At 67.9% G+C, this 115,343-nt stretch carries 99 protein-coding genes and 1 pseudogene (2 of these 100 cut by a window edge); 49 read left to right on the top strand and 51 right to left on the bottom strand.

Annotated features, from left to right (window positions below; genetic code table 11):
* Window positions 1-384, top strand: the 3' portion of a protein-coding gene (locus OSC27_RS10225; protein ID WP_267181358.1) for a pyrimidine dimer DNA glycosylase/endonuclease V. Its footprint begins 93 nt before the window's first position; 384 of the gene's 477 nt are visible here — the last part of the coding sequence; the start codon falls outside the window, past its left edge; the stop codon is at window positions 382-384.
* Here the strand turns inward: OSC27_RS10225 and OSC27_RS10220 are convergent.
* The gene (locus tag OSC27_RS10220) at window positions 335-910 is read right to left on the bottom strand and encodes a MarR family winged helix-turn-helix transcriptional regulator (protein ID WP_267181357.1); all 576 of its coding nucleotides are present in this window, start codon (window positions 908-910) and stop codon (window positions 335-337) included. The genes OSC27_RS10225 and OSC27_RS10220 overlap by 50 nt on opposite strands.
* A gap of 153 nt (window positions 911-1,063) precedes the next feature.
* Between OSC27_RS10220 and OSC27_RS10215 the strand changes: the two genes are divergently transcribed.
* The 8 genes from OSC27_RS10215 to OSC27_RS10180 all read left to right on the top strand — a co-directional run bounded on the left by OSC27_RS10215 (window position 1,064) and on the right by OSC27_RS10180 (window position 10,827).
* A complete protein-coding gene (locus OSC27_RS10215; RefSeq protein ID WP_267181356.1) occupies window positions 1,064-2,143 on the top strand; it encodes a polyprenyl synthetase family protein in 1,080 nt (359 codons plus the stop codon).
* Window positions 2,140-3,033, top strand: a complete 894-nt coding sequence (locus OSC27_RS10210; protein ID WP_267181355.1) for a phytoene/squalene synthase family protein — start codon at window positions 2,140-2,142, stop codon at window positions 3,031-3,033. The genes OSC27_RS10215 and OSC27_RS10210 overlap by 4 nt, the downstream gene beginning before the upstream one ends.
* Window positions 3,030-4,604, top strand: a complete 1,575-nt coding sequence (crtI, locus tag OSC27_RS10205) for a phytoene desaturase family protein (RefSeq protein WP_267181354.1) — start codon at window positions 3,030-3,032, stop codon at window positions 4,602-4,604. Before OSC27_RS10210 ends, crtI begins: the two co-directional genes overlap by 4 nt.
* Window positions 4,601-4,927 (top strand): lycopene cyclase domain-containing protein, encoded by a 327-nt coding sequence (locus OSC27_RS10200; RefSeq protein WP_267181353.1) that lies wholly within the window; start codon window positions 4,601-4,603, stop codon window positions 4,925-4,927. The genes crtI and OSC27_RS10200 overlap by 4 nt, the downstream gene beginning before the upstream one ends.
* Window positions 4,924-6,132, top strand: coding sequence for a prenyltransferase (locus tag OSC27_RS10195; protein WP_267181352.1), 1,209 nt, complete (start codon window positions 4,924-4,926; stop codon window positions 6,130-6,132). The genes OSC27_RS10200 and OSC27_RS10195 overlap by 4 nt, the downstream gene beginning before the upstream one ends.
* Window positions 6,129-8,318 carry an MMPL family transporter gene (locus OSC27_RS10190; protein ID WP_267181351.1) on the top strand — a complete coding sequence of 730 codons (2,190 nt, stop codon included), beginning with the start codon at window positions 6,129-6,131 and terminating at the stop codon, window positions 8,316-8,318. Before OSC27_RS10195 ends, OSC27_RS10190 begins: the two co-directional genes overlap by 4 nt.
* Window positions 8,319-8,400: 82 nt before the next feature.
* Window positions 8,401-9,384: a porphobilinogen synthase gene (gene hemB / locus OSC27_RS10185; protein WP_267181350.1), complete on the top strand. Its 984-nt coding sequence runs from the start codon at window positions 8,401-8,403 to the stop codon at window positions 9,382-9,384.
* Window positions 9,385-9,432: 48 nt separating this feature from the next.
* Window positions 9,433-10,827: a glutamate-1-semialdehyde 2,1-aminomutase gene (locus OSC27_RS10180; protein WP_267181349.1), complete on the top strand. Its 1,395-nt coding sequence runs from the start codon at window positions 9,433-9,435 to the stop codon at window positions 10,825-10,827.
* Window positions 10,828-10,953: 126 nt separating this feature from the next.
* Here the strand turns inward: OSC27_RS10180 and OSC27_RS10175 are convergent, their stop codons facing one another.
* Both OSC27_RS10175 and OSC27_RS10170 read right to left on the bottom strand, forming a co-directional pair.
* Window positions 10,954-12,705 carry a glycoside hydrolase family 53 protein gene (locus OSC27_RS10175; RefSeq protein ID WP_267181348.1) on the bottom strand — a complete coding sequence of 584 codons (1,752 nt, stop codon included), beginning with the start codon at window positions 12,703-12,705 and terminating at the stop codon, window positions 10,954-10,956.
* Between the two features lie 104 nt (window positions 12,706-12,809).
* The gene (locus tag OSC27_RS10170) at window positions 12,810-14,846 is read right to left on the bottom strand and encodes a beta-galactosidase (RefSeq protein ID WP_267181347.1); all 2,037 of its coding nucleotides are present in this window, start codon (window positions 14,844-14,846) and stop codon (window positions 12,810-12,812) included.
* A 281-nt stretch (window positions 14,847-15,127) separates the two neighbouring features.
* Here OSC27_RS10170 and OSC27_RS10165 point away from each other — a divergent pair, with 281 nt between their 5' ends.
* The 4 genes from OSC27_RS10165 to OSC27_RS10150 all read left to right on the top strand — a co-directional run bounded on the left by OSC27_RS10165 (window position 15,128) and on the right by OSC27_RS10150 (window position 19,338).
* Complete coding sequence (locus tag OSC27_RS10165) at window positions 15,128-16,438, top strand: ABC transporter substrate-binding protein (RefSeq protein ID WP_267181346.1); 1,311 nt, start codon at window positions 15,128-15,130, stop codon at window positions 16,436-16,438.
* A 20-nt stretch (window positions 16,439-16,458) separates the two neighbouring features.
* On the top strand, window positions 16,459-17,376 hold the full coding sequence (locus OSC27_RS10160; protein ID WP_267181345.1) for a carbohydrate ABC transporter permease: 918 nt from the start codon (window positions 16,459-16,461) through the stop codon (window positions 17,374-17,376).
* A 96-nt stretch (window positions 17,377-17,472) separates the two neighbouring features.
* Window positions 17,473-18,306, top strand: coding sequence for a carbohydrate ABC transporter permease (locus tag OSC27_RS10155; RefSeq protein ID WP_267181726.1), 834 nt, complete (start codon window positions 17,473-17,475; stop codon window positions 18,304-18,306).
* Window positions 18,307-18,321: 15 nt separating this feature from the next.
* Entirely contained in the window at window positions 18,322-19,338 is a 1,017-nt protein-coding gene (locus OSC27_RS10150) for a LacI family DNA-binding transcriptional regulator (protein WP_267181344.1), read from the top strand.
* A gap of 180 nt (window positions 19,339-19,518) precedes the next feature.
* Here the strand turns inward: OSC27_RS10150 and OSC27_RS10145 are convergent, their stop codons facing one another.
* From OSC27_RS10145 to OSC27_RS10130, 4 genes are all read right to left on the bottom strand, one after another.
* Window positions 19,519-20,775, bottom strand: a complete 1,257-nt coding sequence (locus OSC27_RS10145; RefSeq protein ID WP_267181343.1) for a sugar ABC transporter permease — start codon at window positions 20,773-20,775, stop codon at window positions 19,519-19,521.
* On the bottom strand, window positions 20,772-21,593 hold the full coding sequence (locus OSC27_RS10140) for an ATP-binding cassette domain-containing protein (RefSeq protein ID WP_267181342.1): 822 nt from the start codon (window positions 21,591-21,593) through the stop codon (window positions 20,772-20,774). The genes OSC27_RS10145 and OSC27_RS10140 overlap by 4 nt, the downstream gene beginning before the upstream one ends.
* Before the next feature lie 91 nt (window positions 21,594-21,684).
* Window positions 21,685-22,791, bottom strand: coding sequence for a sugar ABC transporter substrate-binding protein (locus OSC27_RS10135; protein ID WP_267181341.1), 1,107 nt, complete (start codon window positions 22,789-22,791; stop codon window positions 21,685-21,687).
* Window positions 22,792-22,889: 98 nt separating this feature from the next.
* Window positions 22,890-24,074 carry an ROK family transcriptional regulator gene (locus OSC27_RS10130; RefSeq protein ID WP_267181340.1) on the bottom strand — a complete coding sequence of 395 codons (1,185 nt, stop codon included), beginning with the start codon at window positions 24,072-24,074 and terminating at the stop codon, window positions 22,890-22,892.
* A 93-nt stretch (window positions 24,075-24,167) separates the two neighbouring features.
* On the opposite strand from OSC27_RS10130, the gene OSC27_RS10125 reads away from it, so the two are divergent.
* Together OSC27_RS10125 and OSC27_RS10120 are read left to right on the top strand one after the other, a co-directional pair.
* Window positions 24,168-24,578, top strand: a complete 411-nt coding sequence (locus OSC27_RS10125; RefSeq protein WP_267181339.1) for a hypothetical protein — start codon at window positions 24,168-24,170, stop codon at window positions 24,576-24,578.
* An 83-nt stretch (window positions 24,579-24,661) separates the two neighbouring features.
* Window positions 24,662-25,915 carry an FAD-dependent oxidoreductase gene (locus OSC27_RS10120; RefSeq protein WP_267181338.1) on the top strand — a complete coding sequence of 418 codons (1,254 nt, stop codon included), beginning with the start codon at window positions 24,662-24,664 and terminating at the stop codon, window positions 25,913-25,915.
* Between the two features lie 114 nt (window positions 25,916-26,029).
* Here OSC27_RS10120 and OSC27_RS10115 read toward each other — a convergent pair whose 3' ends face one another.
* The 4 genes from OSC27_RS10115 to panD form a co-directional block, all read right to left on the bottom strand.
* Entirely contained in the window at window positions 26,030-27,037 is a 1,008-nt protein-coding gene (locus OSC27_RS10115) for an MDR family oxidoreductase (protein ID WP_267181337.1), read from the bottom strand.
* Window positions 27,038-27,134: 97 nt separating this feature from the next.
* Window positions 27,135-27,950: an ABC transporter permease gene (locus OSC27_RS10110; RefSeq protein ID WP_267181336.1), complete on the bottom strand. Its 816-nt coding sequence runs from the start codon at window positions 27,948-27,950 to the stop codon at window positions 27,135-27,137.
* Window positions 27,947-28,849, bottom strand: coding sequence for an ATP-binding cassette domain-containing protein (locus OSC27_RS10105; RefSeq protein WP_267181335.1), 903 nt, complete (start codon window positions 28,847-28,849; stop codon window positions 27,947-27,949). The genes OSC27_RS10110 and OSC27_RS10105 overlap by 4 nt, the downstream gene beginning before the upstream one ends.
* A gap of 169 nt (window positions 28,850-29,018) precedes the next feature.
* A complete protein-coding gene (gene panD, locus OSC27_RS10100; RefSeq protein WP_267181334.1) occupies window positions 29,019-29,429 on the bottom strand; it encodes an aspartate 1-decarboxylase in 411 nt (136 codons plus the stop codon).
* A gap of 237 nt (window positions 29,430-29,666) precedes the next feature.
* Here panD and OSC27_RS10095 point away from each other — a divergent pair, with 237 nt between their 5' ends.
* Both OSC27_RS10095 and OSC27_RS10090 read left to right on the top strand, forming a co-directional pair.
* Entirely contained in the window at window positions 29,667-31,172 is a 1,506-nt protein-coding gene (locus OSC27_RS10095) for an FAD-dependent oxidoreductase (RefSeq protein ID WP_267181333.1), read from the top strand.
* A gap of 102 nt (window positions 31,173-31,274) precedes the next feature.
* A complete protein-coding gene (locus OSC27_RS10090; RefSeq protein ID WP_267181332.1) occupies window positions 31,275-31,805 on the top strand; it encodes a YbhB/YbcL family Raf kinase inhibitor-like protein in 531 nt (176 codons plus the stop codon).
* A 42-nt stretch (window positions 31,806-31,847) separates the two neighbouring features.
* Here the strand turns inward: OSC27_RS10090 and OSC27_RS10085 are convergent, their stop codons facing one another.
* Together OSC27_RS10085 and OSC27_RS10080 are read right to left on the bottom strand one after the other, a co-directional pair.
* A complete protein-coding gene (locus tag OSC27_RS10085) occupies window positions 31,848-32,666 on the bottom strand; it encodes a CPBP family intramembrane glutamic endopeptidase (protein WP_267181331.1) in 819 nt (272 codons plus the stop codon).
* The gene (locus tag OSC27_RS10080; RefSeq protein ID WP_267181330.1) at window positions 32,663-33,319 is read right to left on the bottom strand and encodes a TMEM175 family protein; all 657 of its coding nucleotides are present in this window, start codon (window positions 33,317-33,319) and stop codon (window positions 32,663-32,665) included. The genes OSC27_RS10085 and OSC27_RS10080 overlap by 4 nt, the downstream gene beginning before the upstream one ends.
* Before the next feature lie 74 nt (window positions 33,320-33,393).
* Here OSC27_RS10080 and OSC27_RS10075 point away from each other — a divergent pair, with 74 nt between their 5' ends.
* The 3 genes from OSC27_RS10075 (at window position 33,394) to OSC27_RS10065 (ending at window position 37,251) form a co-directional block, all read left to right on the top strand.
* Entirely contained in the window at window positions 33,394-34,932 is a 1,539-nt protein-coding gene (locus OSC27_RS10075; RefSeq protein WP_267181329.1) for an MmgE/PrpD family protein, read from the top strand.
* Window positions 34,933-35,067: 135 nt separating this feature from the next.
* Entirely contained in the window at window positions 35,068-35,967 is a 900-nt protein-coding gene (gene prpB, locus OSC27_RS10070; RefSeq protein WP_267181328.1) for a methylisocitrate lyase, read from the top strand.
* Between the two features lie 153 nt (window positions 35,968-36,120).
* Window positions 36,121-37,251, top strand: coding sequence for a bifunctional 2-methylcitrate synthase/citrate synthase (locus tag OSC27_RS10065; RefSeq protein WP_267181327.1), 1,131 nt, complete (start codon window positions 36,121-36,123; stop codon window positions 37,249-37,251).
* Between the two features lie 236 nt (window positions 37,252-37,487).
* On the opposite strand, the gene OSC27_RS14510 is transcribed toward OSC27_RS10065, so the two are convergent.
* Both OSC27_RS14510 and OSC27_RS14505 read right to left on the bottom strand, forming a co-directional pair.
* Complete coding sequence (locus OSC27_RS14510; RefSeq protein ID WP_416348854.1) at window positions 37,488-37,877, bottom strand: siderophore-interacting protein; 390 nt, start codon at window positions 37,875-37,877, stop codon at window positions 37,488-37,490.
* Between the two features lie 42 nt (window positions 37,878-37,919).
* Window positions 37,920-38,303: pseudogene (locus OSC27_RS14505) on the bottom strand (siderophore-interacting protein); the annotation flags it as partial.
* Between the two features lie 268 nt (window positions 38,304-38,571).
* On the opposite strand from OSC27_RS14505, the gene OSC27_RS10055 reads away from it, so the two are divergent.
* The gene (locus OSC27_RS10055) at window positions 38,572-39,129 is read left to right on the top strand and encodes a thioesterase family protein (protein ID WP_267181325.1); all 558 of its coding nucleotides are present in this window, start codon (window positions 38,572-38,574) and stop codon (window positions 39,127-39,129) included.
* A gap of 60 nt (window positions 39,130-39,189) precedes the next feature.
* Here the strand turns inward: OSC27_RS10055 and OSC27_RS10050 are convergent, their stop codons facing one another.
* A complete protein-coding gene (locus OSC27_RS10050) occupies window positions 39,190-40,596 on the bottom strand; it encodes an FAD-binding oxidoreductase (RefSeq protein WP_267181324.1) in 1,407 nt (468 codons plus the stop codon).
* 90 nt (window positions 40,597-40,686) lie between these two features.
* Between OSC27_RS10050 and OSC27_RS10045 the strand changes: the two genes are divergently transcribed.
* Window positions 40,687-41,655 (top strand): DNA-3-methyladenine glycosylase family protein, encoded by a 969-nt coding sequence (locus tag OSC27_RS10045; RefSeq protein WP_267181725.1) that lies wholly within the window; start codon window positions 40,687-40,689, stop codon window positions 41,653-41,655.
* A 19-nt stretch (window positions 41,656-41,674) separates the two neighbouring features.
* On the opposite strand, the gene OSC27_RS10040 is transcribed toward OSC27_RS10045, so the two are convergent.
* On the bottom strand, window positions 41,675-42,193 hold the full coding sequence (locus OSC27_RS10040; RefSeq protein ID WP_267181323.1) for an SRPBCC domain-containing protein: 519 nt from the start codon (window positions 42,191-42,193) through the stop codon (window positions 41,675-41,677).
* A 116-nt stretch (window positions 42,194-42,309) separates the two neighbouring features.
* Here OSC27_RS10040 and OSC27_RS10035 point away from each other — a divergent pair, with 116 nt between their 5' ends.
* The 3 genes from OSC27_RS10035 (at window position 42,310) to OSC27_RS10025 (ending at window position 48,211) form a co-directional block, all read left to right on the top strand.
* Window positions 42,310-46,257: a proline dehydrogenase family protein gene (locus tag OSC27_RS10035; protein WP_267181322.1), complete on the top strand. Its 3,948-nt coding sequence runs from the start codon at window positions 42,310-42,312 to the stop codon at window positions 46,255-46,257.
* Between the two features lie 196 nt (window positions 46,258-46,453).
* Window positions 46,454-47,335, top strand: a complete 882-nt coding sequence (locus OSC27_RS10030; protein WP_267181321.1) for an endo alpha-1,4 polygalactosaminidase — start codon at window positions 46,454-46,456, stop codon at window positions 47,333-47,335.
* Window positions 47,336-47,383: 48 nt separating this feature from the next.
* Window positions 47,384-48,211, top strand: a complete 828-nt coding sequence (locus OSC27_RS10025) for an aldo/keto reductase (protein WP_267181320.1) — start codon at window positions 47,384-47,386, stop codon at window positions 48,209-48,211.
* Between the two features lie 26 nt (window positions 48,212-48,237).
* Here the strand turns inward: OSC27_RS10025 and OSC27_RS10020 are convergent, their stop codons facing one another.
* The 4 genes from OSC27_RS10020 to OSC27_RS10005 all read right to left on the bottom strand — a co-directional run bounded on the left by OSC27_RS10020 (window position 48,238) and on the right by OSC27_RS10005 (window position 51,622).
* Window positions 48,238-48,609 carry a GntR family transcriptional regulator gene (locus tag OSC27_RS10020; RefSeq protein ID WP_267181319.1) on the bottom strand — a complete coding sequence of 124 codons (372 nt, stop codon included), beginning with the start codon at window positions 48,607-48,609 and terminating at the stop codon, window positions 48,238-48,240.
* A 67-nt stretch (window positions 48,610-48,676) separates the two neighbouring features.
* Complete coding sequence (locus OSC27_RS10015) at window positions 48,677-49,612, bottom strand: hypothetical protein (protein WP_267181318.1); 936 nt, start codon at window positions 49,610-49,612, stop codon at window positions 48,677-48,679.
* Between the two features lie 270 nt (window positions 49,613-49,882).
* A complete protein-coding gene (locus OSC27_RS10010) occupies window positions 49,883-51,139 on the bottom strand; it encodes an amidohydrolase (RefSeq protein ID WP_416348842.1) in 1,257 nt (418 codons plus the stop codon).
* A gap of 45 nt (window positions 51,140-51,184) precedes the next feature.
* A complete protein-coding gene (locus OSC27_RS10005; protein WP_267181317.1) occupies window positions 51,185-51,622 on the bottom strand; it encodes an Lrp/AsnC family transcriptional regulator in 438 nt (145 codons plus the stop codon).
* A gap of 211 nt (window positions 51,623-51,833) precedes the next feature.
* On the opposite strand from OSC27_RS10005, the gene ddaH reads away from it, so the two are divergent.
* The 5 genes from ddaH to OSC27_RS09980 all read left to right on the top strand — a co-directional run bounded on the left by ddaH (window position 51,834) and on the right by OSC27_RS09980 (window position 57,767).
* Complete coding sequence (gene ddaH, locus OSC27_RS10000; RefSeq protein ID WP_267181723.1) at window positions 51,834-52,625, top strand: dimethylargininase; 792 nt, start codon at window positions 51,834-51,836, stop codon at window positions 52,623-52,625.
* On the top strand, window positions 52,622-53,857 hold the full coding sequence (rocD, locus tag OSC27_RS09995) for an ornithine--oxo-acid transaminase (RefSeq protein WP_267181722.1): 1,236 nt from the start codon (window positions 52,622-52,624) through the stop codon (window positions 53,855-53,857). Before ddaH ends, rocD begins: the two co-directional genes overlap by 4 nt.
* A 157-nt stretch (window positions 53,858-54,014) precedes the next feature.
* Entirely contained in the window at window positions 54,015-55,463 is a 1,449-nt protein-coding gene (locus OSC27_RS09990; RefSeq protein ID WP_267181316.1) for a peptide MFS transporter, read from the top strand.
* A gap of 166 nt (window positions 55,464-55,629) precedes the next feature.
* On the top strand, window positions 55,630-56,604 hold the full coding sequence (locus OSC27_RS09985; protein WP_267181315.1) for an acetylxylan esterase: 975 nt from the start codon (window positions 55,630-55,632) through the stop codon (window positions 56,602-56,604).
* A 215-nt stretch (window positions 56,605-56,819) separates the two neighbouring features.
* Window positions 56,820-57,767: a C40 family peptidase gene (locus tag OSC27_RS09980; RefSeq protein ID WP_267181314.1), complete on the top strand. Its 948-nt coding sequence runs from the start codon at window positions 56,820-56,822 to the stop codon at window positions 57,765-57,767.
* Between the two features lie 82 nt (window positions 57,768-57,849).
* Here the strand turns inward: OSC27_RS09980 and OSC27_RS09975 are convergent, their stop codons facing one another.
* Both OSC27_RS09975 and OSC27_RS09970 read right to left on the bottom strand, forming a co-directional pair.
* Window positions 57,850-59,637: a sensor histidine kinase gene (locus tag OSC27_RS09975; RefSeq protein WP_267181313.1), complete on the bottom strand. Its 1,788-nt coding sequence runs from the start codon at window positions 59,635-59,637 to the stop codon at window positions 57,850-57,852.
* Entirely contained in the window at window positions 59,634-59,816 is a 183-nt protein-coding gene (locus OSC27_RS09970; RefSeq protein ID WP_267181312.1) for a hypothetical protein, read from the bottom strand. Before OSC27_RS09970 ends, OSC27_RS09975 begins: the two co-directional genes overlap by 4 nt.
* A gap of 451 nt (window positions 59,817-60,267) precedes the next feature.
* On the opposite strand from OSC27_RS09970, the gene OSC27_RS09965 reads away from it, so the two are divergent.
* Together OSC27_RS09965 and OSC27_RS09960 are read left to right on the top strand one after the other, a co-directional pair.
* Window positions 60,268-60,819, top strand: coding sequence for a DUF488 family protein (locus tag OSC27_RS09965; protein ID WP_267181311.1), 552 nt, complete (start codon window positions 60,268-60,270; stop codon window positions 60,817-60,819).
* Between the two features lie 12 nt (window positions 60,820-60,831).
* On the top strand, window positions 60,832-61,038 hold the full coding sequence (locus OSC27_RS09960; protein WP_267181310.1) for a ribbon-helix-helix protein, CopG family: 207 nt from the start codon (window positions 60,832-60,834) through the stop codon (window positions 61,036-61,038).
* A gap of 162 nt (window positions 61,039-61,200) precedes the next feature.
* Here OSC27_RS09960 and OSC27_RS09955 read toward each other — a convergent pair whose 3' ends face one another.
* The 3 genes from OSC27_RS09955 to OSC27_RS09945 all read right to left on the bottom strand — a co-directional run bounded on the left by OSC27_RS09955 (window position 61,201) and on the right by OSC27_RS09945 (window position 62,702).
* Window positions 61,201-61,914, bottom strand: coding sequence for a dihydrofolate reductase family protein (locus tag OSC27_RS09955; protein ID WP_267181309.1), 714 nt, complete (start codon window positions 61,912-61,914; stop codon window positions 61,201-61,203).
* A gap of 162 nt (window positions 61,915-62,076) precedes the next feature.
* A complete protein-coding gene (locus OSC27_RS09950) occupies window positions 62,077-62,442 on the bottom strand; it encodes a type II toxin-antitoxin system VapC family toxin (protein ID WP_267181308.1) in 366 nt (121 codons plus the stop codon).
* A gap of 29 nt (window positions 62,443-62,471) precedes the next feature.
* A complete protein-coding gene (locus tag OSC27_RS09945; RefSeq protein ID WP_267181307.1) occupies window positions 62,472-62,702 on the bottom strand; it encodes a FitA-like ribbon-helix-helix domain-containing protein in 231 nt (76 codons plus the stop codon).
* A 317-nt stretch (window positions 62,703-63,019) separates the two neighbouring features.
* Between OSC27_RS09945 and OSC27_RS09940 the strand changes: the two genes are divergently transcribed.
* From OSC27_RS09940 to OSC27_RS09915, 6 genes are all read left to right on the top strand, one after another.
* A complete protein-coding gene (locus OSC27_RS09940; protein WP_267181306.1) occupies window positions 63,020-63,412 on the top strand; it encodes a VOC family protein in 393 nt (130 codons plus the stop codon).
* 70 nt (window positions 63,413-63,482) lie between these two features.
* The gene (locus OSC27_RS09935; RefSeq protein WP_267181305.1) at window positions 63,483-64,496 is read left to right on the top strand and encodes an HNH endonuclease; all 1,014 of its coding nucleotides are present in this window, start codon (window positions 63,483-63,485) and stop codon (window positions 64,494-64,496) included.
* A 511-nt stretch (window positions 64,497-65,007) separates the two neighbouring features.
* On the top strand, window positions 65,008-66,378 hold the full coding sequence (locus OSC27_RS09930; RefSeq protein WP_267181304.1) for a DNA cytosine methyltransferase: 1,371 nt from the start codon (window positions 65,008-65,010) through the stop codon (window positions 66,376-66,378).
* Between the two features lie 32 nt (window positions 66,379-66,410).
* Window positions 66,411-68,330 (top strand): DUF262 domain-containing protein, encoded by a 1,920-nt coding sequence (locus OSC27_RS09925; RefSeq protein ID WP_267181303.1) that lies wholly within the window; start codon window positions 66,411-66,413, stop codon window positions 68,328-68,330.
* A 529-nt stretch (window positions 68,331-68,859) separates the two neighbouring features.
* The gene (locus OSC27_RS09920) at window positions 68,860-71,136 is read left to right on the top strand and encodes a Z1 domain-containing protein (protein ID WP_267181302.1); all 2,277 of its coding nucleotides are present in this window, start codon (window positions 68,860-68,862) and stop codon (window positions 71,134-71,136) included.
* A 15-nt stretch (window positions 71,137-71,151) separates the two neighbouring features.
* A complete protein-coding gene (locus OSC27_RS09915) occupies window positions 71,152-72,222 on the top strand; it encodes a PD-(D/E)XK motif protein (protein ID WP_267181301.1) in 1,071 nt (356 codons plus the stop codon).
* A 159-nt stretch (window positions 72,223-72,381) separates the two neighbouring features.
* Here OSC27_RS09915 and OSC27_RS09910 read toward each other — a convergent pair whose 3' ends face one another.
* Window positions 72,382-72,951, bottom strand: coding sequence for a helix-turn-helix domain-containing protein (locus tag OSC27_RS09910; RefSeq protein WP_267181300.1), 570 nt, complete (start codon window positions 72,949-72,951; stop codon window positions 72,382-72,384).
* A 71-nt stretch (window positions 72,952-73,022) separates the two neighbouring features.
* Here OSC27_RS09910 and OSC27_RS09905 point away from each other — a divergent pair, with 71 nt between their 5' ends.
* Window positions 73,023-73,970 (top strand): NAD(P)/FAD-dependent oxidoreductase, encoded by a 948-nt coding sequence (locus OSC27_RS09905; protein ID WP_267181299.1) that lies wholly within the window; start codon window positions 73,023-73,025, stop codon window positions 73,968-73,970.
* A 31-nt stretch (window positions 73,971-74,001) separates the two neighbouring features.
* On the opposite strand, the gene OSC27_RS09900 is transcribed toward OSC27_RS09905, so the two are convergent.
* On the bottom strand, window positions 74,002-75,564 hold the full coding sequence (locus tag OSC27_RS09900; RefSeq protein WP_267181721.1) for an arylsulfatase: 1,563 nt from the start codon (window positions 75,562-75,564) through the stop codon (window positions 74,002-74,004).
* A gap of 118 nt (window positions 75,565-75,682) precedes the next feature.
* On the opposite strand from OSC27_RS09900, the gene OSC27_RS09895 reads away from it, so the two are divergent.
* The 5 genes from OSC27_RS09895 to OSC27_RS09875 all read left to right on the top strand — a co-directional run bounded on the left by OSC27_RS09895 (window position 75,683) and on the right by OSC27_RS09875 (window position 82,609).
* Window positions 75,683-76,900: an ROK family transcriptional regulator gene (locus OSC27_RS09895; protein ID WP_267181298.1), complete on the top strand. Its 1,218-nt coding sequence runs from the start codon at window positions 75,683-75,685 to the stop codon at window positions 76,898-76,900.
* A 113-nt stretch (window positions 76,901-77,013) separates the two neighbouring features.
* Entirely contained in the window at window positions 77,014-78,564 is a 1,551-nt protein-coding gene (locus tag OSC27_RS09890; protein ID WP_267181297.1) for an ABC transporter substrate-binding protein, read from the top strand.
* A 57-nt stretch (window positions 78,565-78,621) separates the two neighbouring features.
* Window positions 78,622-79,572, top strand: a complete 951-nt coding sequence (locus tag OSC27_RS09885) for an ABC transporter permease (RefSeq protein WP_267181296.1) — start codon at window positions 78,622-78,624, stop codon at window positions 79,570-79,572.
* On the top strand, window positions 79,569-80,444 hold the full coding sequence (locus OSC27_RS09880) for an ABC transporter permease (RefSeq protein WP_267181295.1): 876 nt from the start codon (window positions 79,569-79,571) through the stop codon (window positions 80,442-80,444). Before OSC27_RS09885 ends, OSC27_RS09880 begins: the two co-directional genes overlap by 4 nt.
* A 32-nt stretch (window positions 80,445-80,476) precedes the next feature.
* Entirely contained in the window at window positions 80,477-82,609 is a 2,133-nt protein-coding gene (locus tag OSC27_RS09875) for an ABC transporter ATP-binding protein (protein ID WP_267181294.1), read from the top strand.
* A 69-nt stretch (window positions 82,610-82,678) separates the two neighbouring features.
* On the opposite strand, the gene OSC27_RS09870 is transcribed toward OSC27_RS09875, so the two are convergent.
* The 6 genes from OSC27_RS09870 to OSC27_RS09845 form a co-directional block, all read right to left on the bottom strand.
* On the bottom strand, window positions 82,679-83,752 hold the full coding sequence (locus OSC27_RS09870; protein WP_267181293.1) for a glycosidase: 1,074 nt from the start codon (window positions 83,750-83,752) through the stop codon (window positions 82,679-82,681).
* Window positions 83,753-83,809: 57 nt separating this feature from the next.
* On the bottom strand, window positions 83,810-84,856 hold the full coding sequence (locus OSC27_RS09865) for a hypothetical protein (RefSeq protein WP_267181292.1): 1,047 nt from the start codon (window positions 84,854-84,856) through the stop codon (window positions 83,810-83,812).
* Window positions 84,857-84,899: 43 nt separating this feature from the next.
* Window positions 84,900-85,766: a carbohydrate ABC transporter permease gene (locus tag OSC27_RS09860; RefSeq protein ID WP_267181290.1), complete on the bottom strand. Its 867-nt coding sequence runs from the start codon at window positions 85,764-85,766 to the stop codon at window positions 84,900-84,902.
* Window positions 85,763-86,647 carry a carbohydrate ABC transporter permease gene (locus OSC27_RS09855; protein ID WP_267181720.1) on the bottom strand — a complete coding sequence of 295 codons (885 nt, stop codon included), beginning with the start codon at window positions 86,645-86,647 and terminating at the stop codon, window positions 85,763-85,765. The genes OSC27_RS09860 and OSC27_RS09855 overlap by 4 nt, the downstream gene beginning before the upstream one ends.
* Window positions 86,648-86,762: 115 nt before the next feature.
* On the bottom strand, window positions 86,763-88,061 hold the full coding sequence (locus OSC27_RS09850) for an ABC transporter substrate-binding protein (protein WP_267181289.1): 1,299 nt from the start codon (window positions 88,059-88,061) through the stop codon (window positions 86,763-86,765).
* Window positions 88,061-89,236: a LacI family DNA-binding transcriptional regulator gene (locus OSC27_RS09845; RefSeq protein ID WP_267181288.1), complete on the bottom strand. Its 1,176-nt coding sequence runs from the start codon at window positions 89,234-89,236 to the stop codon at window positions 88,061-88,063. Before OSC27_RS09845 ends, OSC27_RS09850 begins: the two co-directional genes overlap by 1 nt.
* 366 nt (window positions 89,237-89,602) lie before the next feature.
* Here OSC27_RS09845 and OSC27_RS09840 point away from each other — a divergent pair, with 366 nt between their 5' ends.
* On the top strand, window positions 89,603-89,995 hold the full coding sequence (locus OSC27_RS09840; protein WP_267181719.1) for a YchJ family protein: 393 nt from the start codon (window positions 89,603-89,605) through the stop codon (window positions 89,993-89,995).
* Window positions 89,996-90,008: 13 nt separating this feature from the next.
* Complete coding sequence (locus OSC27_RS09835) at window positions 90,009-90,734, top strand: class I SAM-dependent methyltransferase (RefSeq protein WP_267181287.1); 726 nt, start codon at window positions 90,009-90,011, stop codon at window positions 90,732-90,734.
* Between the two features lie 240 nt (window positions 90,735-90,974).
* On the opposite strand, the gene OSC27_RS09830 is transcribed toward OSC27_RS09835, so the two are convergent.
* The 8 genes from OSC27_RS09830 to OSC27_RS09795 all read right to left on the bottom strand — a co-directional run bounded on the left by OSC27_RS09830 (window position 90,975) and on the right by OSC27_RS09795 (window position 97,951).
* A complete protein-coding gene (locus OSC27_RS09830) occupies window positions 90,975-91,448 on the bottom strand; it encodes a hypothetical protein (RefSeq protein WP_267181286.1) in 474 nt (157 codons plus the stop codon).
* Window positions 91,449-91,500: 52 nt separating this feature from the next.
* Complete coding sequence (locus OSC27_RS09825) at window positions 91,501-91,953, bottom strand: type II toxin-antitoxin system VapC family toxin (protein WP_267181285.1); 453 nt, start codon at window positions 91,951-91,953, stop codon at window positions 91,501-91,503.
* Window positions 91,910-92,143 carry a FitA-like ribbon-helix-helix domain-containing protein gene (locus OSC27_RS09820; protein WP_267181284.1) on the bottom strand — a complete coding sequence of 78 codons (234 nt, stop codon included), beginning with the start codon at window positions 92,141-92,143 and terminating at the stop codon, window positions 91,910-91,912. The genes OSC27_RS09825 and OSC27_RS09820 overlap by 44 nt, the downstream gene beginning before the upstream one ends.
* 61 nt (window positions 92,144-92,204) lie before the next feature.
* The gene (locus tag OSC27_RS09815; RefSeq protein ID WP_267181718.1) at window positions 92,205-93,209 is read right to left on the bottom strand and encodes a LacI family DNA-binding transcriptional regulator; all 1,005 of its coding nucleotides are present in this window, start codon (window positions 93,207-93,209) and stop codon (window positions 92,205-92,207) included.
* A gap of 72 nt (window positions 93,210-93,281) precedes the next feature.
* Entirely contained in the window at window positions 93,282-94,787 is a 1,506-nt protein-coding gene (locus OSC27_RS09810; RefSeq protein ID WP_267181283.1) for a sulfatase, read from the bottom strand.
* Window positions 94,788-94,866: 79 nt separating this feature from the next.
* Window positions 94,867-95,694 carry a carbohydrate ABC transporter permease gene (locus OSC27_RS09805; RefSeq protein ID WP_267181282.1) on the bottom strand — a complete coding sequence of 276 codons (828 nt, stop codon included), beginning with the start codon at window positions 95,692-95,694 and terminating at the stop codon, window positions 94,867-94,869.
* Window positions 95,694-96,566 carry a carbohydrate ABC transporter permease gene (locus OSC27_RS09800; protein WP_267181281.1) on the bottom strand — a complete coding sequence of 291 codons (873 nt, stop codon included), beginning with the start codon at window positions 96,564-96,566 and terminating at the stop codon, window positions 95,694-95,696. Before OSC27_RS09800 ends, OSC27_RS09805 begins: the two co-directional genes overlap by 1 nt.
* Before the next feature lie 101 nt (window positions 96,567-96,667).
* Window positions 96,668-97,951, bottom strand: a complete 1,284-nt coding sequence (locus OSC27_RS09795; protein ID WP_267181280.1) for an ABC transporter substrate-binding protein — start codon at window positions 97,949-97,951, stop codon at window positions 96,668-96,670.
* 261 nt (window positions 97,952-98,212) lie between these two features.
* Between OSC27_RS09795 and OSC27_RS09790 the strand changes: the two genes are divergently transcribed.
* The gene (locus OSC27_RS09790) at window positions 98,213-99,652 is read left to right on the top strand and encodes an HNH endonuclease signature motif containing protein (RefSeq protein ID WP_267181279.1); all 1,440 of its coding nucleotides are present in this window, start codon (window positions 98,213-98,215) and stop codon (window positions 99,650-99,652) included.
* A gap of 231 nt (window positions 99,653-99,883) precedes the next feature.
* Here the strand turns inward: OSC27_RS09790 and OSC27_RS09785 are convergent, their stop codons facing one another.
* On the bottom strand, window positions 99,884-100,798 hold the full coding sequence (locus tag OSC27_RS09785) for an aldo/keto reductase (RefSeq protein ID WP_267181278.1): 915 nt from the start codon (window positions 100,796-100,798) through the stop codon (window positions 99,884-99,886).
* 77 nt (window positions 100,799-100,875) lie between these two features.
* Here OSC27_RS09785 and OSC27_RS09780 point away from each other — a divergent pair, with 77 nt between their 5' ends.
* Complete coding sequence (locus OSC27_RS09780; protein WP_267181277.1) at window positions 100,876-101,463, top strand: TetR/AcrR family transcriptional regulator; 588 nt, start codon at window positions 100,876-100,878, stop codon at window positions 101,461-101,463.
* A gap of 99 nt (window positions 101,464-101,562) precedes the next feature.
* Window positions 101,563-102,879, top strand: a complete 1,317-nt coding sequence (locus tag OSC27_RS09775) for a GNAT family N-acetyltransferase (protein WP_267181276.1) — start codon at window positions 101,563-101,565, stop codon at window positions 102,877-102,879.
* Between the two features lie 7 nt (window positions 102,880-102,886).
* Here the strand turns inward: OSC27_RS09775 and OSC27_RS09770 are convergent, their stop codons facing one another.
* The 8 genes from OSC27_RS09770 to OSC27_RS09735 form a co-directional block, all read right to left on the bottom strand.
* Window positions 102,887-106,675 carry a DEAD/DEAH box helicase gene (locus OSC27_RS09770; protein WP_267181275.1) on the bottom strand — a complete coding sequence of 1,263 codons (3,789 nt, stop codon included), beginning with the start codon at window positions 106,673-106,675 and terminating at the stop codon, window positions 102,887-102,889.
* A gap of 100 nt (window positions 106,676-106,775) precedes the next feature.
* Window positions 106,776-107,648: a nuclease-related domain-containing protein gene (locus OSC27_RS09765; RefSeq protein ID WP_267181274.1), complete on the bottom strand. Its 873-nt coding sequence runs from the start codon at window positions 107,646-107,648 to the stop codon at window positions 106,776-106,778.
* Window positions 107,649-108,120: 472 nt separating this feature from the next.
* The gene (locus OSC27_RS09760; RefSeq protein WP_267181273.1) at window positions 108,121-109,056 is read right to left on the bottom strand and encodes an SGNH/GDSL hydrolase family protein; all 936 of its coding nucleotides are present in this window, start codon (window positions 109,054-109,056) and stop codon (window positions 108,121-108,123) included.
* Between the two features lie 63 nt (window positions 109,057-109,119).
* Entirely contained in the window at window positions 109,120-109,401 is a 282-nt protein-coding gene (locus OSC27_RS09755; protein WP_267181272.1) for a hypothetical protein, read from the bottom strand.
* A gap of 29 nt (window positions 109,402-109,430) precedes the next feature.
* Window positions 109,431-110,699 carry an alpha-hydroxy acid oxidase gene (locus OSC27_RS09750; RefSeq protein WP_267181271.1) on the bottom strand — a complete coding sequence of 423 codons (1,269 nt, stop codon included), beginning with the start codon at window positions 110,697-110,699 and terminating at the stop codon, window positions 109,431-109,433.
* A 115-nt stretch (window positions 110,700-110,814) separates the two neighbouring features.
* Window positions 110,815-111,939, bottom strand: a complete 1,125-nt coding sequence (locus tag OSC27_RS09745; RefSeq protein WP_323374033.1) for a FadR/GntR family transcriptional regulator — start codon at window positions 111,937-111,939, stop codon at window positions 110,815-110,817.
* A 282-nt stretch (window positions 111,940-112,221) separates the two neighbouring features.
* Complete coding sequence (locus tag OSC27_RS09740; RefSeq protein ID WP_267181270.1) at window positions 112,222-115,116, bottom strand: alpha-L-rhamnosidase; 2,895 nt, start codon at window positions 115,114-115,116, stop codon at window positions 112,222-112,224.
* A gap of 64 nt (window positions 115,117-115,180) precedes the next feature.
* Window positions 115,181-115,343 carry the 3' end of a rhamnulokinase gene (locus tag OSC27_RS09735; protein ID WP_267181269.1) on the bottom strand. It continues 1,520 nt past the right edge of the window, so 163 of the gene's 1,683 nt are visible here — the last part of the coding sequence; its start codon lies beyond the right edge, outside the window; its stop codon occupies window positions 115,181-115,183.

The following is a 115,343-nucleotide window of genomic DNA, read 5'->3' as shown; positions in this document are numbered from 1 at the left end:
GGTCGAACGCGCGGGTATCGCGCGCATCCTCAGCTATTGCGATTCCGGGAGCAGGCGGACCCCATGGCAGCGATGGCGGCCTTCCTGCATGGCGTCGCCGACGAAGCGGATTCACGTGGCTACTCGTTCGATCGCTCGCGGATCGACGGCTCGCGGATCGACGGCGAGACCGCGCAGCCAAGCTCACCCGAAGCGGGCGTCGTGCCGCTCATCGACGTGAGCGACGGACAACTCGACTACGAGTGGGCGAGGCTGCAGCAGAAGTTGGATGAGCGGAGCCCGGAGGTCGCCGCCCGCTGGGGGGCTGTCTCACGGCCCGAGGCGCATCCGCTTTTCAGGCTGACGCCGGGCCCGGTGGCTCAGTGGGAGCGGGTTCACCGCTGACGTCTTGGAGGAAGCGGATGACCACCTCACGCTCCTCGGCCGTGAGCCGCACCGCCGCCTCATAGCGCCTGGCATGCTGCCGACCGACAGAGTCTCGCACCTCTTCGTGGGTGCGATCGGTGATCGAGATGGTGAGCGCACGGCGATCGCGCGGATGCGGCGACCGCTCGATATGTCCGGCGGCGGCCAGGCGGTCGAGCAGCTTCGTGGTCGCGGCGGTGGAGATGCCGAGGTGGTCGGAGAGGGCGCCTGCCGTGACCTGGAGGTGCTGCGCCTTCGCCCCGATGAGAAAGCGCAGCGCCTTCATATCGGTCTCGTTCAGATGCATCCGTGAGCGTGAATCCAGGCTGATCCGCTGTTCGGCCTCGCGCCAGGCGCGCAACGCGACCATCAGGCGAACCACTTGCGCCAGTTCGTCGTCGCTCAGATCGCCGTGATTGACGAGCTCCTGGCCGGGATCGAGAACACGGGGGTCGAGCATCGCGTCATGGCTGAGGGTACGACTGGAGTACGTCCGCTCTGCCATAAGCCCATCCTAGATGGTACGGTGTACATCACACTTGGCTATTTGCTATCTAGGCTAGTGAAGTGGACCTCTGCTTCCGATGAAGGCGGGCCAGAGGGGGAGGGGCGCAGTCGCGTGCCCGAGGCGCAATCGAGACGGAATCGAGGAACCCCGATGACACTGATCGCGGCAGCGAGGGCTTTCGCCGGTTCGGCCGCCGGTGAGGTGGAGCAGCGCATCGAGGCCTACCTCGCGACGCAACAACGCGCCGCCGTCGCGCATGGCCCGCATTATCTCGCGCTGTGGCGAGCCATCGGCGAGGATCTGAGCGGTGGAAAGCGGCTGCGGCCCGCACTCGTGCTCGGCACATTCCGAGCGCTCGGAGGTGAGGCGGAGCATGAAGGCGACGCGGTCTCCGCTGCCTGCGCCTTCGAGCTCCTGCATGCGGCCTTCCTGCTGCACGACGATGTGATCGACGGGGACAGCGTCAGACGGGGCCGGCCCAATGTCGCGGGAGCACTTGCCAGAGACGCGGCTGAGCGTGGGCTCGCACCGAGCGCGGCGACGGCGTGGGGTGCGGCATCCGCTCTGCTGGCTGGAGACCTCATGCTGCACGCGGCTCAATCATTCATTGCGCGCATCGATCAGGGGCTCGAGACGCGGCGCGCACTACTCGATCTGCTCGACACGAGCGTGTTCGTCACGGCGGCGGGTGAGCTGCACGACGTGGCGTTCGCCTCCGCGGCCGACGTACCGGAACTCACCGACGTTCTCGAGATGACGCAGAACAAGACGGCCGAGTACTCCTTCGCCTCTCCGCTTCGTGCCGGAGCGATGCTGGCAGGAGCCAAGCCCTTCGTGCTCACCGCCCTGGCCGAGTACGGCAGGCTGGCAGGCATCGCTTTCCAACTGCGCGACGATGTACTCGGCGTCTACGGAGACGAGGCCCTCACGGGCAAGAGCGTGAGAAGCGACCTTCGCAACGGCAAGGCGACGGCGCTTGTCTCGTACGCTCGGGGCACTGCCGCCTGGCCCGAGCTCAGGACACTGCTCGATCGGCCCGACGCGGCGGAGTCGGAGTTGGACCGCGCCCGGGCGCTGCTCGAGGAATGCGGGGCGCGTTCGTTCGTCGAGTCGATGATGCGCGACTACGCGTCGCGCGCCGCCGAGTCGCTCGCGAGCGACGACGTTCCCGAGGCGTTGCGAAGCGGCCTCAGGCGGCTCGTGAATGGCGCGGTTGCGAGGGCGTCGTGAGGGTGCTGCAGCGGCAGCGAGCGGACGGCATCCGCCTGTACACCGCCGTCGCCCAGCGCAGTTCGGTGCAGGTGATCCGGCGATACTCCACCTCGTTCGGTCTGGCGAGCCGCCTGCTCGACGGCGCCGTCAGGCGGCATATAGAGAGCGTGTACGCGCTCGTTCGGGTCGCGGACGAGGTGGTGGACGGCGCCGCTCGTGGCGCGGGGGTGCCGCCGGATCGGCAGCGCGAGCTGCTCGACGCGCTCGAGGCGGAGACCGAGCAGGCAATGGGGGACGGATTCAGCACCAATCTCGTCGTACATGCCTTTGCGTGCACGGCGCGCGAGACAGGCATCGATACCGCGTTGACCGCGCCCTTCTTCCGGTCGATGCGGGCCGATCTCGATGCAATCTCCTTCACAGAAACCGAACTCGCCGATTATATCTACGGCTCGGCCGAGGTGATCGGGCTGATGTGTCTGCGCATCTTCCTGCACGGCCACACTGTCGACCCCGTTCGCCTGCAAAACTTGGAACGCGGTGCGCGCAGTCTGGGCGCCGCGTTTCAGAAGATCAACTTTCTGCGCGACCTGAGCGCCGATATCAACCAGCTCGGCCGGCACTATTTCTCGAACGTCGACGATTTCGGAATCACGCGAGCGCGGAAGAGGGAGCTTGTCGCGGAGATCCGCTCAGATCTCCAGGCGGCGGCGGTCTCGATCCCGCTGCTGCCTCGCTCGTGCCGTCGCGCCGTCGGCGCAGCGCACGCACTCTTCACCGAAGTGCTCGAGCGCATCGAGAGGATGCCGGCGGAGGAACTCATGATCACGCGCGTGAGCGTGCCGGCTCCCGTGAAGCTGCGGCTGCTCGCCGCTGCACTCGTCGCGCGAGCGAGGGGTGGACGATGAGGGGCAGCGACGCGCGCCGCGTCGTCGTCGTGGGAGCCGGTATCGCAGGTCTCGCCACGGCCGCTCTGCTGGCGCGCGACGGCTACCTCGTCACGGTTCTCGAGGGCCGGCACGAGGTCGGTGGACGGGCCGGCACCTGGGCCAAGGACGGTTTCGTCTTCGACACGGGGCCGTCGTGGTATCTGATGCCCGAGGTCTTCGACCACTTCTATCGACTGCTCGGCACCTCGGCCGCGCAGCAACTGGATCTACGACGCCTCGACCCGGCGTACCGGGTGTTCTTCGAGCACGAGAGCCGGGCGCTCGAGGTCAGCGCCGATGTTGAAGAGACTCTTGACACCTTCGAGGCCATGCAACCCGGGGCTCGTCACGCCGTTCGGCGATACCTCGACTCGGCCCGTGAGGCGTACGACATGGCCGTGCGGCGCTTCCTCTACAGCACTTTCGAGTCGTACCGCCCGCTCATCAGCCGCGACGTGCTGCTGCGGTTGCCGCGCCTGGCTCGCCTTCTGCTGCAGAGCCTCGATCGCTTCGTCGCGGCACACGTGCGCGACCCGCGCCTGCGTCAGGTTCTCGGCTATCCTGCCGTGTTCCTCGGCTCCGAACCGTCGATGACGCCCAGCATGTACCACCTGATGAGCCACCTCGACCTCGATGTCGGCGTGCTCTACCCCATGGGCGGATTCGCAGCGGTCATTCGCAGCATCGCCGAGCTGGCGCGGCGTGAGGGCGTGAGAATCCAGACCGGTGCCCGCGTCACGGCGATCACCGTGTCACACGGCGCCGGCCGCCCGCGTGCTTCGGGGGTGACGGTCACCGCAGCAGACGGGCGGAAGCGGCAGGTCGAAGCCGACCTCGTCGTTTCCACTGCCGACTTGCACCACACCGAGACCGAGCTTCTGCCGCCCGAGCTGCGCAGCTACCCGGAACGCTGGTGGTCCCACCGGGTGGCCGGCCCCGGAGCGATCCTTCTCTACCTCGGCGTGCGAGGCGAGCTACCCCAGCTCACCCACCACAACCTGTTCTTCACCGAGGACTGGCGGGGCGACTTCGCCAAGATCTTCGGCAACACGCCCTCCATTCCGCGCCCCGCATCCCTCTACGTCAGCAAGACGAGCCAGACAGATGCCGCTGCCGCGCCCCGCGGCCACGAGAACCTGTTCGTGCTCGTTCCTGTTCCGGCAGACCCCGGCATCGGAGCGGGAGGACTGGATGGAGGCGGCGACGAGCGCCTCGAGCAGACGGCGGATGCCGTCATCCGTCAGATCGCCGAGTGGGCGCGGATCGACGATCTCGCCGAACGAATCGTGGTGCGCCGAAGCGTCGGGCCCGCCGATTTCGCCCGCGACCTGAATGCCTGGAAGGGAACAGCCCTCGGCCCCGCGCACACCCTGCGGCAGAGCGCGTTCCTGCGCGGCTCGAATGCGTCGTCACGCGTCGAGGGGCTCTACTATGCCGGCGCATCCACCGTGCCAGGCATCGGATTGCCCATGTGCCTGATCAGCGCCGAACTGGTCGTCAAGCGGCTGCGCGGCGACATCTCGACCCAGCCCCTGGCGGAGCCGCTGTGAGCGCCATCTATCTGATCGTGCTTCTGGCTGCTCTCGGCTGCATGGTGCTGCTCGACCACCGGTTCGCGCTTGTCTTCTGGCGGCGCGCGGGCGTCGCCACGGCCGTCGTCGTGGCCGGAGTGGTGTTCCTGCTGGCGTGGGATGTGTTCGGCATCGGGCTCGGCATCTTCGCGCGAGGCGAGAACCCGTACATGACCGGAATTCTTCTGGCGCCGCAGCTGCCGCTCGAGGAACTCTTCTTCCTGGCCTTCCTCTGCTACCTCGTGATGGTTCTGGTGACCGGCGCCGACCGGGTGCTGGAGTGGTTGCGGGGGCGGTCATGACCTACGTCGCTCTCAGCGCAGCGTTCCTCGGCGGCGCTCTGCTTGTCGCCGCGATCGCCGTCGTGCGCGTCGCCGTCGTCGCTGGCGCCGGCGCGTTGGCCGCCGTCGCCCGCCGCTGGTGGTTGCCGGCGCTCGTCGCCGCCGCGGTCGTGCTGCTTCTGACGGCACTGTTCGACAACCTCATGATCGCGGCCGGGCTCATGGCGTACGCCTCGAAGCACCTCTCGGGGCTGCACATCGCTCGCGCGCCGCTGGAGGACTTCGCCTACCCCGTCGCCGCCCTGGTGCTGCTGCCGTCGCTGTGGAGCCTCTTCGGCGCGCTTCGCCTGCCCGCGCACACGGTGTCGCGCCTGGCCGCCGTCTCACGGCCGGTCAGCTGGATCAACACGGCCTTCCCCTTCGCTGCCGCCTACTACCTGAGCATCCGCGAGGTGGACGCCGTGCTGGTCGTGGGCACGGTCTTCTTCCTCGTGCCGTACAACCTTGCGATGTATGGCGTCAACGACGTGTTCGACTATGAGTCCGATCTCGCCAACCCTCGAAAGGGCGGCATCGAGGGTGCCATGCTCGACCGCCGACTGCACCGCGTCACGCTCGTCGCTGCCATCGCCGTATGCGTACCCTTCGTCATCGCCCTCGTGCTCATGGGCACCCCGGCCGCATGGGCCGCGCTCGCCGTGAGCCTCTTCGCGGTCGCCGCCTACTCTGTGCCGGGGCTGCGCTTCAAGGAGAGGCCGTTCCTCGACTCGGCCACCTCGAGCACGCACTTCGTCAGCCCCGCCGTGGTCGGCCTGGCGTTGGCGGATGCTGCGTGGACGCCCGCGCTCGTCGCGTTGCTCGCGGCCTTCTTCCTGTGGGGAGTCGGCAGTCACGCGTTCGGCGCGGTGCAGGACATCGTCCCCGATCGGGAGGGCGGAATCGGCTCTGTCGCCACCGTGATGGGTGCCCGCTGGACCGTGCGCTTCGCGATCGCCGCCTGGCTCGCCGCAGGGCTGCTCATGCTGACAACACCGTGGCCAGGGCCTCTCGCCGGTCTCCTTGCCCTGCCGTATATCGCCATCGCCATGCCATACCGGTCGGTGGGCGATGAGCGTTCCGCCTCAGCCAATCGTGCCTGGCGGCGCTTCATCTGGCTCAACTACGCCAGCGGCTTCCTCGTCACGCTCATCCTCATCAGCTACGTCATCGAAAGGCCACTTTCATGAACACTCGCCCGGGCACCGAGCCCTCACACGGCTCCGACTGGCATCCGGCTCGCTGGGTAAGAATCACGCTGCCCGCCGTTCTTCTCATCGTGTGGCTGGTCGCCGCGAGCATCGGCGGCCCGACGTTCGGCAAGCTGTCGTCGGTGTCGCAGAACGACCAGGCGGCCTTCCTTCCCGCCAGCGCGGAGTCGACCAGGGTGAACGACCTGCAGAAGCAGTTCACCGGGTCGAAAGCGCTGCCGGCGATCGTGGTGCTCGTCTCCGACTCGACGATTACGAAGAGCGAGCTGGCCGGCTTCGCGAAGCTCGGCGTGACGCTTGGTGCCGTGCACGGGGTTCAGCAGCCCGACGGCGCGGCGAAGACGGCGGTGGCCGGGCCGATACCGTCGAGCGATGGCAAGGCCGTCGAGTTCATCGTGCCCGTCGTCGACACCGACAACGTCAAGACCGTCGTCGCAGATCTCCGCGATGCCGTTCAGGCACAGACGGGCAATGGCCTGCGCGGGTACGTGACCGGGCCGGCCGGCCTCACGGCCGACCTCGTCAACGCATTCGGCGGTATCGACGGCATCCTGCTCATCGTCGCCGTGGCGGCGGTCTTCGTCATCCTTCTGCTGGTCTATCGCGCACTGGTTCTGCCGTTCGTCGTGCTGCTCACCTCGATGTTCGCGCTCTGCGCCGCCATCCTTGTCGTCTATCTCTTCGCACTCTGGGGCTGGATCAGTCTCAGCGGGCAGAGCCAGGGCATCCTGTCGATCCTCGTGATCGGCGCGGCCACGGACTACTCGCTGCTTCTCGTCGCACGCTATCGCGAGGCGCTCGAACACGTGGAGTCGAAGTGGGCGGCGGTGGCGCGCGCGTGGAAGGCGGCCCTCGAGCCGATCGTCGCATCCGGCCTCACGGTGATCATCGCGCTGTTGTGTCTGCTGTTCTCCGACCTCAACTCGAACAAGAGCCTCGGGCCGATCGCGGCTCTCGGCATCGTCTTCTCCCTGCTGTCTGCGCTCACGCTGCTGCCGGTGCTGCTCGTGCTCTTCGGTCGCATCGCGTTCTGGCCGTTCCGCCCGAAGTACGCGCCGCAGCACGACGAGTCGGATGGCGTCACCGGCCTCTGGCGCCGGGTCGGCTCGCTCGTCGCCCGTCACTCGCGCGTGGTCTGGGTGTGCGCACTCGTCGTCCTCGTTGCCTGCGGCGCCGGAGTGCTGCAGCTGAAGGCCAATGGCGTTGCCCAGAGCGAGCTGGTGCTCAGCCAGTCCGACGCGGCCGACGGCCAGAAGGTGCTCGCGCACCACTTCGACGCGGGCTCCGGCACACCTGTCGTCATCGTCGCGAATGAAGACAAGGCGGATGCCGTGGTCGCCGCCGCGAAGAAGGCGCACGGCATCAGCGAGGCCAGGCTCTACACGGGTGAGGGCAGGCCGAGCGACGACGCGAAGCCCGTCGTCAGGCACGGCAGGGTTCTGGTCGATGCCACGCTCACCGCGGAGCCCGATTCGCACGAGGCGGAGGACACCGTACGCGAGCTTCGCCGCACTCTGCCCGACGTCGATTCCGGGGTGCTCGTGGGTGGGGTGACCGCCACCGCGCTCGACACGACTCTCACCGCCCAGGCCGACCTGGTGCGCATCATTCCCATTGTCCTGCTTGTGATCCTGGTGATCCTGATGCTGCTGTTGCGCTCCATTCTGGCGCCGCTGCTGCTGATCGGAAGTGTCGTCGTCTCCTACGCCGCCGCGCTCGGCGTCTCGGCCCTCGTGTTCAACCACGTCTTCGGCTTCCCGGGCGCCGACGCCTCCGTGCCGCTCTTCGGCTTCGTGTTCCTCGTTGCGCTCGGCGTGGATTACAACATCTTCCTCATGACGCGGGTGCGCGAGGAGTCCCTGAATCTCGGCACGCGCCCCGGCATCCTGCGTGGTCTCGGGGTGACGGGCAGCGTCATCACCTCGGCGGGCGTCGTGCTGGCGGCGACGTTTGCGGCGCTGTCGGTGATCCCCATTCTGTTCCTGGTGCAGATCGCGTTCATCGTGGCGTTCGGGGTGCTGCTCGACACCGTGGTCGTGCGCTCCCTGCTCGTGCCCGCTGTGTCGTATGACATCGGCCGCGCCATCTGGTGGCCGTCGACTCTGGCGCGGGAGGCGCCCCACGACCAGCTCACCAGCATCCGCGCAGCGCCCCACGCGGGTTGAGGAAGCCGCGCAGCGGCTGTCTCGAAACCCCCAGACCCGCTCACCAGCATCCGCTCAGCATCGGCGGTCGTAGGCTTGGTTGGTGAGTGACTTTCCGCGCCCGGTGATCCGCCCCCGTCGACTCCGCAGCACACCGGCCATGCGCCGGCTCACCGCCGAGACGCGCATTCACTCGGCGCAGCTCATCCTGCCCCTCTTCGTGCGCGAGGACACGAGTGAGCCGCTGCCCATCCAGTCGATGCCGGGCGTCGTGCAGCACAGCATCGACTCGCTCAAGCAGGCGGTGACGGATGCCGCATCCGCGGGCCTCGGCGGCGTGATGCTGTTCGGGGTGCCTGCCGCGCGCGACGCGATCGGCAGTGGTGCGACGGACCGCGAGGGCATCCTCAATCGTGCGACCCGCGTGGCCGCCGCGGAGGCGGGCGACGCCCTCGTCGTGCAGAGCGACCTGTGCCTCGACGAGTTCACCGACCACGGCCATTGCGGCGTGCTCGACGCCGCGGGCCGGGTCGACAACGACGCCACCCTGGAGCGCTACCGCGACATGGCGCTCGCGCAGGCGGAGGCGGGGTCGGCGCTGCTCGGGCTCTCGGGCATGATGGACGGCCAGGTCGCCGCGGTGCGCGACGCCCTCGACGGCGCGGGCTATCACGGCACAGCGATTCTCGCGTACGCAGCGAAGTACGCGTCGGCGTTCTACGGTCCGTTCCGGGAGGCCGTGGATTCGCAGCTCACCGGCGACCGGCGCACGTATCAGCAGGATCCCGCGAACCGTCGCGAGGGCCTGCGCGAGGCGACGCTCGACCTCGCCGAGGGGGCGGACATTCTCATGGTCAAGCCGGCCATGAGCTTCCTCGACGTGCTCTCGGATGTCGCCGAGCTGAGCGACGTGCCCGTCTGGGCGTACCAGGTGTCGGGGGAGTACGCCATGATCGAGGCCGCCGCCGCACATGGCTGGATCGATCGCAGCCGAGCCGTGCACGAGTCGGTCACCGGCATTCTGCGCGCGGGCGCCGACGCCGTGCTCACCTACTGGGCCATGGAGCTCGCACGAAATGTGGGTTGAGGAGCGCGAAGCGCGTCTCGAAACCCACTGAACCGACGGGAAAACCCCATGACAACCAACGACGAGCTCTTCGCCCGCGCCCAGCAGGTCATCCCAGGCGGCGTCAACTCACCCGTGCGGGCGTTCCGCTCGGTGGGCGGCTCGCCCCGCTTCATGGTGTCGGCGCGCGGCCCGTACATCACCGACGCGGAGGGCCGCGAATACGTCGACCTCGTCGCGTCGTGGGGGCCGGCGATCCTCGGCCACGCGCATCCGCAGGTTGTCAAAGCTGTGACGGATGCCGCAGCCCGCGGCCTCTCGTTCGGAGCCTCCACGCCCGCCGAAACCGAGCTGGCCGAACTCGTCGTCGACCGCGTCGCGCGCATCGACGAGCTGCGCCTCGTCTCCACCGGCACCGAGGCGACCATGACGGCGATCCGTCTCGCGCGCGGTTTCACGGGCCGCCCGTTGCTCGTCAAGTTCGCAGGGCACTACCACGGCCACTCCGACGGCCTGCTGGCGGAAGCCGGCAGCGGGCTCGCCACGCTGGCACTGCCCGCATCCGCTGGGGTGCCCGCCGAGATCGCGGCGCAGACCCTCGTCATCCCCTATAACAATCGCGAGGCCGTGACGCGGGTGTTCGCCGAGCACGGCGAGCGCATCGCGGCGATCATCGCCGAGGCGGGGGCCGCGAACATGGGCGTCGTGCACCCGGGCCCCGGCTTCAACGAGTTTCTCGCGCAGACCGCGCACGAGCATGGCGCGCTGTTCATTCTTGACGAGGTGCTCACGGGGTTCCGGGTCGGGCCGGCGGGCTGGCTCGGACTGGCCGATCCCTCCTCGCTCACAGGGTCGCTCGGAGCCGGCGTCGGCGTCGGCGTCGCGGCAGCGCTGCCGCGATCATCCCCGCTCCAGCGCGCCGACCTCGTCACCTACGGCAAGGTGATCGGCGGCGGCATGCCCCTGGCCGCGGTCGGCGGCCGCCGCGACATCATGGAGTTCCTCGCACCCGTCGGCCCCGTCTACCAGGCGGGAACGCTCTCGGGTAATCCGGTCGCCGTCGCGGCGGGTCTCGCAACCCTCGCAGCAGCGGATGCGGCGGTCTACGCCCGCCTGAACGAGGTTGCCGCCGTCGTCTCGCAGGCCACGTCCGAGGCGCTCTCGGCCGCCGGAGTGCCGCACGTCATGTCGCACTTCGGCAACCTGTTCAGCGTGCAGTTCCGCGAGACGCCCGCGATCGACTACGCCGGAGTGCAGGCGCAGGAGGCATTCCGCTACGGACCGTTCTTCCACGCGATGCTCGACGCGGGCGTCTCGCTGCCGCCGAGTGTCTACGAGGCGTGGTTCGTGACGGCGGCCCACGACGACGACGCCGTGAACCGCATCGTCGAGGCGCTGCCGGCCGCCGCTCGCGCGGCCGCATCCGCTCGCCCGCCCGCGTCCGCTCGCCCGCCTGCTGCCTGAGGCGACCCGGCGTTCGAGCATCCCACGCTCCCGCTCGCCCGCAGTCCCTCGACGAGTGGCCAAAAAGTGCCCTCAAAATCGAAAATGAGGGCACTTTTTGGCCGCTCACGTAAGGTCGGCGAGGGGTCAGACGGCGACCCTGCAGGGCCCGTGGTGGGCGTTCCCGTTGCCGTGACCGTTCCCGGTGCCGTTGCCGTGACCATTCCCGGTGCCGTGACCGTTCCCGGCACCGTTCCCAGCTCCGATGCCCCAGCCGGGCGGCGGGGTCGCGGGGTCGGCGGTGAAGTCGGCCATCGCCGGCAGCTCGCGGTTCGTGTAGTCGAACATGGCCTGGTTCTCCCACGCGTTGCCGGAGGCCGGGTCGGCCGGATCCCAGCCGTTGCCCGCGACATCCGTCCATGCGGGCTCCCAGTACACGGCGCCGAGGCCGCGACCGCCGGGTGCCGCCGCAACCACGTCCTGCACGGCGCGGAAGTTCGCGGCTTGACCCTCGGGCGTGGCCGGGTAGCCCGGCGTGAGCTCAGAGGCATGGTCGATCGAGTTCTCCCAGGCGGGGTTGGTGTTGTCCTCGAGCGTGAAGGGGTACGCCGTCTCGACGACGAGCACGTCCTTGTCGTACCGGGCCGAGAGCGTGCTCACCGCATTCTGCAGGTCGGCGAGCGAACCGTGCCAGTAGCTGTAGTAGCTGAGGCCGATCAGGTCGTACGGCACGTGGTGCGCCGTGATCTCGTCGAACCACCACGTGAGGCTGTCGATGCCGTTGTTGATGTTGGTCAGGTGCAGGATGGTCTTCGTCGTCGGGCTCACGGCCTTCACCGCGTCGTGACCCGCCGTCAGGAACGCCGCCAGGTTGTCCCACTGCGCATCCGCAACGCCGTCACTCGGGTCGACATCCCAGGTCTGGCCAAGTGGCCACAGGATGCCCGGGTTGATCTCGTTGCCGATCTGCGCCGCGTACGGAGTGATCCCCGCCACGCGCAGCGCGCGCATGACGCCCGTCGTGTAGTCGGAGAGCGCGGTCGTCATCTGCGCCGCCGTCATCCCCTGCCAGGCTGATGGCACCGTCTGCTTGCCCGGGTCGGCCCACGTGTCCGAGTAGTGGAAGTCGATGAGCACCTTCATGCCGGCGGCCTTGGCACGCTTCGCCATCGCGACCACGTGCGCGGTGTCGTTGTAACCGTCGGGCGGCGTGACCCAGGCCTTGAGCCGAACCAGATTCGCGCCGGCGGCCGCGAACGCCTTCACCGGGTCGACGCGGTGACCCGCGGCATCTCGGTAGATGGCGCCGTGGTCCTCATTCTTCGGAACGCTCGACAGGTCGGCGCCCCGGATCTGCCGCGTCACCTGACCGGGCACGAGACTCACGTCGTCCATGCTCGCCCACGCGCCCGCCGTGCCGGCCGTGTGCAGCTGGAGCGTGCACGAGCCCTTGGTCACGTACGCGCTCACGGTGAGCTGGAGCCACACGTCGTCGGCCTCGGTCGACGGCACGGTTGTCGCGCCGTCCAGGCCGCAGCCCGTCAGCCGCAGCTGCGAGGTGTCGACCCCGCCGCCCGACTTCACCGAGGCCCGCAGGGTCCACCACCCGCGCGCGAGGCCGGTCACCGTCTGCGCGGTGGTGACCGTGCCGTCAGCGGCAAGCCAGTGCGTGAGCCGGTGTGCTGAGTCGTGGCCATCCGCCTCGATCTTCGCGGATCCTGCCGGCCCGTCGACCCGCCAGCCGTCGAGACCGGACTCGAACCCGGCATTGACCACGGCGACGGATGCCGGCGCAGCGCCCCCGTGCCCCGGTGTCGCCGCGGCCGGGCTGAACCCCGCGAGCGCGAGCGTCGGCGCGGCGAGCACTGCCGCCGCCCCCAGCACCCATGAGCGACGCACGCGGCCGGGCCCCTGGGGTGGCCACAATCGCTTCCCGCCATGTGGCGGCCGTGTGCTGCGGGCGCTGCGTGCGCCATGTGTATGTGATCGATCCGTATTGTGCATCAGACGTCCTCCTTGACGTGCGGCGCGGAATCAGGAGCGTGCCGCGTACTCCATTCGTGCTGAGTGCCCTCGGGGTGCACGGGGTCGCGCACCACTCGCACCTGGCCGGCGGGCACGGTCACGGGTGACTCACCGGCCGACACCTCGATGTCGGCATTGGTGTGGTTGATCAGGAACCGGTAGACGGTGTCGGCCGAGCGGCGCTCAACGATCTCGAGGCCGGGGTGCGCGGCATCCGCGTCAATGCCGCTGCGCGACAGCACCGCGGCGACGAGCTGGGCGAGATCCTCGCCGTCGAGCCGGGTCGACACGTACCAGGCGGTGCCGCTGCCGTGCGCGTTCTCGGTAATGGCGGGCGCGCCGGCCGCCGGCCCCGACGTGTACGACGCAAGTACGCGCGCAGTCGTCGGGTGCAGGTCGTCGGCCCAGACGGCGCCGGTGCTGCCGTCGTCGAGCGTCACCAGCTCGCCCTCGTGCAGCGGCAGGAACTCGTGGATCTCCACCCCGAGCACCTCCCGCAGGGCACCCGGCGCCGCGCCGGGATACACCGCATCCGTGCCGTCGACGATGCCCGAGAAGTACGAGACGAGCAGCCGGCCACCACCCGCCACATACCCCTCGAGGTTCGCGGCCGACTCCGGCGTCACCAGGTACAGGCTTGGCGCGATCACCAGGTCGTAGCCGCTGAGATCAGCGGACGGATGCGCGAAGTCCACCGTCACGCCCAGCTCCCACAGGGCGCGGTAGTACGCCTCGATCCGCTCCCGGTGGTCGAGCTCGATGCTCGGGTGCCAGTCGAGATCCTGTGCCCAGAACGACTCGGTGTCCCACAGCATGCCGACGCGGGCGTGCACGCGTGAGCCAGCGACATCCGCGAGCGTCTCGAGCGTCGAACCCAGCTCGCACACCTCGCGCCAGATGCGCGTGCCGGTGCCCGCGTGCGGCAGCATCGCCGAGTGGAACTTCTCCGCCCCGAACCGCGACGCCCTGAACTGGAAGAACATGATCGCGTCTGCCCCGCGCGCCAGGTGCGACATGCTGTTGCGCGCCAGCTCGCCCGCCCGCTTCGCGATGTTGCGCGGCTGCCAGTTCACGGCCCCGGTGGAGTGCTCCATGAGCACCCAGGGCGCGCCGCCCGCGAGCGAACGCGTGAGGTCAGCATCCATGGCCAGAAGTATGTGGTTGTCGGCCCGCTCCGCCACCAGGTAGTGGTCGTTCGAGACCACGTCGACCTCCCGCGCCCAGCGCCAGTAGTCGGCGGCCAGACAGTTGGTCGCCATGAAGTTCGTGGTCACGGGCACGTCGGGCGTATAGCGGCGGATGACATCGCGTTCCGCGATGTAGCACGCCAGCAACGCGTCCGAGGTGAAGCGCCGGAAGTCGAGGCGCTGCGCCTGGTTCGACACCGTCGCCGCGAGCCTCGGCGCGTCGATCTGTGACCACTCGCCGTAGCACTGACCCCAGAAGAGCGTGCCCCACGCCGCGTTGAGCTCGTCGAGCGTGCCGTACCGCTGCCGCAGCCACTGCTGGAACGCCGCGACCGAGTGGCCGTCGTACGACTCGCTCACGGGAGCCCCGTACTCGTTGTGCACGTGCCACATTGCCAGGGCCGGATGCTGCGCATACCGCCGTGCAAGCTGCTCGGTGATCGCGGTCGCTGCCCGCCGGTACTCGGGCGAGCTCGGGCTCACCATGCCGCGCGAGCCGCCGCCGAGCCGCACGCCCTCCCGCGTGACCGGGTGCGAGTCCGGGTACTTCTTCCAGAACCACGCAGGGGGGGCGGCGGTGGGGGTGCCGAGGTCCACGTCGATGCCGGCGTCGGCCAGCAGGCCCATGATCTCGTCGAGCCAGCCGAACTCGTACTCGCCCTCGCGCGGCTCGAGCAGCACCCACGAGAAGATGCCGACGCTCACCAGATTGATGCGTGCCTGCTTCATGAGCTCGATGTCTTCGCGCCACGTCTCGCGCGGCCACTGCTCGGGGTTGTAGTCGCCGCCGTACCGAATGGCGGGGCGCGTGGGGCGGGAGGATGACATGCCGGGCGATCTCCTTTGACTGTGTGCGCTCCCAGTTCTAGCACAGCACACGGGTCAGGCGCATCCGTCAAAATGAAGTGTTGACAACAAATCGATAGTGTGGATTACTAGAACCGCTCACAGGCACACCGCCGTTCTTGTCGGAACGCTTGGCAGAACTCATGCTTGACTTCCTGCCGGAACGCGCGGTGCACCGAACCCATCGCACCAGCGCGGGGGCGAGCCGCAGCATCCGCTCGGCTTCTCTCTTCGCGTCACACAGCTTTCGACAAGGAGGACGAATGCGCAGATCGCTCCGCACGGCCGCCGTGGCCACCGCCGCAGCCGCCGCATTGCTCATGACCGGCTGCTCGGCCGGCACATCACACGACTCGGGCGACACGAACCAGAAGGTCAATCTCACGTATTGGGCGTGGGCACCGAACCTCGACAAGGTCGTGGACATCTGGAATAAGTCGCACCCGAACATCCACGTGACGGTCAACAAGCAGGATGGCGGCGACCCCGCCGTCACCAAGCTGCTAACCGCGATCAAAGCAGGCAGCGGGGCACCCGACCTCATGCAGGTCGAGTACCAGAAGCTGCCGACCCTCGTCGCCGCCGACGCGCTCGCCGACCTGTCGAAGACCGACGCCGTCAAGACGAAGAGCCACTTCTCCGACGGCGTGTGGAGCTCGGTCACCCTCGGCGGCGACGCGCTCTACGCCATTCCGCAGGACACCGGCCCCATGATGTTCTTCTACCGGGCCGACGTCTTCGACAAGCTCGGCCTGAGCGTTCCCTCCACGTGGGACGAATACGCGGCCGACGCGAGGGCGATCCACGAAGCCGACCCGTCGGTGTACCTCGGCACGTTCTCGTCGAACGATGCGGGCTGGTTCACGGGCCTCTCGCAGCAGGCCGGCGCCTCGTGGTGGGGCATCGACGGCGACGCCTGGAGCGTCGACATCGACAAGGCTCCTACTCAGAAGGTCGCCAAGTACTGGGGCGGTCTCGTGCAGGAGGGCGTGATCAACAACAAGCCCATGTACACGCCAGAGTGGAACACCGCGCTGAACACCGGCAAGGAGGTCGGATGGCTGAGCGCCGTGTGGGCCCCCGGAGTGCTGAGCGGTAACGCCGGCGACACGGCAGGCAAGTGGAAAGTCGCCCCCATGCCGCAGTGGGATGCATCGAACCCGGCCACGGGCAACTGGGGCGGGTCGTCCACGGGCGTCACGAGCCAGTCGAAGCACGTGGATGCCGCGGTGAAGTTCGCCACGTGGCTCAACACCGACCCGGAGGCCGTGAAGGCGCTCGTCACCACGGCGGGAATCTACCCGGCCGACAACGCGGCGGCGAAGCAGGCGCTCAGCAAGGCGCCCGACTTCTTCAGCAACCAGCCCGACTTCTATGACGTCGCGGCGAAGGTGGCGAAGACCGTCAACCCGTTCACCTACGGGCCGAACGTCAATGTCGCATACAGTGCGTACAACGACGACTTCGCCAAGGCCGCCCAGTCGAAGCAGCAGAGCGCGTTCCTCGACGCGGTCACGCAGATGCAGAAGACGACCACGGCCGACCTGAAGAAGAGCGGCTTCACCGTCAAATGATCGAGACGCAAGGGGCGGGCATGCGCCGAAGGGTCAGCTTTCGCACGCGAGTGCTGACGCCATACGCCATGCTCGCCCCGGGCATCGTGCTATTCGTGGCGTTCATGGCGGCGCCCATCGTCTACACGGTGATCCTCAGCCTGCAGAAGCGCACCGTGACCGGGCTCGGCCTTGGCGCGAACTCGCACAAGACGGTGTTCGCCGGCTTCTCGAACTACGTGGCGTCGTTCACCGACCCCGAGCTGCTCGGCAGCGTGCTGCGGGTGCTGCTGTACGGGGTCATCCTGATTCCCACCATGCTGGGCCTGGCGCTGCTGTTCGCGCTGCTGCTCGATTCCCGGCGCACCAGGGCGGGCGGCTTCTCGCGCACGGCGATCTTCCTGCCGTACGCGGTGCCGGCCGTCATCAGCTCGCTGCTGTGGGGCTTCCTGTACCTGCCGGATGTGAGCCCGTTCTACGACCTCGCCGACGCACTCGGCATCAATGCTCCCGAGCTGCTCTCGCCGTCGCTCGTCACGTTCGCCATCGCGAACATCGCGCTGTGGGGCGGTGTCGGCTTCAACATGATCGTCATGTACACCTCGCTGAAGGCGGTGCCGAGCGAGATCTACGAGGCGGCGAAGCTCGACGGCTGCAGCGAGGTGCAGATCGCGTGGCGCATCAAGATCCCCATCATCGCGCCCGCGCTCGTCATGACGGCGCTGTTCTCCATGATCGCGACGCTGCAGGTCTTCGCCGAGCCGACCACGCTGCGGCCGCTGTCGAACAGCCTCTCTACCAGCTGGTCGCCGCTCATGCTCGTCTACCGCGACGCGTTCACCCGCAATGACATCTACTCGGCGGCGGCGACAAGCGTGGTCATCGCGCTCGGCACCTTCATCATCTCGTTCCTGTTCCTGCGCGTCGTGCAGAAGCGGGCCTTCGGCCAGGAGGACTGACACGTGAGTGCGACCACTACCGAGGTCACGCCCGGCACGGGGCGAGGCGCAGCATCCGCTCAGAAAATGAAGCGTGAGCGTCCCAAGGACAGTGCGATGCATGAGAAGCCGAGCATCGTCTCGAGCGGCATTCTCATTCTGGGCGCGATCTACTGCCTGTTCCCGGTGCTGTGGGTGATCATGGCGTCGACGAAGGACGGCTCCGAGCTGTTCTCAACGCTCACGCTCGCCCCGAGCACCCACCTGTGGAGCAACATCGTCGAGCTCACGCAGTACCGCGACGGGCTCTTCTGGCGATGGATGCTCAACACCGCCCTCTACGCGGGTGTCGGCGCGATCGTCTCCACCTGGGTCTCCGCGCTGTCGGGCTACGTGCTCGCCAAGTTCGACTTTCCCGGCAAAGGCACGGTGTTCAAGATCCTGCTCATGGGCGTGCTCGTGCCCGGAGTGATTCTGGCGATCCCGCAGTACTTCCTGTTCGCGCAGGTGGGCCTGACGAACACGTATTGGTCGGTGCTGCTGCCGCAGATCATCAGCCCGTACGGCATCTACCTCGCGCGCATCTATGCCGCGGCGGCCGTGCCGAACGATGTGATCGAGGCCGCCCGCACCGAGGGTGCGCGGGAGATGTACATCTTCAACCGCATCGCGATGCCCATGATGGCGCCCGGGTTGGTGACGATCTTCCTGTTCCAGTTCGTCGCCGTGTGGAACAACTTCATGCTGCCCTACATCATGCTGGGCAACGACCATCTGTTCCCCATCACGGTCGGCCTGAACGGGCTGCTGAACCAGGGCGCGAGCGCGCCGGCCATGTACACGCTCGTCATCACGGGGGCGCTGCTGTCGATCATCCCGCTCGTCATCCTGTTCCTCGTGCTGCAGCGGTACTGGCGGGTCGACCTGGCCGCCGGCGCCGTCAAGGCGTGAAGATATGCTCATGTCGTGACCCCACCACCCGCCCGACGTCGCCCGACGATCGACGATGTCGCCGCCGAGGCGGGCGTCTCGCGCGGCACCGTTTCGCGCGTGCTGAACGGCGGGCACTGGGTCAGCCCTGACGCGCTCAGCGCGGTCAATGCGGCCATCAAGAAGACCGGATATCGGGTCAACCCGCACGCCCGCAGCCTCGCAACCCGGCGCGCCAATTCGGTGGCGTTCCTGTTGAGCGAGCCGCACGAGCGCCTCTTCGAGGACCCGAACTTCTCCGTGCTCATGCGGGGGGCCGCCCGGGCGCTTGCCGAGCAGGACATCTCCCTCGTGCTCATCATGGCCGGCACGGATGACGAGCAGCGCCGCGCCCAGGATTTCATCACGGCCGGCCACGTCGACGGGGTGCTGCTCGTGTCGTCGCACAGCACCAGGAGCGGCGCGATCTCAGAGCTGGTGGCGGCCGGGGTGCCGGCGATCGCGTGTGGGGTGCCGCTCGGCTTCGAGAAGAAGATGGGATACGTGGCCGCCGACGACTTCGACGGTGCGACCGAGCTGCTCGGGTACCTGCGGCGCAGCGGGCGAACCCGCATCGCCACGATCACCGGGCCGCAGGACACGTCGGGCGGCATCCGTCGCTTTGACGCGTATCGCGCCGAGGCGGGCGACGCGTTCGACGAGCGCTTCGTCGCATACGGCGACTACGGCAGGCAGAGCGGCCTCGCCGGGATGCGGCGGCTGCTCGAGACGGCGCCGGAACTCGACGCGGTGTTCGCCGCGAACGACGTGATGGCGGCTGCAGCCATCGAGGTACTGCAGGCCGCGGGGCGCCGGGTGCCGGCGGATGTCGCGGTGGTCGGTTTCGACGACGCCCCGATCGCGACGACGACGACTCCTGCGCTCACCACCATGCGCCAGCCGTTCGAGCGGATCAGCGAGGAGATGGTGCGCCTTCTGCTGCGCGTGATCGAGGGGGAGCGCCCCGCCGCCATCACGCTGCCGGCCGACCTGATCGTGCGCGAGTCCGCCTGACTCCTCGCGCATCGCGCATCGCGCATCGCGCGGGCAGTGTGCGGAGGCAGCACAACGGGTCGGGCCGAATGTGGGGTGTTCGCGAGGTGCACTCCACATTCGGCCCGTGCTGGGTAAGCGGGTACGCGGGTAAGCGGGTAAGCGGGTAAGCAGGTACGCGGGTTGGCCGGACGGCCGCGATCAGGCCTGGCCGTGGCTGGCGCGCGAGCGGCGGGAAAGCGAGTCGATGATGACCGCGAGCAGCAGCACGGCACCGGTGACCATGTAACGCACCGACGAGTCGAGACTGAGAAGCGTGAGGCCGCTCGAGATCGACTGGATCACGAAGATGCCGAGCAGCGCCGACCACGCGCTGCCGCGGCCACCGAAGAGGCTGGTGCCGCCGATGACCGCCGCCGCGATGGCGTTCAGGTTGACGTCGCCAGTGCCGCTCGAGTTGCTCGCCGCCGTCAGGCGCGCGGCGGAGAGCAGGCCGCCGAGCGCGGCGAAAGCGGAGCAGAGAATGAACACCGAGATGAAGATGCGGTTGACCTTGATGCCAGCGCGTCGCGCCGCCTCGACGCTGCCGCCGACTGCGAACACCGCACGTCCCCAGCGGGTGCGCGTCAGGAAGAAGTTCGTGATGACGACCAGCATGACGAAGAGCAGGAAGGTCACCCCGACCCCACGGTCCTGGGCGAGGTACGCGACGATCGCGACGAGCACGACCAGCAGCAGTGCAGCCTTGGCGAGCATGAGTCCTCTGGAGCCTGTCGACAGCCCGGCGCGGGCGCGGCGGCGCGCGCGAAGCCAGTCGGATCCGAGGAAGACGAGAACGGCGATCCCCGAGAAGGTGTACGCGAGCCACGGCGGCAGGAACATCGACGTCGCCACCTGAACGACCCATGAGCTGAAGGGCAGGTTGATCGTGCCGTTCGGCCCGAGAATCCACAGCTGCAGACCCAGGAAGGCGAGAAGACCGGCCAGCGTGATCACGAAGCTCGGAACCCCGAACCGAGCGAAAAGCAGGCCGTAGAGCAGACCGATCGCGGCACCGAGCGCGAGCGCCGCGATGATCGTCAGCCAGATGGGCCAGTGCCATTGGGCGAACGTGACGCCGAGCACGGCCGACGCCACGCCGCTCACCGAGCCGATCGAGAGGTCGATCTGGCCGAGCAGCAACACGAGCACGACGCCGATCGCAATGGTTCCGACGGCGGCGCACTGCAGGCTCAGGTTCACCAGGTTGTCTGGCGAAAGGAAGCTGGGGTTGAGAATCTGGAAGACGGCCCAGATCACGATGAGACCGATGACGACGGGGAGGGAGCCGAGGTTGCCAACCCGAACGCGACGGCCGAACGAGCGGATGGCGCCGCCGAGACCTTCATCGAGAATCAGGCGCTCGTCCTGCTGGTCGGCGGCGCGCTCGGCCGGGGTTTCGGTGTTCGTGGCGGTCATGCTTCCGGGACCTCCTGGGTGGGGCGGGCCGTGGCCCTGCGGGTGACGGCGTTGTCTGTGGCGCCGGTGATGGCGGCGATGATCTCTTCGTAGCTGACGTCGGGAACGCGGAAGTTTCCGTTGTTGCGACCGAGGCGCAGCACGACGACGCGATCCGCCACGGCCTGCACGTCTGCCATGTTGTGGCTGATGAGGACGACGCCGAGGCCGCGCTCGCGCAGGCGCTCGACGAGGTTGAGCACCTCAGCGGTCTGGGCGACACCCAGAGCCGCGGTCGGCTCGTCGAGGATCACGATCTTCGGATCGCCGATGAGAGAGCGTGCGATGGCCACGGTCTGCCGCTGGCCGCCGGAGAGGGAGGCGACGGCGATGCGAACGGAGGGGATCTTGGCAGAGAGCTGGCGCAGAAGCGTCCAGGACTGCTGTTCCATCTGCTCCTCGTCGAGCGTGCCCGATCCGAGCTCGCGGCCAAGGAAGAGGTTGGAGACGACGTCGAGGTTGTCGCAGAGAGCGAGGTCCTGGAAGACCGTGGCGATGCCGAGTTCGCGAGAGGCCGCAGGGGTGGGAATCGTGACGCGCCGGCCATCGAAGAAGATCTGGCCGGAGTCGGCCGTATGCACACCGGCGAGGATCTTGACCAGCGTGGACTTGCCCGCGCCGTTGTCACCGACAATGGCGACGACCTCACCCGGGTACACATCCATCTCGATGTCGGTCAGCGCCTGCACGGCACCGAACCCCTTCGAGATCTGCTTGATCGAGAGCACCGGCTCCCGTGCGGGAGCGGTCTGTTCTGGAGCGGTGGCTTCCAGGGTCACGATTTCTCCTTTGAATCGGCCGGTGGGCCGAGCTTAACGCGAAAGTGTGCCCGGCCGGGAACCGCGAGCGCGATTCCCGGCCGGGCAGCGGTTACTTGACGCCGTACTTCTCGCAGGCGGCTGCGTAGGCGGAGGTGCAGATCTCCGACGCCTTGTACAGCCCGTCCTTGACGACGGTGTCTTCGATGTTGGCCGTCGTGACGGCGACCGGGGTCAGCAGGAACGACTGGATGTCGGCGCCACCGGCGGTCTTGGTGGTGCTGTCACCCTTCGGGTTCTTGCCCTTGATCAGGTCGACGGTGAGCTCCGCGGCCTTGTACGCCTCGGGCTTGAACGCCTTGTAGATCGTCATGTACTGGTCACCGGCGAGGATGCGCTGGATACCACCGAGCGAGGCGTCCTGTCCCGTGACGGGCGGCAGCGGTGAGACGCCGCCGGCCTTGAGGGCTGCGATCGCACCGGCAGCGGTGTCGTCGTTGGCGTCGTAGACACCCTTGATCTGGTTGCCGAACTTGGTCACCTGGCCGGCCACCCAGTCCTGAGCCTTGGTCGGCTCCCATCCGGGTGTGTCGTACTCGGCGAGTACCTTGTAGCCGCTCGAGTCGATCACGGAATGCGCGCCCTTCTTGAAGAGCGTGGCGTTGTTGTCGGTCGGGGATCCGTTGACCATGAGGATTCCGCTGCCCTCCGGCACGCCATCGTTCTTGAGCTTCTCGACGAGCGCAGTCGCCTGCAGCTGCCCGACCTTCTCGTTGTCGAACGAGATGTAGTAGCTGCTGTCGGGGCTGTCGATCAGGCGGTCGTAGGAGATCACGGGGACCTTCTTCGACTTGGCCTCATTCACGATGGCCGCGGCCGCCTTGCCGTCGAACGGGTCGAGCACCAGAACCTTGACGCCCTGCGTCAGCATTGACTCGGCCTGCTGCTGCTGCTTCGAGGCGTCCCCGTCGGCGTTCGCGTAGAGCACCTTGCAGTCGGGGCAGAGCTCCTTGATTTTCTGTTCGAAGTAGGGCTTGTCTGCGCTCTCGTAGCGCGCGGTGACCGAGTCAGGAAGCAGCAGGCCGATCTTGGCATTCGCCGTGTCAGCCGGTTTGTTGCTGCTACCCGTGTCTGCACCGTTCGAACAGGCTGTCAGGGTGCCCGCTGTGAGCAGGATCGCGGCTGTCGCGACAACCGCTCTCGTGGTGGCGATCTTCATTGAAAAACCTCCGGATTTGACGTCGGCCACTTTGGCGACTGGCATGAGCTTGTCAGTTCTGATTCTTGTCGTCAAGTCTTGAAGACAACGATTTGGCCTCAGGCTATTGCCGCGTCCTCGGTGCTGATTTCCACGCTGTCGATCGCGAGGATCATTGCGCCGAGTGCCGCGGCCCTGTTGCCGAGCTGCCCCTGCACGACGTCGGGCATGGACTCCTCGTCGACGATGATCGACCGCTCGACCGCGTGACGAAGCGGGCCGAGCAGCAGCTCTCCCGCGCGTGCGAGTTCGCCCCCGACGACCAGCCGCTCCGGGTCGAGAAGGTTGCAGACGTTGGCCGCGGCCACGCCGATGTGCTTGCCCGCCTCGGCGATCGCGCGCACGAAAGGGGCCTCGCCCGCCATCGCCCTGATGACGACATCGCCCAGTTTCAGCGGGCCCTGCTCGGGCTTCAGCGCCTCAAGCACGGCGGGGCCGCCGGCGATCGCCTCGAGGCAGCCGCGGTTGCCGCACCGGCAGAGCGGGCCGTTCTCACGAATGGTGATGTGGCCGAATTCGCCCGCGACCCCGTTGTGCCCTCGGAACATCGCCCCCGCCAGCAGTAGCCCGGAACCGATGCCGTCGCCCACGTCGATGAAGACGACGTTGCTCTTGCCTCGTGCCGCGCCGAGCCGCGCTTCGGCCAAGAGAGACAGATTGCCCGAGTTGTCGACGAAGGTGGGGCGCTTGAGACGGCGCTCCATGACGTCGGCGACGGGCACCGCATCCCAGCCCCGAAGTATGCCGCCGCGGGCGGTGGTGCCGGTCGCGGTCTTCAGCGGTGCCGGCAGCGCGATGCCCACCGCGAGCAGCTCGTCGAGCTCGGAATCGACGCTCTCGAGCATGTCGGCGATGAGCAGGGTCGCCCGGTCGAGCTCGTTGTCGGCGCGGTGATCCTTGGCGAGCGGCAGATGGTGCTCGGCCAGCACGGTGTGAGCCACATCCGCCAGCACGACACGCATGTGGCGCGTCGAGTAGTGCACCCCGGCGACCAGGCCAAGAGCGTGGGCGAGCGTGACGTACTGGGCCCGCCGGCCGCTTCTGGTGCTCGGGGCCGTGTGCAGCACACCGCTGGCAGTCAGCTCTTTGACGATGTTCGAGACGGTGGCGGCAGAGAGGCCTGTCACGCCCGCGAGCTCGACCTGGGTGAGACCACCGTGCTTCTTGATGGCATCGACGATTCGAGCTCGGTTGGCTTCACGAAGTGAAGTCTGCGAACCGGGAGTCCGCCGCTGGTCTGCCACGAGAATAAGATACATGCCCGCGACCGGAGCGGTGCGCCGATGTTTGTACGAATCGGCACGGTCACTGTCGCCATGAGACGGCAGACTAGAGGCATGGCCGATCTGCACGTGTACCCCGACCGTCTCGAGATCCGTCTCACGGCGGCGGAGAAGGTCCTGGCGATGAGGCGCGCTCCTCTTGTCGTGCCGCGCCACGAGATCAAGTCGGTCGCGATCACGGCCGATCCCTGGATCTGGATCCGCGGCATCCGTGCACCTGGCGCGTTCGTGCCCCTCACGCTGGCCGTGGGTACGTGGAAGTTCCACGGCGGCAAGGATTTCCTGCTCATCAAGGGCAAGCAGCGCTCGGCCGTCGTCATCGATCTGGAGCAAGACGAGACCGAGGGCAGCGACGGGGGCGAGTTCGCGCGTATCATCGTCTCGACCTCGCACGCCACCCGGTTGATCGAGGCGCTGAGGCTGGTCGACCCTGACGAGCTGGCGCCCGAGGGCGAGGCGATCTGAGGCGGTAGGTGCCGCACATCGCGCTCCGACGCTCGGGTCTGCAGGTCTGACAGCCAGGCCGAGCGCTCAGAGAGGAGCCGCGAATGAGGTCGATTTCTGTCGATTGCTGCATCGCCGGGGGTGGGCCCGCGGGCGTCATGCTCGGCGTGCTTCTGGCCAGGGCTGGGCTGAGCGTGGCCGTTCTCGAGAAGCACGGAGACTTCTTCCGCGACTTCCGCGGCGATACCATCCACCCCTCGACCATCACCCTGCTCGGCGAGCTCGGCCTGCGGCAGGAGTTCCTGCGCCAGCCGCACGACACCATCACGACACTCGACGCCGTCGTCAACGGCAACCGCCTGCATCCGGTCGACTTCGGCCGCCTTCCCGCGCCAGACGACTTCCTCGTGCTCATGCCGCAGTGGGACTTTCTCACGTTCCTCGCGGCGCACGGCCGCTCGTACCCCGGCTTCAACCTGCACATGCAGACGGAGGCGACCGGGCTGATCCGCGAGGGCGGCAGGGTGGTCGGCGTGCGCGCGACGGAGCCCGACGGGGAGCTCGAGGTACGGGCGCCGCTGACGGTCGCGGCCGACGGCCGCGCATCCGCTCTTCGTGCTGATACCGAACTCGTCGTCGACGATCTCGGCGTGCCCGTGGACGTCCTCTGGTTCAGCCTGCCGAAGCCGAAGGAGATTCCGCCGTCGACGCTCGCCTACCTTGACGAGACCTCCATGGTGCTCACGATCGACCGCGGCACGAACTACCAGGCGGGAATGGTCATTCGCAAGGGCAGCTTCGACGTCATGAAGCAGAACGGGCTCGACGGGTTTCGGCGGGCGGTCGCGGCGACGGCGCCGTTCCTTGCGCCCGTGCTCGGAAGCATCACCGACTGGCAGCAGGTGAAGCTGCTGACGGTGCAGATCGACCGGTTGCAGCGCTGGCACGAGCCCGGCCTGCTGCTCATCGGCGACGCCGCGCACGCCATGTCTCCCGCCTTCGGGGTGGGCGTCAATTACGCGATTCAGGATGCCGTCGCCGCCGCCAACGCGCTCGTCGCACCGCTGCGATCGGGGGCGGTCGACGAGAGCGTTCTCGCGGGCATTCAGGCCAGGCGGATGCCGCCGGTCGTGCGCATGCAGAAGCTGCAGAAGCGGGCTCACGAACTGTTCGCCAAGCCCGGCGGCGGCGCGGTGCTGCCGAACCCGGCCCCGGCACCGCTGCGCTGGCTGATCGCCGCGGCGACCCCGTTCGTGCAGCGGTACGCCGCGCGCGTGATCGGTCGGGGGTTCCGGCCGGAGCACCTGGGCCCCGCGCTGCGCGAGCCGCAGGCCGAATGGCGGCGCTCGGCGGATTGAGGAGCGCGAAGCGCGTCTCGACATCGCCGAGACTGCGTGTTCGCGACGAGAGTGCGTGGTGGAACGCGGCGCCTCGTCGCGAACACCCACTCTCGGCGGGGTGAATGGCGCTGGCTACCCGCGCACGTTCACGACCGTGCGCCCGCGCACCTGCCCCGCCAGAATCTGCTCGGCCCGATCAACGGTCTCGGCGAGCGTGACCTCCTCGGTCATCTCCTCGAGCAGGGCCGGGTCGAGGTCGGTCGCGAGCCGCTGCCAGGCCTCTTCGCGCTGGGAGCGCGGCGCATCCACCGAGTTGATGCCCACGAGGCTGACGGCTCGCAGAATGAATGGCAGCACCGTCGCCGGCAGGTCCGGCCCCTGCGCCAGTCCACACGCGGTGACGGTGCCGCCATACCGCGTCTGCGCGAGAGCGTTCGCGAGTGTGTGGCTGCCGACCGCGTCGAGCACGCCCTGCCAGCGCTGGCCCTGCATCGGCTTACCCGGGTCGCTCAGCTCGTCGCGGTCCATGACCTCGGATGCGCCCAGCCGCCGAAGATACTCCGATTCCTCGGCGGCGCGCCCGGTCGAGGCCGTCACCTCATAGCCGAGCCTCGCGAGGATCGCGATGGCGACGGAGCCGACGCCACCCGACGCGCCGGTCACGAGAACCGGGCCGCCCTCGGCCATCACGCCGCCGCGCTCGAGGGCGAGCACCGAGAGCATCGCCGTGAAGCCAGCGGTGCCGATCGCGGCCGCCTGTCTGCTCGTGAACGCGTCGGGCACGCGCACGAGCGCGTCGCCGGAGACGTGCGCGCGTTCGGCCAGGCCGCCATTGAGGCGCTCGCCGATGCCCGCGCCGTTCAGCAGCACGCGGTCGCCCGGCTGCCAGCGCTCGTCGTCCGAGTGATCGACGGTGCCGACGAGGTCGATCCCCGGGATCAGCGGCGACGTCGCCACGATGCCGGGCCGGCCGTCGAGGGCGAGGCCGTCCTTGTAGTTGAGCCCGGAGTACTCGACGGCCACCGCGACGGGTGCGTCACTCAGGAACTCGGTGCGCAGCATCCGTACCTCTGCGGTGTGCGCAGTGATGCGGCCGCCGTCCCGCTCCTGCTCGATCACGATCGCCCGGAATCCGCTCATGCCCCCACCCTAGGGAGCCGCGGCGCCCGGCGCACGGGTTGCTTCCGTCTTTCAGTGGGGGCGCCGGCTTGCCTCCCAGCGCAGCTGGCCGCTCACGTCATGTGACGTCGCGGCGCCAGCTGATGAAGTGGCCGATGATCGTCAGCACGACCGCGTACGCCAGCAGCACCAGGCCGCCCTGCCACCACTCGAGAACGCCGGCGCCGGGCGAGGAGATGGTGAAGAAGCTCGACCCCACCAGGCCGTCGCTGGCCGCGCCCGGCAGGTACTTGCCGATCGAGGCGGTCGCGTCGCTGAACGACGCCGCGAGGCGCAGCAGCGGCTCGACGAACTGGGTGAACGCGAGCACCGTGATGATGGCGCCGACCTGACTCGGGATCACCACGCCGAGACCCACGCCGATCGCCGCCCACAGGGCCATTGCGAGAATGGCGCGGCCGACGAGTGCCCACGTGTCGCTGTCACCGAGAGTGGTGTCGACCCCGAAGATCGTCAGCGCGATCGCGCCGGCACCCACGGATGCCACGAGCGCCACGACCCCGTAAACGGCACCGACGCCGAGCGACGCCACCCCCTTCGCGGCAAGAACCTGCGACCGCCGCGGATTCGCCAGGAACGTCGGCGTGAGCGTCTGGTGCTTGAACTCTCCCGTGGTCACGAGTGCGCCGAGCAGCACGGGGAACACATAGCCGACGGATGTCGCGAAGCTGTACACGAGGGGAGCCAGCGTTCCGAAGTGCGGTGTTTCGCCGCTCGAGGTGATCTTGCCGGTCGTGATCGCGCCGAACAGGGCGCCGAGGCCGCCTGCGAGCAGGGCGATGTAGGCGAAGAGCACGATGGCGAGCACCCACCACATGCGCGTGGTGAAGAGCTTCGTGATCTCGGCGCGCAGGCCGGCGATGAACGTGTTCACAGCGAGCCCCCCTCTCCCACGAGGTGCAGGAAAGTCTCCTCGAGCCCCGACTTCTGCTTGTGCAGGGCGCTCACCTCCACGCCTGCGGCGAAGGCGACATGGCCCACCTCGGCAGCCTCCGCTCCGCTGACGAGGAACCCGCCGCGCAGCTCGGTGTACGTGAGCTGAGCCGCCTTCAGCGCCGCCTCGAGCGCCTCGCGGTCTGGCGAGTCGACGACGACCTGCTGATTGCCGGCCGGGTCGAGATCGGCGAGGTCGCCCCGGTGCACGAGCCGGCCTTTTGCGATGATCACCACCTCGTCAACGCTCTGCTGCACCTCAGAGAGCAGGTGCGACGACACGAGAATGGTGCGCCCCTCGGCAGCCAGCTCACGCAGGAAGGTGCGGATCCACTTGATCCCCTCAGGGTCTAGACCGTTGATCGGCTCGTCGAGCACGAGCACGCCGGGGTCACCCAGCAGTGCGAATGCCAGCCCGAGCCGCTGCCGCATGCCAAGCGAGTAGCCGGCCACGCGCCGGTCGGCGTAGTCGGCGAGCCCCACCTTCTCGAGCGCGGCAGGCACGAGCGAGGCGTCGAGCCTGGCCGCCTGTGCGTAGACTCGCAGGTGGTTGCGCGCCGTGCGTCCCGGCGTGAAGCTCGCGGCCTCGAGCGCCGAGCCCACCGTGGCGAGCGGATTCTCGAGTTCCGCGTAGCGCGAGCCGCCGATCGTTGCAGTGCCGCTTGTCGGCTGCACGAGCCCGAGCAGCATGCGCAGGGTAGTCGTCTTGCCCGCGCCATTCGGCCCGAGAAACCCCGTGACCTTGCCGGGTTCGACCGAGAACGAGAGCTCGGAGACGGCTTCGATGTCGCCGAAGCGTTTGGTCACCGAGTCGAACTCGATGGGTACGCCGGTTGCCATGCGCTTCCTCTGCGGGTCTGGCGGCTCCCGCCACCTCATCTGTATTACTAGTTACAGTACAGATTGCGGGGTGCGTTTGGCTAGAGCGAAGCGCTGCTCGGGCGAGCAATCGAGCGGATGCCGCGGATGCCGCGGATGCCGCGGATGCCGCGGGCTCGCCTCGCCTGCACTAGAGCGCGAGCGCGGGTCGCTCCAGACCCTCCGCGAGTGCCTCGGCCGGGTCGCCGCCGACCGCGATGATGCGGTTGCCGGCATCCACATGAACGATTCGTGGCTCGAACTCTCGGGCCTCGGCGTTCTCGAACTGGCCGTACGCGATGATGATCACGAGGTCGCCGGGGTGCACCAGATGGGCGGCCGCGCCGTTGATGCCGACGACCCCGCTGCCCCGCTCGCCGGCGATGGTGTAGGTCTCGAGCCGGGCGCCGTTGGTGATGTCGACAACCGCCACCTTCTCGCCGGGCAGAATGTCGGCAGCATCGAGCAGGTCGCTGTCGAGCGTGATGGAGCCGACATAGTTCAGATCGGCGTGCGTGACGGTCGCACGGTGGATCTTGCCGCTCAGAATGGTTCTCAACACGTCATAAAGGGTACGCGACCCGGCCGCATTACCGCTCGGAACGGCCTACGCCTTGGGCGAAACGCCGGCACAGTACCCGCCACTGCGCACTTGTGCAGAGAGGCGGCGCTATCGCCCAACAGGGAGTAAACGTCTAAGAACAGGAACAGATCAGACATAAGCAGCGCCCCGCACGGATCTGCCAATTGCCCTTGCCAGCCGTGCGGGGCGCGTTACCTGATTATGACGGAGCCTCAGATGACTTCTCTATGGGTTGACACACAGGCCCCCGCGCAATCAGATGCGTTCGTGGCCGACGCCGAGTACGACGCCGTCATCGTCGGAGCGGGGCTGACCGGGCTCGTCACGGCGCTGCTTCTGGCCCGTTCGGGCATGAGGGTCGCGGTGCTCGAGGCGCGCACCGTGGGCGCGGTCACCACCGGGCACACCACGGCCAAGCTGAGCCTGTTACAGGGTTCGGTGCTGAGCGGCATCCGTCAGCACAATTCTCATGAGGTGCTGCGTGCGTACGTCGACGGTAACCGCGAAGGCCAGGCATGGATGCTGCGCTACCTCGACGAGCGCGGTGTCGACTATCAGCGGCGAGACGCCTACACGTACGCGAACACCGCCGACGGGCGGGCGCGCCTGGAGGAGGAGCAGGCGGTCGGCCATGCGGCGGGGTTGGCGACCGAGCTGACGGAGGATGTGGCACTGCCGTTCGAGACCCGGGGCGCGCTGCTGCTTCGCGATCAGGCCCAGTTCAACCCGATGCACGTGCTCGCCGCCCTCGTCGACGACGTGCGCCGGCACGGGGGTGTGATCATCGAGGGCGCCCGGGTGCACGACGTAGATGCGAGCGACCCGGCGATCGTGACGACGCAGCGCGGCAGTGTGCGGGCCGCGCAGGTGATCCTCGCCACGGGCACGCCCATTCTCGATCGCGGGCTGTACTTCGCCAAGCTGATCCCCTCGCGCTCGTATGTGTCGGCGTACCGCGTGCCGGGAGCGCCTGAGGCGATCCCGCAGGGCATGTACCTCTCCATCGATTCGCCATCGCGGTCGCTGCGCACCGTGCCGGTCGGGGCCGAGGAGCTGCTGCTCGTCGGCGGCAACGGTCATCCGGTCGGTCGCAACCCGCACACCGCGCAGTCGGTCGACGACCTCGACATCTGGACCCGCGCGCAGTTCCCTGGTGCCCAGCGCACCCACAGCTGGTCAGCCCAGGACTACCAATCGGTCAACATGGTGCCGTTCGTCGGCTGGTTCCCGCGCGGGCGGGGTCGCATCTTCGTCGCGACCGGATACAACAAGTGGGGCATGACGAACGCGACGGCCGCGGCGCTGAGCCTCTCCGGCGAGATCCTCGGCGGCCGCATGGCGTGGGCCGACGTGCTGCACCACCGCGTCTCGCGCCCGGCCTCGTTCCTGACGGCGGCGAAGGCGGGCGCCGAGGTCGCGGCGTGGGCCGCCAAGCGCTGGGCCGACGCGGAGACCACCGGCGAGGACCTCTTCGAAGTACGAGCGGATGCCCCGGCCGAGGGCCGGGGACGCGTCACCCACGAGGGTCTGCGGCCCGTCGGCGTCTCCACCGTTGACGGGGTGACGTGCGCGGTCTCGGCGGTCTGCACGCACCTGCGCGGGGTGCTCGGCTGGAACGAGACGGAACGCAGCTGGGACTGCCCGCTGCACGGCTCCCGCTTCGCGGCCGACGGCACCCTGCTCGAGGGCCCTGCGACGGAGGACCTCGCCGTCATCGACTAACCCCGCTGACGCGGGCCCCGGAGCCGCGCAGCGGCGTCTCGAAACCCACGACAGCGAGCGAGCACGGGCATACCCTGCACACGAGAGAAAGTGAGCAGATTCATGACCGACTACGATCCATACGCGCGTCTCGACGCCCTCCCCGCGTTCACCCTCACCAGCACCGACATCGCGGCCGATGCACCGCTGCCCGCGCCGCAGCGAGCGCCGTCGCTCGGCGGCGGCGACGTCTCGCCGCAGCTCGCCTGGAGCGGGTTCCCGCCCGAGACCAAGAGCTTCGCCGTCACGTGCTTCGACCCGGATGCGCCCACCGGTTCCGGCTTCTGGCATTGGGCGGTGTTCAACGTTCCGGCCGAAGTGACGTCGTTGGCGGCAGGCGCGGGTTCGGCCGACAGTGGGCTGCTGCCGCCGGGCGCCGTGACGCTGCCCAACGAGTATCGACTGACGCAATACTCGGGAGCCGAGCCGCCCGAGGGCACCGGCACCCATCGCTACTACTTTGTGGTGCACGCGGTGGATGCGCCGAGCCTCGACATCGACGCCCAGTCGACGCCCGCCGTGCTCGGCTTCAACCTGCACTTCCACGCGCTCGCCCGCGCGATCCTCGTCGCGACGGCCGCCGCCGACGACTGAGCCGCGGCCGGGCGCTTCTCGCGCTCTCGGGGCGCGGCTCTGCTAGCCGGGCTGGGCGGTGAGGAGCGGAGCGGCATCCGCTCGCTGGCCTATGTCGCGGGGCATTCGAGCGAGGTCGGGCGCGACCGCCGCCGCCGCGAGTACCTGCACGGCGACGAACACCCAGAACAGCAGCATGCCGCTCGACATGGCGCCCGAGAACGCGATGGCCACGTCGGTGACGCCGTGGAAGAGCGCCGCGATGAGCACGCTGCCGTGCGCGTGGTTGAAGATCCAACCGATGATCACGCTCGTCGCGATGGTCGAGAGCAGGAAGCCCGCGAAGGGGATGCCGGCCTGGAACGTGTCCGCGATGAAGAACAGCGGCAGATGCCAGACGCCCCAGGCTACGCCGAGTACGAGGCTGGCGACGAGGGGGTTCATGCGCCTCTGCAGCCGGGGAAGCGCGTAGCCGCGCCAGGCGGTCTCCTCGGTGATGAGCCACATCCAGATGTTGAGGAGCAGCGCGCCCGCGAGACCGCTCACCGGCAGCGCGACGCCGGCGAGGGCGGGCTGGCCGACAAGGGCTCCGAGGCTGCCGGCGACGAGCGCAAGCACGGGCGTGAGGAGCAGTGCCGCGGCATACCACCAGACGGCGACGCGCACGCGGATGAGGCGAAGCAGCAGATCTTTCACGGCCGGCCAGCCGCCCGTGAGCGCCGCCGCGGTGTACGTCGCGATCGTCAGGCCGAGCCAGAACGCAAGCGACTGCGGGATGTGCCAGGAGAGCATGCCGGCGTTCTCGGCGATCGTCGTACCCCAGACCAGCCAGGGCAGCAGGAAGGCAAGCACGAAGAAGACGAGCAGCGGGTGACGTTTCATGCGGGACGGTCCTTTCGGGAGAGAGCGCTAGTGACGAGGCCGAACGGGAGGGCGAGAATCCAGAAGAGCTCACCCCAGGTGGCGCCGGCGAGCAGCGACACCGGTATCGAAAGCAGGAAGACCGCCGGGTTGATGAGTGAGGAGACCATGACGTAGCGGAACACTCGCGGGGTGATCTGTTCGTCGATGAGCCCGCGACGCCAGGCGTAGACCCAGATGGCCGTCAGGCTGAGGCCCACCAGTGCGACAGACGCCGCGTAGATGACCGCGGCGAGAGGATCGTCGCCGTACCGGCCGAGCAGCGCGGTCGGGAACGGCAGCGAGGCGACGAAGAGCAGCAGGAGCAGGTTGAGGCGCAGCAGCCTTTGGTCGTATCCGCGAATCGCGCGGAACTTGCGGTGATGCGACCGCCACACCATGCCGATCACGACGAAGCTGAGCACGAACGTCAGGTAGCCGGGCAGCACGTCGAGAAGGGCCGGGCCGAGACCGCGCTCGCCGACCTTCTCGGGAACGCGCACGTCGAGCACGAGCAGGGTCATGGCGATCGCGAAGATGGCGTCACTGAACGCATTCGTGCGCTCGAGCGAGCCACCGTCGGTGAGCAGACGGCGGTAGCGCTGCACGACCGACTCGCTCTCGTGAACAGACATGAGGAGATTGTGGATGAGCGGCAACCCCGTCCGGCGACGGCACGCCGCGCATGCGGCGGGGTAGGTTCTCTCATGTGAAGCTCCACAATGTGCGCGTGTATCGCAGCGACGAAGACCTGCCCCGCGAGCAGCAGCTCGCCCACACGATCGCCGAGGTCGCGGCCGAGAGAATCGAGGTGGACGACGACGTCACCGAGATGGTCGTCAACCGCGTGATCGATAACGCGGCGGTGGCGGCCGCCTCTCTCACGCGGCGCGCCCCTGCGAGCGCACGCGCGCAGGCGCTGGCGCATCCGGTCTCCATTGGGGGCGACGGGGCGACAGTCGTCGGCACGGATGCCGCCAGGCGCGTCTCGCCCGAATGGGCCGCCTGGGCGAACGGGGTCGCCGTGCGCGAGCTCGATTACCACGACACGTTCCTCGCCGCGGAGTACTCGCACCCGGGCGACAACATTCCGCCGATCACGGCCGTCGCCCAGCACGTGGCGCTCGAGCGCGGCCTCACCGGCCGCGACCTGGTGCGCGGCATCGCCACTGGCTACGAGATCCAGATCGACCTGGCGCGCGCGATCAGCCTGCACGCGCACAAGATCGACCACGTCGCCCACCTCGGGCCGAGCGTGGCCGCCGGGATCGGCTCGCTGCTCGGCCTCGACGTTCAGACCACCTACCAGGCCATCGGCCAGGCCCTGCACACCACGACAGCCACACGGCAGTCGCGCAAGGGGGAGATCTCGAGCTGGAAGGCATACGCCCCAGCATTCGCCGGGAAGATGGCCATCGAGGCCGTCGACCGGGCGATGCGTGGAGAAACGAGCCCGTCGCCCATCTGGGAGGGAGAAGACGGGGTCATCGCGTGGCTGCTCGACGGGCCGGACGCCTCGTACGATGTGCCGCTGCCCGAGGCGGGCGAGGCCCGCCGAGGCATCCTCGACAGCTACACCAAGGAGCACTCGGCCGAGTACCAGGCACAGGCGTGGATCGACTTGGCCAGACGCCTGCACGACGACTTCCCGCTGCTGCTCGACAACCCAGACAACATCGAGCGCATTGTGCTGCACACCTCGCACCACACGCACTTTGTGATCGGCTCGGGCGCGAACGACCCGCAGAAGTACAGCGCGGATGCCTCGCGCGAGACGCTCGACCACTCGATCCCGTACATCTTCACGGTCGCGCTGCAGGACGGCGCCTGGGACCACGTCGCCTCGTACACGCCGGAGCGCGCGCACCGGCCTGACACGGTGGCGCTGTGGCAGAAGGTCACGACCGTCGAAGACGAGGAGTGGACCCGCCGATACCACGCAGACGACCCGGGCGAGAAGGCGTTCGGCGGCCGCGTGCAGATCGACTTGGTCGACGGCGCCACCATCAGCGAGGAGATTCGGGTAGCGGATGCGCACCCGGCCGGCGCGCACCCCTTCGCCAGAGCGGATTACGTCGCGAAGTTCCGCCGGCTCGCCGACGGCGTGCTCGCCGAGGACGAGATGGACCGCTTCCTCGAGGTGGCCGAACGGCTGCCGTCGCTCGCGCCCGAGGAGCTGTGCCAGCTCACGATCACCGCGCAGCTGGGCGTGCTGGCGTCGGTCGAGACGCCGAGGGGGCTGTTCTGATGCTGCGGTGCGCATGTGGGTTGAGGAGCCGCGCAGCGGCGTCTCGAAACCCGATCCCCAAGGAGGTCTGATGCTCTACTGCGCATGTGGGTTGAGGAGCCGCGCAGCGGCGTCTCGAAACCCAGGGGAGGCCTGATGCTGTACTCCACCGTGTCGCCCGCCGAGAAGCGCGCCCGCTTCCGCGAACGCCTCGCGAGCGGCGAGCTGCTGCGCGTGCCCGGCGCGTTCAACCCGCTGTCGGCCCGGCTCATCGAGCGCAAGGGATTCGACGGCGTCTACATCTCGGGCGCCGTGCTCTCGGCCGACCTCGGCCTGCCCGACATCGGCCTCACCACGCTCACCGAGGTGGCCACGCGCTCGCAGCAGATCGCGCGCATGACCGACCTGCCCGCCCTCGTCGACGCCGACACCGGTTTCGGCGAACCCATGAACGTGGCCCGCACGGTGCAGACCCTGGAAGATGCAGGCGTCGCCGGGCTCCACATCGAAGACCAGGTCAACCCCAAGCGCTGCGGCCACCTCGACGGCAAGCAGGTCGTCGACGAAGAGACCGCCCTGAAGCGCATCCGTGCCGCAACCGATGCGCGCCGGGACCCCAACTTCCTCATCATGGCGCGCACCGACATCCGTGCCACTGACGGTCTCGACGCCGCCATCGACCGGGCGAAGGCGTTGGCGGATGCCGGGGCGGACGCCCTCTTCCCCGAAGCCATGTCGAACCTCAGCGAGTTCGAGGCGGTGCGTGCCGCCGTCGACGTGCCGGTGCTGGCGAACATGACCGAGTTCGGCAAGAGCGAGCTGTTCACGAGCCAGCAGCTGGCCGGCATAGGAATCAATATCGTGATCTACCCGGTGTCGCTGCTGCGGTTGGCGATGGGGGCCGCCGCGCGCGGACTCGACACGCTCAACGACGAGGGGTCGCTCACCTCGACGCTCGGCGAGATGCAGCATCGCGCGGACCTCTACGACCTGATTGACTACGAGGGGTACAACGCGTTCGACGCGTCGGTGTTCACGTACGGGGCCGAGAAGTAGCGCATACGCTGGTGAGAAGCAGCTGAGCTGGTGAGAAGCCGCTGAGCTGGTTGAGGAGCTGGCGCGGCCGGCGTCTCGAAACCAGCGTGCGGGGAGGGTTTCGAGACGGTCGCTTTGCGACCTCCTCAACCCGCAATTAAGCAAAGGAGCAACATGGCCGAGAACCAGCAACCGGAGATCCGCAAGGGCCTCGCCGGCGTCGTCGTCGACACGACCGCGATCTCGAGCGTGAACCCCGAGACCAACTCGCTGCTCTACCGGGGCTACCCCGTGCAGGAGCTCGCGGCCCAGTGTTCGTACGAGCAGGTCGCGTACCTGCTCTGGCACGGTGAGCTGCCCACGGATGCCGAGCTGCGCGCCTTCGAGTCGCTCGAGCGCAGCCATCGCCCCCTCGCCCCCAACGTGCGGCGCGTGATCGACGACCTGCCGACATCCGCCCACCCCATGGATGTGGTGCGCACCGCCGTGAGCGTCATCGGCGCGAACGACGAGAACGCCGAAGACAACGCGCCCGAGGCCAACCTGGACAAGGCCGTGCGGCTGTTCGCGAAGCTGCCCGCGATCGTCGCGTACGACCAGCGACGCCGCCGCGGCGAGGAGCTGATCGAGCCGCGCGACGACCTCGACTACGCCGAGAACTTTCTCAACATGACGTTCGGTGAGGTGCCGGACGCCCCCGTCGTCGACGCGTTCCGCGTCTCGCTCGTGCTGTACGCCGAGCACTCGTTCAACGCCTCCACGTTCACGGCGCGCGTCATCGCGTCGACGCTGAGCGACCTCTACTCTGCGGTCACGGGCGCCGTGGGCGCGCTGAAGGGCCCGCTGCACGGGGGCGCGAACGAGGCCGTGATGCACGCGTTCGACGAGATCGGTTCGGCCGACCGGGCCGAGGCGTGGCTCGACGAGGCGCTCGCCGCCAAGCGCAAGATCATGGGCTTCGGGCACCGCGTGTACAAGAACGGCGACTCGCGGGTGCCCACCATGCAGGCCTCGCTCGAGCGGCTGGCCGAGCACTACGGCCGCCCCGAGATGCTCGAGTTGTACCGGGCGCTCGAGAACGCCATGGGCGAGCGCAAGAACATCAAGCCCAACCTCGACTACCCGAGCGGCCCCGTCTACAACCTCATGGGATTCGACACGGCCACGTTCACCCCGCTGTTTGCGGCGGCGCGGGTGGTGGGCTGGACGGCGCACATCATGGAGCAGCTCGGCGCGAACGCCCTCATCCGCCCGCTGTCGTCGTACAACGGCCCGGACGAGCGCCACCTGCCCGAGCCGCGCTGACCAGTCGGCGGCCCTGGCCCGGCCTGGCCTCAACCGTCGGCCGCCCTCTCGCGCGGTTGCTGAGAGGCCAAAAAACGCCCTCAAAATCGAATTTGAGGGCATATTTTGGCCGCTCACCGAGGCGCGAGCGGGTCTGGGCTGCCGAGGCGCGAGCGGGTCTGGGCTGCTGAGGCGCGAGTGAGTCTGGGCTGCTGAGGCGCGGGTGGGTCTGGGCTGGTCAGCCGGGTCGATCGGGCTCAGTCAGGGTCGGTCGGGTCGATCGGGGCGTGGTGGTCAAGGTTGGTCACCCCGCGCTTCCAGTAGCCCTCGACGGCCAGGCGCTCGCGGTCGATGCCGAGCTCGTGGCGCAGGTATCGCCGAACGGGCACGAGCGCAGCGGCCTCTCCCGCGGCCCAGATGTACGCGTCTTCGGGGATACTGAGCGAGCGCACGGCCTCCTCGAGCTGTCCCGGCCCGTCGATGCGATACAGCCATTCAATGGATGCGCGTTGCCGCTGCTCTTCGGTCACGTAGCCCTCGGCGTCGTCGTCCTCAACATCGAGAATCGCCGTCACGCGGGTCGACGCCGGCAGCAGCTCGAGCCACCGGCTGAAGGCCGGCAGGGCGGTCTCGTCGGCGATGAGGATCGCGCGGGCGGCGTCGCGAGGCGCGAGCTTCGAGCCGCGCGGCCCGCCGATGACGAGTTCGTCACCCGGCTTCGCGCCGGCTGCCCAGGCGGATGCGGGCCCTGCGGCCCCGGTCACTCCGCCACCCGTGCCATGCAGCACGAAGTCGAGGTCGAGCTCAGGCTGGCCGCCCTCGTCGCCCGCCCGGAACGCCCGTGGCGTGAAGTCGCGCGAGATGATCACCGCGTCCGTGGGCCGGGACACGCCGTCGGCCGTCAGCGACGGCGCCGTGACCACGCCCGTCTCGGGGTCAGGGAAGTACACCTTCACGTGGTCGCTCGGCCCCTCGGCGGCGAACCCCGCCAAGTCGGCTCCCGTCACCGTGATGCGCACCATGGCCGGCGTCAGCTGCGTGCGGGCCGAGACTCGCACCCGCCGAAACGCCATCTCGTGTCGAATCCGCTCGCGCTCCATGAGACCTCCCGCAGGCAGCCTACCGGGGCGGGTCGAGCACGACGGTGGTCGAGTAGCGCGACGCGCGTATCGAGACCGGTGGGTCGCGCGCGGGTTTCGATACGCGCTGCGCGAGCTACTCGAGCGGCGCCGCGGTGCGGGTGTGCGAGTCGACAACGCGAGCCGCGCGGGAGGGCGGCCACGCTGTAGGGGGTCGACAGGGCGGGCGGCGGCTGTGGCATCCGCTGGTTAGCATCGCAGAATGCACATGCTCTTTCGAACGCTGCTGCACATGCTCGCCTCGCGGTTCGGGCCGCGACTCGGCCTCAACGAGGTGGCGAGCACGCGGTTTCGGGTTCTGCCCACCGACCTCGACATTCTGAAGCACATGAACAACGGCGTGTACCTCTCGATCGCCGACATCGCCCGCTTCGACATGCTCATTCGCAACGGCGTGTGGAAGGTTTTTGCCGACCGCGGCTGGTACCCGGTGGTGGGCAGCGAAACCATCACATTCCGCAAGTCGCTCATGCCGTGGCAGCGCTTCAGCGTCGAGTCACGCATTGTCGGCTTCGACGACAAGGCCGTCTTCGTGGAGCAGCGCTTCGTCGTGCGCGGCGAGATCTATGCGCAGGCGTTCATTCGCGGCCGGTTCCTGAAGCGGGCAGGCGGTGTCGTCTCGATCGCCGAACTGACGGATGCCGTTGGCGCCTCACCCGCGGACTTCCGGTTGCCGGAATGGCTGGTTCGCTGGGGAGCGGATGCCGCGCTGCCGCCGACGCGCCAGCCGGCCCCGAGCGTGTGGGAGCCGGCCGGCTGAGCGCCTCGTCAGCCCTGCAGCGCGGGCCCAAAGCGCACCGCCGACCGGCTGAGCGCCTCGTCAGCCCTGCAGCGCGGGCCCGAACGCGAAGACGCCGTTCGGGTCGTACGTGGAGCGGGCGAGCCGGAGGCGTTCGTGAGTGGGCTCGTTCCAGGAACGGGCGAACGTGAGCGGATCGGCGGGATCTCCCGAGAAGTTGATATTCGTCACGGGCGCCAGCAACGGGCCGAACGCCTCCACGAGCGCTGCCGCGGCCGCGGGTGCCGCCTCGGCGAACGTCTGCGGGTTCGCGGTGATGAGGTTCACGAGGTACGCCGCGTCGCGGCCGCTGACGGCCGTGCCGTCGGCATCCGCTCGGTTCATGGCACCGCCCAGGTGCCGCAGCTCGGCGATCATGAACGGTGAGCCGGAACTCGGGCCGACGTGCTCGAGGAACGCCGAGATCGCGTCGTGATCGAGGCCCGTGAGCATGGTGCCGTAAATCCAGGTGGGCATGCCCTGTTCCGGGTCGTTGTGAATGGTGCCGACCGCGGTGTACGGAATCTCGGCGACCGCATCGATATACACGGATGCGGCCTCACGCAGCGGCGCGATGAGCCGTTCGCCCTCTGCGGCGTCTCCGGGGTACGCGAACCGCAGGTGCAGCACGGTGTGGCCGCGCAGTGGAGGCGGCACCATCTCGAAATCGGGCATCTGCATGATGGCGACCGAGGTCGTGACGTTGTCGGGCGCCTGCTGGACCCACTCACCCCAGGCGCGCAGGGCCTTCTCGATGTCGTCGGCTCCGTCGAAGAAGAGACCGCCGGCGTACAGCGTGCGGAGCGGCGCGAGCTCGAGCGTCATCTCGGTGACGATGCCGAGGCCGCCCTTGCCGCCGCGCAGAGCCCAGAAGAGCTCGAGGTTCTCGCTTGCGCTCGCCGTGACGGCGTCACCGGAGGCGGTGACGACGCGGAACGACCGCGCCCAGTCGCTCGTGATGCCGTGGCTTCGCGCGAGCGGGCCGATGCCGCCGCCCAGGGTGAGGCCGATCGCGCCGACCCCGGGGGAGGAACCCACGATCGGCGCGAGCCCGTACTCGGCGCCCGCGGCGATCACGGCGCCCCATCGGGCGCCGGCCCCGATCGTGGCGAGCCGGGATTCGGGGTCGAGCGTCACCGTGTTCATGCGCGATGTAGTGATGAGGAGCCCGTCGGTGATCGGCACGATCGCGGCGTGGCCGGTGGACTGCACGCGCACGTTCAGCCGCTCGGCGACGGCGAAACGCACGGCCTCGACCACGTCGCTCTCGTCAGTGGCACCGACGACGACGGCGGGGCGGTGGGTAACGGCGATGTTGAAGCAGGCGGCTTCGACGGCGAGCTCGGGGTCGTCTGGAGTGAGGACGGGGCCGCGCACCGTCGCGCGGAGACGCTCGAGGGAGGCGGAGTCGATGTTCGCCTCGGCGGGGACAGCAGTGGTGTCAGTCATGGCGCCTGACCCTAGCGCCTCCCGGCGACAAAGTGAAGATGTCTCGACCGCAGCGATGTCCGCGGTCTCCCGTAGTCTTCGTGCGTGGAGATGGTTGCGGAGGCGACGAGGGCACCGCTGCGTACGGCGTACCGGCCGCGGCATCCGCTCGATGTGCGCGCGACGCTGGCCCCTCTCGGCCGCGGGCCTCATGACCCGACGACGCAGTGGGATGCCGCGGGCGTCTGGCGCACCTTCAGAACGCCCACGGGGCCGGCAACCCTGCGCATCACCCAGCACGGCGACGGGGCGGATGCGCTCGCGTGGGGGCCGGGTGCCGAGTGGGCCATCGAGGCGGTGCCGTCGCTGCTGGGCGCCGGGGACGACTGGTCGCAGCTCGACGTCGCCGCTCACCCCGTGCTGCGCGAGGCCAGGCGGCGAAACCCCGGCATGCGCCTGGCCCGAACCGGGCGGGTGCTCGAGGCGCTCGTGCCGGCGATTATCGAGCAGAAGATCACGAGCGTCGAGGCATTCCGGTCGTGGGCGTGGCTCGTGCGGCGCTACGGCGAGGCTGCTCCGGGGCCGGCTACGGCCGGGCCGCCGAGTCGGTCCACGGCCGGGCTCCCGACCGGCCTGCGCGTCATGCCCTCACCCCAGACGTGGCGGCGCGTCCCCTCGTGGGAGTGGCACCGCGCCGGGGTCGACCCGAGACGGTCGCGCGCGGCGCTCGAGGCCTGCCACGCGGCATCCGCTCTGGAGAAGACGACGGATGCTGCGCTCACCGCCGCCCACGCCGCCCGCCGTCTGCGGTCGCTGCCCGGCATCGGCGTGTGGACGGCGGCGGAGACCATGCAGCGCTCGCACGGCGACCCGGACGCGGTGAGTGTGGGCGACTACCACCTAGCGGCGTTCGTGGGCCAGGCGCTGATCGGCCGGCGGGTGGACGACGACGGCATGCTCGAACTGCTCGAATCGTGGGCGGGGCAGCGGCAACGCGTGGTGCGGCTGCTGGGCGCAAGCGGGTTCCGAGGTGAGCGGCGAGGCCCGCGCATGACGATCCAGGACCACCGCTGGCACTGAGGGCCGGGCGCCCGCGCCCTCACACCACCGTCGTGCGGTGCGCTCCCTCGGTCACGAGCTTCTCGTAGTGCGGCAGCAGCGCCGGGTAGTAGTCGTCCCACACGGGCAGCGGTCGCTTGGCTCGCGCCGCGACCAGCCGGTCGAGGCAGTACTCGGTTCGCACGCCCATGAGCGGCTCGAGCGTGCCGTTCTCCCGGCGCTGGCCGAGCGTCACGGTCGTGTACGAGTTGGCGTGGGTGAGGTGCCAGTACACGCGGCGCGAATCGCCGTTCGACCCCACCTCGCCTCGAAACCGCGTCGGGGCCTCGCACTCGAGCACGGCCACGTGCTCCCATTCCATATCGGGGATGCCGGCCTTGCGAATACGCACCGCGCCCGTTGAGACATGGCCGGTGCATTCGCCCAGCCAGGTGGCGAGTCGGTACGGGCGCGTCAGGCTTCCCCAGACATCGTCGATCGGGGCGAGAAACACCCGGTCGAGCACCACATAGACGCCATCACTGTGTCGAACGAGGCGCCCCGTCGGTTGTGGAGTCATGATTACCTCCCGCTTCTTCCCACCATAGTCCCGCACATCGTGGTGGCGGCTGAGCAGCAGCCGAGTGCCCGCCGTGTGCCGCGGGCGCGAACGGCCCGGGCGCATATTCTCGAATCATGACGCAGTTGCCATCGGGCTCCGGGCCGTCCGCCTTCGACACCCGCCCACAGACGCTCGCCGACGACGCCGTCGAAACCGTTCGCCGCTGGCTGGCAGAGAGCAGAAGCACAGCGGATGCCGCGGCGAACGCCTCGCACACAGCGAACGCCTCGCACACAGCGAACGCCTCGCACACAGCGAACGCCTCGCACACAGCGAACGCCTCGCGCACGGCGAACGCCTCGCACACGACGCGCGCCTCGCGCGCCTCGCGCGCCTCCGACTCCAACGCCGAGCTGCTCGCCGACGTGCTCCGCGAGCGCGGCGGCCTCGACTTCGTCGTCAGCTTCGTGGACGGGGTGGCGCGCCCGCAGGATCTGTTCGTCGCGGGGTACAACCTGCAGGCTCTGGCCCGCGGCATCCCGGACTTTCTGCCCTGGCACATGCGCGCCGCGCTGAGGCTCGGCGGCGTGCTCGGCCCCGTGCTGCCCTGGGTGGTGGTGCCGATCGCCCGGCGCGTGCTGCGCGGCATGGTCGGCCACCTCGTGATCGACGCGACGCCCGAGAAGCTCGGCGCGGCGCTCGCCCGGCTGCGCAACCCCGCGAGCGGCCCGGCCCCGCGGCTCAACCTCAACCTGCTCGGCGAGGCGGTGCTCGGCCAGAAGGAGGCAGACCGCCGCCTCGCCGGCACCCGCGCGCTGCTGGAGCGCGACGACGTCGACTACGTGTCGATCAAGGTCTCCTCGATCGCGAGCCGGCTGAACATGTGGGCGTTCGACGAGACCGTGCGCGAGGTGGTCGAGCGGCTCACCCCGCTGTACGAACTCGCGGCCCGCGCGGGCACGGCCAGCACCGGCCGCCCCAAATTCATCAACCTCGACATGGAGGAGTACCGCGACCTCGACCTGACCCTCGCGGTGTTCCGCGGCATCCTCGATAAGCCGCAGCTGCAGCACCTCGAGGCCGGCATCGTGCTGCAGGCCTACCTGCCGGATGCCCTCGACGCGCTCGAGGGGCTCACCGAGTGGGCCACCGCCAGGCGCGCGGGCGGCGGGGCGCCTATCAAGGTGCGCGTGGTCAAGGGCGCGAACCTGCCGATGGAGCGCGTGGATGCCGCCATCCACAATTGGCCCCTCGCGCCGTACGCGACCAAGGAGCAGACCGACGCCAACTACAAGCGCGTGCTCGACTGGGCGCTCACGAGCGAGCACACGCATGCCGTGCGCATCGGCGTGGCCGGGCACAATCTGTTCGATGTGGCGTGGGCCTGGCTGCTCGCCCGGCACCGCGGCGTCGACGACCGCGTGGACTTCGAGATGCTGCTTGGCATGACCAGCGAGCAGGCCGCGGCCGTGCAGCGCACCGTCGGCGAGCTGCTGCTGTACACGCCGGTCGTGCACCCGGGTGAGTTCGACGTGGCGATCTCGTACCTCATCCGCCGGCTCGAGGAGAACGCGAGCGCCGAGAACTTCATGTCGGCCGCGTTCGACCTCGCCGACAACCCGGCGCTGTTCGAGAGGGAGAGGCAGCGGTTCCTTGCCTCCGTCGCGATTCTTGAAGCGGATGCTGCGCCACGCGGTTTCGCGCCTCTGCCGCACCGCCGGCAAGACCGAACCAGGGAATGGGAGGAGGGCAGTGGCGAGGCGCTGTTCAAGGCGCCGCCGGCCCCCGCCCCTGCTGATCGAGGGCCCGCCCCCGCTGATCGAGGGCCCGCCCCCGCTGATCGAGTAGGCGGCGCAGCCGCCGTATCGAGATCCGACCTGGTTTCGAGACGCCCGCCTGCAGCGGGCTCCTCAACCAGCGAGGGCGGCGACGAGGGCGAGGCGGATCCCGGGCTCACCAACATCGTGCTGGGGCTCACGCGAGGCAGCGGCTCGGACGGCGAAGTCCCGGGCGGCGGTGTGCTGGAGGCGTTCCGGCCGGCGCCGGACACCGACCCGGCGCTGCCCGCGAACCGAACCTGGGGCCGGCGCATTCTCGCGCGCGCAGCCGCATCGACCCTGGGCGAGGAGACGCTCGCGGCGGCCACGATCGACGACGCGGCGACCCTCGAGCGCGTCATCGGCGCCGTGCGCGAACGCGGCGTCCAGTGGGGCACGCGCAGCGGCTTCGACCGGGCCTCGCTCATCGACCGCGCCGGCTTCGCACTCGCCGCCAACCGCGATCGGCTCATCGAGGTCATGGCATCGGAGACGGGCAAGACCATCGCGGAGGCCGACCCCGAGGTGAGCGAGGCCGTCGACTTCGCGCACTACTACGCGCAGCGGGCGCGCGAGCTCGACACGGTGCAGGGCGCCCGGTTCCAGCCGGTCGCGCTCACGGTGGTCACGCCGCCGTGGAACTTCCCGGCATCGATCTCGGCCGGCAGCGTTCTGGGGGCGCTCGCCGCGGGCAGCGCCGTCATCATCAAGCCCGCGCACCAGGCGCGCCGCACGGCCGCGGTCATGGTCGAGGCGCTGTGGGAGGCCGGTATTCCGCGGGAACTGCTGGCGCTCGTCGAGCTGCACGACGAGGCCGCCGGCGAGGGCGAGCTCGGGCGTGCCCTCATCACCGACGCGCGCGTCGACCGCGTCATCCTGACCGGCTCGTACGAGACCGCGGCGCTGTTCCGCTCCTGGCGGCCCGCGCTGGCGCTGCAGGCCGAGACGAGCGGCAAGAACGCCATCATCGTCACCCCGAGCGCCGACTACGACCTCGCCGTGGCCGACATCGTGCACAGCGCGTTCGGCCACGCAGGCCAGAAGTGTTCGGCCGCGAGCCTCCTGATTCTGGTCGGCTCGGTGGGCCGTTCGCCGCGCTTCCTGAATCAGCTGACGGATGCGGTCACGAGCCTGCGTGTCGGCTACCCCACCGACCCGCGTACCGAGATGGGCCCGCTCATCGAGCCGGCCGCCGGCAAGCTGCAGCACGCCCTCACCATGCTCGGTGCCGGCGAGGAGTGGCTCGTGCAACCGAAGCAGCTGGACGAGTCCGGGCGACTGTGGTCGCCCGGCATCCGCTCTGGTGTGGAGCCCGGCTCGTACTTTCACCTCACCGAATTCTTCGGGCCGGTGCTTGGCATCATGCGCGCTCGCTCGCTCGAGGAGGCGATCCGCTACCAGAACGCGGTGGACTTCGGCCTCACGGCGGGGCTGCACTCGCTCGACGCCGACGAGCTGGAGCTGTGGCTCGACACGGTCGAGGCGGGCAACCTGTACGTGAACCGTGGCATCACCGGCGCGATCGTGCAGCGGCAGCCGTTCGGCGGCTGGAAGCGGTCGTCGGTCGGCACGGGCTTCAAGGCGGGCGGGCCGAACTACCTTCTCGGGCTCGGCTCGTGGCACCCGGATTACGGCAAGTCCAGCGCGAGCCTGCACCTGCGCGGGCTCGACCCCCGGGTGCAGGAGCTGATCGAGGCGGGCCAGTCGTCGATGGGCTACGAGGAGTTCGACGTGGTGCGGCGATCGGCGCTCAGCGATGCCATCGCCTACGCCACCGATTACGGGCAGGCGCGCGACGTGTCTGGCGTCGGCGTGGAACGCAACCTGCTGCGGTACCGACCGGTCGCCGTGGCGGTGCGGCTCGCCGAGGGCGGCACGCTCGCCGCGTTGCTGCGCGTGCTGGCGGCGGCCACCGTGGCGCACAGCCGCTTCGAGGTGTCGAGCCCCGCCGAGCTGCCGCGTACCGTGCGGCAGGTGCTGCGCGAGCGGGGCGTGCGCCTGCATATCGAAACGGATGCCGCGTGGCTGGTCCGCGCTCAGACCGGCTCTCTCGACGCCGCTCGCGTGCGGCTCGTGGGTGCTGCCGAGACGCAGGTGCAGCAGGTGCTGCGCACCCTCGGCCCGCGCGTGGATCTGCCGGTGTTCGCGGGCGCCGTGACGCCGTCGGGCCGCATCGAGCTGCTGCCGTTCCTCGCGGAGCAGGCGGTCTCGATCACGGCGCACCGTTTCGGCACGCCGAGCCGGCTCTCACACGATGTGATCTGAGACTCCTCCGGTGCTCACCCGCAGTGAGCGCTTTCTGGTGCAGCGCGCGGGAGGCGGCTACCCTGATCGCATCGTGGAGAACCCTACCGGCCGGTCGCAGACGAGAAGGCCGGGAAGCACGCCAGAGAACGAGCTCGAGGCGGGGCATCCATAGATCGGAGTACGACGAATGCGTACCTCAGCTCGACTCTCGCTCATGGCATCGCTTGCCGCGGCGGCACTCATCGGCGGACTTGGTTGCGCCAGCATCGGCGCCGCCCAGGCGCACGCGGGCGACGGCCCCCGCGGTCATGCACCGGCCGCCGCGAGCGCGCACGGCTCTGGCCACGCGCATGCCCGCGGCCACGCCATCGACCTGCCGCCCGTGAACGCACAGTTCGACTACCAGATCGGCGGCGCGTATGCGCCGGCGACATCCGTGGGCATTGTGGATCGCGACCACACTGCTCGGCCTGCGCCCGGCGTCTACAACATTTGTTACGTGAACGCGTTCCAGACCCAGTCAGACGACACGACCACGTGGGCGGGCCACAACGACGACCTCATTCTGCGGGATGCGCAGGGCAACAAGGTGGGCGACCCGGACTGGGGCGAGTACATTCTCGACACCTCGACCGCCGCGAAGAGGGCGCGGATCGCGGCGATCGTGGACCGCTGGATCGACGAATGCGCCACCAGGGGCTTCGACGCGGTTGAGCCGGACAACCTCGACACCTACACGCGGCAGCCTGACCTGCTGACCAAGGCGGGCAACCTCGACCTGGCGACGCGCCTCGCCCGGCACGCGCACGCGCGGGGGCTCGCGATCGCGCAGAAGAACACGGCCGGCCTCAGCGCCGCGACCGTGAAGCGGGTCGGATTCGACTTCGCCATCGCCGAGGAATGCCAGATGTACACCGAGTGCGACACGTACACGAGCGTGTACGGCAACCACGTGATCGAGATCGAGTACACGGACAACCCGCTGACGGCGTACCGGCAGGCGTGCCGCGCGCAGGGGCGGCAGATCTCGGTCATTCTGCGGGACAGGGATGTGGTGACGCCCGACGACGCGGCGTACCGCTACAAGTACTGCTGAGGCGCCTCACACTCGATCACCGCAACGCGCGCGAGTAGCCTGAGGGGCATGAACGCTCCGCTCATCGCGCTCAACAACGGCACCGCCATCCCGCAGATCGGCCTCGGTACCTGGCCCCTCGACGACGACCAGGTCGAGCAGGCCATCATCACCGCGGCCGAGCTGGGCTACCGGCATGTGGACACGGCGGCGAAGTACGGTAACGAGACGGGGGTGGGCCGCGGCATCCGCTCGTGTGGGGTGCCGCGCGAGGAGATGTTCGTCACCACCAAGCTCGACGGCGGCTACCAGGGCGACGACAGGGCGATCGCGGGGCTCGACGCCTGCCTCGAGCGGATGGGTCTCGACTACGTCGACCTGCTTCTCATCCACTGGCCCCTGCCGCAGCGCGACCTGTTCGTCTCGACGTGGCGCACGTTCGAGAAGCTGCACGAGCAGGGCAAGGCGCGGGCGATCGGGGTGTCGAACTTCAAGCCGGACCACCTGAAGACGCTCATGGCGCAGACCGGCATCGTGCCTGCGGTCAACCAGATCCAGCTGAGCCCGCGCATCCCTCGGCTCGACCACCGGGTGTTCCATGGCCAGCACGGCATCGTGACCGAGGCGTACAGCCCGCTGGGCGCCGGTAGCGATTTGCTCGAGAACCCGTCGCTGCGGCAGATCGGGCAGGAGTACGGCAAGACGCCAGCGCAGGTGGTGGTGCGCTGGCACGTGCAGAACGGGTTCGTGGTGATCCCGAAGTCGAAGAACTCCGAGCGCATGGCGCAGAACCTCGACGTGTTCGACTTCGAGCTGTCGAGGAACGACCTGCTCGCGCTCGACCTGCTGTCGGCAGGCAACGAGCACGGCGTCGACGCCGACGTGGACGGGCACTGAGCTCTGCGCGATCGGATCGCCGTCGTTCAGGTGGCGGATGCGGGGCTCGGCTTGAGCGCAGCCGTCACGATCTCGAGCGCCTCGCCCGGCGCGATGCCCAGCTGCGCCACGCGCTCGGCGTAAGCCGTCGCCGCCTGCTGGGCCTGGCGCTGACTCGCATCGCCGGTCGCGGCGATGAACGAGCCGTGGCGGCCGCGCGTCTCGATGACCTCGTCGCGCTCCAGCTCCCGGTACGCGCGGGCGACGGTGTTCGGGGCAAGCCCGAGGTCGTCCGCCAGTCGCCGCACGGTCGGCAGCCGCGCCCCCGGCACGAGCTCTCCGTTGCGCACCGCGTCGATCACCTGCAGTCGCAGCTGCTCGAAGGGCGGCGTCGTCGACGTCGGGTCGATGACGATCATCCGCTGCGCTCAGTCTGTGCGGCGCTGTTTCGAGCCCCGGCGCCCATGATCGCCACGAGCAGCCGGGTCATGAGTGTGCTCCGGCGGCCGACGGCTCGTGTCGAGAACCAGTCTCGGCCCAGAGCCGGCGCCAGTAGCGCGTCTCTGTTGACACGGCAATCGCGAACACGACCGCACCGGCGACCAGGAAGCCCATCACGATCGATGAGGTCCAGTCGGAGGTCACCTCGCCGAGCGCGGTCGGCATGCGGCCCACCGTGAGCGCCACCCCGGCCAGCGCCAGAAACCCCAGTACGAACGGCCCGCTCAGCACATCGCGCAGGCTTTCGGCCCGCAACGCGTCGTCCCACGCAAGCTCGAGAGGAGACGAGGCCTGTTGCCCGCGCCTGAGAATCGAGCGTTGGGCGGCCGCCGACCCCAGCAGCGATAGCGGGGCGGCGATCAGGACGAGCAGGAGCGTCGGGTCGAAGAGCGGCTGAGCGGCGTGCGGGTGGCCGCCGAGCGTGGCGGCCACGAGCAACGCCGCCCATCCGAGGATCGCCGCGGCAGGCAGCGCTCGCACGGCCCAAAGGAGGCCGGGGGTGACGTAGTCGCTGAGGGAGGGAACATGTGCCCGTGCGTACCGCGGCGAATCCGTTGCGGGGCCAATCCTGAATGCGCGCGACAGAGTGAGGCCGATCGCGCCACCGACGCTCGCGGACACGAGGGCATAGAGCCCGATCCACGGCCAGGTGCGACCCGGCTCATGTTGCACGGCGGGGTAAGCGGCTGCCGCGAAGGTGGTCGCCGAGAGCCCGCCGATGAGCAGCGCGCGATCGCGCAGAACCAGTCGGCGCATGACACGGCCGTTGACCGAGGGGTGCAACGTGAGGTCGACGCGGCGCGCGGTGCGGTCGAGGGCAGCCAGGCGACCGCGAGCCGTGCGCCTGTAGCGGAAGGGTGACGCCGCGAAAGAGAAGCAGGCGCCGAGGAAGGCGACGATAAAAGGGTCGTACCAGTTCATCGCGCTCCTTTGTGCTGCGTTTGTACCAATTGTAGCAGTACAACGCGGCGCTGCGTCAGGAGGGATGGCCGCGCTGCGTCAGGAGGGTTGGCCGCGCTGCGTCAGGAGGGTTGGCCGCGCTGCGTCAGGAGGGTTGGCCGCGCTTCATCAGGAGGCCGCGTTTGATCAGGAGGAAGCCGGCGACACGCCGTCACCGCACGCTCGACACGCCGCGATGGCCCCGATTGTTCCTGATGAGCGACAGGGGTGCGGCGCGAAGAGGCGCCCGCGTCAGGCCAGCCACTCCAACGCCGCGACGGTCAACGCGGTGATCCCCGTGCTCAGCGTCGGCTCGATGACCGGGGCGAAGTGCGGCGAGTGGTTCGAGGGGATATCGCGGTCCGCGGTTCCGGCCGCCGTGGCCTCGGCGAACGCGGTCGCGTCGTGGCCGCCCAGCAACCAGTAGACCAGAGGGGCACTGGCGGCGGTCGCCAGCGCCCCGACATCCTCGCTGCCGGTCACCGCACCCGGATCGAGGACCCGCTCCTGACCGAACGCGGCGCGGAAGGCGCCCATGGTCCGCGCCGTCGCATCCGGTTCGTTGACAAGTACGGGGAACGACTCCTCCATGACGATCTCGGGCTCGCGTTCGGCGCCGGAGGCCCGCGCCTCGGCGACGATCACGCGGCGGGTGGCGCGCAGCACGCGGTCGCGAACCGCGGCGGTGGTGCTGCGGATGCTCACCCCCAGCACGGCCTCGTCGGGAATGATGTTGCTCTTGGTGCCGGCGTTCAACTGGCCCACCGTGAGCACCGCCATCTCGCTGCCCGCGATCTCGCGCGAGACGACCGACTGCAGACGCATCACCGTCGCGGCCGCCATGACGACAGGGTCGATCGTCGTCTCGGGCCGGGAGCCGTGGCCGCCACGACCGAAGAGCCGCACGCGTAGCGAATCGGCGCCCGCGAACGCTTCGCCGGCGTGCGCGCCGACCGTTCCCGCCGGCATCGGCGCGACATGCTGGCCGAGCACGACGTCGGGCACGGGCACCTGCTCGTAGAGCCCGTCGTCAAGCATCGACTGGGCTCCCGCTCCGGCCTCCTCCGCGGGTTGGAAGAGTGCGATGAGCGTTCCGCTCCACTCGGAGCCGTGCCGTGCCAGCAGCTGGGCGGCCCCGAGCAGGCACGTGACATGCACATCGTGGCCGCAGGCGTGCATGACGGGCACATCCTGACCGTCGCGATCGACGCCGCGCGCGGTGCTGGCGTACTCCAGCCCGGATTCCTCGGCGACCGGCAGCGCGTCCATGTCGGCACGCAGCAGCACCGTCGGTCCCTCGCCGCCCCGCAGCACGCCGATGACCCCGGTCTTCGCAACACCGGTGACCACCTCGAACCCGTCGTTCGCGAGCCGCTCGGCGATGATGGCGGCCGTGCGATGCTCCTGAAAGGAGAGTTCCGGATGCGCGTGCAGGTCCTTGTAGGCCGAGGCGAGTGGCGCGGCGACGGCTCCCACCTCGCGCAGTACAGACTCCATGATTGCGACCATGGCTGACTCCCGTCCCCCGGTGAGGCTCAGCCTAGGCCCGCGCCGTTACTGGGCGGAAGGGTGGATGAGGCGCGAGAGCACGATCGAACTGCGGGTGTGATCGACGTTGGGGGCCAGGCGCACCTTTTCGAGCGCGGCTTCGAGGCCCGAGATGTCGCGTGCCCTGATGTGCACGATCGCGTCGGCGCTGCCCGAGACCGTGCCGGCGTCGACCACCTCGGGCACGGCCGAGAGAATGCGGAAGAGCTCGGCCGGCGCCACCGTGCCGCGGCAGAACAGCTCGACGTACGCCTCGGTGCCCATGCCGTCGACCGACGGATCGACCTGCACCGTGAACCCGCGGATCACGCCGCGCCCGCGCAACCGATCGACGCGCCGCTTGACGGCCGAGGGCGACAGGCCGACCGTCGCACCGATCTCGCCATAGCCCGCCCGGCCGTCGCGGCGCAGCAGCTCGAGAATCTTGCGATCGAGGTCGTCCATGCCCACAGCCTAGTGCGATTCCTTGCGTGGAAGCCATCTAAGACGCGGCAAAGCCGCGCATCTGGGCAAGAATCATCAGATACGTGCGTGTGAGACTGGAGACATGGCAGAGACCACGACGACGGATGCGGCGGGCCGATCGGGCGCGGAGGCGGCATCCGCCCCCCAAGGCGCCCCGGGCGAGCGCACCTCCACGCGGCGCAGCTACCTCATGTGCCGGCCCGAGCACTTCACGGTGAGCTACCGCATCAACCCGTGGATGCACCCGGCCGCGCCGACCGACACCGCGCTCGCCGTGCGCCAGTGGCAGAGCCTGTACGACACGTTCGTCGGGCTCGGCCACGACGTGCACCTGATCGACCCGGCCCCGGGCCTGCCCGACATGGTCTATGCGGCAAACGGCGGCTTCACGCTCGACGGCGTGGCGTACGGCGCCCGGTTCGCGCACGAGCAGCGGGCAGCCGAGGGCCCCGCGTACATGCGGTGGTTCGCCGAGCACGGGTTCCGGGTGGCGCAGCCCGAGTACGTGAACGAGGGCGAGGGCGACTTCATGCTCGTGGGCGACACGATTCTCGCCGGGCGGGGGTTTCGCTCGACGAGCGGCAGTCACGCCGAGGCATCCGCTCTCTTCGGTCGCGAGGTTCTCTCGCTCACGCTCGTCGACCCGCGCTTCTACCACCTCGACACGGCGCTCGCCGTGCTCGACCCGCTCACGGGCGACGCCGACGCGAACGTGGCCTACCTGCCGCACGCCTTCGACGAGGCCAGCCGCCGACTGCTCGCCGAGCGCTACCCGAACGCCGTCATCGTCAGTGACACGGATGCCGCGGTGCTCGGCCTCAACAGCATCAGTGACGGCCGCAACGTGGTGATCTCGAGCCGCGCCCGCGGATTCGAGGCGCAGCTCGCCGAACGCGGCTACAACCCGATCGGTGTGGATCTTTCCGAGCTGCTGCTCGGGGGAGGAGGAGTGAAATGCTGCACGCTGGAATTGAGGCGATGAGCGAGACGAGCGCCGCCGTGCCCGAACGCGGCGACGCGCGCGGCGCCCACCTGGCCCACAACTATCACCCGCTGCCGGTCGTCATCGCCTCGGGTGAGGGCGCCTGGGTGAGGGACGTCGACGGTCGCCGCTACCTCGACTGCCTCGCCGCGTACTCGGCCGTGAACTTCGGGCACTCCAACCCGGTGCTGCTCGACGCCGCCCGCGCCCAGCTCGAGCGCATCACGCTCACGAGCCGCGCGTTCGAGAGCGACATGCTCGGTCCCTTCGCCGACCGCCTCGCCGCGCTCGCCGGCAAAGATATGGTGCTGCCCATGAACACGGGCGCCGAGGCGGTCGAGTCTGCCGTCAAGATCGCGCGGGCGTGGGGTTACCGCGTCAAGGGTGTCGAGCCGGGCAAGGCCAACATCATCGTGGCGGCGGGCAACTTCCACGGCCGCACGACCACCATCATCAGCTTCTCGGACGACCCCGTCGCGCACGATGACTTCGGCCCGTACACGCCCGGCTTCACCACCGTTCCCTACGCGGATGCCGCAGCCCTCGCCCGCGCGATCGACGACAACACGGTCGCGGTGCTCCTCGAGCCCATCCAGGGCGAGGCCGGCATCATCGTGCCGCCCGCCGACTACCTGCCCGCCGTGCGCGAGGCCTGCACGGCGAACAACGTGCTGCTCATCGCCGACGAGATCCAATCGGGGCTCGGCCGCACCGGCACCACATTCGCCTGCGACCTCGTCGGCGTCGTGCCCGATCTCTACCTGCTCGGCAAGGCCCTCGGCGGGTCGATCGTGCCGGTCTCCGCGGTCGTCGGCGATGCGGATGTGCTCGGGGTGCTGCGCGCCGGCGAGCACGGGTCGACGTTCGGGGGCAACCCGCTCGCGGCATCCGTGGGTCTTGCGGTCATCGCCATGCTCGAGACGGGGGAGCCGCAGCGGCGCGCCCGCGAGCTCGGTGAGCGGATGCACCAGCAGCTGCATGCGCTCGTTGGCGAGGGTGTGGTCGCGGTGCGCGGCGTCGGGCTGTGGGCCGGCATCGACATCTCCCCGGCGCTCGGCACCGGCCGCGAGGTGTGCGAGCGGCTCATGGCGCGCGGCGTGCTCGCGAAGGATACGCACGAGTCGACCATTCGCCTTGCGCCGCCGCTCGTGGTGGAGCAGGCCGACCTCGACTGGGCTCTCGAGCAGCTGGCAGCGGTGCTGCGCGAACTGCGGGAGGCGCGCGCCGCCTGACCCGCTGCCCCGCCAGACCCGCGCTCACTCCCTGGGTCGGGCCATTTTGCGGGTGCGCGCGCGCAGCACCCGCGTTTCGGCCCGACCCATTGACTCCCGGGCCTGAGCAGGGCGCGCGAGGTGTCCGGCGCGCAGAGGGCGGCGTACCGTGCCCGTTATGGGTACCGAGCAGCGCTCCCACACCTTCTTCGGCCAGCCGTGGGCGCTCGCCCACCTCTTCGGCGTCGAGATGTGGGAGCGCTTCTCCTTCTACGGCATGCAGGGAATCCTGCTGCTCTACCTCTACTTCAGTGCAGCGGATGGCGGCCTCGGCATCCCCAAGTCCGACGCGGCCGCCATCGTCGGCGCGTACGGCGGCGGGGTGTACCTCTCCACGATCCTCGGCGCGTGGGTGGCCGACCGGCTTCTCGGCAGCGAGCGCGTCGTCTTCTACAGCGCGATCGTCATCATGCTCGGCCACATCTCGCTTGCCCTGCTGCCCGGTTTCGTCGGTGTCGGCGTCGGGCTCATCCTCGTGGCGGTGGGCAGCGGCGGTCTGAAGGCCAACGCCACCAGCGTGGTCGGCACGCTCTACGGCCCCGAGGACACCCGCCGCGACGCCGGCTTCTCGCTCTTCTACCTCGGCATCAACCTGGGCGCGCTCGTCGGGCCGCTGCTCACGGGGCTGCTGCAGCAGCGCATCGGGTTCCACTACGGGTTCGGGCTCGCCGCGGTCGGCATGGCTGCCGGGCTCGTGCAGTACTCGTTCGGCCGCCGCCGCCTGCCAGACGAGGCCCGCGTGGTGCCGAACCCGCTGCCGCGCGGGCGGTATCCGCTCTGGATCGGCATCGCCGTCGCGGCCGTCATCGTGATCGTGGTGCTCGTGCTGACCGGGGTGATCACCGCGGGGCGCCTCGCCGGCATCGTCATCGGCGTGACCATTCTCGCCACGATCGTGTACTTCGCCGTCATCCTCTCGAGCAGGTGCATCACGAGCGACGAACGGCACCGGGTCTACAGCTTCATTCCGCTGTTCGTCGCCAGCACCGCCTTCTGGTCGCTGTACCAGCAGCAGTTCACGGTGGTGACCATCTACTCTGACGAGCGGCTGGACCGCAACATCTTCGGCTGGGTCATGCCCATCCCGTGGGTGCAGTCGATCAACCCGGTGTTCATCATCATTCTCTCGGGCGTGTTCGCCGCGCTCTGGACCAAGCTCGGCCGCCGCCAGCCCACCACCCCCGTGAAGTTCGGGCTCGGCACCGGGATCATGGGCGTGGCGTTCCTGCTGTTCCTGCCGTTCGTCGGCGGCGGGCCGAACAGCACGCCGCTTCTTGGCATGGTCGGGATCCTCTTCGTGTTCACGGTCGCCGAACTGCTGCTCTCGCCGGTGGGGCTGTCGGTGTCGACGAAGCTCGCGCCCGCGGTGTTCCGCACGCAGATGGTGGCGCTGTTCTTCCTCTCGGTGGCGCTCGGCACCGCGATCTCGGGGCAGCTCGCCGCGCTGTACAGCCCGAAGACCGAGGGCGTGTACTTCGGAGTGCTCGGCGGCATCGCCATCGCGCTCGGCATCATTCTGCTCGCGATCTCGCGGTGGGTGCTGCGCCTTATGCGCGGCGTGCGCTGAGAAGCGGATGCGCGTGGCGCCGCCAGCCGAGGTGCGTGTGTCACTGCGAGGGTCGGGCCATATTGGGGGTGCGGGCGCGCGGGACCCACGATGTGGCCCGACGCGCGGACCGAGCCGGCCGCCGGGGCCGGCCGGCGGCATCCGCTCGTGGCTCTAGGCTTTTGTCATGTTCGTCGACATGCCCGAGGCAGAGCTGCGTGCCTACCGAAGCAGCCAGAATGACCCGCACGACTTCGATACCTTCTGGGCCGACACGCTGGCCGAGAGCCGTGCGTTCGACACGGGCGTCACGCTGACGCCGGTCGAGACGGGGCTGGCGACGATCGACACGTTCGATGTGACGTTCGCCGGGTTCCGGGGGCAGCCGGTGAAGGCGTGGCTGCGGGTGCCGAGGGGCGCGGCAGGGCCGCTGCCAGCCGTGGTGCAGTTCGTCGGGTACGGCGGGGGGCGCGGCCACGCGCTCGAGAACCTGCTCTGGGCGTCGGCCGGCTTCGCGCACCTTCTCATGGACACGCGTGGGCAGGGTTCGGCGTGGGGTGCCGGGGGCGCGACCGCCGACCCCGAGGGCAGCGGCCCGCACTTCCCCGGCTTCATGACGAACGGCATCGAGAGCCGCGAGACCTACTATTACCGCCGCGTATTCACGGATGCCGTTCGCGCGGTCGACGCCGTTCGAACGCTCGACGCCGTCGACCCGTCGCGTGTCGCGGTGCTGGGCGGCAGCCAGGGCGGCGGAATAACCCTCGCTGTCGCCGGACTCGTGCCCGACCTGGTTGCGGCGATGCCGCGGGTGCCGTTCCTGTGCGACTTCCCGCGGGCGCTGGTGCTGACGGACGGGTTCCCGTACAAGGAGGTCGGCTCATACCTGCGCACGCACCGCGGCGCGATTTCGGCCGTGCACGAGACGCTGTCGTATTTCGACGGGGTGAACTTCGCGAAGCGAGCGAGCGCCCCGGCCTGGTTCTCGACCGCGCTCATGGATTCGACCTGCCCGCCCTCGACCGTGTTCGCCGCGTACAACGGGTACGCCGGCGAGAAGCAGATGCAGGTATGGCCGTTCAACGGTCACGAGGGCGGCGAGGTCTTCGACGACGAGGCGTCGCTCGCGGTGCTGCGCGGCTTGTTCGGCGACGCGGGTTGAGGAGCGCGAAGCGCGTCTCGAAGCCCGGCATCTCGTTCGCAGGTGCGCAGTTTCGAGCTGACCGCTACGCGGTCTCCTCAACCCGCCTGTCGGTGCGGCGTTCAGATTCCTCTCGGGTGCCGTGACGTAGGGTGGGTGACGCAGGTTTGGGGATTCTTGCTTCGTCAGTGGGCGAGCAGCGCCGAAAACCCACTCTCGAAAGGAATCCGCCACCCGTGTCCGAGCCCCAGTACGCGAGCCGTCGTGCTCGCCGCGAGGCCGAGGCTCGAGCGGCACAGGCAACCGAACGTGCAGATGGCGCCGAGAGTGCGGGCGCTACCGGCCCCGCCGAGCTCCTCGCTCCTCCCGTCTCGCGCCGCGAACGCAGGCTTCGCGAGCAGCAGGTCACCCCGGCCGCGCAGCAGGCGACCACGGCCGAGTTGCCCACCATCACGGCACCGACCGGCGTGCCTCCGCTGCGCAGCGGCGGAGCATCCGCTTCGGGGGCCAAGCCTCCCCTCATGGCGCGCGCCCACGTGCGTCGCAACGCCGCGCTCACCGCCGTCGTCTCGTCGTTTGGGCTGGCCTCGAGCCTCATCATCGCGGGGCCCGCGCAGGCCGACACGACGCCGAACCCGATGAGCGTGAGCCAGGCGGCAGCCCTCACCGGCACGGATCTGCAGAGCCTGCGCGTCAGCAGCTCCGTCGAGCACGTCGCGGTCGTCTCCAACGACTACTCGGCGAATGGGGCGCTCAACGCGGTGCTGGGCGCGGGTGGTTCAGACCCGCACGCCGCGGCGATCGCCGTGAGCGACGCGATCAACGCCGGCGGAGTGCGCGCGAAGATCGTTCAGGCCGCGCTCGCCTACCTCGGGGTGCGATACGTGCTCGGCGGTGACTCGCATTCGGGTATCGACTGCTCGGGGCTCACGCTGCGCGCGTACGAGGCGGCGGGGCTCACCCTGCCGCACTACGTTCCCACGCAGGATGCGATGGGCACGCGCGTGAGCCTGGCCGAGGCGCTGCCAGGCGACCTCGTCGTGTTCAACAACGAGGACCACATCGGCATCTACCTCGGCGACGGGCAGGTGCTGCATGCGCCCGCGCCCGGCCGCAGCGTGAGCATCGAGGCCGTGTCGGTGTGGCAGCCGGTCGGCATCCACTTCACGCGCCTGCTCGGCTGAGCGCGCGGCGCCCTGCGCCATACGCCGTGCGCCCTGCGCCGCGCGCCCTGCGACCTGCGCTCGGTGACGCGGCGCGACCCACCTACCGCAGCAGCGAGCCGAGGCTTCCCGACGGCTCCGACGACGATGAACGCCGCACCGCGGGCAGCACCACGCTGAACTTCGCGCCGACGCCCTCGGTGCTCTGCACCTCGAGCCGCCCCCCGTGCGCCTGGATGATCGCCTTCGTGATCGCCAGCCCCAGCCCGACCCCGGGTACCGCGTTGCGTGTCGCCGACGTGGCCCGGTAGAACTTGTCGCCCAGCCGGTCGATCTCGCCGGCGGGGATGCCCATGCCGGTATCCGTCACGCTCAGCACCGCCTCGCCCAGCACCTCGGTCAGGCACACCGTGACCGACCCGCCACGCGGCGTGAACTTGATGCCGTTCGAGACCAGGTTGTCGAGCGCCTGGCTGAGGCGCCCCGGGTCGCCCGAGATGCGCGTTGGCACCTCGCCCAGCATGACCTTCATCTCGATGCCGGCGCGGGCAGCGGCAGGCTTGGCGCTCTCGACGGCCGCATCCACGAGCCGGTGCAGCTCAAGTTCGGTCTGCACGATCGGGAACATGCCGGACTCGACCTGCGCCGTGAACAGCAGGTCGCCCACGAGGTGCAGCAGGCGCTGGGCGTTGCGCTCGGCCACGCTCAGGTACTGCCTCTGCTCGGAGTTCAGCGGCGCATCCTGGTCGTCCTGCAGCAGTTCCAGGTAGCCCAGGATCGAGCTGAGCGGCGTGCGCAGTTCGTGCGAGATGAGGCCCACGAACTCGTCCTTCAGACGGGCGAGCTTCATGGCATGCGACACGTCGGCGGCGACGAAGATGTAGCCGATCGTGCGCCCGCTCTCGTCGGCGCGGGGGGTGACGGCGAGCTCGACGGTGACGCGGGTGCCGTCGGACTTCACGTAGGTCCAGTTGCGCACATCCGCTCGCCCAAGGCGTGCCGGCTCGACCAGCGCCGAGAAGCCGGGGTTCAGCACCGTGGCACCGGCGGGATAGTCGAGTTCGCGCGAGCGCTCCTCGAGCTCCTCGGCCAGGTGGAACTCGAAAACGTAGCGCTTGCCCTCGGTCTCGCCTGGCGTGAGGCCCAGAAGAGCGGATGCCCCGGGGTTCCACACGTCGATCAGGCCCGTCAGATCGGTGCCGATGATGGACTGCTCGGTCACCGAGTTGAGCACGCTCGAGGTGAGCAGGTTGGCGGCACGCAGCCGGGACTCGTTCTCTTCGAGCTTCGAGGCGGTGCGGGTGAGGTCCACGAGCATGGAGTGGCGTTCTTCCGCGATGCGGCGGGTGGCGCTCAGCTGGCGGCGGGCCTGGCGCGACAGTTCGTTCACCACGATGGAGGCGAAGCCGAAGACGATCGGGGTGAAGACGCCCATCATCCATTCGCCGACATCGGCGGGCAGACGCAGCGCGGCGATATACGGCATGAGCAGCGCGAAGGAGGTGCCGAGAATCGAGATGAGAATGTGGCGGCGGCCCGGCTGCGAGGCGATCCACATGATCGGCAGCACGAGGAGCGACGTGTAGAGCGAGATGGTTCCGCCGGTGCCGGCACGGAACAGGCCGATCGCGAGCAGCGAGACGATCGGAATCGCCAGCTCGTAGCTGCGGTCGGCGCCCCGGCGCGAGAGGATCGCCGCGTACACCGTGACGGTGGCGACGATAGCGACGCCGGCCCAGGCGAGCACGGGGTCCGTGATGCCAACCGAGCGGATGCTGAGCGCCAGCCCCACCGCAAGCGCCATGCCGACCGCGGTCGACGACTGCTTGAGCAACGGCGAGGGAGTGTCGACGAAGAGCCGCGACGTCACCGCGCGGACCATGCCGCTCATCGGATGACCCGCAGTGCGCCGGCGGCCGTGCGCGCGTGACGCGCATCCGCTGCTGTGGCGGGTCGCTGCGTGTGCGCAACCGTGCGCGGTCGCCGCGCATCCGTCACAGAGATCTGTGCTGTGCCTGCCGTTGAGCTCGTCATCCTGACGTCGCTGGCCCGAACCAGTGCACCCATCATGGGTGTTCTCCTTGCCGCCTTGTGTCGTTGTGTGTGGTGTCTCATGGGCTGAGAGGTGCGAGGGTTTCGCGGGTGAAACTGCGGCCGGTGCGTCGTGTGCTGTGCCGCGATTTTTGCGAGCAGCTCGGGTAGCGGCCCCCGCCGCTGCTGCTCGCACAGTCGACTATCGGCAGCGCCGCCGAGATATTAAGGCGCCGAGCGGATGCTGGCTGCCGCCACGCCGTACGCCGGCCCGCCGCCGCCCGTGGCGTGGGTGTTATCCCCCGCTGGGTCCCCTATCGTCTCGCCGCCCACGCCCCACCCCCTATCGTCTCGCCGAGGGTGGGTGTTCGCGACGAACGTGCGCGTTGCACCACCCTCTTTCGTCGCGAACACCCACTTTCGGCGCCGGAGGCACCCCGACGCCTCCGCCACCCTCGCCCCGGCGTGCGAACCCGACTTGAATGGAGGCATGGGCGAGCCGCGGGTGTACACGATCGGGCACTCGACGCGGCCGATCGAGGAGTTCGTGACGATGCTGCGCGCGAACGACGTGCGGCTCGTCGCCGACGTGCGCACGGTGCCGAAATCGCGGCACAACCCGCAGTTCGCCGAGGATGCCCTGCGCGTGAGCCTGCCCGAGGCCGGCATCGGCTACCGGCGCCTTCCGGGGCTGGGCGGGCTGCGGCACACGACGAAGGCGTCGGCTCTGGCATCTCCCAACGGGGCGTGGCGCAACGCATCCTTTCGGGGATACGCCGACTACATGCAGACGCCCGCGTTCGCCAACGCCCTGGACGAGCTGATCGGCGTCGCCGTCAAGCAGCCGACGGCGATCATGTGCGCGGAGGCCGTGCCGTGGCGGTGCCATCGCTCGCTCGTCGGTGACGCGCTGCTGGCCCGCGGCATCGCGGTGTTCGACATCATGAGCGAGACGTCGACGAAGCCGCATGGCATGACAAGGTTCGCGCACGTCGAGGGCACGCGGGTCACGTACCCCGGCGAGGATGGTGTGCCCGCTTGATACCGTTCTGGGATGGCCATGACGGTGCGCATCCCTGAGGATCTCGATCGCCAGCTCAATGAGCTGGCGGCCCGCGAGCACATCTCGAAGCACTCGCTGCTCCTGCAAGGCGCCGAACTCGTCATCGCGCGTCGTAACCGGCGCGACGAGATCGATCAGGGCATTGAATTCGTCGTGAGTCACGATGCAGAACTTCTGCATCGGCTCGCTGAGGCATGACCGACTATCTCTCGCTCGATGACGCCCTCCACGTTGTGCAGCGCTTGGGATTTCCTGTTCGCGACGTCGGGCTCTTGTCGTTAGCTCTCGCCCGTCCCGCGACGATCGCTGGCGGTCGTTGCGTGCGCGACTGATCGAGTCGGGACGTCGCCAGCGCACGTGTTACGCAGTGCGGTACTGCAGGTACACGAACCCGCCGGCGAAGCGGCGCTCGTCGACTAGCGTCAGGTCGAGCCGCAACCCCGCGGGGAGAAACGGCGTGCCGCCGCCGATGATCACGGGCGCGATGAACTGCCGCACCTCGTCGACAAGGCCGGCCGCGAGCGCCTGCGCGGCGAGAACGGCCCCTCCGATGCCGATGTCACCCGTGCTCGCCTCGCCCGTGCCCGCGCCGCCCGTGCCCGCGCCGCCCGCGCCGCCCTCGCTCGCGCCGCCCGTGCCCGTGCCGCCCTCGCTCGCCCCGCCCGTGCCCGCCTCGTCCGTGCCCGTGCCCGTGCCCGTGCCAACCTCGTTCTTCAGCGCTCGGATCGCCTCAGGCTCGAAGCGCCGCTCGAGCCGGGTGCGGGCGCTGGAGACCGCCTCGAGACTCGTGGAATACACGACTTTGTCGGCATCCCGCCAGATGTTCGCGTAATCACGCATGGCCGCCGCCAGGCCGTCGTCGACCTCGCCCGGCCCGCTCTCGACGTCGACCGTTTCCCAGAACCGCATGACCTCGTACATGCGCCGCCCGTAGAGGTACGTGCCGGCAGCGCGCTCGCCGTCGTTGATGAAGGCGTGCAGCTCGCCGGTGGGGGTCGCCCAGTCGAAGCGGCCGGACTCGTCGTTGATGTACCCGTCGAGTGACGTGATCGCCGAGTAGATGAGGTTCGCCATGTGCCTACCCCGCTTTCAGCCCGACCATTCTGGTCGTTGACTCAACCTTGCGCGCACGAGAACCACTGTCAAGAGTGGATGCGGCAGACCGTCCGCGAATCCCCACCGGCCCCCGAATGCAATACTGAACGGGAACAGCCCTAATTCGATCGCGAGCGGACGTCAGGGTGCAGCTCGCTCCACCGCGCAATACTTCTCCGCAGCACGGGCCAGCCGCAGGTCGGCAGTCACGAGTGGCACGTCCAGCGCCTCCGCCAACGCCACGTAGCTGGCGTCATATGCACTGAGTTCGTGTCGGAGCTGCCAGATGCGCACGAGCAGACGGTCTGCCGGGTGCCGGGTCAGCTGCAGCATCCGCCAGCTTTCCAGGCATTCGCGGGCAGCGCTGGCTGGCAGTGCGTTGCCCAGACTCAGTCGACGCAGCACGGATGCGACCTCGAAGTCGATGTGAGCGGGCGCGTGGAAGTCACGGTGAGACAGGGCCTCGGTTGCTGCGGTCTCGGCCGACGCGAGCAGTGCGTTGGCCACCGACGAACTATCGGTAACGCACGCCGACCTCATCGCTCGTCGCGGCTGTCGTCGAGTGCTTTCGCCAGAGCGTCAGGATCAACGCGCGGCAGCCGCTCGCGGGCAGCGGCGACGATCTCGGCGTTCGAGCGGTATCGCACGAGCTGGGCCAGCTCCTCAGCGACGTAGTCGGACATCGACATGCGGGCGGCAGCCGCCCGCTCCTTGAGCTTCGCGTGCACCTCGTCAGGAAGGTTTCTCACCTGCAACATGCGACTCATGCTTTCAGGGTACATGTGAGTCACATGTGCGCTAGGGAAAACCTGTGGATAAGTAGTGACTATCACTCGCTGAGGAAGCCCGCCAGATGGGCTGTTGACGGTGTTGGCAGCCCGACGGATGCGCCGCAGCTGCCCCGTTCCCGCCTGCAGCAGAAGCAGCGTGGCGAGCCCAAGCAGCCCGGCGACAAGCGTGGGAGGATCGCCCGGCCGATGAGCGCGCCCAGGGCGATGATGGCCGCCAGGTCGAAGCTCGAGAGGCTCGCGCGCGCGCCGCCTCGCCATCCTCAATAGTTTTGTCTCACCGAGAGGAGCACCCCATGACCGCACCGCAGCTCAGAGGCATCCACCACGTCACCCTGACCGTCTCGAACCTCGACGCGAGCGTCGACTGGTACGCGCGCGTCCTCGGCTTCGAACTCATCGCCCGCGCCGAACAGAACGGCCTGCACAAGGCCGTCATGAGGCGCGACTCCCTCGTCGTCAGCTTCGTGCAGCACGGCGAGCACGCCATCCCCGGCCCCTTCACCGAGCGCCGCACCGGCCTCGACCACCTCAGCTTCGCCATCGCCGAGCAGGACCTCGAGCCGTGGCAACAGTGGCTCTCCGACCATGGCGTCACCCAGTCACCCATCGCCCAGGGCATGAGCGGCCGCGTGCTCTCGTTCCGCGACCCCGACAACATCGCCCTCGAGCTCTACACGATCAACTGAGCGGATGCCGCTGCGACGCCTCGCCACCACTACCCGCCGCGTGCTCCCGACTCTGCCATGATGGCTCCAGATGCTCACTCTCGACAGCTATCTGAGTCTTTCAGTCGCGGATGCCCAGAAGCAATGGCTCTCCGTGATGGCTCGCTCGGCCGTGCCCAGTGGCGGAAGGCAAGTGGATTTCCTTCCCATAGAAACCTTGATCTGCTACGGGTTGGGACTGGTTGCTAGACCAACCCCATCGGGTACTGTCAACATCCAAACCTCAGCGCGAGACGTGCTGCGGTTCGCGTCGTTATTCAGGCGCACACCGAAAAGCCTTGCGGCCAAGCTAAGTAACCTCGACGGACGGCGGCCCCACGGCGCGAAGTTTGAACAGCAGCTTTGGATCGAACTGACCACGACGCGTGACACTTTCCCTGCGCTATATGAAACTGTGCTCGCTTCCGCTCGTTCCGTGGGTCTGGGGCACGAAGACGTCCCAGACTTCCTTGGACACGCGGAACATGCTCTCGACATCGTGTTTGATGCTGTATCGGTGAATGATTCAGCATTGTTCAAGTCGATAGAACCGGAAGTCCGTCGACTGGCAGAATCTGTTGCCGATATTGATGTCGCAAGCACGGAGCGAGCGATGATGGGAACAGCTCGTGTCGGTCAACAACAGTTTGCCCGCCGAGTACTGACATCGGCCGGTTATCACTGCGTATTCTGCGGGCTCAGCACTCGCGCGCAAAATCTTCCGTCATCTCGAATGTTAGTGGCCTCCCACATCAAGCCCTGGAGCGAAAGCTCCGGCCGCGAGCGTGTGGACCCGCTCAACGGTCTCGCAGCTTGCCCAACCCATGACGCGGCGTTTGAAAGCCATCTCCTCACGATTGATTCTTCGCGCGTGATTATTCGTTCACCTTCCCTGGAACGGGCGGTAGCGACGGACTCGGTCTGGGCTCAATTCTTTGGTGAGAACGCGCTGTCGCCGGAACTGATACTGCCCGAAGGGGCGTCCGCTCCCGGCCTGGGATATGTTGACTGGCACCGCGCTCGCTTAGTAGTGGAGCTGCCCGATTGGACGCGGCGTAAGCGCTGATTGCGCCGCGCTTCTTTTGTCGCCATAAAGCAGGGAGCGCGACTGCCGCTCCGTAGTGAGAGGCATCCGCAGAATCACACTGCCTGTCTCGAGCCGCGACGCGAGCGTTGACAGGTTTGCGGAGTTTTAGGCCGAGAATCCGTGGGCGAAGGAGGACAGAATTCAGAAGGCCATCATGAACCTCTGATTCCTCGCCGTGAGCTTCGTGGAGATGCGATGGCCGCGGCTTTGGGCGAGCATCGCATCGGCCTCGACCACCTCAGTTTCTCCGTCGATGGGCAAGACGAGTGGCCGCCGGCTCTCACTCTGTTCCACTCAATGCTCACGAATTCCGCATCCCTTGTTTAGAGAATGAGGCGAGTACCCCTCGCCGCCAGGAGTTCCCCCCCGTCCCGCATTTCATTACGTCGGGCATCTGGAATGCCCGCCCGGAGAGCTCTTCGGCGAGGCTCCCCAGCGTTGTCAGGCGCAATCGCTAGTGTTGGCAGCGCGCGAGCGAAAGGGGCTACACGTGTCTAATGGCGCACCGTCGTTTCGCTTCATCGATCTCTTCGCAGGCCTCGGAGGATTCCATGTGGCTCTGAGCGACCTCGGTGGTGAAGCTGTATTCGCGGCGGAGTGGGACCCGACGCTAAATGCTCTCTACAGGGAGAACTTCAAGATACAAGCCTGGTCTGACGTCAACGAGTTGACGAGCCCTGAGGTCATCGCAAAGGCGGTCCCCGACCACGACGTACTCACCGCAGGGTTTCCGTGCCAACCCTTCTCGAAAGCTGGCGAGCAACTCGGCTTCGAGCACACCCTCCAAGGCCAATTATTCTTCAAAGTTTTCGAGATTCTCAAGGAGAAGCGCCCGCGTCGATTCATTCTGGAGAACGTTCCGAACATCCTTCAGCACCGGGGCGGTGCGACGAAGGACACGATGATCGGCATGCTAGAGAAGGAGCTTAAATATTCGGTCGCTATCCACCGGTTCTCGCCCCATCAGTTCGGGATCCCACAGATCCGAGAGCGTGCATACTTCGTGGGATCGCTAGATGGCCTCGACGACTTTGAGTGGCCAATCGAGCATAAGGAGCCCACCGACATACGCTCGGTTCTGCGGCCCGGGGCGACTAATGTCCGTGCTATCCCAGAACAAACGCTACGCGCCATCGACATGTGGGGCGATTTCCTTCGGCGTTCGCCTAAGTTGGTCAAGCTCCCCTCTTTTCCCATCTGGTCGATGGAATTTGGCGCAAGCTATCCCTATGAGGGTGCAACTCCACCAGCCCTGTGGAAGGAGCGCGAGGCGAGCGGCCTGTACGGCTTCCGGGGGAGCTTCGGCTACCGGCTCGACGGCCTCTCACTCGATCAGCAATTCGCAAGAATGCCGAGCCATTCACGGCGCCCCGGGGACTACGTGTTCCCTGGGTGGAAGCAGACTTTCATTCGTCAGAACCGTCATTTCTTCCGGGAGAACATCGAATGGATTGTTCCCTGGATGAACGAGTGGCAGCCGTGGACATTCCCGTCTAGCCTTCAAAAGTTCGAGTGGAACGTGCAGGGCGGGGAGCGGTCGATCGACGAGTATGTGCTCCAAGTCAGAGCCTCAGGCATTCGAGTGAAGCGAACTTCAACGGCGCCCAGCCTCATTGCCATGACCCAGACCCAGGTGCCGATCTTAGGGGCTCATATTGCTGGGATTCGGCGGTACATGACACCTCAAGAGTGCGCTGAATTGCAGAGCCTCGGAAGCATCCACCTTCCGCAGAACGATCTGCACGCCTACAAGGCCCTAGGAAACGCGGTAAATGCCCGCGTTGTCAAAACGATCGCCCGCCCGCTGCTGCGCGGACTTCGCGGGAACGCCCAGAGAACTGGAAACCGCGCGGCAGCGTAATTCCCCTCATTCGAGAGACAAGAAAGGGCCTCATGACTGATGTGGTCGACGAGACCGATGGCAACCTCCTCGACGATGACCCCGTCACCGTCCTACAAGCCGAGATCGCCGAGAGGCTATCGGCCCTGTCAGACGTCGCCGACACTCCGATCGGCTTTGCCCGATCGGGCGGCTGGTTCGACGCTTCAGAAGTGGACTTTGCTACCGGATCATGGATGAGCCGGTTGGCGGAGGTTCAAGAGTGGCTCCGTCTCGACATTGAGCTACCAACGAGAGCAGACGAGTTCGTCGAGCGATTGGTTGCGGCGTTAGAACTCCTCGACCCTTCTAAATCCATCGATACAAGCGGGCCACACCCGCAGCTCACAGTTTCCGGTCTAAGCCAGTTGTACGAACGTATCGATCAAGCAGCCCGCCTTCAACAGGTTTTCGTCGAGAAGTACGAAGAAGAGGCAGGCACTCGCGCTGCGGCCACTAAAGCCTGGAACGACGCGTGGGATGACGAACCAGAGAGCGCGGCTTCGGAGCCGCTCAAGCCGGTTTCCGCCACAGCAAGCACGTGGCGCATTTCAGACTTTACGGGCAAGAAGCTCAACCTGACGCCGTCGTATCAGCGGGGAGACGTCTGGGGGGCGACTTCCCGTCAAATGTTGATCGAGTCAATCCTGAGAGGCATTCCCTTACCGTCAGTAATCCTGCTTCGGCCGGAGGACCCTAGTCAGCCACATGAAGTAGTTGATGGCAAACAGAGGCTGACGGCGATCCTCAGATTTGTCGGAAAGCACCCTCTCGCAATCGACCGAGTGGAGAAGGCAGACAAGTATCACGGTCAAGAAGGTGCTCTTGTCAAAGCGTTCTCAGAGGATTACCCGACCTTCAAGCGCTTGTGGAAGTCCCTGGAGCACCAACAAGTGACCTCCAAGGTTGAGGACGAGTATTTTTTTCCTTTCCGGTTGCGCAACAACGACGAGGGTCTCAACGGCCCTTTAGAGCCTCTTCAAGGGAAGTACTACACGCAAATCACAGATCGAGTGATCAATGCCGCGGATGAAGACGTTCTCATTGAGGAGCTTTTTGCTGGAACTCCCGAATACCGAATTCCAGTCATCGTCTACAAGCGCGCAAGCCAGGGCCAGATTCATGAAGTGTTCAACCTCTACAACAAGCAGGGTATGCACCTGAACGCGGAGGAAATTAGGAATGCGATTTTCCATGAACTCGAGTTGACGCGGGCCACGCTGGTCGCGGCGGGGGACTCCGATACGCGCACGGACCCACGAGAGATCGCACCTGCGCTAGCCCCCATCTGGTCGGAGATCCAACACCTAGGTCTTACCTTGCGCGACTACGGGTTCGGGTCATCGCGCTATAGACGAACCAAGGTGCTCGCGTGGGTCATCGCCACTCTTCTTGGCGACACCAGTGGCAAGGACCTCCCGTCCACGTCGCGCCACATCGATGACCTTCTGAAACGGGCAAAAGACCAGGATGCGGACCCCTTGAATAAGCCAGCGACCGTTGCTGACTTGTTTAGCTGGGTCTCGAAAACGGCAAAGATCCATGCGTCATACGACGACGAACTCTGGGCCCCAAAGTTCAAGGACGGGGCAGCCGGCCAGAAGTGGCAGGAACTCCAACTCGTGGGCTCTCTCGTTGGCGTGGCCATCGCCCAAGCCGGGGATCCCGACGGGATTGAGAACCGGGTGGAAGCGGCTGCGGACGCCATCTTCTCGGCATCGGCGACCGCAGAACTCGGTGAGGACCACTCCGTCTGGGCGAGGCCTGGTAAGACCCAGACGCGCACCCAGTGGGCGTTTATCGCAGGCGTTGCGAAGGCGATCGTCGACTTACTCGAAGTCGACGTCGCTGTGGCATCGAATTCGATCAGGAGACGCTTCGGATCGTCTGGCGTCGAGTCGCTGTTTGCGGTTCTTCCACATGACTCTAAGTGAGCATCCGCAGGGCAGCCGCCTGCCCACGGAGACTGTCTACGCTCAACCGGAAATGACGAGCAAAGCCACTGACTCATGGTGGGCTAGATACAATTCCACGCTCGGCGGCTTCACCGAAACTTCGCGCTCGGTTCTCGAAGCCGATTGCACGTACATCGTGGACCGCGGGATCTTCGGCGCAGGCGAACCATCGAACGAAGAGTGGCCCGACGGGCGTGCACGACGCGGGCTAGTTATGGGGTCGGTACAGTCAGGAAAGACGGCTTCTATGCTGGGCACAATAGCCCGGTCGCTAGACCGTGGAGTCGACATTGTCGTCGTCCTAGCTGGCACGCGCTTGTCACTTTGGCAGCAGACGCTTGACCGGCTGCAGGAGCAACTCGACTGCGGTGCGGACGCGGGCGAGAAGCAGAGGCGACGCATCCTGTTGCCAAAGACGCCGCCGACCGAACCGATCGCGATTGCCAGCAGGTACCAACTCATGCGAATCCGCGCTAAGCGAGCGCTATCGCGGCGTCAGCCGATAATCGTGGTCGCGCTCAAGCATGCGGGCCATCTTCAGGCACTCGGTCAAAGTCTTAAGGAGTCAGTCTTCCCTGAGATTGAGCAACTTGACCGGCCCGTTCATCTATTGGTTGTCGACGACGAAGCCGATGACGGATCAATCCTCGACGCTAACGTCGAGGCGTCACAAGACCCTGTATTTGGCAATCTAAAGCAAATCCCTAGAGCCATCGCGGACCTATGGTCTCCCCCCTCACAGCCCGTCCCCGAGAGCCTCTTCGCCACCTACGTCGGCTACACCGCCACCCCCCAGGCGAACTTCCTTCAAGAGGAGCACAACCCGCTATCACCGCGCGACTTCCTGGTGACGCTAAGGACGCCTTTGGACCGAGGGGACGAGTCGGTGCGCTCGTCGACATATTCGGAGCCGAAGGGGATCGACCACTATTACACGGGTGGCGAGGTGTACTACCGACGTGGCAGAACTGCGAACCTATGCCTCACTACCACGGCGAGTGCAAGTGAAGATCTTGCCAATTCAATTCGCGCATTCCTGGTCGCTGGTGCGGTCCGGCTATTTCGAGAAGGCGAGCGTCTGGGCCCCCACGCAGCACGGCAAAAGGAGTTTGAGTCCGCGGCGTGCGCGAAGGCGCTGGCGCCGAAGCCGCACTCGATGCTCATTCACCCTTCAGCTCTGGTCGACGACCACTTCACGACCGCCGAGGACGTACTTATTTGGGCTGGCGTGACCGGTCGGACCGAGGCTCGATCGCTCGTGGCTTCCGGGGAAGGCTACCTGCCAGACTCGCTCTTCAGGCTTGTTGATAGCGAGGAAGAAAAGTGGGCAATTTGGCTAGACCACTTCCAGGCGTCCGCGAACGAGATCCATGGTGAGTTCAATACTCTGGTCTCACGCCAGATGCCAGACTGGCTAACGGTCAAGCGGCTCCTCCAGGAAGAGGTCATTCCCGGCACGCGGGTTGCGGTGGTAAATAGCGATCCGGCAGCTGATGACCGTCCTGAATACTCGCCCACCGCGAATATCGATGGGACTTGGCACCCTGCGCGCGACATGTCGACGATCTTTGTCTCCGGCAATGTCATGGCGCGCGGCCTCACTTTGGAGGGGTTGACAACGACGCTATTCCTCCGAACTTCGGATAGCCCGCGCGCCGACACTCAGATGCAGATGCAGCGGTGGTTTGGCTTCCGCGGTACAGATATAGAACTCTGCCGTGTCTTCGCCTCGCAGGATCAGATCGACTTCTTCACCAGCTTCCACGATGTCGACGAAGCGCTACGAAATGTGCTTGCTGAGGCCATGCGAGATGAGCAAAAGGTACCGAGCCCAATAATGCTCCAAGGGCGCGGATTCCTCGCGACCGGAAAGATCGCAAACCTTGGCAATAAGCCTTTGCATCCTGGGCGGAAGCCGTTCGTGCCGCTAATTAATAGCGGAGATCACGAAGATCCAAACGCAAACCTCCTTGTTGATCTCTTCGCCAACGCGCCTTCGGCCGATGTGACCGCCGGAGGTCGTCTGCGAGGCCGCATACTCGAAGATTCGGTTACGCTCGGCCAGGCTGCCGATCTGCTCGATCGACTGTCATACGACTCGTATCACCCAGGTAGGGACAATCAGCAGGGTGAACTCTGGTCCCAGGTTGAGGCAAGGGTCGCTGCGGTCCAGGAACTTCCGGATGGGTACCACCTTTACCGCCCGCCGGCTCCCGCTGCTGGCGCGGACGCCTCGCCAGTCCGCAAGGACTGCCCTTACGGAATCCCGGCCTACCTCCGCCTCTGGGAGACCTGCCTTTACCGGCACGTTCGGGGGTTATTCGTCACTGGCGTGCGGGACCAACTCTGGTCCATGGCTGACCTGGCCACGAAGAGCCGTCAGCAACCGAGGTTCTGGGTGGGGATCCGCTATGGCTCCGCGGAAAGCCCGCTTGCTGAGGGGCCATTTGCCGAGTTGCCGTTTGACATTCACACAACGCAGCGGAACTCGGTAGACGGCCTCATCAAATCTACTTGGGGAACTAACAACCCAGGCGCGGGCCCAACGGGATATCGCGGCGACGAGTACTTCGACTACTATCACCGCGGCGAGAAACTTCCCGACGCGGTCGCAGGCGATGAACCGTGGCGACCGCTTTCGTCAGATGGACAGATTCTCTTCTACGTGAACAAGCAACCTGGCCAGAAGTACCCCACTGTTGCAGTTGGAGTGTGCATCCCGACGGGTGGCCCGGATCAGTTCTCGGCTTACGTTCAGCCAGTTCGTCCAGCAACTGCAGCATAGGAAAACGAGTTCTCGATGCCGACTTACGAAGAGTTCCGGAGCCGAATCGCCGCGCTTAAACGGCCCGAGACAAGTAATGAGCGTGAAGTTAGCTGGGTCACTGACGCCAAAGTCATAGGCTTATCGAGGACTCATGAGGACCGACTGGAGTTGTTCCTAGTCGGGTCTGCGCTCTGGCCAACAACATCGTTAGTCAACGCAGCTTTGGTTCACGGTCCGTGGTGGCGCCAGGGCTCTGCAGAGCCGGCGTTCGAGGCCAATCGCCTGCTCTTACCGGCGGCTGGGCACTTCGATGAAATCGCCGCCTTCTTGTGCACCGAATTGCTCATGAACGGCGCAGACAGCGATCTGGGAACGGCCTTCAAGAAGACGGAGCCCATCATTAGACTCGTCATCGGGAGGCTTTGGCTTTCTGATGGCGCGCTACTTGGGCTGGCCGGCGAGTTGCTGCTCATCGACGCCCTGTGCCAGCGGGCAGATGACGTCGCACAGGTGGTCGAAGCCTGGGACGGATGGCGGCAGTCTCTCAGGGACTTCACGTGGGGCACTACCGGGGTCGAGGTGAAGACGACTAGTGGATCAACCTCGACTCATCAGGTCCAGGGGACGCACCAAGTGGAGCTTTACAGCGAAGAAGCTGGCAGTTGGCAAGAAAGCGGTCTCATCCTCGTGAGTATTGGACTTAAGGCCGTGACTCCGCACGCCAACTCGTTCACAGTGCCCATGCTCGTAGATCGCATTGTCGGACGACTTTATGACGCCAGTCGCGATGACGTCGCCGAGGTATTCCTCGCTCGTGTGCGAGAGTACGGAACCGAATCCGGATTCGGCTACGACCACCGAACGATGTCTCACGACGTATCCTTTGCGAGGTCTTTCGAAACCAACTTCGTTCGCGCATATGACATGACCGACGAGAACATTTCGGTTCTTCGTCGAGCAGATGTCACGCCGCATCAGCACGTCAACGCTAGTTCGCTGACCTATAGCATCGATCTGCCGGTACGTGTCTCCGGCGATCTGAACCCGGTCCTGGGGATCAGCCAGACGGCGACGGCAATCCTCGGAACGGCGCCAAGAGTCTGAACTGCTCACGACGGATCGCCGCGGAGGGATCGTGACCCGGTTCGTCAAATGTGCAGGTCATCCTTTGACGGCCGAGACGAGAAGATCATGCCCTTCGTGCAGAAGCGGACGATTACGGAGGCGCTCGTATTAGGTCTGCTTAGACCGCACAACAACTCGTCATGCGTACGATCGTCGTGCCTTCTCCGTATGCTCCCGCGCCCCGGCCTCGCCGAAGATGCTGAGCACCTCCACGGGGCGGGCGTCGGCGGATCCCATCGAGTGGGGCACGCGGGTATCGAACTCGGCGGCCTCGCCGGTCTTCAGCACCAGATCCTGCTCGCCGAGCAGCAGGCGCAGCGTGCCGGAGAGCACGTAGACCCAGTCGTGGCCGTCGTGTGAGCGCTGGGCTGGCATCGTCGCGCGCGGCGGGTACGTCATACGGAACGTGTGGATGGGCGAGTTCGCCGCAGACAGGCGCACGATCGCAACGCCGTTCACCGTGGTGCGGGCGGGCGTGATGCGAGGGTCCCGGGCGACGGGCTGCAGCAGCGCATCCATGCTGATCTGCAGTTGCCGGCTCAGCGGCAGCAGCAACTCGAGGTTCGCCTGCCGCTTGCCGCTCTCGAGCCGCGAGAGGGTCGAGACCGAGATGCCCGCGCGCGACGCGAGGTCGTCGAGGGTGAGTTTCTGCTCCATGCGCGCGGCGCGCAGGCGAGGTCCGATCGCCTCGAGTACCGGGTCGCTCATCGGGCCTCCTCAGCTTGCTGTTCCTGCAAAGTGGTTTGTAGAAGCAGCAGTATCTCATGAATGCTTGAGGCATGAGTGAAGAAGAGTGGGATGTCATTGTTGTCGGTGGTTCGGCCGCCGGCCTGAGCGCGGCCCTCATGCTGGGTCGCGCCCGCCGCCGGGTGCTGGTGCTCGACGCCGGCCAGCCGCGCAACCGATTCGCGGCCCACATGCACGGCGTGCTCGGCAACGAGGGCGCCGACCCCGCCGAGTTCCTTCAGCGCGCCCGAGCCGAGGTCGCCGGGTACGGGGTTCAGGTGCGGCGGGCGGAGGCCGCATCCGTTCGAAATGAGGGCAGTGGGCTTTCCGTGACGACGGATGACGGCCGCACCCTTCGCTGCCGCCGCCTCGTCGCCGCCTCGGGCCTGCGCGACGAACTGCCGCAGATCGCAGGACTCGCCGAACGCTGGGGCATCGACGTGCTGCACTGCCCCTACTGCCACGGCTGGGAGGTGCGAGGCCAGCGATTCGGGGTGATCGCGAATAACGCGATGGCGGCGCACCAGGCGCAGCTCGTGCGGCAGTGGAGCGACGACGTGGTGTTCTTTGCTGCGGGGGCAGGCGACGGCGCCGGTGTTGAGGTGGACGAGCCGCTCAGGGACCGGCTGGCGTCGCGCGGAGTGCGGGTCGACGACCGGGCGGTGAGGGAAGTCGTGGTCGCGGGCGGGCGGCTCACCGGTGTGCGGGTCGACGGGGGAGGCGTGGTGGCGCTCGACGCCATCTTCACCGCCGGCACCATGCGGCCCAATGACGAGTACCTGGCGGGGCTCGAACTGAAGCGGGATGAGACGCCGGTGGGCAGCTTCCTCTCGGTCGACGGCACCGGGCGCACGAGCAACGCGAGAGTGTGGGCCGTGGGCAACCTCAGCGTGGCGGGGGCGACGGTGCCGCTCGCGATCGCCGCGGGGGCGATGGCCGGCGGCATGGTGAACATGGATCTGATCGAGGAGGAGTTCGACGAGGCAGTTGCCGGGCGCTGAGTGAACACAGCACCTCGCGGGTGGAGGCCCTCTACTCCTCCGTGAGCCACTCAGGCAGACCCTCAGCGCGATAGCGCTCGAGCATGGCGTCCCAGGGGAGAACCCCGACGCGATCGGCCCACTCCTGCCAGGCGGCAGAGAGCTCGGTAACGAGTTCGGGGTTGGCGGCAGCCAGATCGTCGAGCTCGGTGCGGTCGGCATCGATGTCGTACAGTTCCCATGGCTGCGGATAGTCACGAACGAGCTTCCAACGGCCGCGGCGCACGGCGGCGTTGCCGATGTGTTCCCAGAATTGGGTCGCGCCGGCAGCATCCGTCCCCTGAAGCAGCGGCAGTAGCGAGCGGCCCTCCGGAGCCTCCACCTGGCCCAGGCCGAGAGCCTGGCGGATGGTCGGCACCACGTCGACCAGCTGGGCCGGCTCTTCGACGACCGCGCCCTCTGCCAGGCCGCCATCCGGCCAGCTCACGATCAGCGGGGTGGAGATGCCGCCCTCGTGCACCCAACGCTTGTAGCGACGCAATGGAGCGTTCGAGAGGTTCGCCCACGGCACCCCGTAGCTGGCATATGTGTTCTCGGGCCCGGGAACCACCTCGGGGCGGTTGCCGATGGCGAGTGGGCGCCCGTCACGCGTGCCGGTGCGCATCGCCGCGTCCTTCTGGACGAAGGCGCCCGGGTCGTCCAGCGGCAGCTCTTCGGCCGACGCCCCGTTGTCAGACAGGAACAGGATCAGGGTGTTCTCCAGCTCGCCGCGCGCACGCAGCGCCTCAACGACGCCTCCGACGGCACGATCAAGAGCCACGAGTTGCGCGGCATACACCTCCATGCGGCGCACCTGCCAGTCGCGGTCCGCCGCGTTGTCCCAGGCCGGCTGGCTGGGGTCGCGCTCGCTCAGCCTCGTGCCCTCAGGCAGGATCCCCTCCGCCTCCAGACGCTCGAGGCGACGCGTGCGCAGCTCGTCCCAGCCCTCATCGAACAGGCCGCGCACCGCCTCGATATCGGCTGGCAGAGCGTGCAGCGGCCAATGCGGCGCGGTAAATGCCATATACATGAAGAACGGATGCGCGCCCTCGCCGCGCCCCTGCACCCAGTCGCGCGCCCGCGTGCCGATCGCGTCGGTGTAATAGAACTCCGGGTCGTCCTTTGCGTCGGACGCCGGACGCTCGCCGGCCGTGAGCGTCTGCGGATCGAAGTAGCTTGAGCATCCCGCCAGCGTTCCGAAGAACTCGCCGAAGCCACGGCGGGTCGGCCACGAGGCATTGGGCTTCTGAGTGTCGGCGGCCAGGTGCCACTTGCCGAAGAGGGCCGTTTCGTACCCCTCGTCCTGCAGCATCTCCGCCACTGTCGGCACGCGCGGGTCGAGCGTGCCCGCGTAACCATGAGGAAGGTCGGGGCGCGTGAGTACGCCGATGCCGGTCTGATGCGGGTGCATACCGGTCAGCAGTGACGCCCGGGAGGGGCTGCATCGAGCGGTGTTGTAGAACTGCGAGAAACGTACCCCTCGGCGTCCCAGAGAATCCAGAACAGGAGTGGGAATCTCGCCGCCGTAGCATCCGAGATCGGAATAGCCCATGTCGTCGGCTACGATCAACAGCACATTCGGTCGCACGGGCCCTCGCCTTCGTGGGTTTTCCTCGTCAGGGGTAAAGTTACTGGCAGTAACTATACTCGCGCCGGTGCCAGACGCATAAGCCGAATGGGGAAGGAGAATGCGGATGTCGCTTTCCGATGTGCGAGGTCTGCGGATCAGCGGGCCGCCTTCCCTGACCACCTCAGACGACCTCCGCCGCGGCAATGCGGCGTCCGTACTCAGGGCGGTCCTGGTCGGAGGGCCACAAGCCAGAGCCGAACTCGCCGACAGGCTCGCGCTGACCCGGGCCACGATCACGCGTGTGGCAGGCCAGCTCGTGGAGGCCGGGCTCTTGCGCGAAGGCGAGCCGCGCCGGGCGGCGACCGGAAGGCCGATGATTCCGCTCGAACTCGGCGACTCCGAGCGCGTCGCCGCCACGGTGCATCTCGGCGTTACCGAGATCCGCATCGGGATCGTCAGCATTCGCGGTGAGGTGCTTCTGGAACAGCGGCATCCCTATCGCCAGCACGATCCGGAGAGCGTTGCGGAGCTCATCGCTTCCGGCCTCGATGAGGCACTCGAAGCTTCGTCGGCGACGGGCCGTCTACTCGGCCTGAGCGCGAGCATCGGTGGTTGGATCGATCCTTCGGGGGAGACGATCGTCGAATACCTTCCGTTGGAGTGGCAGAACGTTCCGCTCCCATCGCTACTGCCAGACTTCGACGGGCTGCCGCGGTATTTCGACCAGCTCGTGCGGGGCCTGGCTCTGGCAGAGAGCATGTTTGGGGCCGCCAAGGGCAGCTCAGACTTTCTCGAGATCTGGAGCGGAAACATCCTGGGCTCCGCCTTCGTCTCAGAGGGAGTATTGCGGCGGGGGCCGCGCGGCGGTGCGGGAGGAATCGACCACTTTCCAACCGCCCTCGAAGGGGCGGTATGCAGTTGCGGTCGCACCGGATGCCTCGGCACCGTTGCCACCGACAGCGCCATCACCGACGCCGCCGTGGCCGAGGGGATACTGAGACCCGGCGGATCGATGCGCACGTTGCTTGAGATCGCGCGCGATGGCGACAGGCAGGCGAATGAACTCATCGGGGCCAGGGCGCGAGAGCTCGGCCGAGCGGCCGCGCTCATGGTCGATCTGGTCAACCCGGGAATGGTCGTTGTCGCCGGGCTGGTCACCACGGCACCCGGCTATCTTGAGGCGTTCCGTTCCACCTTCTCATCCGCCACTCAGCAGGCGGCCCTCACGCCTGTCGTAACCTCGGCGTTCGGTGACCTCGCGCCAACGGTCGCCTCCGCGTCATTCCTGCTGGATGCGTTCTTCCACGACCCGCTCGCCTTCGAGCCGAAGATCACGGTCTGATCTCGGTCGCTTGCGTTAAGTTGTAGGCGGTAACTATAGTGATCGTGGGTCGCCGGAGAAGCCGGCGACGCAGACAAAGGAGTCACAGCATGCCTTTACACATGGCTCGCCGCATGCGACGTTCGCGTATGCTCTCCCTGGCCACCATCGCGGTCGCGTCCGCGGTCGTTCTCACCGGGTGCACCTCCGCGGTCCAGAAGGCGGAATCACCCGACGGCAACAGCCCGACCAAGGGTGGGATCCTGCACATCGTGCAGGCGGCCGACGTGCAGCCGGCCACCCTTTTCGCCCAGAACAACCCGAACTTCTCGCTGACGCGTACGGTCTTCAACTCGCTCATCGACTACAACCACAAAGACCTCAAGCCTGAGCCGGAACTCGCGACCTCGTGGAAGATGTCGGACGACGGCAAGGCTCTGACGTTCCAGCTGCGTAAAGGCGTCACTTTCCACGACGGCAGCGCCTTCACGGCAGCGGACGTGATCGCCAGTCTCAAGGCCGTGCAGCGCCCCGGGGTCGCGTCACAGACGAAATCCGTCGCCACCGCCATCTCGGATATGCAGGCTCCCAACGACCATGAGGTGGTCATCACCTTTAGTCAGGCCATGAGCAACACCATGGACCTGTTCCTCATGACGCCGATAATCAAGGCCGCCGCCATCGATGACGCGCTCGCGGGCAAGAGCTTCATGGGAACGGGCCCGTTCTCTGTGAAGCAGTATTCTCCGGGGCAGGGATTCACTCTCGAGCGCTACGACGACTACTGGAAGAAGGGTGCGCCGTATCTCGACGGCGTTCAGATCACCGTCGTGCGCGACTCACAGTCGATGCTCTCCCAGCTGAAGTCGGGTCAGGCGGATCTCGCCATGGACCTGGCGCCGCTGGATGCGGCATCGCTGAAGGACACCTCCGGCTACGAACTGGAACTCTCCGACGCCAATGACTCCGTGCAGTACATCGCCTCCAACGTGACCGTTCCGCTGCTCTCCGACAAGCGGGTGCGCCAGGCGATCTCCTACGCGATCGACCGCAAGCGCATCCTCGAGCAGGTCGACGGTGGAATCGGTTCTGTCGCGTCGCTGCCGTGGGCCGAGAGCTCGCCCGCCTACGACAAGAGCCTGGTGGACCACTTCGCCAGGGACCTCGCGAAGTCCAAGCAGCTGCTCGAAGAAGCGGATGCGGTCGGCAAGAGTGTGAACATCTACTACGACGCCGGATTCCAGCCGAACACGGGCATCGCGCAGATCGCACAGTTCGACCTGACTCAGGTGGGCCTCAAGCCCAATCTGATTCCGCTACAGGCCAGTGACTTCCTCGACAAGCTGCGCACCGGCGGCTTTGACGGCATGTTCCTGACCGGTCACGGATTCGGTCAGCTGAACCCCGCGACGCTCGTGAAGGGTGCGTTCCCGTTCAACGCAGATGCGAACGCGTCGTCGTTCGACAACGCCGAGTACAAGCAGCTGGCGAACGAGCTCTGGCTCTCCAACGGGGTGCCGAGCAAGGCGACCCTCGACAAGATGAACAGCTTCCTGCTCGACCAGCAGTTCGTCAGCGACCTTGTGCTCAGCACCCACACGTTCGCCATCTCGTCCAAGGTCAAGGGACTCTCGGAGACGATGCTCGACTATCTCGACCTCGACTCGACCTACATCCAGAAGTGACCCGATGCCGGGCGGCCGCCGAGCGGTCGCCCGGCATCCTGACCCCTCAGGAGCCTCATGTTCCGATACACGCTGCGGCGCCTGCCTTCAGCGGTCGTGGTGCTGTTCGTCGCATCGGTCGTGATCTTCTTCATTCTGCGGCTGGCGCCCGGCGACCCGGCCGCTGCGCTCGCCGGTCCCGATGCCAGCACCGCCACCGTGCAAGCGATCAGGCATCAGCTCGGGCTGGACCAGCCGCTCATCACCCAGTACCTGATCTGGTTGCGCGGGATTCTCTCGGGTGACCTCGGCAACTCATACATTCTTCACGCGCCGATCGCGCAGCTCATCTCTGAGAGCCTCATGAACACGACGGAATTGGCGATCGGCGCCCTCGTGTTCGCGATCGTCGGCGGCGGCCTGATCGGCTACTTCCAGGGCATCGCGAAGCGAAGAGCGTCGCAGGCGACGCTGTCGGCGCTGACCTCGTTCGGCATCGCGATTCCTACCTACGTCACCGGCGTGCTGCTCATCCTGCTGTTCGCGGTCGGCTGGCGCGTTCTGCCGGCGGGCGGCATTGGTCCCGGCATCCGTGACTTCTCATTGGGCTGGCAGTACCTGCTCATGCCCGCCATCGCGCTCAGCCTCCCCACGGGCGCCACCATCGCGCGATTCCTCTCGGCTTCCATGCGCCAAACGCTCGATCAGGATTTCGTGCAGACGGGCATCGCCAAGGGCATTCGACCATCGCGCCTCATGATCGGCCACGTGGTGCCTAACTCGCTGCCGCCCGTGCTGACCGTTCTCGGTATTCAGATCGGGCAGCTGTTCGGAGGCGCGATCATCGTCGAGACCATCTTCGCCTGGCCCGGCATCGGGCAATTGCTGCTGCAGGCAGTCACCGGGCGCGACTACCTGCTCACCCAAGATCTCCTCTTGATCGCCGTTCTCGTCTTCATCGTGGTGCAGCTCATCACCGACATCGTCGACGCTGCGATGGACCCCCGCATCCGATTGGAGCGAGCATGACCGCTACACCGACCACCACGGCACTCGCTCTGGCCCCCGCCCGGCGTGCTCGCGCTGGGCACTCCGGTCTCATGCGTGGCTTCACCACACCGAGCGCGATTGTGGGCATCGTGCTTATCGTCATCATCTTCGGCGCGGGACTGTTGGCGCCTCTGATCTCGCCATACTCGCCGACCGCTCAAGGGCCGGATGCGTTCCTGCCGCCCTCCGGCACGCATTGGCTCGGCACCGACGAATACGGCCGCGACCTGCTCAGCAGGGTGATCTACGGGGCTCGGCAGGATCTCATCGTCGGCGTGATCGCGGTGCCCATCGGCGCGGTCGTGGGCACGCTGCTGGGAACGATCGGCGTCGCCACGAAATGGCTCGACGTCATCATCCAACGGTTCTTCGATGTGACCCTTGCCTTCACCGGCTTGGTCATGGGTGTAACCGTGGCTGCGATCATCGGGCCGGGGCTCGCCGCGGTGCTGATCACGGTGAGCTTCGTGAACGTGCCGCTGTTCGGCCGTCTTGCCCGGAACACCGTGCGAAGCCTTCGCTCGCGTGACTATGTGACGGCGGCGCGCATCGTCGGGGCGCCGCCGCTGCGTGTGCTGTTCCGCCATGTTCTGCCGAACGCCCTCGATTCGCTGATCGTTCAGGCCGCCCTGAGCTTTTCGCTGGCCGTGTTCATTGAGGGCGCGATGAGTTTCGTCGGCATCGGCGTGCGCCCGCCCGACCCCTCGCTCGGTTCGCTGCTGCGCACGAGCATCACCTTCCTCTCACGCTCTCCTCTCTATGCGGTCGCTCCCATGGTCGTTGTCACGGCACTCGTGCTCGCCTTCAACCTGGTGGGCGACGGATTGAACAAAGGACTCCTGAAACGATGAGCGCGATGATACCCGAGACGCCAGCGGCTCCGATGAGCTCGGCAGCCGGCGCTGAGGCGGCCCAGCCGATCCTGCGGGTGCGGGATCTGGTCACGACCTTCCACACCGAGTCCGGGCCGGTCAACGCCGTGCGCGGCGTCAGCTTCGACCTCATGCCAGGGGAAACTCTCGCGATCGTCGGCGAATCGGGCTCGGGCAAGTCGGTCACCGCACTGTCGATCCTCAACATGGTGCGCCGCCCCGGCTCGGTGGAGTCTGGCAGCGTCGAGTTCGAGGGACGCGACCTGCTGACGCTCGGCGAGAAGGATCTGCGGGTCGTTCGCGGCGGCGGCATCGGCATGGTGTTCCAGGACCCGGTCGGCTCGCTCAACCCGCTTATGCGAGTGCGGGACCAGCTCACAGAGGCGATTCGCGCCCATGATCCGGTGAGCAAGGCAGAGGCGGCCCGGCGTAGCGTCGAGCTGATGCGCGAGGTCGGCATCCCCGACCCCGAGGCGCGCCTCGCCGACTACCCTCTTGCCTTCTCCGGAGGCATGTCGCAGCGCGTGATGATCGCCATGGCGCTGGCCAACCGGCCCAAGCTGATCATCGCCGACGAGCCGACGACTGCGCTCGACGTCACCATTCAGGCGCAGATCCTTGAGCTTCTGGCCAAACTGAACCGCGAGAACGGCACGGCCGTGATCCTGATCACCCACAACCTCGGCATCGTCGCGCGTGTCTGCCAGCGCGTGGCGGTCATGTATGCCGGGCGAATCGTGGAACATGGTGCGGTCGACACGATCTTCACGGCACCGCAGCATCCATACACGCGTGATCTGCTCGGCGCCACACCCTCACTCGATCGTCCGCGCTCGCTGCCGCTGGTCGCCATCGAGGGCCGGCCGCCATCGATGCGCACCCCTATCGTCGGGTGTTCGTACGCCCCGAGAGACCCTCGAGCGTTCGACCGGTGCTGGGTCGACGACCCGAAATTGCAGACGGATGCCGCGGGCCACTCCCGTGCCTGCTGGTTGCACACGGGTGCTGACGGAGTGCCGCCGCGGGAGCTGGAAGCCACGGCCGAGCTCGCTGAGAAGCCGGTGAGTACGGAGGCGCTTCTGGACGTCCAGGACGTGCGCCGCGAGTATTCGACGGGCCGGCGAACGCTGTTCGGCCGCCGCACACAGACGCTCCGGGCCGTCGACGGTGTCAGCCTCACCGTGAACGTCGGCGAGACCATCGGACTCATCGGCGAATCCGGCTGTGGAAAGTCGACCCTCGGCCGCCTCATTCTCGGCATCGAGCCGCCGACCGAGGGCGATATCAAGTATCGCGACAGCTCGGTCGTCGGTCTCACCGGAAGTCGCCTGCGCCGCTATAACCGCGACGTTCAGCTTGTGTTCCAGAACCCGATGGCCTCCCTCAACCCGCGCATGACTGTCGGCCGCGCTATCGGAGAGCCGTTGCGGCTCGCCGGGGAGAGCCGTGCCGCCGCGCGCAAGCGTGTGCTCGAGCTGCTGGACCTTGTCGGCATGGATGCGGCGGTGGTCGACCGGTTCCCGCACGAGTTCTCGGGCGGGCAGCGCCAGCGCATTGTGATCGCTCGAGCGCTGGCCGTGAACCCGCGTCTGATCGTGCTGGATGAGGCGGTTGCCGCCCTCGATGTCTCGCTGCAGGCCCAGGTGATCAACCTGCTGCGCGAACTGCAGGAGCGACTGAAGCTCTCGTACCTGTTCATCGGGCACGACCTCGCCACCGTTCGCCATGTCTCAGACCGTGTGATGGTCATGTACCTCGGCGAGATCGTGGAGAGCGGGCCAGCAGAGGCGATCGCCGCCGAGCCGCTGCATCCGTACACCGCCAGCCTCATCTCTTCGGTGCCCGAGCCCGATCCGGTGCGTGAACGCACCCATGAACGCATCGTGCTCAGCGGCGAAGTCCCCACGCCGATCAACCCGCCGGCGGCATGCCGGTTCCATACACGCTGCCCGATCGGGCCGATGGCGAACCCTGAACGATCCATCTGCGCCACGGAGAAGCCGCCGCTGATCGAGTTGGCGCCCGGCCGGCACGTCGCCTGCCACTTCGCTGGGGAGCTGAGCCACGTGGGCGTGCGCCAGGCCGAGGTGCCCGTCGGACTCGGGCCCGTGCGTCAGACTCGCCGAGTGGACGCTGCTCGGTGAGGTAAAGCCCGCTCGCGGGACCCGGAAGTCGCTCGCGGGACCCGTTGTATGGGGTCCGCGGAGGGAACTTTAGGTCCCGGGAGCGGTAGCGCGCTCGAGGCGGGCCACGCCGATCTTCGAGTCGGCCATGCCGTAGAAGACGTAGCGCACGCCGTCCACCGACTCGATGGCCGTCGGGAAGACCACGTTGGGCACGATTCCGCTGCGCTCGTCGTCGGTGTCGGCCGAGAGCAGCGGCGAAGGGGTCCGTTGCAGCACGCGCCACGGCTCGGCGGCGTCGAGCAGCATGGCGCCTGCCGCGTAGTTCACGTTCTGCTGCTGGGCCACGCCCGGCACGAGCTCGCCGGTGACGCCATGGTGCAGCAGCAGCCAGCCCTCCGGAACGCGCACGGGCGCCGGGCCCGCGCCGATCTTCAGCTCCTCGAACGGGTACTCCGGCGCGGCGACGACGCGGTGCCGGCCCCAGCGGGTGAGGGCGCGCACATCAGCCAGCGCAGCCTCCAGTGGCACGAAGCTCATCCAGATGCTCGGGCGCTCGTCGGGCAGCCAGGCCGGCGGCCGTGCGGTTTCGCCCGGGCGGATTCCGCTGAGATCCCACGTGGGCCGGTGCAGCACGGCGAGGCTTGCCGTGCCATCCGGTGCCGTGATCGGTTCGGGGAAGAACACCGTGTCCTTGTTGTGGTACAGCCCGAGGTCCACATCGAGCTCGTCGTCGTAGTCGAACGTCACCGGGCCCAGCCGCCTCCATGAGCGCAGGTCCTCGCTCACGGCGATCGCCGTGTAGGGGCCGAGCGGGCCGTATGCCACATACGTCATCACGTGCACGCCCAGCTCGGCGACGAACGTGACGCGTGGGTCCTCCACGCCGGCGTTCTGCGCGCCCTGCTCCCAGGTGCGCTCGGGCTGCAGCACCACTCCTTCCCGCTCGACCGACGCCGGCACCCCGTGCTCGAGCACGATGCGCGCGAGGCCGATGCGCGAGACGTTGCCGGCCGCTACCAGGCGCGGCAGAAGATACAACTCGCCATCCGGCCCTCTGCCGCTGGCCGGGTTGAGCACGCCCTCGGCCTCCATCTCGTCGCCCGGCAGCGGCTCCATGAGCACGCCGAGGCGGGTGAGGGTGTACGGAAAGGCGGTGGTCATGAGGTGACTCCCAACATTGATGAAACAAGCGGATGCGCCGGCCTCACGGCCGCCGACTCACGCAGATCGGTACAGGTAGAGCGCGCGCTCGCCGGGTGGCGCATCCCAGCCCTGGGCGAACACCCACGAGCCGCGCCAGCGACGCAGACCGCCCCACGCAAGCGAGCCGCCGCGGTGCAGCTCGCGCTGCGTGAATGGGTCGGATGCCGCATACCGCGCCTGCCCGGCCGCGAACGCGCCGTCGTGGTCGCTGTAGAAGAAGTCGAGCACGAGCGTGTCGCCGACGACGGCCGCGCAGGCGACCTCGTGCAGGTGGCCGAGCGAGGAGATGTCGAGATACGGCTGCGTCTCAAACTGCCAGTGCTCCATGTCGCTCGAGCGGCCCACGGTGGCCTCGCCGTTGCAGCCCTCGGAGAGGAACATGAGGTACTCGCCGCCGAAGCGCACCGCCTCGCCCCGCTCGTCGGTGGGCACGACGGCGCCCTTCGCCCACAGCCGCGATACCTCGTGCGGCACCGCCAGACCGAGGTGCTGCCAGTGCACCAGGTCGTCGCTGACCGCGAGGTTGATGTCGCAACCCACCTCGCCAAGCGGCCAGCCGGGCGACGGGTATTGCTCGACCTCGGCAGTGCCGGCGAGCGGCCAGATGCCGTTGGAGAACAGGTAGTAGCGGCCCTCGGCCGAGTACACCTTCGGGTCCTCGCAGCCGAGCAGTTCGTTGTCGAACGTGGGAAAGACCACGGGATTGCGCGGGTCGTCGTGCCAGCCGGCGTGCGCGGTGTAGACGGCGTGGCCAATGCGGCTCGCGAGGGACTCCTTCACCGGGGAGGCCCGGTAGAAGAGGTGCAGCAGGCCGTCCTTCTCGATGAGGCTCGGGTTGATGATGGACGCGCTCGTCCAGCCGACGTCGGTCGGGTCGGGCCACTGGCCGGTGGGCCGGAATGTTAACGCCTCGTCGCGCGCGAACGGCCCGATCGCCCAGTCGGGTCGCTCGGGATACGAGGCCGAGAACTGGCCGGTCGAGAGGGCGCCCGTCGCAGGGTTCTCGTGCCGCATGGCCTCGGCGTAGGAGGCCCGCAGCGCGTCGGTGGTCAGGGGGTGCATGATGGCGCCATCCGCTCTGTTTCGTTCATGAGTGTCGGCCCGCTTACCCCTTCACCGAGGAGCCGATGTCGGTCGAGATGAAGTAGCGCTGGAACGCGATGAACAGGATCACGACCGGCGCGGCGAGCACTACCGCACCGGCCAGCACCGAACCGAACGGGTTGGCGGTGGAGGAGGCCACGTTGCTGATGTAGTTCGCCAGCGACACCGCGAGCGGCTGCATGCTCGCCTCCTTGGTGACGAGGAAGGGCCAGAGGAACTCGTTCCACGGGCCGATGAACGTGATGAGGATCACCGTGACGAGCGCCGGCCGCACGAGCGGGATCGCCACCCGCCACAGCAGCCGCAACTCGCCGGCGCCGTCGATGCGCGCCGCGTCGAACAGCTCCTTGGGCACCTGCAGGAAGTACTGCCGGAAGATGATCACCGCCGTGGAGTTGATGGCGAACGGCAGGATCATGCCCAGGTAGTTGTCGGCCAGCCCGTAGTTGCGGGCGATCAGCACATACAGCGGGATCAGCAGCAGCTGGAACGGCACCACCTGAACCAGCAGCGCCAGCGCGAACGTCACCCCGCGCCCGCGCCACTGCAGCACGGCGAGCGCGTAGCCGGCGAGCAGCCCGAACACGACCGTGCCGATGAGCACACCGGCCGTGAAGATGCCGGAGTTCACGAGGCCGCTCAGCAGATTGATGCGCGAATTGATGGCCGCGTAGTTGTGGCCGGTCAGGTTGGCGGGGTTGGGGAACGCGCCGGCGAGCGTCGTGTCTGGCTCGGACTGCAGCGATCCGATGATCATGTAATAGAACGGGAACAGGAACACGATCGCGCCGATGGTGAGCACGATGCCGCGCAGCACCGACTGCCCGCGGCTGAGGTCGGTGCCGATGCGGCGGTTTCTGCGGCTCATGATTCCCTCCCGCCCGCGAACCGGTTCTGCAGCCACGCGATGATCAGCACGCCGATCACCAGCACGATCCCGATCGCTGCCGCATACCCGGGGTGCCCCTGCTCGATGCCCTGCTGGTACATGACGAGAACAGGCGAAGCGGATGCCCCGTTCGGCCCTCCGCCGCCCGTCAAGAGGTACGGCTCGGTGAACAGATTCGCGCCCACCACGGTCGACAGCAGAAGCACCAGCACGGTCGCCGGCCGCACCCCCGGCACCGTCACAGAGAAGAACGCGCGCACGCGCCCGGCCCCGTCGGTCGCCGCCGACTCGTACAGCTCGTTCGGCACGTTCTGCAGCGCGGCCAGGTACAGCAGAATGTAGAACCCGAGCTGCTTCCACGTGACGAAGATGGCGATCGTCGGCATCGCCAGCGCCGCATTCGACAGCCAGGACGGATGCGGCGCAAGCGGCCCGAGAATCTGGTTCACGAGTCCGTCGTGGCTGAACAGGAACAGCCACACGCCCACGACCGCGACGCTCGCCGTCACGTACGGCACGTAGTAGCTCACACGCAGAAACGTGCGCGCCCGCACCACCTTGTTCAGCGCGGTCGCCAGCACGAGCGAGAGCACCACCGTGAGCGGCACGTTGATGACGAGGAACACGCCCACGTTCACGAAGGACTGCAGCACCTGCGGGTCCTGGAACACCTGCACGAAGTTTTCGAACCCCACGAACGGCCGGTTCACGTGCGCCCCGGGCGCCGCGAAGAAGTAGTCGAAGAACGACATGTAGATCGCGAAGCCCAGCGGGTAGGCGAAGATCGCGATGACGAACACCAGGTAGGGAGCGCTGAACAGCCAGCCGAGTGGGTTTCGCCCGAAGATCCTGATGTTCAGCGGATGCCGCGGGCCGGTGCCCGACCGTCGGGTCGCGCCCGCGGCATCCGCTCGTCTGCCGGTGCCGGGGCCGGCGCCGCTCTGCCGGGCACTGCCTGTCGTGGCACTCACGGCGCTACTTCCTGTTCCACTCCGAGGTCATCTTCTTGGCGGCCTGGGCGAGATCGCTCTTCAGGTTGCCCTGGCCCGAGATGACGGACTTCGTGTAGAAGTTGCGCAGATCCTGCAGGGTGGCGATGGTGTTCGGCCCGGTCGGGTCGTCGACCGTGCGGGCGCTCTGGTTCGCGAACTCCTTGTATGCGGGGTTCTTGGTGAAGTAGTCGGCGAACGTGGTCGGCAGGTCGGTTCGAATGGGCATCTGGCCCGTCGTCTCAAGCAACTTGCCGTCTTGAGCCTTGCTCGTCGCGAACTTCAGCACATCCCACGCCGTTCCCTGGTTCTTGCATGACGTGTACATGCCGATGTTCTTCGCGTCAGGGAACGTGTAGGTCTTATCTGCGCTCGTGCCGTTCTTCGTGGGAACCGGAACCGAACCCCAGTTGATCTTCTTGTACACCGGAATCGCCCACGGGCCGACGATGGCCATGGCGGACGTGCCGCTGGCGAAGGCGTCGGACTGCACCGGCTCCTTGCCCGCCAGGTTGTTGGAGTAGATGCTCTTCCAGAAGGTGGCGACGTCGAGGCCCGCCTGGCTGTCGATCGTGGCCTTGTCGTTCTCGATGATCGACGTGCCGTTCGACTCTGCCGCATACAGCGGCAGGAAGTCGAAGTTCGGCTGGAAGAACTCGCTTGTCGGCGAGGGGTAGATGGCGTACTTGGCGGCGCCGCTCGAGACAATCTGCTTCGCCGTGTCGAGGAAGTCGGCGTAGGTCGACAGCTTCGGGTTGTCGGGGTCGAGGCCCGCCTTGGCGAAGATGTCCTTGTTGTAGAAGATCATGACCGGGTTCGACTTCCACGGCATCTGGTAGAAGTCGCCATCGGACGACTTGTACTGGTCGGCGACCTTCTTGCCGCTGCGCGATTCGATGTAGTTGTTCGCGCCGGGGAAGTTCGAGAGGTCGACCAGGCCGCCCTGCTTCTGGAACTGGCCCGTGGCGGCCGGCAGGTTGTTGAACACGAGGCAGGGCGTGGTGCCGGCGGTGATGGCGGCGCCGATGACCTCCTCGGTGCTCTTGCCCGCGGGAACCTCCTGGCCCTTGATCTTCTCTTTCGGGTGCGCGGAGTTCCAGGCCTGGACCATGGCCTTGCCCCAGCTGACCTCCTGCTCGTTGTTCGAATACCAGATTGTGATGGGGCCGTGCGCCTTCGTGGCGTCGCCTCCGTTGTTGTTGCCGCCGCCGCTTGTGCAGCCGGCGAGGCCGAGAGTGGCGACCGTGAGAAGTGCCGCGGTCGCGAGTCGCGTGCGTCGTTGCATCATGTCTCCTTGTTCGATGTGGTGCTGGTGGTGCGTGTGCTGCGTATTGTGCGCGGAGCCGCCGTCGAATTGCGCCTGATGAGAGCGGCCGGCGGCAGCGTGAGGTCGGGGGCCGACCCGTCGTCGATGAGCGCGAGCAGCGTGGTCGCAGCCGCGCGCCCCCAGCCGAGCGGGTCGTTGTCGAGGGTCGTGAGGGTGGGGTACACGTAGCGGCCGAGGTCGGCGCCATCCATGCCGGCAATCGAGAGATCGGCGGGCAACTGCAACCCGCGCTCGTGCGCCACGGCGATGCCCGCGACGGCCATGGGGTCGTTCGCGTAGACGATGGCGGTGGGGGGTTCCGGTCGGTCGAGCAGGCGGCGGGTGGCCTTCGCCCCTGCCTCAGGCGAGAAGTCGCTCGGTTCGATGAGCGGCTCGATGCCGAGATCGCGCGCGACCTGCACGTAGCGCTCCATGCGGCCGTGCGCGTGCTGCATGCGACCGTCGCCCGCCACGTGCGCGATGCGATGATGGCCGAGGGAGACGAGGTGACCGACCAGGTCGCGGATGCCGCGGTCGTAGTCGCGCGTGATCGCCGGGAACGGCGAGGGCGTGCTCGGCCGGCCGAGGGTGACGGCCGCGCTGCCGAGCTCGGAGACGAGGTCGATGCGGGGGTCATGGCCGAGCAGGTCGGTGATCAGGAACCCGTCGACCCGGTTGTCCGTGTGCAGTCGGCGGTAGGTGCCGATCTCGGCCTCCTGGTCGTGCACCATGCTGATCACGAGCACCTGCCCACGCGCCGAGAGCACCTGCTCGACCCCCGCGACGAACGCCGCGAAGAACGGATCGACCTCGAACGTGATGGGGTCGCGGCGCAGCACGAACCCCAGGGAGTAGGCCCGCCGCATGGTGAGCCCGCGGGCGCCGGGGTTGGGCCGCCAGCCGAGTTGCTCGGCGGCGGCGTTGATGCGGTCGCGCGTCTGCTGCGCCACCCCTGGGCGGTCGTTGAGCGTGAGCGAGACGAGCCCTTTGCTGACGCCGGCGGCGTGCGCGACGTCCGAGATGGTGGGGTGCTGGGCGGCGGCGCGGCGGGGTGCGGATGCGCGGGGTGCCGCTGCGGTCGCGGGGGGTGCGGATGCGCGGGAGCCCGCCGGCGTCGGGGCGACCGCGCCGGCATCCGCTTCGTTCTGCTTCACAAGGCTCCCCGTCTTTCGCCATTGCACGCTCGCTGGCCCTCTTGCCCGGCACACTAAACCGGTTTAAGTAGCCTCGCAAGGGGCGTCACGGCTCTCGCGGGACCCGACGTGCGCTCGCGGGACCCGTTATATGGGGTCCCGCGAACCCTTATGGGGTCCCGCGAGGGCGCTACGGGTGGAGGTCGCGCGGGAGCGCTACGGGCGGTGGTCGCAAGCGTGCCACGGGTGGAGGTCGCTCTGGGCGCGGCGTAAAGGCGATAGAACTGAGGGGGAGGGAGAGGCAATGAAGCTGTTCAGGTACAGATCGTCCTCGATGGACGCGGCGCACGGCGCGTTGCTGGGCCCTTCGGGAAGAAGCGGCCGGTGATCGCGGACTCCGACCGCTGCCCGTGCCTGAGCGGCGAGACGTACGCCGCGTGCTGCGGGCGTTTCCACCGGGGCGAGGCGACGGCGCCCACGGCCGAGCGGCTGATGCGGTCGCGGTACTCGGCATTCGCGGTCGGTGACGCGGCCTACGTGCTTGCCACGTGGCATCCGCGAACCAGGCCGGGCGCGCTCGAACTCGACGCCGACCAGCAGTGGCGGCGGCTCGACGTGCTGCGCACCGAGGGCGGGGGCATGCTCGAGCAGAGCGGCACGGTGGAGTTTCGCGCGTACTTCAGGGTCGGCGGCGAGCGCGGCTCGCTGCACGAGGTCAGCCGGTTCGAGCGGGTCGACGGCGCGTGGGTTTACGTTGACGGTGACGCGACGAGCGAATGAGACGCAAGAAGGAATGACAGGGAACGAGGATCAGATGGACCACCATGAGCATGGGGCCGGAGCCGGGCACGGCGCAGGGCAAGGCACCGGTCACGGAACTGAGCACGGCGACGCGCAGAGCATCTGGGAGGGGCGGTACCGTGAATCCGCGCAGATCTGGAGCGGGCGCGCCAATGCGACGCTCGTCGACGTGGTCGGTTCGCTGAAGCCGGGTCGCGCGCTCGACCTCGGTTGCGGCGAAGGCGGCGACTCGGTCTGGCTCGCAGAGAGCGGATGGCGCGTCACCGGCATGGACATCTCCCCGACGGCGCTCGAGCGAGCCGCCGCGCTCGCCGCCTCCCGGGGCGTGCCGGCCGCCTCGATTACGTGGGTGCAGCAGGATCTCGCGGCGTGGCAGCCGGGCCCCGACGACGCCTACGACCTGGTGTCGGCGTGCTTCCTGCACTCGCCGGTGGACGGGTTCCCCCGGGAGGAGGTACTGCGCCGGGCTGCGGATGCCGTTGCGCCGGGCGGCGCTCTGCTCGTGGTCGGCCACGCTGGGCCGCCGCCGTGGATGGACCCGAGCGCGGCGTGCGATCACCGCTTCCTCTCGCCGGAGGAGGAGCTCGACGGGCTCGGCCTGCCCCGGGAAGGCTGGCAGGTGCTGATCGGCGAGCTTCGCACGCGCGAGGCGACCGGGCCCGATGGGCGGCACGGCGAGCTGACCGACACGGTGGTGCTCGCTCGTCGCGAGGGGTGACGCCGCAGCGTCTGGGGAAGGTGCGTGCGCTGGCGACTGCGCCATCCGCTGGTGAGGGGGTCGCGGCACTCCCGCGGTGTGCGGGTTGAGGAGGTCGCGCAGCGACCGTGTGCGGGTTGAGGAGGTCGCGCAGCGACCGTGTGCGGGTTGAGGAGGTCGCGCAGCGACCGTCTCGAAACCCAGTGCCCGAAGGGTTTCGAGACAGCCGGCTTCGCCGGCTTCCTCAACCCGCTGACGCTCCTACTGCTGGGCCGCCCTCTCCTGGGCGTCGAGGATCGCGTCTTCGTCGTAGCGGGGTTTGCCGCCGCGCACATCGATGTAGGCGAGCACGAGGGCCGTGACGGCGAGGCCGAGGCAGATGATTCCGGCGGGGTTTGTGACGCCGATCGCGATGCCGAGCGATGGCTCGTGGGGGCCGGTGAGGATGGTCGTGAGGCCGCCGCCCGCGGTCGTGTTGGGCAGGGTGAGGCCGCAGATGATGCCGCAGGCCCAGCACAGCCCGGCGATCACGAGGGTGCGCGGCCGCGTGCGGTAGCCGTTGCGCTTCGTGAGCACGATGGCGCGGCCCAGGAACACGTGCAGCACGAAGAGCACGACGCCGATGAACACGTACAGCGGGGTGAGCGCGCCGGCGATGCCGAAGAGGTAGTGACCGAAGCCGATCCACGCGGAGACGATGAGCCCCGCGATCGTGACGAGAAGTGCGCGGGCCATAGGGCCAAGGGTAGTCGAGGGGAACTCGAGTCGCGTCGTGACAGTGTCGCCCTCAGTACAGTTCAACAGCACAGCGGATGCCGGGGGCCCTGCCCAAACGGCCGTCGCGCGTGATCAGCACCGACCCGGTCTGCTCCGCGAGTGCGACGTAGGCGGCGTCGTAACTGCTGAGGTTGCTGCCGAGCTGCCACGAGCGCGCTGCGACTGGCTCCCATGGCCAGAGTTCGATGGGCAGTTCGCTGAGGGAGCCGAGGGCCGCCTCAGCGTGATCGTTCGTAAGCAGGCCGGCGTTTCGTTGACGTCGAAGGACATTGGTGACTTCGAGAAGCAGGTGCGTCGGCGCGATGAGCGTCGCGCCCGAGAGCCGGGAACCGATTGCGTCGCCGACGTCGCCGGGATCGATCAGCAGGGTCACCATCGCGGAGGCGTCGACGACGACCGTCTCGCGGTAGGGCCGCGGGCTATCGGCGGTCGGCTGCGACATCGTCGAGGATCGCGTCGGCATCCACGGATGGGAAGTGCGCTGCTCTCATGCGGGCGCGAAGGATGGCCTCGGTCGCGCTCGGTCGCGCCGCGAGCTCGACGAGCTCCCTGCTCAGGTACTCCTGCAGCGATCGGCCATCACGTGCCGCGCGCGCCGCTAGCTCGTCGCGCACGTCGTCGGGAACCGCTCGGATCGTGATGTTGACAGGCATGAGAACAGTCTACAGGGGGTGCATGCGAAATGCAGGCTGGCGTTGTACTGGGCAGGCGTTTCTAAAAGGCTGCCGCACCATCGCATCCGCATGATTTGCGAATGACCAATTCGGCTGAGTAGGAAATGAAATCGTCGCTTCGACGTTCGATCGCGGCGGCCACCGCGGTTTCGGCGATGAGACTGACGGGCTGGCGGATCGCCGTGAGCGGCGGCCAGCAGTACTCCGACTCCTCTGCGCCGTCGAAGGACACGATGGCCATGTCGTCGGGAATGCGGATCGCTCGCTCGTGAAGAGCTCGGAGCAGCCCGACCGCTTGGATGTCAGAGCCGACGAAGCACGCCGTCGGATGATCGTGGGCACCAGACAGGAGTTCGTCCACGCCCGAATAGCCACCGGCTCGTGTGAACGGCCGCCGAATGACGATGCCGCGTGTGCCCGGCGAGGCAGCCAAGGCGTCCTCCCAGCCGCGCTCCCTGCCGCCCGAAGGCGAGTCACCGATGAGCATCGCGATGTTGTCGTGGCCGTGGGCGATCAGGTGCGTCACTGCGGCGTACGAGGCCGCTCGGTGGTCATCGCCGACAGCGATGGCTCCTTCGAAGCCTTCCTGTCGCCCTAAGAGGACGACGGGAACATTGGCATTCTGAAAGTCGGAGACATCTGGGCGAGATTCGTTGCTGAGAAGGAGGAGACCGTCGACCTGGCGGAGCAGCATCTGCCGCTTGAGTGCCGCCTCTCTCGCCAGGGATCGTGACGAGCTTCCAGAGAGCACGTCGTAGCCACTGAGGCTCGCGTACTCTTCCACTTTCGCGACGATCTCGGCGAAGTAGAGGTTCGTGTTGTCGGGGATGATCAAGCCGAGCAGTCGGCTACGACCACTTTTCAACGCACGGGCTGCGGCATTCGGGCGGTAGCCCAATTGATCGATGGCGTTGAGAACCTTGGCGCGCGTCGTAGGCGCTACGGACTTGGGTGAGCTGTTCACGACGTAGCTCACGACGGCGACGCTGACACCGGCCAGCTTCGCGACGTCTGTTCTCGTCACGGCCGATCGCTCTGCAGGCATCGTCACGCTCCCATTCTTACCGTCACTCTCTCACGCGAGCTGCGCGCGGGAGCAGGGACAATCTCGAGAACCTTATGCGCGGGCAATGCGAGGATACTTGCTCACCTCACGGCGGAGCTCTGCGTTGGTCAGGTCCTCTGCCAGTTGCCCGCGCAGCGCACGTTTCGAGGGGTCGTCGTAGAGGTTGTGGGTTTCGCCGGGATCGTCGAGCAGGTCGAACAGGTCTCCGTACGGCTGGTCTCGATATCGGGTCAGCTTGTACCGCTCGTCGACGTAGGTTCTCAGGTGCACCTTGGTCGGCTGATGGCGGTTCTCGACAATGGCGTGGCCGCGTGCCGGAGTGGAAGGGGTCTTCCACGTAGATACCTGGCTGATGCCCTGCATGTCGAGGGGGATGTCGAGCCCGGCGAACTGCAGGAAAGTCGGGGCAAGATCGACCAGGCTCTGCATGGCCGTCGTACTCACTCCGGCGGGAATCCTGCCCGGAAAGCGCGCCAGCATCGGCACTCGCACCAGATCCTCATAGTGGAAGGGGCCCTTCGCGATCAAACCGTGTTGCCCGAGAAAATGGCCGTGATCTGAGGTGAAAACCACGAGTGTGTTCTCCGCCACTCCCAAGCTGTCAAGCCGGTCCAGGATCCGGCCGATCTCGTGGTCGATGAAGGAGATCATGCCGTAGTAGACGGCAATGTTCTTGCGGAGGGCTTGCTCGTCGATGAGATGGCTTTCGAACCCGTGGTTCTGGAATGGGGTCTCCTGCCACGCGCTGAAGTCGGGCGCGCCTTCCTGGGTCTTCCTGAACCACTCGGGCATGAGGTCCAACTCGCCCGGTTCCATATGCGGCAATTCAATGTCCGCCGGGTCGTACATGCTGGCCCAGGGCTCAGGAACGAGATATGGCGGATGCGGGTCCTGGAAGCTCGCCCACGTGAAGAACGGCGTGTCGGCATCCACTGCCGCTTCGATGGCGGCAACGCTGCGCTCTCCGACGAAGGTCGTGTAGTGGAATTGTTCCGGCAGGTCCCATGAGTGCAGACGGCTCGCTGTCTCACTTTCGTCCTGGAAGTAGTCGCGCCAATTGCTCAGACCCTTCTCCTCCATCCAGATGGCGTAGTGTTGCCCGGCCCAAAATTCGTCACCGTGATTGCGTGCGAGCTCGATATGCTCGAAGCCGTAGTACGGTCCGGAAAACCCGCGCCAAAAGTCAAGGTCGCGCAGCGTGGGCGGCGCCTCGAGAGATGTCTGGTCCGGCAAGGAACTCAATGGCTGAAAGTGGGCCTTACCGATCAGCGACGTTGCATACCCCGCCTCAGTGAGCAGCTGTCCCACAGTCTGGCGGTCTTCGTCGAGCTTGGTACCGATCGTCCAGCACCCGTGCATCGACGGGTATTGCCCGGTGATGATGGACGCACGGGAGGGGGAGCACAGCGGATTGGCGCAATATGCGCGGTCGAACAGCATTCCCTCATCTGCGAGCCGGTCGAGCGCCGGGGTTTTCACGAGCTCGGTCTTCCTGCCGATCGCAGCGTAATGCTGCTGATCGGTTGTGATGAGCAAAATGTTGGGAGTTCGACTCATAGTGCATTGCCTTTCCACGGAACCGACGTCACTGCGGCGGAGTAGCTTTTGACCCATCGGCGCGGTTTTCGCTATCCGATCACTTGATGGCACCCGCAGCCGCTCCTTCCATGAAGTACCGCTGCAGGAACAGGTAGACCAGAAGGATGGGTACGAAGGCGAGAAGTGACGCTGCGGATGCGGCCCCGAGATTGCTGGTCGACTGCGAGAAGAACGTGCTCACGGTGGGGGCGATCGTTCTGACGCTTTGATCGTTGAGGATGTAGACCGACAGTGCGAATTCGTTCCAGATGGGCACGCCGGCGAGGATCGCCACGGAGGCGGTGACGGGCTTGAGCAGGGGGAAGACGATGTTGTAGAGGCGTCGGAACAGTCCGGCACCATCCAGAGCGGCCGCCTCTTCCAAGGAATACGGCACACTGCCCAGGAACGCGCTGTACATGAAGATCGCCAGCGGAAGGTGTTCGGCGACGAGGGTGAGCGTGATCCCCCAATAGGTATTGATGCCGCCGATGTCGACGAGCATGGAGTACAGCGGAACCAGGATGCTCAAGGGCGGCACCATCATCATGACGAGAATCAGCGCCAGAACGATACGGTTCGTCCTGGTACGCAACCGCGTCAGAGGGTAGGCCGCGAGCGCGCCCAACACGAGCACCAGCAGCGTGCCGCCTCCGGTCACGATCAGGCTGTTGAGGATGGCGCGGAAGATGCCGCCGTCGTTGATGGCCTCCGCGAAGTTCCCGAGGTAAAGCGTGTGCGGCGGAACAAGCCGCGACGACAGGTCTGTTCGGCTCTTGAACGCGGTGGTCAGGGAGATGTAGAAGGGCAGCAGCTGCGCGATCACAGCGACCGCGATCAGCACACCCAGAACGATTTTGCTGGCACGCTTGGTGAACATCGGCATCAATCGGCCTCCGGATTCAAACGGCTGAAGCTCGAGTTAACGATCAGCGCGAACACGACGATGATGGCGAAGAGAACCACGCCCATGGAGGCCGCGTATCCGGCGTTCTGGCTGTCGAAGTACGTGATGCTGATCAGGGTCGATACCGAGTTCGTCGAGTACCCCGGGCCGCCCGCGGTCAGAACGGTGATGACGTCGAAGAGCTTCAGCCCGTTGATGAGGTTGAGAACGACGCTTGCGGTGAACGCCGGCCAAAGGAGTGGAGCGGTGATGTGCAGGAATTGCTTCCATCCGGCGGCGCCGTCGAGAGTGGACGCCTCGTAGTACATCGCCGGGATCGAGTGCAGGCCCGCAAGGTAGATCACCATGGAGATGCCCATGAACTGCAGGCTGTTGACCAGAACGATGATGATGATGGCGACCGTCGCGTTGTTCAGCCACGCGACCTTGTCGGCGCCGAAGAGGCCGACAAGGTCATTGAGGGCGCCGTCGTTGTACTGGAAGAGCAGGTAGTACATCGTGCCCATGATCACCGGCGAGACCAGGGCCGGCAGGTAGATGATGGCGCGGAGGATCCCGCTGCGACGTGTCGGCTTGCGCAGAATCAGCGCCAGCCCGAGGCCGAAGACCTGCTGCAGCACCGTGCTGCCAACGCCGTAGATGAACGTGTTGAGCACGACATGGCCGAAGGTGCTGTCCGTGAAGAGGCGGAGGTAGTTGTCAACGCCGATGAAATGCTTTTGCGGGCTGAAGCCATCCCAACTGGTGAAGGAGATTCCGAATCCCCGGATGAGCGGGTAGGCGATGAAGATCGCGAAGATGATCAGCGCCGGCACGTAAAGCAGGTTTGCGCGCAGCGGGACTGATCGCATGGGCCTGCGTCGACGGCGACCGCCTGGTGGGCGTGACCCTGCGCGGCGAGTCCCGAGGTTCGAGGACTCGCCACGCAGGGTGAGGGAAGGTTGAGGCATAACTAGGAGTTGGCCTTCGCCTGCGCCGAGAGGCTCTCATAGGTCTGCTGCATCATCTGCGTCGCCGCATCGACACTCGACTGCCCGGTGATGACCGAATCGATCGCGTTGCCCAGAGGCACCCACGCACCGTCCGGCAGGTACACCCGATCGAAATAGGGCACGGACGGCGTGCTCTTCTCGGTGACGTACGTGGCGAAGCTCGAGCTCAGGATGCCCTTGGTTTCCTTGGCGTTGGTCAGCCCGGGCGCCGAAGCGGTGGCAGCGGACATTGCCGTCTCGTTTGCCGGCTGAGCGAGGAACGTCAAGAACTCCTTGGCCTGCGCGAGGTGCTTTCCTGTCTTCGACGCGCCGAACGCGGTTCGTTCACCGGCGACGAGGAAGGTGTCGTTGTCGTCGATCGACGGAATCGGGATGAAGCCGAATTGCGCCTTCGGGTTCGTGGAGTGCGCGGTGTTGACGATCGAGGTCGGTCCCATTTCGAATGCCGCCTGGCCGCGGGCCAAGGCGTCTCCCATGGTCGTCTGGTTGGCGGAGGAGTAGTCGGGGTTGAGGTATCCCGCCTGCTTCCAGTTCGCGATGAGCTTCAACGTCTTGGCGAAGTCCTTGGCAACAAACGTGCCGGACTTCATCTTCTTGAGCGCGGAATCTGAAAAGCCGCCGGGCAGAAGGCGGTCAGCGACTGCGGCCGCCATGCTCTTGCCGCCGACATAAAGCGGAGAGATCCCTTCGGCTTTGAGCTTCGCGCACGCCGCATCGAAAGCGCTCCAGCTGGTGATGGAGGCAGGGTCGATGCCGGCCTCCTTCAGCACGTCGGCGTTGTACATGATCCCCGAAACGTCGATGTCGGTGGGCAACGCGAAGAGATTCCCCTTCTCATCGACCATGGCGGGCTTGAGCGCAGGGTTAAGGTTCTTGGCCCAGCTCTCGTCCTGAAGGGGTGCCAGGAACTGGCCGTAGCGCAGGACGGACCATCCGTGGGTCATCCAGATGTCGGGTGGGTTGTGAGCCGCGAGGCGGACCTTGATGGCTGCCTCGTAGTTCGTCTCACCGGTCCCCGGGACGAGCTTCAGGGTGATGTTCTTGTGAGTGCTCTCAAATTCTTTTGCGATGCTGGTGAGCGCCTTGAGTTCTGGCGTGCCAGAGCCCATGTCGGTCTCAACTTCAATTGTGGCGTGGCCGGAGCCACCGGATGCGCCGCCGGAGCCGCCGCTCGAACAGCCTCCGAGAGCGAGGGTGCTGGACGCGACGATGGCCGCCGCGCTTATGAGCCAAACCTTCTTCATTGTTGCTCCTCATTGATGCAATCATTTTCGCCCCTGAGTTACACGAGTAACTACGATTAGGCATGCTATAGGTGACGGTCGATGAATGCAACAGCGTCAGGGCCGGTCGCCGAGAGGTGGGGAACGCTTTGGCCCTCATCTTCCTGCTGACCCGGGCTTCTCCTACACAGGGTGCGTCGGTCAGTGGCTCTCCACAGGAAAGAGGCATTGACCGGGGCTTTGTCCTCGTCCAATGTCGGTGGCCGCTGGGACACTTGAACCATGAACACGACGAGCGGCTTCAGCGACGCGACGCAGCTGCTGCGCTGCGGTGACGGCCGCTCAGCCGATGCCCGCGCGTTGACCGACGACGAGCTGATCGCCGAAACGGTGGCGGTCGAAGAGCTCGGCCGGCTCGTCGATGCGCGCCGGCTGGTACTGGCGGCGGAGATCGCCCATCGTTCCCGCCGCGAGCTTGCCGGTGAGGGTCTGGCCGCCCGCCGCGGCTGCCGCAATCCGAACGAGTTGCTGCAACGTCTCACCCTCGCCGGCCCCTCCACGGTCGAGATGCGGATGCGGTTGGGCGCGTGCCTGCGCCGCCGCCCCACGTTGACCGGGGCCGATGCGCCCGCGCTCTTCCCCGCCGTCGCCTCCGCGGTCGCCGATGGAACATTGGGGGCGGATGCGGCCGCCGCGATCGTGGCCGCTCTGCGGCCCGTGCTGAACACGGCGCATCCCGCCCATATCGCCTCCGCCGAAAGCGAGCTTGTCGCCGCCGCCACCGGCGCTGCGCCCGAAAGCCCGGCGCCGGCGACGGCCGAGGACATCCGGTTGCAGGCGCAGGTGTGGGCGGCGGCACTGGACCCCGATGGCGTCCTGCGCGAGGAAGAGAAGGCCCTCACCCGCCGCGGCGTTCGCCTCGGCCGGCCGCGCGACGGCGTCGTCCCGCTGAGCGGTGCCCTGATGCCCGAGATCGCCGCGAAGATGGCCCGCCTCTTCGATGCCTACCTCACGCCCAGAACCGGTCCCGCCTTCCTGGCCGACGACGAAGGCACTGCGCGCTCAGCGCGGGAGGGCGACTTGGACGCCCGGCAGCGCGATCCGCGCAGCCTCGATCAGCAACGCGATCCGCGCAGTCTCGACCAGCAACGCCACGACGTGCTCGCCGCCATGATCGATGCCGCCGCCCGCGCGACCGACGCACCCACCATCGGTGGCGCAGCACCCACCGTCCTCGTCAGCGTGCGCGCCGGCGACCTCGCCACCGGCCGCGGCATCGGCCACATCGACGGCTCCGAGACCCCCGTCTCGATGACCACGGTGAAACAATTCGCCTGCACGGGCGGCATCCAACCCATTCACTTCGACGACACCGGTCGCATCACCGGCCTCGGCAGCCCGCAACGATGCTTCACCCCCAAGCAGCGCCGCGGCATCGAACTACGTGACGGCGGGTGCGTTATCCCCGGCTGCCACGTACCCGCCGCCTGGACCGAAATCCACCATGTCACCCCCGACCGCGCGGGAGGCCCGACGCACACGGACAACGGCGTCTGCCTGTGCTGGTATCACCATCGCACCATTGACACCTCCGGCTGGCACGTTCGTATGCACCACGGCACACCCCACATCAAGGCCCCGCCGTGGCTCAACCCCAGCGGCCAATGGAAGCCGGCCACCAAATCCGTCACCCGCCTGCTCAGCGCGGTCAGCAGGCAATGACGGGCGTGCCCACGACTGCGTATCGCGCTCCCAGGTGCGTGTGTGGCGGGGGAGTTGCCCGGCGAGCGGGGTGCCCAGGTGCGTGTGTGGCGGGGCAGTTGCCCGGCGAGCGGGGTGCCCAGGTGCGTGTGTGGCGGGGCCGTCACCTGGCGAGGCGGCGCGCCCAGCTGCGTGTGTGGCGGGGTCGTCACCCGGCGAGGCGGCGCGCCCGGCTGCTGTCGTGGCGCGTCGTCACTCCTCGAAGCGGCGTGACCAGAGAGCGTCGAGCTCCGCCGTCGTCTCCGCATCGAGAACGATCTCACCCACGGCCACATTCTCGGCCAGGTGCTCGCCGTTGCTGGTGCCCGGTATGAGCAGCGTGTTCGGTGCGTGGCCAAGCAGCCAGGCGAGCCCGATCTGTGATGGGGTCGCGCCGAGCCGCGCGGCCGCGGCTTTAACCTCGGGCTGCTCGGCCACCTTCGGCAGGTGCGGGAACGCCGAGCCGAGAGGGAAGAACGGCACCCAGGCAATGCCCTCCGCAGTGCAGATCTCGAGCAGATCCTCGTTGTGCCGCGAGACCAGGCTGAAATCGTTCTGTACGCACACGATGCCCGCAGGAATCGCCCGGCGCAGCCCCGCGGCATCGACGCCACTAACGCCGATCGCGCCGATGAGGCCCTCGTCACGCATGGCCACCATGACGGCGAGTTGGTCATCGAGGTCGACGAGCTGATCTCCTTCCGCCCTCATGCCTCGCCCGGGCCGTGCGTCATCGAGCCTGCGCAGGTTGACGACGTCAAGCCGGTCACGGCCGAGCGTGCGCACATTGTCTTCGACGGATGCACGCAGCTCATGCGGGTGCTGCGCCGGGCGCAGCGGCAGCGGGCCGCCGGCGCTCCGTACCGCGCCCACCTTTGTCGCGATGACGACGTTCTCGCCTGGCAGAACCGCGCTGCGGATGATCTCGTTCGCCACGCTGTCGCCGTAGAAGTCTGCCGTATCGATGTGATCGACACCGAGGGCAATGGCCTGCCGCAACAATCGCTGCCCGGCAGCGCGGTCGTGTTCGAGGCGTTCGAGCGCCATCGCCCCGAAGCCAATGCGGGAAACGTGGTGATTGCCAAGGCGGTACGTGCCTCCGGGGTGTGCGGTAGTGCTGCCGGTCATCCGTGCTCTCTCCTATACTCGACAGTGGGCGGAGGTGCCTCCGCTTCGCAGTCCCACTATACGGAGGAACCTCCGCTTTGGCATCCCCCAGCCCGCAGACCCGCCGATCTCGTGCTCCCCGAGCAGACGCCGAGCGCAATCGAACGGCCCTTGTCGATGCCGCCCGCCACGCATTCACCACGACGGGAGCGGGGGTCTCGCTCGAAGCCATCGCCCGAGCCGCCGGCGTCGGCATCGGGACCCTCTACCGAAACTTCCCGACGCGCGAAGACCTCATCGCGGCGGTCTACGCGACCGAACTCGACGCGGTGGTCGACGCTGCAACCGAGCTGCGAGCGAGAATGCCAGCGGATGCCGCTTTCCGCGCCTGGATCGATCGGTACGCCGCGTTCGTCTCCGCGAAGCGCGGCATGGCGGAGACGATGCGCGCAGGCGCCCTCACCGCCACCGCGATAACGGCGCGCACACGTGAGCGCGTGAACGAGGCGATCGAGGGGTTTCTGCGCGAGGGCCGTGAGTCGGGTCTGCTGCGCAGCGACGCGCTGGCCGACGACGTCACGACCACACTCGTCGGGGTGTTCCTCGCGACAAGCGACACCCAGGACGACGCCCAGGTGACCCGCCTGCTCGGCCTGCTCGTCGACGGGCTGCGCCCCCGCAGCTGATTCTCGCGGAACCGCCGCCGGGGTGGGCGGCGACTGCGGGCGAGCGGTGAGGCGCGCCGACGGGGTGGGGAGAACCGCCAGCGCGACTAGCCTGAAGCGATGGCCTTCAACGATGCACCCATCGATTCAGAATCCGCCGAGCGCCTCCGCGGCCACGATCTGCGGCTCGCGCTCGTCGATACCTCCGACCGCGAGGCCTTCGCGGCCTGGCTCCAGGCGGATGCGCGCGGCTTCCACGGTCCCCGCGTCACCCAGAGCGAGCTCGACGAGCAGCTGCACCACAATGCGTACCGCCGCACCACGGGCGTGTGGGACGACACCGCACCCGAGCCGCGAACGCCTGTTGCGACTGTGAGCAGCTGGACCACACCGCTCAGCCTGCCAGGCGGCGAGAGCCTCGACGCCTGGGCGATCAGCTCGGTCACGGTGTCGCCGACGCACCGGCGCCGCGGCATCGCCCGGGCCCTGCTCGAGTCGGAGCTGCGCACGGCGCACGCCTGCGGCATCCCTCTGGCAATTCTCACGGTGTCGGAGGCGACGATCTACTCGCGCTACGGGTTCGGTCCGGCGGCGATGGCGGCGGCGCTGCGCCTCGACACGCGTAAGACCGGCTGGGCCGGACCCGCGGCATCCGGTCGAGCGCATTTCGTGACGCCCCAGCACGTGCACGACGAGCTGCGCGGACTCATGGAAAGGGCGCGACGGGCGGTGCCGGGCGAAATCGAGCTCGATGACTACCTGTGGGCGCGGCTCTGCGGTCTCGTCGGCGACCCGAAGGATGAGGCGAAGCACCTGCGGGCCGTGCGCTACGACGACGCGGGCGGCGAGCCGCAGGGGTTCGCGCTGTACCGGGTCGACGGCAGCGACGACGACTTCACGCGGCACACGGCGAGCGTGCAGTACGTGTGTGCCGCCACCGACGATGCCTACGCTGGGCTCTGGCGCTACCTGATCGAGCTCGACCTGGTCGGCACTGTCACGGCCGAGCTGCAGTCGGTCGACGAGCCGGTGCGCTGGCAGGTCGCCGATATGCGCGCGGTGCACGCCCGGCCGACCGACCACCTGTGGGCACGCATCATCGACGTGACGGCGGCGCTCGAGGCACGACGCTACGCGGCGCCGGGAACGCTCGCGTTCGACATCACCGACCTGCTCGGGTTCGCGGATGGCCGCATTCTCGTCGACATCGACCCCGACGGGCTCGCGCACGTGTCGCCCCTCGCCGGCGACGCCCCGGTCGGGGTGCCCTCCGTCGCGCTGAACGTCGCCGACCTGAGCTCGCTCTACCTGGGCGGGGTCTCGGCGTCGACGCTCGCGCGCGCCGGGCGCGTCACCGAGATGGTGCCGGGGTCTGCGGCAGCCATCGACGCGTCGTTCCGCTCGAGCGTGCCGCCGCGCCTGAGCATCTGGTTCTAGCGCGCCACTACTCCAGCAGGCCGCGGATGTCGTCGGCGGTCAGCGCTGCGCTGAACGCCGCATCCGCGTCGAGAACCGCGTTGAACAGCCGCGCCTTCGCCTCCTTGAGCGCCATGACCTTCTCCTCGATGGTGCCCGTGGCGACCAGCCGGTAGACCATGACGCTGCTCGTCTGGCCGATGCGATGCGTGCGGTCGACGGCCTGCTGCTCGGTCGCCGGGTTCCACCAGGGGTCGAGCAGGAACACGTAGTCGGCCTCGGTGAGGTTAAGGCCGAAGCCGCCGGCCTTCAGGCTGATGAGGAAGAGCGGGGCAGACCCCTCTTTGAACTTCTTGATGACGGATGCTCTGCGCGTGGTCGACCCGTCGAGGTACGCGAACTCGACACCCCGCTCCTCAAGCCTCGCCGCGACCTTGCCGAGGAAGCTCGTGAACTGGCTGAAGATGAGCGCCCGGTGGCCCTCGGCGAGCACGTCTTCGAGCTGGTCGAAGAGCGCGTCGAGCTTGCTTGAGGCGATGCCGGCGTAGGCCTCGGCGTCGACGAGGGTGGCGTCGAGGCTCAGCATGCGCAGCAGCGTCAGCGAGCGGAACACGATGAACCGGTTGCGGTCGAGGTCGTCGATGAGCCCGAGCAGCTTCTGCCGCTCGCGTTGCAGCACGGTGTCGTAGAGCTTGCGATGCTTGGGCGACAGCTCGATCTGCAGCACCTGCTCCTGCTTCTCGGGCAGCTCTGGCGCGACGAGCTGCTTGGTGCGGCGCAGCATGAGCGGGCGGATGCGGCGGCGCAGCCTCGCCAGCAGCTCGGCCCCGTGCGCGGCCGGTGTAGCCTTCGCGGGGCTGGCCGCGTCGGCAATGGGCTTCACGTACTCCTCAGTGAAGCGGCGCGACGAGGGGAAGAGTCCGGGCGCGACGATGTCGAACATCGACCACAACTCGAGCAGGTTGTTCTCCATGGGCGTGCCGGTGATGGCGAGCTTGAACGGCGCGTCCAGCTCCTTCGCGCAGCGGTGCGCGCGCGACGCGTGGTTCTTGACGAACTGGGCCTCGTCGAGAATGAGGCCGGCCCACTGCTGCGCCGCGTAGTGCTCGAAGTCGAGGCGGAACAGCGTGTACGAGGTGACGACGATGTCGGCGCCAGCGATGGCCTCATCGAGAGGGATGCGCGCCTTCGCCAGCGTGGAGGTGAGAGCGGCGACAGCGAGCCCTGGCGTGAAACGTGCCGCCTCCGAGACCCAGTTCGACACGACGGAGGAGGGCGCGACGACGAGGAATGGGGCGTCGGCGGGGCGGGTCTCGAGACGGCCCTGCGGGCCTCCTCGACCGGCGTAGGTGGGTTGAGGAGCCGGCGAAGCCGGCGTCTCGAAACCGGGCGCGGAGGTCTCGAGACGGCCCTGCGGGCCTCCTCGACCGGCGTAGGTGGGTTGAGGAGCCGGCGAAGCCGGCGTCTCGAAACCCTGCCGCGCTGCCGCGATCAGCGCCAGCGTCTGCACCGTCTTGCCCAGGCCCATGTCGTCGGCGAGCACGCCGCCGAGCGCATGCCGCCAGAGGAATGTGAGCCAGGCGTACCCGTCGAGCTGGTACGGGCGGAGGGTGGCGTCGAGACCAGCCGGAAGCGCAGGGGGTGTCTGCACAGCATCCGCTCGTGTGAGTTCGAGAAGGCCGCCGACGCTCTCGCGCCAGCGCACCGCCTGCTCGGATTGCTCGGCGAGGTCTTCGAACTCCTCCCAGAAGTCGGCCTGGTAGCGGCTGATGCGCAGCGCGCCCGTCTCCCACTCGCCGAGCGCCTGCGCTTCGAGGATGAGCTCGCGCAGCTTGTCGAAGATGGGCTGGCGCAGCGACAGGTAGGTGCGGTCGATGAGCATGAGCTTCGGCACGCCGCGGGAGAGCGCCGCGAAGAGGTCGGTGAACGGCACCTCGCGGCCCTCGACATGCACGATGACGCCGAGGTCGAACCAGTCGTTCTGGTCGGTCTCGACCGTGGAGACGCGCAGCGTCGGCGTCTCGTGCAGCTCGCGGTAGTCGGGACGCTCGCCGACGATCTCGACGCGCACGCCGTCGGCGTTCTCGAGGCGGGGCAGCACGTGTTCGGTGAATTCGGCGGCGGCGATGTCGTTGAGCGTCGCGGGCAGGGCGATCGGCGCCTGGCCTTCGAGGGCCCGGGTGGCGGAGGCGAGTGCGGCCAGCTCGGCATCGTCGTCGCGGGCGACTCGCTCGCCGCGCTGCGGCGTGAGCGAGACGCGGATGCTGGAGCGGCCCCGCGGATACTCCCACTGCCACTCGAGCCTGAGTACATGCTTCGGCTGGAATGTAGCGGTCAGCACGAGGGTGGGCGGAGCGATCTCGGGGAACTCGACGGAGGAATCCGCGCTCGTGACGGCGACGGCGCGGCGGAGCGAGGGGTAGATCTCCGCCAGAAACTCGTCGACGTCGTCGGGTGGAATCTCGATCACGTCGCCGCGCAACAGGCGGCGGTGCTCGTCGGTGAGCGGGGTCGTCACGGGCGCGAGCGTGAGCAGCGGCTCGGGTTGCCAGACGACCATGTAGAGGCCGTGGTCGCCGATGGGTGAGACCGCGGTGTGCTCGACGTCGGCGCCGTCGAGCTGCACCGAGGTGCGCAGGCGCAGAGCGGCGGATGCCGACGGCAGGTCGGGTGCGGCAGCGGCTTCGGCGCCGGGGTCAGCCTCGGCAGCGGGCCCGGCAGCGGCCCCCGCAGCAGTGCTGGGGCCCGCCGTGGCAGCGGGCCCGTACGAGGCGTCGAGCCCGACGGAGGCGGCGGAGGCGACGGCGATGCGGCCATCCTTGCGATTGCTGACGAGTTCGATGCCGAGAGACGGCGCGTCCGCGAGAAGGCGCCACAGCAGGGGGCTGGGGAAGTCGTCGAGAATGATGCGGTCGGGGTCCTGGCCGAAGTAGAGGCCCGGCTGTGTTCTGGCGAGGGCGGCGATGTTGCTGAACCAGCGCAGTTGCGCGGGGTCGAGGTTCATGCGGTTGAGCTGGTGCGGCAGGGTCGACCAGTTCAGCCCGCTCGTCGTCCAGCGGCCGCTCGTGCCGCGCTTGACCGGCCGCATGGTGATGCGCAGGGGGCCGACCGAGTCGACGGTCGCCGGCACGGTCGTCGCACCCGCGCGCTGCCACCGACCGCGGGCGACGCGCGCCTTCTCGCGCACCTCGAACTGCAGGGCGAGCGCCGCGGGAGCGTCGTCGCCGGGCCTGCCCTCGCCGATGACCCTGCCAGCGGATGCGCCCCGCGCCGCCTCCGCCAACGGCCCGAGAGCGGCTCGCCACGTCGCCGCGGGGCCGGCCGCGCTGCGCGCGAGCCCGCCCGCGGCATCCGCCCCTGCCTCGCCGCCAGCGGCATCGTGGCTCGCGGCAGCGCGGCCCGCGGCATCGCCCGCCGAACCGATGCCACGCACCGCATTGGCGCGACCCGCGGCATCCGTACCCCCTGCCGGGCCCCAGCCGGCGCTCGCGCCACCGGTCTCTTCGACCACGTGCTTCGCGTTGCTCGTGAGCAGCACGGCGGCCGCGTGCTTGCAGTCGCGGTGCACCGGGCACGAGCAGACGGCCTCGTCGGGCAGGTGGAATCCCGGGCGCCCCGGCCTCAGGGTGATGCGGCACTGGTACGTGTTGACATCGCCGCCCTGCACCTCGCCGCGCAGCACTCCGGCACCCGAATCCCAGTCGAGGGCGAGCACCGCGCCGTTGCGCGCATACGGGCGAGCCCGCTCGAACGCGCCGGTGCCGACGAGGCGGCGAATGTCGCCGGCGTCCACAAGGGGGAAGGCGTGCGGCGGCATGCGTCAATGCTCCCACGAGCGGCTGACGGCGGGCTCAGCGCAGCGCCGGCCGCGCGAGCAGGCCAAGCGCGCGCCGCACCACTGGCGGCAGCGGCCTCCCCTACCAGCCCAACGCGCTGCCGAGGGCGGGCTCCACGATCGCCCAGCATGCCAGCACCGAGAGCGCGATGACGCCCGCGCCCCAGATGCCTCGGGTGCGCCGGGCCGTGGCCACCTCGCGACGCAACGCGGCGAAGGTGGCCAGGTCGGGGTTGGCGGCCGCATCCGCCCCCCTGACATGCCAGGTCGACGGATGCTCCGCAACATGCCGCACGCCCGCCGCGTCGAAGCCGGGCACCGGCCGCTGGCGCCGCAGCCACCCCACGAGCGCCCGATCGCTCAGCACCGTCACGTGCTTGGGGCGCTGCTTGAACGTGATCTCGCGGGAGCCGACCAGCACGACGAGCGGCTGCACGGGCACCGCGGTTCCGACGGCGTCGCTGAGCAGCTTGGCCGCGTGCGACCCCTCGTGCCGCGAGTTGCGAATGTGGTCGGTCGGCTGCCCGTTGACGAGCATGGTGCGGTGCCCGACCCAGACCCGAGCGCCGTCGTGGAACTTGGCGTTCATGGTGAACACTCCCGCCGGGCCGATGGCGATGTGGTCGATGTCGCGGCTGCCGCGCCCCACCGGAACGGAGTGCAGCACGCTCCAGTCGGGGCCGAGGCGTGAGAGTCGCTGAGCGACGTGCAGCTCGCCGATCGCGCCCGCATACCAGCTGCGGGCCTCTGGGTGCAGGGGAGTGCGACCGAAGAAGCGGGCCGTGCGGGTGCGCGGCACGGCAGCCGACTGCCGACTCAGGCATTCAGCAATGACAGCGGATGCCGGTGGCCTCTCCCGCAGCGTCGCCGCCCCGCGACGGCGCACGGCCTGGCGCGCGGGCCGGCGCCGTGCGGCAGTGGCGGCCGTCGCTTCCGCCGCGTGGGCCGCTTGCACGGCTTCCGATGCTTCGGTCGCTTCCGCCGCTTCCGTCGCTTCGGAGGCTTCCGCCGCTTCGGTCGCGGGCGACGTCGTCACGATGGGCTGCGGGTCCGTCGGGGGTTGGGTGAGCTGATCGACGTTCATTCTTGGGTCTTGCCCTTCACGCGGAATCCGCATGGAAAACTTCGGGTGTGTTCGGGTTGGTGCATGCCGGGCCGACCGTCTGCATGCCGATTGCGACCATACCGCGCCGGTGCCGCCGCGCACTCGACCCACTTCGGGGGCAGGACGTGCTGGGCGCCAGCACGCGGCGGCGGCCCCAGCGGCCCCAGCGCCCGCGGCGCCCGCGGCGTCACGCCAGCCCCGCGTGGGTCGGGCCGAATCGCGGGTGTTCTCGTATGCGACCCGCGATATGCCCCGACTCAGTGGGGAGGTGACGATCGCGGAGGTGGCACGGCTCAGAGGTGGGACGGCGTGGCGGCCCCGCCTACTCGGCGGCGGCCGCAGCCGCCTCGCTCTTCTGCAGCGACGCCAGCACGGCGTTGGCGTATGCGAGGTACCCCTTCGAGTTCGGGTGCAGCGCCCCGCGCCCGTTCGCGTTGATCCACGGATCGCGCGTGCCGATGCCGTGCCCGCCGAAATCGACAGGCGCGAAGGCGATGTCTGCACCGGCCTTACGCTGGCGCCCCACCGCGTCGCGGATCATGTTGTTCAGCGAATCGGTCGCCGCGTTGATGACGGCCGTCGTCGAGAACGCAGGGTCGTCGGCGGCGGGCAGCACGAACAGATCCGGATACCCCGTCACGACAACGTGCGCGTTCGGCGCGGCGGCGACGATCGCGCTGTAGGTCTCGTCGAGCCGGTCGGGCATCTCCTTCAGAAGTTTCAGCGAGCGCGTGAACTGCCGCTCGCAGCGGTGGTTCACGCCATCCATGCAATCGTCGCCCAGTTGGATGGCGCTCAGGTCGTTGCCGCCGATCGTCACCGTGACGAGGTCGGTGTCGATGGTGAGCGCGCCCAGCTGGCTCGCGAGCAGATCGCGCGTGGTGGCACCGCCGCAGGCGCCGTTGTCGGTGAGGGGAAACCCGTCTGCCTCGAGCAGCTCGGGGTAGCCGTTGCCGCTCAGCATGCACTTGCCGTGGGTCGGCCCGGCGCCAACCCCCGACGCGTAGGAGTCGCCGATGGAGACGTAGTCGCTGAAGGGTGCCGCGAGCTCGGCGGGTGTGGGAGTGGGTGCGGCGGTCGGCGTCTGCTTCGGCGCGGCGGTCTTATCGGGTGTCGGCACGGATGTCGCCCGCCCCGCGCCCGGGGCTCGGCCCGCCGGCGCTTGGCCGCCGCCGAACGCCATCACCCCCACCGCGACCGCGCCCGCCACGACGAGCGCGACCACGATCACGACGATCAGCACGGAGCGGGGGCGCATGCGCCGAACGTACCGCGCGCGGCGCATGCCCGCAAAAGAATGCATGTGATGCTGGGCAACGCCTCAGGCGCGCTTCAGCGTCAGCCACCGGTTCTGGGAGCGTCGGGTGATCTGCCATGCGGCGGGCTCAGCGAGTGTCGCGGTCGTCTCGACGACGTGCTGCGCGATCTGCGCTGCGAGCTCGTCGTCATCGGCGGCGAAGCGCACGGTGAGCCGCGCCTCGCCGCGCACGACCGCGACGTTCGAGGCCTCGGCCGTGGTGAGCTCGGCGGCGGCATCCGTCGCGGCGGGCAGCACCTGTTGCGGGCTGACGCCGGGGCGCAGCGCCCCGATCGTGATCGTCACGCGGTACGACGGCATGGCAGCCGACCGCCCTACTCGACCGGCTGCAGCGCCGCGCTCGCGCCCTGCCCCGCCACCGGCACCAACCGCTGCAGCTGCGTCACGTGCGACGGGTTCAGCTCGTCGAGCGACGCCACCCCGAGCAGCCGCATCGTGCGCTCCACCTGCGTGCGAAGAATCGTGATCGCCCGGTCGACGCCCTCGCGGCCGCCCGCCATGAGCCCGTACAGGTACGCGCGTCCCACCAGCGTGAAGCGGGCGCCAAGCGCGATCGCCGCTACGATATCCGCGCCGCTCATGATGCCCGTGTCGAGCAGCACCTCGGTGTCGCTCCCGACCTCGCGCACCACGTGCGGCAGCAGGTGGAACGGGATCGGCGCTCGGTCGAGCTGGCGGCCACCATGGTTCGAGAGCACGATGCCGTCGGCGCCCATGTCGGCGAGTTTGCGCGCATCCGCTATGTTCTGAACGCCCTTGACGACGAGCTTGCCGGGCCACTGATCCTTGATCCAGGCGAGGTCGTCGAAGGTGACGGTCGGGTCGAACATGCTGTCGAGCAGCGCCGCCACCGTGCCCGACCAGCGGTCGAGCGAGGCGAACGCGAGGGGCTCTGTGGTGAGGAAGTTGATCCACCAGGCCGGCCTGGGGATCGCGTTGAGAACCGTCTTCGGCGTGAGCGACGGCGGAATCGTCATGCCATTGCGGCTGTCGCGAAGCCGGGCACCGGCCACCGGCACGTCGACCGTGACGAGCAGGGTGTCGAAGCCCGATTTCGCGGCGCGCTCAACGAGGGCCATGGAGCGCTCGCGGTCCTTCCACATGTACAGCTGGAACCAGTTGCGCCCAGTCGGGTTCGCCGCCTTCACGTCCTCGATCGACGCCGTGCCCATCGTCGACAGAGAGAAGGGGATGCCGGCGGCCGCGGCCGCCGAAGCCCCAGCGATCTCGCCTTCGGTCTGCATCATGCGCGTGAACCCGGTGGGCGCGATGCCGAACGGAAGCGCCACCGGGCCGCCCAGCACCTCGCGGCTCGTGTCGACCGTAGAGACGTCGCGCAGGATGGACGGGTTGAACTGGATGTCCTCGAAAGCCTGGCGGGCTCTCGCCAGCGAGATCTCCTGCTCGGCCGAGCCATCCGTGTAGTCGAAGGGGGCCTGAGGCGTGACGCGCTTGGCGATGGCGCGCAGGTCGTGGATCGTGTAGGCGGCGTCGAGGCGGCGCTTGCGGGCGTTCAGCTCGGGCTTCTTGAACTGCATGAGGGGTGCGAGGTCGCGCACTTTGGGGATTCGTCGCTGGACCATGGGGTTCCTTCTTCGGTGATCGGTGATCGGTGAGTGGTGGTCGGTGGGTGGGGAGTGGGGTGGTGGTGGCGGGTCAGCAGAGTGGTGGGTCGGTGGGTGGCGGGTCAGAGGGTGGTCAGTGAGCGTGTGGACGGTGCTCGGTTGTCAGTGGGTCGGTGAGGGTGGGATCGGGCCTGTCGGTGAGGGCGGACTCCGCGTAGTAGCCGGTGATGTGCTCGTGCACGCGCGTGCTGGCGGCTGCGGGGTCGCCCTCGTCGATCGCGGCGAGGATCGCGTGGTGCTCGGCACGCAGGCGAGCGGATGTCTGCGCCCACGACGGCAGCGTCGCGGCGCCTTCCTGCACATAGCGTTCGATGGAATCGCGCAGCCCCGCCATCATGGCGGCCACGACCTCGTTTCCGGATGCCTCGGCGAGCGAGACGTGAAACTGGGCGTCGAGGGCGAGGAACTCGGGAACCGTGAGGCCGGGGGAATCCATGGCGTCGAGGAGGTGGCGGGACGCGGCGAGGGCGTTGCCGCGGCTGCTCACCGCAGGCAGCGCGGTCGCCGACTCGGCGGTGGCTGACTCTGCGGTGGCTGACTCGGCGGTCGCTGATCTTGTGCTCTCTGGATCTGCGGTCGCCGACTCTGCAAGCCCTGCCGCCGTCCGCGCGAGCTCGGCGACGACCGAGGTCTCGAGCAGCAGGCGGGTCTTCACGACATCGGTCACGCGGAATCCCTGCGCGGCGACCTGCAGGCGCATCAGCGCGCTCATGCCGCCGGAGGGGGTCGAGACGATGATGGCGCCGGCGCTCGGGCCGGAACCGGTCGCCGTGCGTACGAGCCCGAGCACCTCGAGCACGCGCACCGCCTCGCGCACCGAGGACCGCCCGACGCCGAGGTCTGCTGCCAGCTGGCGTTCGGGGGGAAGGTGATCGCCGGGGCGCAGCGTGCCATCGAGCAGCGTGCGCTCGATCGACTGGAGGACCACTTCCCAGGCCCGCGTAGCCTGCTGCTGCTGCTGCTGCTGCTGCTGCTGCTGCTGCTGCTGCTGCTGCTGCTGCTGCTGCTGCTCCTCCTCCTGCTGCCGCTGCTGCTGTTGCTCCTGCTCCTCCTGCTGCCGCTGCTCCTGCTCCTCCTCCTCCTCCTGCTGCCGCTGCTCCTGCTCCTGCTCCTCCTCCTGCTGCTGCTGCCGCTGTGCAGGGTGCGACGGCGCAGAGCCGACTCCGGAGCCGGCCGGGCCTTCGGTCTCGCCTGTCATCACGTCGCCTCCTCGCCTCCTCGCCTCATGTGGTCTGACCACAGCGTATCACCGCTCGCTTACCTGCTTCTCCGCACCGAGAGGCCAAAAGTTGCCCTTATTCAGTGTTTTGAGGGCGACTTTTGGCCTCTCGAGGTGCGCGGCGCGCGGGATCGGGACCGAGAGCGGGATCGGGATCGAGGTGCGCGGCGCGCGGGGATCGGGATCGAGGTGCCGGGCGCGCGGGGTCGGGATCGAGGTCGGGATCGGGAGCGGGACCGAGACGGGAGGCTGACGGCCGCCTTACGACGCGCGGCGCGCGTTCAGCTCGGCGAGAGCCGTGTCGATGCTCGCCCTGGCCTCCTGCGGCAGCTGGAACAGCGCGCTGGCGAGCGGATGCCCCGGCTTCCACTTGGTCTTCGCGCGGAACCGATCGGCTGCCTCCTCGCTGTGCGACGCGATCGTGCGCCACAGCGCCTCGTAGGCCTCGGGGTCATCGATGATGTCTGCGAGCGGCGTGCCCAGCGAGACCGGGCCGGGGCGCAGCGCCGGCGCGGCATCCGCTACCACCCACGCATGCGTGCCCGATCCCACCGTGATCGGCGAGGCCGCCCCCGGCAGCGTGACCCGCGCGGTCGAGTTCGGCGGCACGACCGCCTCGATCGTGAGCGTGCCGTCGTCGCCTCGCCGCCAGCCCGCCGCCGCGTGCCCGTACGCCGTCTCGAGCTCGGCCCGCGCATGAGCGAGACCGGGCAGCGGATGCGGCGCAACCTCCAGCGCGCGATACCCGCTCTCGGCCGGCCCCAACCCGGCAACCGACCGGTGCAGCCAGTCGGCGACCGCGCCGAGCGCGTAGTGGTTGAACGAGGTCATCTCGCCCGGGTTGATGGAGCCGTCGGGCAGCATGGAATCCCAGCGCTCCCAGACAGTGGTCGCGCCCATGGTGACGGGGTAGAGCCACGACGGGCATTCGGTCTGCAGGATGAGCCGGGCGGCGACGTCGAGGTGGCCGGTCGCGGTGAGCGCGTCGGTCACCAGCGGGGTGCCGACGAAGCCGGTGCCGATGCGGTAGCCGGCGCTGCGCACGAGGAACGCGAGCCGGTCACCCATGGCGTGGCGCTCGGCCTCGTCGCGCGCCAGCCCGAACATGATGCCGAGGCCGTAGGCGGTCTGGGCATCGGAGATCATGCGTCCGGCATCCGTGACGTATTCGCGCTGGAACGCGGCCCGCACCGCGTCGGCCTCGCGCGTGTAGTGCTCGGCGTCATCCGCGGCGCCGAGCAGCGCGGCGGCTTGGGCAACGATGCTCGCGCTGCGGAACAGGTAGGCGCTTGCCACGATGTCCGAGTCGGTCTTCGCGTCGGCCGGACTGTCGGGCGCCGCGTCGGGGTCGAGCCAGTCGCCGAACTGGAACTGCCCCTCCCAGAGATGACGCTCGCCGGCGATCTCGAGCACCGTGTCGACCCAGCTCCTCATGCTCTCGTACTGCGCGCGCAGCACCTCGAGGTCGCCGAATCGCTCGTACAGCACCCACGGCACCACGGTGGCGGCGTCGCCCCACGCGGCCGCGGCGCCGCCGAATCCGCCGAGCACGGCAGGCACGATGAACGGGACGACCCCGCCGGCTGCCCGCTGCTCGAGGGCGAGGTCGCGCAGCCAGGAGGCGAGGAACGCGTCGCTGTCGTACAGGAACGACGCGGTCGGGCTGAAGACCTGAATGTCGCCGGTCCAGCCGAGGCGCTCGTCGCGCTGCGGGCAGTCGGTCGGCAGCGAGAGGAAGTTCCCGCGCATGCCCCAGACCACGTTCTCGTGCAGCCGGTTGACGAGCTCGCTCGAGCTCTCGAACCAGCCGGTGCGGGGCATGTCGCTGTGGATCACGACCGCGGTGACATCGGTGGGATCGAGGTCGCCGGGCCATCCGTCGATCTGGGCGTAGCGGAAGCCGTGGAAGGTGAACTGGGGCTCCCAGGCGCCGCCGCCGGGCCTGGAGCCGGGCCCCGCCAGCGTGTAGTGGTCGGTCGCCGCCGCGTTGCGCAGCGGGCGCGTGCCCAGTTCGCCGTTCTCGAGCACTTCAGCGTGTCGTAGCGTGAGCCTCTGCCCGCGTTCGCCTTCAGGCACGCGGATGCGCAGCCGCCCCACGAGGTTCTGGCCGAAGTCGAGAATGGTTGCCCCGCTCGGCGTCGTGATGACGCGCTCGACCGCTCGCTCCTCGATGGCGCGGACGGCGGGGGAGGTGCGCGCCTCGGGTCGCGGCGCCTCGCCGTCGTTGCGCACGGCAGACCAGCCGCTGTCATCGAAGCCCTGCGTCGACCAGCCCGGCAGCTCCCGCGTGGCGTCGTACGACTCGCCGGCGTAGATGCCGCTCGTCGTGATCGGCCCTGCGGTCGCGCGCCAGCTGCCGTCGGTTGCGACGGTCTCGATGGTGCCGTCTGCGTACTCGAGCACGAGCTGCGCGGCGGCCGCGGGCTGCTCGCCGTAGAAGTGCGCCGCGGCATCCATGAATCCGAACTTCTCGGTGTACCAGCCGCCGGCAAGTGAGAGGCCGATCGCGTTGCGCCCGGGAGTGAGGAGGGCCGCGACATCCGTCGTCTCGTGAATGAGGCGGAACTGGTACGAGGTCCAGCCGGGCTTCAGGATCTCGTCGTCGACCGGGGTGCCGTTGAGCTCGGCCTGATAGACGCCGTGCGCCGTCGCGTAGAGGGTCGCTCGGCGCACCTCGCGCGCCACGTCGAACTCGTGGCGCAGCAGCGCCGGCTGGGCGGGCTCGGCGGGGTCGGCCGCGCCGATCATGCGCGCGACCCACTCCCCGTCGCCGAGGAAGCCGGCGGTAATCATGAGTGGGTCACTCCACTCTGAGGCCCCGCCGTCTGTGCCGGTGACGCGCACCCGTACCCGCACGCTCTGGCGCGGCTTCAGGGGCTCGAAAGGCCAGGCCACGAAGACGGATGCCGCCCCCTCGAGCATCGCCGTGCGCCCGTCGGCGGAGCCCTCGCCCTCGACCAGCTCGATCTCGGTACGCTGCTGCACCCAGTCGGCCGCCGCGGTCACGGTCTTCCAGCTGAGCCGCGGCTGCGCCGTGGCGACGAACGGGCCGTCGGTGCGACGCTCGGCCTTCAGGCCGGTCACGGTGGTGGCGGTTGCCGGGGTGGCGCTCGCGGGCGCGGGGTTGCGGTTGTCGGCTGCGGGTGTGGTGTTCACGGCTCTCCTGGGTGTCGGGGTGTCGGGGTTGTCGAGTGGCTGTCGGCGACGACGGCCCTTGTGGTCAGTGTGCCCGGGGCACGTAGCGAACGGGCTGATACGCGGCCGTGACGAGCGCGCGCAGGCTCTCGAGATCTCCCGTGACGAGCCCCTGCGCCCGGGCCTGCACGAGAACGTTGCCGATCGCTGTGGCCTCAACGGGACCGGCGAGAACGGGCAGTCCGCTG

The organism is Microbacterium sp. STN6, assembly GCF_026410545.1.
In the GTDB taxonomy this organism is placed as follows: Bacteria; Actinomycetota; Actinomycetes; order Actinomycetales; family Microbacteriaceae; genus Root112D2.
Note: the sequence above shows the minus strand (reverse complement) of the source record. Positions and strands in the feature narration are given on the sequence as shown.

Coding starts and splice junctions, on each gene's coding strand:
- OSC27_RS10220 (WP_267181357.1), bottom strand. CDS start 910: ATGGCAGAGCGGACGTACTCCAGTCGTACCCTCAGCCATGACGCGATG.
- OSC27_RS10215 (WP_267181356.1), top strand. CDS start 1,064: ATGACACTGATCGCGGCAGCGAGGGCTTTCGCCGGTTCGGCCGCCGGT.
- crtI (WP_267181354.1), top strand. CDS start 3,030: ATGAGGGGCAGCGACGCGCGCCGCGTCGTCGTCGTGGGAGCCGGTATC.
- OSC27_RS10195 (WP_267181352.1), top strand. CDS start 4,924: ATGACCTACGTCGCTCTCAGCGCAGCGTTCCTCGGCGGCGCTCTGCTT.
- OSC27_RS10190 (WP_267181351.1), top strand. CDS start 6,129: ATGAACACTCGCCCGGGCACCGAGCCCTCACACGGCTCCGACTGGCAT.
- OSC27_RS10180 (WP_267181349.1), top strand. CDS start 9,433: ATGACAACCAACGACGAGCTCTTCGCCCGCGCCCAGCAGGTCATCCCA.
- OSC27_RS10170 (WP_267181347.1), bottom strand. CDS start 14,846: ATGTCATCCTCCCGCCCCACGCGCCCCGCCATTCGGTACGGCGGCGAC.
- OSC27_RS10165 (WP_267181346.1), top strand. CDS start 15,128: ATGCGCAGATCGCTCCGCACGGCCGCCGTGGCCACCGCCGCAGCCGCC.
- OSC27_RS10160 (WP_267181345.1), top strand. CDS start 16,459: ATGCGCCGAAGGGTCAGCTTTCGCACGCGAGTGCTGACGCCATACGCC.
- OSC27_RS10155 (WP_267181726.1), top strand. CDS start 17,473: ATGCATGAGAAGCCGAGCATCGTCTCGAGCGGCATTCTCATTCTGGGC.
- OSC27_RS10145 (WP_267181343.1), bottom strand. CDS start 20,775: ATGACCGCCACGAACACCGAAACCCCGGCCGAGCGCGCCGCCGACCAG.
- OSC27_RS10135 (WP_267181341.1), bottom strand. CDS start 22,791: ATGAAGATCGCCACCACGAGAGCGGTTGTCGCGACAGCCGCGATCCTG.
- OSC27_RS10125 (WP_267181339.1), top strand. CDS start 24,168: ATGGCCGATCTGCACGTGTACCCCGACCGTCTCGAGATCCGTCTCACG.
- OSC27_RS10120 (WP_267181338.1), top strand. CDS start 24,662: ATGAGGTCGATTTCTGTCGATTGCTGCATCGCCGGGGGTGGGCCCGCG.
- OSC27_RS10115 (WP_267181337.1), bottom strand. CDS start 27,037: ATGAGCGGATTCCGGGCGATCGTGATCGAGCAGGAGCGGGACGGCGGC.
- OSC27_RS10105 (WP_267181335.1), bottom strand. CDS start 28,849: ATGGCAACCGGCGTACCCATCGAGTTCGACTCGGTGACCAAACGCTTC.
- OSC27_RS10095 (WP_267181333.1), top strand. CDS start 29,667: ATGACTTCTCTATGGGTTGACACACAGGCCCCCGCGCAATCAGATGCG.
- OSC27_RS10090 (WP_267181332.1), top strand. CDS start 31,275: ATGACCGACTACGATCCATACGCGCGTCTCGACGCCCTCCCCGCGTTC.
- OSC27_RS10085 (WP_267181331.1), bottom strand. CDS start 32,666: ATGAAACGTCACCCGCTGCTCGTCTTCTTCGTGCTTGCCTTCCTGCTG.
- OSC27_RS10080 (WP_267181330.1), bottom strand. CDS start 33,319: ATGTCTGTTCACGAGAGCGAGTCGGTCGTGCAGCGCTACCGCCGTCTG.
- prpB (WP_267181328.1), top strand. CDS start 35,068: ATGCTGTACTCCACCGTGTCGCCCGCCGAGAAGCGCGCCCGCTTCCGC.
- OSC27_RS10065 (WP_267181327.1), top strand. CDS start 36,121: ATGGCCGAGAACCAGCAACCGGAGATCCGCAAGGGCCTCGCCGGCGTC.
- OSC27_RS10055 (WP_267181325.1), top strand. CDS start 38,572: ATGCACATGCTCTTTCGAACGCTGCTGCACATGCTCGCCTCGCGGTTC.
- OSC27_RS10050 (WP_267181324.1), bottom strand. CDS start 40,596: ATGACTGACACCACTGCTGTCCCCGCCGAGGCGAACATCGACTCCGCC.
- OSC27_RS10045 (WP_267181725.1), top strand. CDS start 40,687: ATGGTTGCGGAGGCGACGAGGGCACCGCTGCGTACGGCGTACCGGCCG.
- OSC27_RS10040 (WP_267181323.1), bottom strand. CDS start 42,193: ATGACTCCACAACCGACGGGGCGCCTCGTTCGACACAGTGATGGCGTC.
- OSC27_RS10035 (WP_267181322.1), top strand. CDS start 42,310: ATGACGCAGTTGCCATCGGGCTCCGGGCCGTCCGCCTTCGACACCCGC.
- OSC27_RS10030 (WP_267181321.1), top strand. CDS start 46,454: ATGGCATCGCTTGCCGCGGCGGCACTCATCGGCGGACTTGGTTGCGCC.
- OSC27_RS10025 (WP_267181320.1), top strand. CDS start 47,384: ATGAACGCTCCGCTCATCGCGCTCAACAACGGCACCGCCATCCCGCAG.
- OSC27_RS10020 (WP_267181319.1), bottom strand. CDS start 48,609: ATGATCGTCATCGACCCGACGTCGACGACGCCGCCCTTCGAGCAGCTG.
- OSC27_RS10015 (WP_267181318.1), bottom strand. CDS start 49,612: ATGAACTGGTACGACCCTTTTATCGTCGCCTTCCTCGGCGCCTGCTTC.
- OSC27_RS10010 (WP_416348842.1), bottom strand. CDS start 51,139: ATGGTCGCAATCATGGAGTCTGTACTGCGCGAGGTGGGAGCCGTCGCC.
- OSC27_RS10005 (WP_267181317.1), bottom strand. CDS start 51,622: ATGGACGACCTCGATCGCAAGATTCTCGAGCTGCTGCGCCGCGACGGC.
- ddaH (WP_267181723.1), top strand. CDS start 51,834: ATGTGCCGGCCCGAGCACTTCACGGTGAGCTACCGCATCAACCCGTGG.
- rocD (WP_267181722.1), top strand. CDS start 52,622: ATGAGCGAGACGAGCGCCGCCGTGCCCGAACGCGGCGACGCGCGCGGC.
- OSC27_RS09990 (WP_267181316.1), top strand. CDS start 54,015: ATGGGTACCGAGCAGCGCTCCCACACCTTCTTCGGCCAGCCGTGGGCG.
- OSC27_RS09985 (WP_267181315.1), top strand. CDS start 55,630: ATGTTCGTCGACATGCCCGAGGCAGAGCTGCGTGCCTACCGAAGCAGC.
- OSC27_RS09975 (WP_267181313.1), bottom strand. CDS start 59,637: ATGAGCGGCATGGTCCGCGCGGTGACGTCGCGGCTCTTCGTCGACACT.
- OSC27_RS09970 (WP_267181312.1), bottom strand. CDS start 59,816: ATGATGGGTGCACTGGTTCGGGCCAGCGACGTCAGGATGACGAGCTCA.
- OSC27_RS09965 (WP_267181311.1), top strand. CDS start 60,268: ATGGGCGAGCCGCGGGTGTACACGATCGGGCACTCGACGCGGCCGATC.
- OSC27_RS09960 (WP_267181310.1), top strand. CDS start 60,832: ATGGCCATGACGGTGCGCATCCCTGAGGATCTCGATCGCCAGCTCAAT.
- OSC27_RS09955 (WP_267181309.1), bottom strand. CDS start 61,914: ATGGCGAACCTCATCTACTCGGCGATCACGTCACTCGACGGGTACATC.
- OSC27_RS09945 (WP_267181307.1), bottom strand. CDS start 62,702: ATGAGTCGCATGTTGCAGGTGAGAAACCTTCCTGACGAGGTGCACGCG.
- OSC27_RS09940 (WP_267181306.1), top strand. CDS start 63,020: ATGACCGCACCGCAGCTCAGAGGCATCCACCACGTCACCCTGACCGTC.
- OSC27_RS09935 (WP_267181305.1), top strand. CDS start 63,483: ATGCTCACTCTCGACAGCTATCTGAGTCTTTCAGTCGCGGATGCCCAG.
- OSC27_RS09925 (WP_267181303.1), top strand. CDS start 66,411: ATGACTGATGTGGTCGACGAGACCGATGGCAACCTCCTCGACGATGAC.
- OSC27_RS09915 (WP_267181301.1), top strand. CDS start 71,152: ATGCCGACTTACGAAGAGTTCCGGAGCCGAATCGCCGCGCTTAAACGG.
- OSC27_RS09910 (WP_267181300.1), bottom strand. CDS start 72,951: ATGAGCGACCCGGTACTCGAGGCGATCGGACCTCGCCTGCGCGCCGCG.
- OSC27_RS09905 (WP_267181299.1), top strand. CDS start 73,023: ATGAGTGAAGAAGAGTGGGATGTCATTGTTGTCGGTGGTTCGGCCGCC.
- OSC27_RS09895 (WP_267181298.1), top strand. CDS start 75,683: ATGTCGCTTTCCGATGTGCGAGGTCTGCGGATCAGCGGGCCGCCTTCC.
- OSC27_RS09890 (WP_267181297.1), top strand. CDS start 77,014: ATGCGACGTTCGCGTATGCTCTCCCTGGCCACCATCGCGGTCGCGTCC.
- OSC27_RS09885 (WP_267181296.1), top strand. CDS start 78,622: ATGTTCCGATACACGCTGCGGCGCCTGCCTTCAGCGGTCGTGGTGCTG.
- OSC27_RS09880 (WP_267181295.1), top strand. CDS start 79,569: ATGACCGCTACACCGACCACCACGGCACTCGCTCTGGCCCCCGCCCGG.
- OSC27_RS09875 (WP_267181294.1), top strand. CDS start 80,477: ATGAGCTCGGCAGCCGGCGCTGAGGCGGCCCAGCCGATCCTGCGGGTG.
- OSC27_RS09870 (WP_267181293.1), bottom strand. CDS start 83,752: ATGACCACCGCCTTTCCGTACACCCTCACCCGCCTCGGCGTGCTCATG.
- OSC27_RS09865 (WP_267181292.1), bottom strand. CDS start 84,856: ATGCACCCCCTGACCACCGACGCGCTGCGGGCCTCCTACGCCGAGGCC.
- OSC27_RS09860 (WP_267181290.1), bottom strand. CDS start 85,766: ATGAGCCGCAGAAACCGCCGCATCGGCACCGACCTCAGCCGCGGGCAG.
- OSC27_RS09850 (WP_267181289.1), bottom strand. CDS start 88,061: ATGCAACGACGCACGCGACTCGCGACCGCGGCACTTCTCACGGTCGCC.
- OSC27_RS09835 (WP_267181287.1), top strand. CDS start 90,009: ATGACAGGGAACGAGGATCAGATGGACCACCATGAGCATGGGGCCGGA.
- OSC27_RS09830 (WP_267181286.1), bottom strand. CDS start 91,448: ATGGCCCGCGCACTTCTCGTCACGATCGCGGGGCTCATCGTCTCCGCG.
- OSC27_RS09825 (WP_267181285.1), bottom strand. CDS start 91,953: ATGCCGACGCGATCCTCGACGATGTCGCAGCCGACCGCCGATAGCCCG.
- OSC27_RS09820 (WP_267181284.1), bottom strand. CDS start 92,143: ATGCCTGTCAACATCACGATCCGAGCGGTTCCCGACGACGTGCGCGAC.
- OSC27_RS09815 (WP_267181718.1), bottom strand. CDS start 93,209: ATGCCTGCAGAGCGATCGGCCGTGACGAGAACAGACGTCGCGAAGCTG.
- OSC27_RS09810 (WP_267181283.1), bottom strand. CDS start 94,787: ATGAGTCGAACTCCCAACATTTTGCTCATCACAACCGATCAGCAGCAT.
- OSC27_RS09805 (WP_267181282.1), bottom strand. CDS start 95,694: ATGCCGATGTTCACCAAGCGTGCCAGCAAAATCGTTCTGGGTGTGCTG.
- OSC27_RS09800 (WP_267181281.1), bottom strand. CDS start 96,566: ATGCGATCAGTCCCGCTGCGCGCAAACCTGCTTTACGTGCCGGCGCTG.
- OSC27_RS09795 (WP_267181280.1), bottom strand. CDS start 97,951: ATGAAGAAGGTTTGGCTCATAAGCGCGGCGGCCATCGTCGCGTCCAGC.
- OSC27_RS09790 (WP_267181279.1), top strand. CDS start 98,213: ATGAACACGACGAGCGGCTTCAGCGACGCGACGCAGCTGCTGCGCTGC.
- OSC27_RS09785 (WP_267181278.1), bottom strand. CDS start 100,798: ATGACCGGCAGCACTACCGCACACCCCGGAGGCACGTACCGCCTTGGC.
- OSC27_RS09775 (WP_267181276.1), top strand. CDS start 101,563: ATGGCCTTCAACGATGCACCCATCGATTCAGAATCCGCCGAGCGCCTC.
- OSC27_RS09770 (WP_267181275.1), bottom strand. CDS start 106,675: ATGCCGCCGCACGCCTTCCCCCTTGTGGACGCCGGCGACATTCGCCGC.
- OSC27_RS09760 (WP_267181273.1), bottom strand. CDS start 109,056: ATGCGCCCCCGCTCCGTGCTGATCGTCGTGATCGTGGTCGCGCTCGTC.
- OSC27_RS09750 (WP_267181271.1), bottom strand. CDS start 110,699: ATGGTCCAGCGACGAATCCCCAAAGTGCGCGACCTCGCACCCCTCATG.
- OSC27_RS09745 (WP_323374033.1), bottom strand. CDS start 111,939: ATGACAGGCGAGACCGAAGGCCCGGCCGGCTCCGGAGTCGGCTCTGCG.